Origin of the sequence: Sphingomonas pollutisoli (genome assembly GCF_029167165.1) — a bacterium.
Classification (GTDB): Bacteria; Pseudomonadota; Alphaproteobacteria; order Sphingomonadales; family Sphingomonadaceae; genus Sphingomonas; species Sphingomonas pollutisoli.
The window spans coordinates 1-115343 of record NZ_JARFNJ010000003.1 but is presented as its reverse complement, the minus strand read 5'-3'; the positions used below and the strand labels follow the sequence as shown (position 1 = coordinate 115343).

95 protein-coding genes and 2 tRNA genes (1 of these 97 running past the window's edge) are annotated in these 115343 nt (G+C 67.5%); 54 read left to right on the top strand and 43 right to left on the bottom strand.

Annotated elements, in window-relative coordinates; all coding sequences use genetic code 11:
- Together PX554_RS07025 and PX554_RS07020 are read right to left on the bottom strand one after the other, a co-directional pair.
- Nucleotides 1-660: the 5' portion of a hypothetical protein gene (locus PX554_RS07025; protein WP_093223160.1), read on the bottom strand. Its footprint begins 114 nt before the window's first position; the window shows 660 of its 774 coding nt (coding positions 1-660); the start codon lies at nucleotides 658-660; the stop codon falls past the left edge of the window.
- Nucleotides 661-782: 122 nt separating this feature from the next.
- Nucleotides 783-1526 (bottom strand): helix-turn-helix domain-containing protein, encoded by a 744-nt coding sequence (locus PX554_RS07020; RefSeq protein ID WP_275500171.1) that lies wholly within the window; start codon nucleotides 1524-1526, stop codon nucleotides 783-785.
- A 225-nt stretch (nucleotides 1527-1751) separates the two neighbouring features.
- Here PX554_RS07020 and PX554_RS07015 point away from each other — a divergent pair, with 225 nt between their 5' ends.
- Together PX554_RS07015 and PX554_RS07010 are read left to right on the top strand one after the other, a co-directional pair.
- On the top strand, nucleotides 1752-2474 hold the full coding sequence (locus PX554_RS07015) for an outer membrane protein (RefSeq protein WP_275500170.1): 723 nt from the start codon (nucleotides 1752-1754) through the stop codon (nucleotides 2472-2474).
- A gap of 230 nt (nucleotides 2475-2704) precedes the next feature.
- Entirely contained in the window at nucleotides 2705-3226 is a 522-nt protein-coding gene (locus tag PX554_RS07010) for a cupin domain-containing protein (RefSeq protein WP_275500970.1), read from the top strand.
- Between the two features lie 120 nt (nucleotides 3227-3346).
- Here PX554_RS07010 and PX554_RS07005 read toward each other — a convergent pair whose 3' ends face one another.
- Nucleotides 3347-4153: an anti-sigma factor family protein gene (locus tag PX554_RS07005; RefSeq protein ID WP_275500168.1), complete on the bottom strand. Its 807-nt coding sequence runs from the start codon at nucleotides 4151-4153 to the stop codon at nucleotides 3347-3349.
- Nucleotides 4150-4662, bottom strand: coding sequence for an RNA polymerase sigma factor (locus PX554_RS07000; RefSeq protein WP_093223713.1), 513 nt, complete (start codon nucleotides 4660-4662; stop codon nucleotides 4150-4152). Before PX554_RS07000 ends, PX554_RS07005 begins: the two co-directional genes overlap by 4 nt.
- Before the next feature lie 144 nt (nucleotides 4663-4806).
- Here PX554_RS07000 and PX554_RS06995 point away from each other — a divergent pair, with 144 nt between their 5' ends.
- The 9 genes from PX554_RS06995 to PX554_RS06955 all read left to right on the top strand — a co-directional run bounded on the left by PX554_RS06995 (nucleotide 4807) and on the right by PX554_RS06955 (nucleotide 17956).
- Entirely contained in the window at nucleotides 4807-5883 is a 1077-nt protein-coding gene (locus PX554_RS06995) for a catalase family peroxidase (protein ID WP_275500164.1), read from the top strand.
- Nucleotides 5880-6443 (top strand): cytochrome b, encoded by a 564-nt coding sequence (locus PX554_RS06990; RefSeq protein WP_093223171.1) that lies wholly within the window; start codon nucleotides 5880-5882, stop codon nucleotides 6441-6443. Before PX554_RS06995 ends, PX554_RS06990 begins: the two co-directional genes overlap by 4 nt.
- Nucleotides 6444-6774: 331 nt before the next feature.
- Nucleotides 6775-7527, top strand: a complete 753-nt coding sequence (locus tag PX554_RS06985; RefSeq protein ID WP_256326146.1) for a response regulator — start codon at nucleotides 6775-6777, stop codon at nucleotides 7525-7527.
- A 5-nt stretch (nucleotides 7528-7532) separates the two neighbouring features.
- On the top strand, nucleotides 7533-8531 hold the full coding sequence (locus PX554_RS06980; RefSeq protein WP_275500156.1) for a cytochrome-c peroxidase: 999 nt from the start codon (nucleotides 7533-7535) through the stop codon (nucleotides 8529-8531).
- On the top strand, nucleotides 8528-10951 hold the full coding sequence (locus tag PX554_RS06975) for a DAHL domain-containing protein (RefSeq protein ID WP_275500155.1): 2424 nt from the start codon (nucleotides 8528-8530) through the stop codon (nucleotides 10949-10951). The genes PX554_RS06980 and PX554_RS06975 overlap by 4 nt, the downstream gene beginning before the upstream one ends.
- A gap of 137 nt (nucleotides 10952-11088) precedes the next feature.
- The gene (gene tssK / locus PX554_RS06970) at nucleotides 11089-12432 is read left to right on the top strand and encodes a type VI secretion system baseplate subunit TssK (protein WP_275500154.1); all 1344 of its coding nucleotides are present in this window, start codon (nucleotides 11089-11091) and stop codon (nucleotides 12430-12432) included.
- Complete coding sequence (gene icmH / locus PX554_RS06965; protein ID WP_275500153.1) at nucleotides 12429-13769, top strand: type IVB secretion system protein IcmH/DotU; 1341 nt, start codon at nucleotides 12429-12431, stop codon at nucleotides 13767-13769. The genes tssK and icmH overlap by 4 nt, the downstream gene beginning before the upstream one ends.
- Nucleotide 13770: 1 nt before the next feature.
- Nucleotides 13771-17154, top strand: a complete 3384-nt coding sequence (gene tssM / locus PX554_RS06960) for a type VI secretion system membrane subunit TssM (protein WP_275500152.1) — start codon at nucleotides 13771-13773, stop codon at nucleotides 17152-17154.
- A gap of 70 nt (nucleotides 17155-17224) precedes the next feature.
- The gene (locus PX554_RS06955) at nucleotides 17225-17956 is read left to right on the top strand and encodes a PP2C family protein-serine/threonine phosphatase (protein WP_275500151.1); all 732 of its coding nucleotides are present in this window, start codon (nucleotides 17225-17227) and stop codon (nucleotides 17954-17956) included.
- A 4-nt stretch (nucleotides 17957-17960) separates the two neighbouring features.
- Here PX554_RS06955 and tagH read toward each other — a convergent pair whose 3' ends face one another.
- The 3 genes from tagH to PX554_RS06940 are packed head-to-tail and all read right to left on the bottom strand — an operon-like array spanning nucleotide 17961 to nucleotide 21816.
- Nucleotides 17961-19301, bottom strand: a complete 1341-nt coding sequence (tagH, locus tag PX554_RS06950) for a type VI secretion system-associated FHA domain protein TagH (protein WP_275500150.1) — start codon at nucleotides 19299-19301, stop codon at nucleotides 17961-17963.
- The gene (locus PX554_RS06945; RefSeq protein WP_275500149.1) at nucleotides 19298-19867 is read right to left on the bottom strand and encodes a DUF6931 family protein; all 570 of its coding nucleotides are present in this window, start codon (nucleotides 19865-19867) and stop codon (nucleotides 19298-19300) included. The genes tagH and PX554_RS06945 overlap by 4 nt, the downstream gene beginning before the upstream one ends.
- A gap of 11 nt (nucleotides 19868-19878) precedes the next feature.
- Complete coding sequence (locus PX554_RS06940) at nucleotides 19879-21816, bottom strand: type VI secretion system Vgr family protein (protein WP_275500148.1); 1938 nt, start codon at nucleotides 21814-21816, stop codon at nucleotides 19879-19881.
- 125 nt (nucleotides 21817-21941) lie between these two features.
- On the opposite strand from PX554_RS06940, the gene tssA reads away from it, so the two are divergent.
- The 12 genes from tssA (at nucleotide 21942) to PX554_RS06880 (ending at nucleotide 37846) form a co-directional block, all read left to right on the top strand.
- Nucleotides 21942-22949 (top strand): type VI secretion system protein TssA, encoded by a 1008-nt coding sequence (gene tssA / locus PX554_RS06935; protein ID WP_275500147.1) that lies wholly within the window; start codon nucleotides 21942-21944, stop codon nucleotides 22947-22949.
- Nucleotides 22950-23270: 321 nt separating this feature from the next.
- Nucleotides 23271-23789 carry a type VI secretion system contractile sheath small subunit gene (tssB, locus tag PX554_RS06930; RefSeq protein WP_093223188.1) on the top strand — a complete coding sequence of 173 codons (519 nt, stop codon included), beginning with the start codon at nucleotides 23271-23273 and terminating at the stop codon, nucleotides 23787-23789.
- 43 nt (nucleotides 23790-23832) lie between these two features.
- Entirely contained in the window at nucleotides 23833-25326 is a 1494-nt protein-coding gene (tssC, locus tag PX554_RS06925; RefSeq protein WP_275500145.1) for a type VI secretion system contractile sheath large subunit, read from the top strand.
- 36 nt (nucleotides 25327-25362) lie between these two features.
- On the top strand, nucleotides 25363-25848 hold the full coding sequence (locus PX554_RS06920; RefSeq protein ID WP_093223190.1) for an Hcp family type VI secretion system effector: 486 nt from the start codon (nucleotides 25363-25365) through the stop codon (nucleotides 25846-25848).
- Nucleotides 25796-27448: a hypothetical protein gene (locus PX554_RS06915; protein WP_275500144.1), complete on the top strand. Its 1653-nt coding sequence runs from the start codon at nucleotides 25796-25798 to the stop codon at nucleotides 27446-27448. Before PX554_RS06920 ends, PX554_RS06915 begins: the two co-directional genes overlap by 53 nt.
- A 49-nt stretch (nucleotides 27449-27497) precedes the next feature.
- Nucleotides 27498-28304: a type VI secretion system accessory protein TagJ gene (locus tag PX554_RS06910; protein WP_275500142.1), complete on the top strand. Its 807-nt coding sequence runs from the start codon at nucleotides 27498-27500 to the stop codon at nucleotides 28302-28304.
- On the top strand, nucleotides 28301-28834 hold the full coding sequence (tssE, locus tag PX554_RS06905; protein WP_093223193.1) for a type VI secretion system baseplate subunit TssE: 534 nt from the start codon (nucleotides 28301-28303) through the stop codon (nucleotides 28832-28834). The genes PX554_RS06910 and tssE overlap by 4 nt, the downstream gene beginning before the upstream one ends.
- Nucleotides 28834-30708, top strand: coding sequence for a type VI secretion system baseplate subunit TssF (gene tssF, locus PX554_RS06900; RefSeq protein WP_275500138.1), 1875 nt, complete (start codon nucleotides 28834-28836; stop codon nucleotides 30706-30708). Before tssE ends, tssF begins: the two co-directional genes overlap by 1 nt.
- Nucleotides 30672-31715, top strand: coding sequence for a type VI secretion system baseplate subunit TssG (gene tssG / locus PX554_RS06895; protein ID WP_275500136.1), 1044 nt, complete (start codon nucleotides 30672-30674; stop codon nucleotides 31713-31715). Before tssF ends, tssG begins: the two co-directional genes overlap by 37 nt.
- Entirely contained in the window at nucleotides 31712-34366 is a 2655-nt protein-coding gene (gene tssH / locus PX554_RS06890) for a type VI secretion system ATPase TssH (protein WP_275500135.1), read from the top strand. The genes tssG and tssH overlap by 4 nt, the downstream gene beginning before the upstream one ends.
- Nucleotides 34363-36681 (top strand): serine/threonine-protein kinase, encoded by a 2319-nt coding sequence (locus PX554_RS06885; RefSeq protein WP_275500133.1) that lies wholly within the window; start codon nucleotides 34363-34365, stop codon nucleotides 36679-36681. The genes tssH and PX554_RS06885 overlap by 4 nt, the downstream gene beginning before the upstream one ends.
- Nucleotides 36682-36925: 244 nt before the next feature.
- Nucleotides 36926-37846, top strand: a complete 921-nt coding sequence (locus tag PX554_RS06880; protein ID WP_275500131.1) for a LysR family transcriptional regulator — start codon at nucleotides 36926-36928, stop codon at nucleotides 37844-37846.
- Between the two features lie 50 nt (nucleotides 37847-37896).
- Here PX554_RS06880 and PX554_RS06875 read toward each other — a convergent pair whose 3' ends face one another.
- The 6 genes from PX554_RS06875 to PX554_RS06850 all read right to left on the bottom strand — a co-directional run bounded on the left by PX554_RS06875 (nucleotide 37897) and on the right by PX554_RS06850 (nucleotide 45219).
- Entirely contained in the window at nucleotides 37897-38724 is an 828-nt protein-coding gene (locus PX554_RS06875) for an alpha/beta fold hydrolase (protein ID WP_275500129.1), read from the bottom strand.
- Nucleotides 38725-38887: 163 nt separating this feature from the next.
- Nucleotides 38888-39739 carry a proline iminopeptidase-family hydrolase gene (locus PX554_RS06870; RefSeq protein WP_275500127.1) on the bottom strand — a complete coding sequence of 284 codons (852 nt, stop codon included), beginning with the start codon at nucleotides 39737-39739 and terminating at the stop codon, nucleotides 38888-38890.
- A gap of 263 nt (nucleotides 39740-40002) precedes the next feature.
- On the bottom strand, nucleotides 40003-40764 hold the full coding sequence (locus PX554_RS06865) for a response regulator transcription factor (RefSeq protein ID WP_275500125.1): 762 nt from the start codon (nucleotides 40762-40764) through the stop codon (nucleotides 40003-40005).
- 87 nt (nucleotides 40765-40851) lie between these two features.
- Entirely contained in the window at nucleotides 40852-42468 is a 1617-nt protein-coding gene (locus PX554_RS06860; protein WP_275500124.1) for a GMC family oxidoreductase, read from the bottom strand.
- Between the two features lie 428 nt (nucleotides 42469-42896).
- A complete protein-coding gene (locus PX554_RS06855; RefSeq protein WP_275500123.1) occupies nucleotides 42897-43979 on the bottom strand; it encodes a GAF domain-containing protein in 1083 nt (360 codons plus the stop codon).
- Between the two features lie 118 nt (nucleotides 43980-44097).
- Nucleotides 44098-45219 carry an ROK family transcriptional regulator gene (locus tag PX554_RS06850; RefSeq protein WP_256326151.1) on the bottom strand — a complete coding sequence of 374 codons (1122 nt, stop codon included), beginning with the start codon at nucleotides 45217-45219 and terminating at the stop codon, nucleotides 44098-44100.
- A 113-nt stretch (nucleotides 45220-45332) separates the two neighbouring features.
- Here PX554_RS06850 and PX554_RS06845 point away from each other — a divergent pair, with 113 nt between their 5' ends.
- Genes PX554_RS06845 through PX554_RS06835 form a run of 3 tightly spaced genes read left to right on the top strand, consistent with a single transcriptional unit; the run spans nucleotide 45333 to nucleotide 51117 of the window.
- Nucleotides 45333-47873, top strand: coding sequence for a TonB-dependent receptor (locus PX554_RS06845; RefSeq protein ID WP_275500118.1), 2541 nt, complete (start codon nucleotides 45333-45335; stop codon nucleotides 47871-47873).
- Complete coding sequence (locus PX554_RS06840; RefSeq protein WP_275500116.1) at nucleotides 47870-49084, top strand: YdcF family protein; 1215 nt, start codon at nucleotides 47870-47872, stop codon at nucleotides 49082-49084. The genes PX554_RS06845 and PX554_RS06840 overlap by 4 nt, the downstream gene beginning before the upstream one ends.
- Nucleotides 49085-49119: 35 nt before the next feature.
- Nucleotides 49120-51117 carry a glycoside hydrolase domain-containing protein gene (locus PX554_RS06835; protein WP_275500115.1) on the top strand — a complete coding sequence of 666 codons (1998 nt, stop codon included), beginning with the start codon at nucleotides 49120-49122 and terminating at the stop codon, nucleotides 51115-51117.
- Between the two features lie 47 nt (nucleotides 51118-51164).
- On the opposite strand, the gene PX554_RS06830 is transcribed toward PX554_RS06835, so the two are convergent.
- The 7 genes from PX554_RS06830 to PX554_RS06800 form a co-directional block, all read right to left on the bottom strand.
- The gene (locus PX554_RS06830) at nucleotides 51165-52703 is read right to left on the bottom strand and encodes a retropepsin-like aspartic protease family protein (RefSeq protein WP_275500113.1); all 1539 of its coding nucleotides are present in this window, start codon (nucleotides 52701-52703) and stop codon (nucleotides 51165-51167) included.
- Entirely contained in the window at nucleotides 52700-53431 is a 732-nt protein-coding gene (locus PX554_RS06825) for an aspartate/glutamate racemase family protein (RefSeq protein WP_275500111.1), read from the bottom strand. Before PX554_RS06825 ends, PX554_RS06830 begins: the two co-directional genes overlap by 4 nt.
- A complete protein-coding gene (locus PX554_RS06820) occupies nucleotides 53431-54816 on the bottom strand; it encodes an FAD-containing oxidoreductase (RefSeq protein WP_275500109.1) in 1386 nt (461 codons plus the stop codon). The genes PX554_RS06825 and PX554_RS06820 overlap by 1 nt, the downstream gene beginning before the upstream one ends.
- An 82-nt stretch (nucleotides 54817-54898) precedes the next feature.
- Nucleotides 54899-55324 carry an organic hydroperoxide resistance protein gene (locus tag PX554_RS06815; RefSeq protein ID WP_275500106.1) on the bottom strand — a complete coding sequence of 142 codons (426 nt, stop codon included), beginning with the start codon at nucleotides 55322-55324 and terminating at the stop codon, nucleotides 54899-54901.
- 61 nt (nucleotides 55325-55385) lie between these two features.
- Nucleotides 55386-55967, bottom strand: a complete 582-nt coding sequence (locus PX554_RS06810) for a DUF308 domain-containing protein (RefSeq protein ID WP_093223225.1) — start codon at nucleotides 55965-55967, stop codon at nucleotides 55386-55388.
- A 112-nt stretch (nucleotides 55968-56079) separates the two neighbouring features.
- The gene (locus PX554_RS06805; RefSeq protein WP_093223227.1) at nucleotides 56080-56721 is read right to left on the bottom strand and encodes an NrsF family protein; all 642 of its coding nucleotides are present in this window, start codon (nucleotides 56719-56721) and stop codon (nucleotides 56080-56082) included.
- Complete coding sequence (locus PX554_RS06800; RefSeq protein WP_093223228.1) at nucleotides 56711-57214, bottom strand: sigma-70 family RNA polymerase sigma factor; 504 nt, start codon at nucleotides 57212-57214, stop codon at nucleotides 56711-56713. The genes PX554_RS06805 and PX554_RS06800 overlap by 11 nt, the downstream gene beginning before the upstream one ends.
- A gap of 281 nt (nucleotides 57215-57495) precedes the next feature.
- Here PX554_RS06800 and PX554_RS06795 point away from each other — a divergent pair, with 281 nt between their 5' ends.
- The gene (locus tag PX554_RS06795; protein ID WP_275500101.1) at nucleotides 57496-58356 is read left to right on the top strand and encodes a LysR family transcriptional regulator; all 861 of its coding nucleotides are present in this window, start codon (nucleotides 57496-57498) and stop codon (nucleotides 58354-58356) included.
- A gap of 5 nt (nucleotides 58357-58361) precedes the next feature.
- On the opposite strand, the gene PX554_RS06790 is transcribed toward PX554_RS06795, so the two are convergent.
- The 6 genes from PX554_RS06790 to PX554_RS06765 all read right to left on the bottom strand — a co-directional run bounded on the left by PX554_RS06790 (nucleotide 58362) and on the right by PX554_RS06765 (nucleotide 62757).
- Nucleotides 58362-59354: an alpha/beta hydrolase gene (locus PX554_RS06790; RefSeq protein ID WP_275500099.1), complete on the bottom strand. Its 993-nt coding sequence runs from the start codon at nucleotides 59352-59354 to the stop codon at nucleotides 58362-58364.
- A gap of 45 nt (nucleotides 59355-59399) precedes the next feature.
- The gene (locus PX554_RS06785) at nucleotides 59400-59969 is read right to left on the bottom strand and encodes a VOC family protein (RefSeq protein WP_275500097.1); all 570 of its coding nucleotides are present in this window, start codon (nucleotides 59967-59969) and stop codon (nucleotides 59400-59402) included.
- Nucleotides 59966-60814, bottom strand: a complete 849-nt coding sequence (locus tag PX554_RS06780) for an alpha/beta fold hydrolase (protein WP_275500095.1) — start codon at nucleotides 60812-60814, stop codon at nucleotides 59966-59968. The genes PX554_RS06785 and PX554_RS06780 overlap by 4 nt, the downstream gene beginning before the upstream one ends.
- Before the next feature lie 277 nt (nucleotides 60815-61091).
- Entirely contained in the window at nucleotides 61092-61988 is an 897-nt protein-coding gene (locus tag PX554_RS06775; RefSeq protein ID WP_275500094.1) for an NAD(P)-dependent oxidoreductase, read from the bottom strand.
- Between the two features lie 85 nt (nucleotides 61989-62073).
- On the bottom strand, nucleotides 62074-62421 hold the full coding sequence (locus PX554_RS06770) for an EthD family reductase (protein ID WP_275500092.1): 348 nt from the start codon (nucleotides 62419-62421) through the stop codon (nucleotides 62074-62076).
- Between the two features lie 36 nt (nucleotides 62422-62457).
- A complete protein-coding gene (locus PX554_RS06765; RefSeq protein ID WP_275500090.1) occupies nucleotides 62458-62757 on the bottom strand; it encodes an EthD family reductase in 300 nt (99 codons plus the stop codon).
- 247 nt (nucleotides 62758-63004) lie between these two features.
- Here PX554_RS06765 and PX554_RS06760 point away from each other — a divergent pair, with 247 nt between their 5' ends.
- The gene (locus PX554_RS06760) at nucleotides 63005-64453 is read left to right on the top strand and encodes an NAD(P)/FAD-dependent oxidoreductase (RefSeq protein WP_275500088.1); all 1449 of its coding nucleotides are present in this window, start codon (nucleotides 63005-63007) and stop codon (nucleotides 64451-64453) included.
- Nucleotides 64454-64557: 104 nt separating this feature from the next.
- Nucleotides 64558-65928, top strand: coding sequence for an MFS transporter (locus PX554_RS06755; protein WP_338061579.1), 1371 nt, complete (start codon nucleotides 64558-64560; stop codon nucleotides 65926-65928).
- A 164-nt stretch (nucleotides 65929-66092) separates the two neighbouring features.
- On the opposite strand, the gene PX554_RS06750 is transcribed toward PX554_RS06755, so the two are convergent.
- A tRNA-Leu gene (locus PX554_RS06750) sits at nucleotides 66093-66179 on the bottom strand.
- A gap of 103 nt (nucleotides 66180-66282) precedes the next feature.
- On the opposite strand from PX554_RS06750, the gene PX554_RS06745 reads away from it, so the two are divergent.
- From PX554_RS06745 to PX554_RS06710, 8 genes are all read left to right on the top strand, one after another.
- A complete protein-coding gene (locus tag PX554_RS06745) occupies nucleotides 66283-67218 on the top strand; it encodes a complex I NDUFA9 subunit family protein (protein WP_275500086.1) in 936 nt (311 codons plus the stop codon).
- Between the two features lie 65 nt (nucleotides 67219-67283).
- Nucleotides 67284-68093, top strand: coding sequence for an undecaprenyl-diphosphate phosphatase (locus PX554_RS06740; RefSeq protein WP_275500084.1), 810 nt, complete (start codon nucleotides 67284-67286; stop codon nucleotides 68091-68093).
- Between the two features lie 162 nt (nucleotides 68094-68255).
- Nucleotides 68256-69698, top strand: coding sequence for an NAD(P)-dependent oxidoreductase (locus PX554_RS06735; RefSeq protein ID WP_275500082.1), 1443 nt, complete (start codon nucleotides 68256-68258; stop codon nucleotides 69696-69698).
- Nucleotides 69699-69925: 227 nt separating this feature from the next.
- Nucleotides 69926-74440 (top strand): glutamate synthase large subunit, encoded by a 4515-nt coding sequence (gltB, locus tag PX554_RS06730; protein ID WP_275500080.1) that lies wholly within the window; start codon nucleotides 69926-69928, stop codon nucleotides 74438-74440.
- A gap of 63 nt (nucleotides 74441-74503) precedes the next feature.
- Nucleotides 74504-74797 carry a hypothetical protein gene (locus PX554_RS06725; protein ID WP_093223338.1) on the top strand — a complete coding sequence of 98 codons (294 nt, stop codon included), beginning with the start codon at nucleotides 74504-74506 and terminating at the stop codon, nucleotides 74795-74797.
- Complete coding sequence (locus tag PX554_RS06720; protein WP_143023341.1) at nucleotides 74794-75246, top strand: hypothetical protein; 453 nt, start codon at nucleotides 74794-74796, stop codon at nucleotides 75244-75246. Before PX554_RS06725 ends, PX554_RS06720 begins: the two co-directional genes overlap by 4 nt.
- Nucleotides 75247-75286: 40 nt before the next feature.
- Nucleotides 75287-75958, top strand: coding sequence for a glutathione S-transferase family protein (locus PX554_RS06715; RefSeq protein WP_093223341.1), 672 nt, complete (start codon nucleotides 75287-75289; stop codon nucleotides 75956-75958).
- 15 nt (nucleotides 75959-75973) lie between these two features.
- Nucleotides 75974-76345: a tRNA-binding protein gene (locus tag PX554_RS06710; protein ID WP_093223342.1), complete on the top strand. Its 372-nt coding sequence runs from the start codon at nucleotides 75974-75976 to the stop codon at nucleotides 76343-76345.
- Nucleotides 76346-76509: 164 nt separating this feature from the next.
- Here PX554_RS06710 and pepN read toward each other — a convergent pair whose 3' ends face one another.
- Nucleotides 76510-79107: an aminopeptidase N gene (pepN, locus tag PX554_RS06705; RefSeq protein WP_275500075.1), complete on the bottom strand. Its 2598-nt coding sequence runs from the start codon at nucleotides 79105-79107 to the stop codon at nucleotides 76510-76512.
- 87 nt (nucleotides 79108-79194) lie between these two features.
- On the opposite strand from pepN, the gene PX554_RS06700 reads away from it, so the two are divergent.
- Together PX554_RS06700 and PX554_RS06695 are read left to right on the top strand one after the other, a co-directional pair.
- Entirely contained in the window at nucleotides 79195-80832 is a 1638-nt protein-coding gene (locus PX554_RS06700) for a M28 family metallopeptidase (RefSeq protein ID WP_275500073.1), read from the top strand.
- Between the two features lie 3 nt (nucleotides 80833-80835).
- Nucleotides 80836-81663, top strand: a complete 828-nt coding sequence (locus PX554_RS06695) for a Rossmann-fold NAD(P)-binding domain-containing protein (protein ID WP_275500071.1) — start codon at nucleotides 80836-80838, stop codon at nucleotides 81661-81663.
- On the opposite strand, the gene PX554_RS06690 is transcribed toward PX554_RS06695, so the two are convergent.
- From PX554_RS06690 to PX554_RS06675, 4 genes are all read right to left on the bottom strand, one after another.
- On the bottom strand, nucleotides 81573-82484 hold the full coding sequence (locus PX554_RS06690; RefSeq protein WP_275500069.1) for a DMT family transporter: 912 nt from the start codon (nucleotides 82482-82484) through the stop codon (nucleotides 81573-81575). The genes PX554_RS06695 and PX554_RS06690 overlap by 91 nt on opposite strands.
- A gap of 66 nt (nucleotides 82485-82550) precedes the next feature.
- The gene (locus tag PX554_RS06685; protein ID WP_275500966.1) at nucleotides 82551-83555 is read right to left on the bottom strand and encodes a threonine aldolase family protein; all 1005 of its coding nucleotides are present in this window, start codon (nucleotides 83553-83555) and stop codon (nucleotides 82551-82553) included.
- 41 nt (nucleotides 83556-83596) lie between these two features.
- Nucleotides 83597-85705 carry a transglycosylase domain-containing protein gene (locus PX554_RS06680; protein ID WP_275500067.1) on the bottom strand — a complete coding sequence of 703 codons (2109 nt, stop codon included), beginning with the start codon at nucleotides 85703-85705 and terminating at the stop codon, nucleotides 83597-83599.
- Between the two features lie 127 nt (nucleotides 85706-85832).
- Entirely contained in the window at nucleotides 85833-86702 is an 870-nt protein-coding gene (locus PX554_RS06675) for a 3-hydroxyacyl-CoA dehydrogenase NAD-binding domain-containing protein (protein WP_275500065.1), read from the bottom strand.
- Nucleotides 86703-86789: 87 nt separating this feature from the next.
- Between PX554_RS06675 and PX554_RS06670 the strand changes: the two genes are divergently transcribed.
- Entirely contained in the window at nucleotides 86790-87791 is a 1002-nt protein-coding gene (locus PX554_RS06670; RefSeq protein WP_275500063.1) for a DUF1176 domain-containing protein, read from the top strand.
- Nucleotides 87792-87794: 3 nt separating this feature from the next.
- Here PX554_RS06670 and egtD read toward each other — a convergent pair whose 3' ends face one another.
- From egtD to gluQRS, 5 genes are all read right to left on the bottom strand, one after another.
- Nucleotides 87795-88772: an L-histidine N(alpha)-methyltransferase gene (gene egtD / locus PX554_RS06665; RefSeq protein ID WP_275500061.1), complete on the bottom strand. Its 978-nt coding sequence runs from the start codon at nucleotides 88770-88772 to the stop codon at nucleotides 87795-87797.
- Complete coding sequence (gene egtB, locus PX554_RS06660; protein ID WP_275500060.1) at nucleotides 88772-90031, bottom strand: ergothioneine biosynthesis protein EgtB; 1260 nt, start codon at nucleotides 90029-90031, stop codon at nucleotides 88772-88774. Before egtB ends, egtD begins: the two co-directional genes overlap by 1 nt.
- 59 nt (nucleotides 90032-90090) lie before the next feature.
- Nucleotides 90091-90663: a cob(I)yrinic acid a,c-diamide adenosyltransferase gene (locus PX554_RS06655; protein WP_275500058.1), complete on the bottom strand. Its 573-nt coding sequence runs from the start codon at nucleotides 90661-90663 to the stop codon at nucleotides 90091-90093.
- A gap of 13 nt (nucleotides 90664-90676) precedes the next feature.
- On the bottom strand, nucleotides 90677-90910 hold the full coding sequence (locus PX554_RS06650) for a twin transmembrane helix small protein (protein WP_338061570.1): 234 nt from the start codon (nucleotides 90908-90910) through the stop codon (nucleotides 90677-90679).
- A 341-nt stretch (nucleotides 90911-91251) separates the two neighbouring features.
- Nucleotides 91252-92115, bottom strand: a complete 864-nt coding sequence (gene gluQRS, locus PX554_RS06645) for a tRNA glutamyl-Q(34) synthetase GluQRS (protein ID WP_275500053.1) — start codon at nucleotides 92113-92115, stop codon at nucleotides 91252-91254.
- Nucleotides 92116-92208: 93 nt separating this feature from the next.
- Between gluQRS and PX554_RS06640 the strand changes: the two genes are divergently transcribed.
- Nucleotides 92209-92775 (top strand): HNH endonuclease, encoded by a 567-nt coding sequence (locus PX554_RS06640; RefSeq protein ID WP_093223363.1) that lies wholly within the window; start codon nucleotides 92209-92211, stop codon nucleotides 92773-92775.
- Between the two features lie 134 nt (nucleotides 92776-92909).
- On the opposite strand, the gene PX554_RS06635 is transcribed toward PX554_RS06640, so the two are convergent.
- Nucleotides 92910-93215, bottom strand: coding sequence for a hypothetical protein (locus PX554_RS06635; protein WP_275500051.1), 306 nt, complete (start codon nucleotides 93213-93215; stop codon nucleotides 92910-92912).
- Between the two features lie 113 nt (nucleotides 93216-93328).
- Between PX554_RS06635 and ppc the strand changes: the two genes are divergently transcribed.
- Nucleotides 93329-96001 (top strand): phosphoenolpyruvate carboxylase, encoded by a 2673-nt coding sequence (gene ppc / locus PX554_RS06630; protein ID WP_275500964.1) that lies wholly within the window; start codon nucleotides 93329-93331, stop codon nucleotides 95999-96001.
- Nucleotides 96002-96660: 659 nt separating this feature from the next.
- On the opposite strand, the gene PX554_RS06625 is transcribed toward ppc, so the two are convergent.
- Complete coding sequence (locus PX554_RS06625; protein ID WP_093223367.1) at nucleotides 96661-97197, bottom strand: superoxide dismutase family protein; 537 nt, start codon at nucleotides 97195-97197, stop codon at nucleotides 96661-96663.
- A 69-nt stretch (nucleotides 97198-97266) separates the two neighbouring features.
- On the bottom strand, nucleotides 97267-99882 hold the full coding sequence (locus PX554_RS06620; RefSeq protein WP_275500048.1) for a TonB-dependent receptor: 2616 nt from the start codon (nucleotides 99880-99882) through the stop codon (nucleotides 97267-97269).
- A 138-nt stretch (nucleotides 99883-100020) separates the two neighbouring features.
- Here PX554_RS06620 and ku point away from each other — a divergent pair, with 138 nt between their 5' ends.
- The 10 genes from ku to PX554_RS06570 all read left to right on the top strand — a co-directional run bounded on the left by ku (nucleotide 100021) and on the right by PX554_RS06570 (nucleotide 111842).
- Complete coding sequence (gene ku / locus PX554_RS06615) at nucleotides 100021-100881, top strand: non-homologous end joining protein Ku (RefSeq protein ID WP_275500046.1); 861 nt, start codon at nucleotides 100021-100023, stop codon at nucleotides 100879-100881.
- Nucleotides 100882-101010: 129 nt separating this feature from the next.
- The gene (gene ligD / locus PX554_RS06610) at nucleotides 101011-103533 is read left to right on the top strand and encodes a DNA ligase D (RefSeq protein ID WP_275500045.1); all 2523 of its coding nucleotides are present in this window, start codon (nucleotides 101011-101013) and stop codon (nucleotides 103531-103533) included.
- Between the two features lie 96 nt (nucleotides 103534-103629).
- Nucleotides 103630-106110, top strand: a complete 2481-nt coding sequence (locus tag PX554_RS06605; RefSeq protein WP_275500043.1) for a circularly permuted type 2 ATP-grasp protein — start codon at nucleotides 103630-103632, stop codon at nucleotides 106108-106110.
- Nucleotides 106111-106132: 22 nt separating this feature from the next.
- Nucleotides 106133-107026 carry a transglutaminase family protein gene (locus PX554_RS06600; RefSeq protein WP_275500041.1) on the top strand — a complete coding sequence of 298 codons (894 nt, stop codon included), beginning with the start codon at nucleotides 106133-106135 and terminating at the stop codon, nucleotides 107024-107026.
- A 162-nt stretch (nucleotides 107027-107188) separates the two neighbouring features.
- The gene (locus PX554_RS06595; RefSeq protein ID WP_275500039.1) at nucleotides 107189-108112 is read left to right on the top strand and encodes a DnaJ C-terminal domain-containing protein; all 924 of its coding nucleotides are present in this window, start codon (nucleotides 107189-107191) and stop codon (nucleotides 108110-108112) included.
- Between the two features lie 6 nt (nucleotides 108113-108118).
- Nucleotides 108119-109066 carry a YihY/virulence factor BrkB family protein gene (locus PX554_RS06590; RefSeq protein ID WP_093223376.1) on the top strand — a complete coding sequence of 316 codons (948 nt, stop codon included), beginning with the start codon at nucleotides 108119-108121 and terminating at the stop codon, nucleotides 109064-109066.
- A 19-nt stretch (nucleotides 109067-109085) separates the two neighbouring features.
- Entirely contained in the window at nucleotides 109086-109889 is an 804-nt protein-coding gene (gene fabI, locus PX554_RS06585; protein WP_093223377.1) for an enoyl-ACP reductase FabI, read from the top strand.
- Between the two features lie 63 nt (nucleotides 109890-109952).
- Nucleotides 109953-110366, top strand: coding sequence for an endonuclease domain-containing protein (locus PX554_RS06580; RefSeq protein WP_275500036.1), 414 nt, complete (start codon nucleotides 109953-109955; stop codon nucleotides 110364-110366).
- A complete protein-coding gene (gene aroC, locus PX554_RS06575) occupies nucleotides 110363-111442 on the top strand; it encodes a chorismate synthase (protein WP_275500034.1) in 1080 nt (359 codons plus the stop codon). The genes PX554_RS06580 and aroC overlap by 4 nt, the downstream gene beginning before the upstream one ends.
- A 94-nt stretch (nucleotides 111443-111536) precedes the next feature.
- Nucleotides 111537-111842 (top strand): hypothetical protein, encoded by a 306-nt coding sequence (locus PX554_RS06570; protein WP_093223382.1) that lies wholly within the window; start codon nucleotides 111537-111539, stop codon nucleotides 111840-111842.
- Between the two features lie 127 nt (nucleotides 111843-111969).
- On the opposite strand, the gene PX554_RS06565 is transcribed toward PX554_RS06570, so the two are convergent.
- From PX554_RS06565 to PX554_RS06555, 3 genes are all read right to left on the bottom strand, one after another.
- Nucleotides 111970-113259, bottom strand: coding sequence for an adenylosuccinate synthase (locus PX554_RS06565; protein WP_275500031.1), 1290 nt, complete (start codon nucleotides 113257-113259; stop codon nucleotides 111970-111972).
- 82 nt (nucleotides 113260-113341) lie between these two features.
- Nucleotides 113342-113800, bottom strand: a complete 459-nt coding sequence (locus PX554_RS06560) for a DoxX family protein (RefSeq protein ID WP_275500029.1) — start codon at nucleotides 113798-113800, stop codon at nucleotides 113342-113344.
- The gene (locus tag PX554_RS06555) at nucleotides 113785-114630 is read right to left on the bottom strand and encodes a DUF1134 domain-containing protein (protein ID WP_420833426.1); all 846 of its coding nucleotides are present in this window, start codon (nucleotides 114628-114630) and stop codon (nucleotides 113785-113787) included. The genes PX554_RS06560 and PX554_RS06555 overlap by 16 nt, the downstream gene beginning before the upstream one ends.
- A gap of 159 nt (nucleotides 114631-114789) precedes the next feature.
- Between PX554_RS06555 and PX554_RS06550 the strand changes: the two genes are divergently transcribed.
- Nucleotides 114790-114879: transfer RNA gene (locus PX554_RS06550), tRNA-Ser, on the top strand.
- Nucleotides 114880-115003: 124 nt separating this feature from the next.
- Complete coding sequence (locus PX554_RS06545; protein ID WP_275500027.1) at nucleotides 115004-115246, top strand: hypothetical protein; 243 nt, start codon at nucleotides 115004-115006, stop codon at nucleotides 115244-115246.
- Nucleotides 115247-115343: the final 97 nt, after the last annotated feature.

Here is a 115343-nt window from a genome sequence, read left to right as displayed (position 1 = left end):
CTTGTTGAACTCCTCTCCGCAAAGAGCGCCCGCCAAGGTTCCCTGGGGCCCCAGTCCGAAGGTGCCGCCGCCTTCTCCCTTGACGGTGGCGATCTTGTTCCCGAGTTTCAGGGCCGACAGATTTTCGTAAATCAGTCCGTCCGGGTCGATGAACTCGACCAGCCAATTCTGGGTCTTTTTCTCGCCCATGTACTTCCGCGCGTAGCTCGCATTGGGCGCGATACCGAGATAGCCATTATCCTGCGGCATATCGACGGTGACGTTCAAAGCCTTTTTCAGCGGGTTGGCGCCCTTTTTGCCCTTCTTCTCCTTCGCCTGTTTAACGGCCTCTTCGGCGGATATCTGCGTGGCGGAAGGACGCAGGTCGGAAGGAGTGAGATGCAGCTTCCCGTTCTGCACGAGGTGACGGAACTCATATTTGTCCATCGCCCGATACCAGTGTCTCGCCTGGTCCGCTTTCACGCCGTCCTCGGGGCCATTGTTGTACTGGCGCTCCTCGATGACGGCCATTGGCATCTTGCCACCCGTGACGCGCTTCGTGCTCAGCGCACCGGCGGCGACGTACTGCCTTACCTTATTGTCTATCTCGTCGGTGCTAGCAGCGAACGTCGCGCCGATGATGTGGTTCTGGACGCCTGTGGCGGTTACGCTGTTCGGCATTGTAGGGCGGCTCCGACGGTTTTGCGGCGGTCTTAGCCCCGTCTGCCGACCGTTTGATTGCGGAGTTCCGCTTTGTTGTTACCGTTGAAGTGAAGGTGGCGGCATGCGCTTGCCGTATCACCTCAGACGTGCCGCCGACGCTTGCGGTGCTGTCCCGGAGACGCGCCCATGACTTTGCGAAACGCCGCGATGAACGCTTGTGCGCTCTCATAACCGACGGTGAGCGCGACGTCCTGGACCGACGCGTCCTCGGCGAGCAGGGCGAGCGAACGGTAGATGCGGACGTGTTGGCGATACTGCCGGAAGTTAAGACCCGTCTGCGTGACGAACAGTCGGAGCAGAGTTCGTCGAGCCGTGCCCGATTCTTCCGCGAAGTTCGCGAGTGACCGTGGATCGGCCGGATCGTCTATGATCGCTTGCGCAATCCAGCGCGCGCGTGGATCGGCTGGCAGTCGCACCTCGGGATTCGCGAGGTCTGAGCGGCACATCTCCGAAAGAAAGAGCGCGTGCATGTCCCGAACGGTCGCGGGGACCGCATCGTGCTGAGCAATCGCGTATAGCAGCGGACTCAATCGCAGCGCGTGGATGTCTCCGCCGAAACGCCGGTCGGTTTCGAGAATACGCACGTCACACGCGCCGCGGGCCGTCACGGACAGGTCCGTACCCGGTGGCACCACGAGCACATGGCCCATGGACGTGATGCGAACCGATCCTTCGTGCTCATGCGTAATCGCGCCCGCAAGTATCGCGATCGCGATCGTAAAAGGCCGAGCATCAACGCGCAGGACTTGACCCGGCGAAAGCGCCAACGGCCTGATGTGCTCCGAAGGTTTCTCCGACAGGTCTGGCTTATCATGCAAGAGCATGCAGTTTAGACGCATGTTCGAAATGCTTGCTCAATCATCCTTATGTTGCAGACGACACGCGCGGAAACATATTCCGCCCTATCGGCTTGCAGCGGTAAGATCTTCGCCGTTTTTGGCTCAATCGCGCAATTGTGTGGCGCTTCACAGAACCACGATGTCTGCGGAGCCAGTCTAAGAGCGCGCCATCGGCACGCGGATCGCTGCCGATCAGGTCAAGAGGAAGATATGTTGAAATCTACGGTCATCGCGCTCGGGTTGGCGAGCGTCTTCGCGGTTGCTCCAGCGTTTGCCCAGGACGGGCCGGACGCGCCGCAACCGGAAAAGCGGTTCTATGTCGGCGGGTTCCTGGGGGATCGCTTCGGCAGCGGCCAGACCTTCAGCGGCGCCAACATCACCGGGCAGCCGCGCGTGATCGAAACGCCGACCAAAGCAGACGTCACCGGCGGCGTGATGATCGGCGCGGTCGCCGCACAGGGCGACTGGGGTCGCGTGCGCGTCGAAGGCGAACTGAGCGCGAGCCAAAACTCGATCAAGCGACTGGTGCTGAACAATGTGCGGCGCGAGTTGCTGGAGGGGCGCAAAGCGATCACGAGCGAGATGGTCAACGTCATGTACGACACGCCGAAGATCGCCAACCTCGTTCGGCTCTCAGCCGGCGCCGGTGTCGGTAACGCCTCGATCGACTATGACATCCGCTACAACGTCTCGGCATCCGGCCCGGCGATCAATATCCCCACCAGCGTCTCCGGGCACCTCGCCTGGCAAGCGATCGGCGGCGCTTCGGTCGCGCTTGGCCGCCGTGTCGAGTTGACCACGGACGTCCGCTACCTGCGCGTCAGCGAACATCAGGTCGAACGTTTCAACGCGACCGCAGGCACGCTCGATTCGGTTCTGGGCACGCGCTACCATAGCTTGGCGGCGACCGCGGGCTTCCGTTTCTATCTTTGAGCGCGAACCGGCCCGTCAAGGGAACCGAGTCGGCCATCGCGGCTGGGCGACGATCCTGCTACCGTTTGCAGCAGCATCGTCGCCTGCGCTTCGAGGTGGTTAGCCGGTCACCGCCGGCGGGCCGGGCGTCGCCGTGACGCCTACCATTGCAACCGTTCGGTCCTTGCGACCAAATCGGCGCACCGATATCCGTGCGACCTATAACCGAAAACGATCCCGCCGTGGGCCGCATGATCGGGACCATCCGAAAGAACCAGCACAACATGAGCGACGATCGTGGCGTTGATCTGATCCGAGTGGCGAAGGGCGAGGGCAGTCGTTTCGCCGTCGCCGGAGCCGATCTGACGTGGAAGATCCGCGGGCAGCAAACGGACGGCAAGTTTTGCATGTTCGAACAGGTGCTCGAGCCCGGAACGGGTGTGCCGCTCCACACGCACAGCTATTCCGAAGCCTTCTATGTGTTGAGCGGGACGATCGAGTTCGCTTCGGAGGGCGGCGTCTGGCAATGTGCGGCGGGCGATGTCGTTATCGCGCCGGCGCAGGCGAAACACACGTTCCATAACCGGGGCGATGAGACGGCCCGTTTGCTGAGCATCTCCGTTGTGGGTCATGAACGGTTTTTCGATGCGGTCGAACAGGCGGATCGGGCGGAGCCATTCTCCGCGCTAGCTCCGGAAGCGGCGATGGCACGGATCGTGGCGATCGGCTCTGAAACCGACACCAACTTCGTGCTCGGTGAGAAGGCGCGCTGACGCGGTCGACGCGCCCGACGTCAAACTCGGTGCCTGCTGCGCGAGCGTCAACTGAGGTCATGCATCAAGCCAGACGCGCGTGGCCGTGCAAGCCAAGTCGCCCCCTCTATTGAAGGCGTCTCAGGTCCGTTCGAATTGCGTGCGGATCATGTCGGCCACGTTGTGGAGCGTGTCGCCGCCATCGCCATTGCCATTGCCATTGCCATTGCCACTGCCACCGAAGATGCCGAACCCCATCCCGTTATCGGCCCAGGTCCAGCCGCGCACCCCGCCTTCCTTGCGGGGAACCATCTTGTCGGTGCGATCGACCTGCATCGGACGGACATAGACCGCGACCCGCCCGCCATCGGCATAGCGATAGAGATAAAGCCCGGCGGGCCCGTGTTCGGACGCGACGAGCCGGCCACCGATCAACTCCAGCCCGGCACCGCGCAGATCGGGGGCCTTGATCGGCCGTGAAAGCCGCGCGGAGATCCAACCGTCGAGCGCGCCACGCTGGCTGGCGGCGATCTCCACCGGGTGAATGGTGTCGCCGGCATAGACCGAGTAGCTCGCCGCCGCCTCGCGCGCGAGCGCCGCGGTCCCGACCGTGGGCGGCGCGCTCCATCCGCGCAGCGTCCATCCGCCCGCGCCGCCGAGCAGCAGCAGCGCGGCCACGTTCGCCGCGAGGGCAGGGCGCGCGCGCGCGAACCAGCGGGCGCGTGGCGCCTCGCGCAATCGCAGGTCGAGTGCCGGGGGCAGCGGTTCATCGACGATCGGATCGAGCGCGCGGCGTAGCGCGTCCCGCTGTGAACGATAGGCAAGCAGCCGGGCCGCTTCCTCCGGGCGTGCCGCCAGCCACGCGGCGACGGCGACCTCCCGATCCGGCGCAAGCCGGCCGTCGACATGCGCCTGAAGTTCGGCCTCGGTGACGGAAATGTCGCTCATGATACGATCCGCAGCGCCGGGCGTGCGCCGACGCTCTCCCCCGCCAGCATCCGCCGCAAGCGTTCGCGCGCGCGCGACAGACGCGACATCACCGTTCCCATCGGCACGTCGAGTATCAGGGCCGCTTCGGCGTAGCTCAGTTCTTCGACCCCGACCAGCAGCATCACGGTGCGTTGTTCCTCCGGTAGTGCCGCGACAAGCGCGAGAATGTCGTCCCGCGCGATCGCCGCGTCCTGACGCGCGGGTGTCGCCAGCCGCCCCTCGGGCAGTGTGTCGATCGGCTCGGCGGTGCCGCGCCGCTTGCCCTGCCGCAAGCGATCCAACGCCAGATTGTGGAGGATGGTGAACAGCCAGGCCCGCACGCTCGCCGCTTCGCGCCGCTGCGCCCAGCGCGCGATGGCGCGCTCCAGCACGTCCTGCACCAGATCGTCGGCATCCTCCCGATCGCGCAGCAGCGCGCGGGCATAGCGGCGGAGCGCCGGGATCAGCGGCTGGACGAGGGAAATCATCTCGGCGCTCGGTTGCATCGGTCGGTACATAGTCGATGAGACGCCGGGTGGCGCCTTTTATTCCCGCGATCTTTTGTTCGGTTGCAGATGGAATAAAAACGGCGCGGCATCGTCTCACTCTCGAAGATCGCGAAAGGACCAGGTATGCCAGCCCATCAACGTTCCATTGCCGGGCCGGCCGCGCTGATCGGCGCGGTCGTGTTGCTGCTCGTCGCCGGCTTCGCCTGGGCGGCGGGGTGGATCGGCCCCAGGCGGATCAGCGGCGGCGACATCACCGCCGCGCTCGACGCCAATGGCGGCAAGCATCCGGGCTACCGGCGCGCGCACGCCAAGGGGCTGTGCCTGAGCGGCCACTTCGATGCGAACGGGGCTGGCAGCGAACTCTCCTCGGCGCGCGTGTTCGCGCGGGGCGGCTATCCGGTGATCGGGCGCTTCTCGCTCGGCGGCGGCAATCCGCTCGCGACCGACGGCCGCAACGTGTTCCACGCCATGGCGCTCCAGGTGAAGACACCGGATGGGCAGGAGTGGCGGCTGGCGATGGACCACACGCCGATCTTCCCGGTCGCCGACGTACCCTCGTTCATCGCGCTGCAAAAGGCGACTACGCCCGACCCGACGACCGGCAAGCCCGATCCGGCGGTGATGAAGCCGTTCCTGCAAGCGCATCCCGAGGTGAAGGCGTTCCAGGATTATATGGCCAAAGCCGTGCTGCCCGACAGTTTCGCCGATGCGACCTATTACAGCATCAACGCCTTCCGCTTCACGGACGGGCGCGGGCAGACCCGCTTCGTGCGCTGGCAGTTCGTTCCCGAGGCGCCGCTCGCCGGGCTCGACAAGAAAGCGCTCGGCACGCTGCCGCGCGATTATCTCATCCGGGAGATGATCGCGCGCACCGCGCGTGGCCCGTCACGCTGGCATCTGCAGCTTGTCGCCGCCAACCCGGGCGATAAGACCGATGACGCGACGGTGGCGTGGACCGGCCCGCACCGCACCGTCGATGCGGGCACGCTGGTGCTGACCGGCGTGCAGCCCGAGGAGAATGGCGCGTGCCGCGATCTGAACTTCGACCCCACCATCCTGCCGCCTGGCATCGCCATCTCCGACGATCCGCTGCTCGCGGCGCGCTCGAAGGCCTATTCCTCCTCCTTCACCCGGCGCGCGGGTGAGACGCCGGGGCCGAGCGCCATTGGCCAGGATCTCGCCAAGGAGCATGTACGATGAACCGCCGCTCGCCCGATTTTCACCCGGCGCTGCGTACGCTGCACTGGCTGATGGCCGCGATGGTGCTCACCATGTTGTTCATCGGCGTCGGCATGGTCTCCACGTCGGGGCCGGCTTATGTGACGTTGCTCGCGCTGCACCGCCCGGTCGGCATCGTCATCCTCATTCTCGTGCTGATCCGGCTGCCGCTGCGACTGTTCACCGGCGCGCCAGCCTTGCCCGACGATCTGCCACCGCAGCAGAAGTTCGTCGCCAAGGCGTCGCACGTCCTGCTCTACGCCAGCATGGTCGCGATGCCGCTGATCGGGTGGGCGATGCTGTCGGCCGGTGGCTACCCCGTGCATGTGACGAAGGCGATCATCCTCCCGCCGATTCTGCCGCACGACCTGCCCGTCTATGCCTTTCTGCGCGAGGCGCACACGATCATAGCCTTGCTGTTCTTCGCGTTGATCGTCGCGCATCTCTCCGCCGCGCTGATGCATGGGCTGATCCGCCGCGATGGAGTGTTGAGGAGCATGACGAGTGGTCATCACGCAGATGCAAGCGCGGAACGCAGGTAACACGGTCTCGCGGTCATCCGGTTCGCTCTCGCCGCCTTGCCCGACGAAAGCGGAGGATCGCAGGCTGAGCGCGGCTCACGTCGGGCTGAGCTCGAACCACCTCGCGATTCGTCGCGTCAGCGCCTAGCGGAGCAGCCGGATGCAATATTTCGTAATGTTCGGCCGGGGCGCGATCGGTTCGCCGCGTGCTCCATCATCCCGGAACCAAGAACGGTGCTGAACGGCGCCACAGGAGGCTCGCGTCGGCGAAAGGAGGCGCGTCCGATCCTCGCCCCTTCGCCGAGCTCGACGCGGCCGCCGCTTCATCTCAAATGATCACGGAGCCAACCCCATGGGCATGATCGACGTCAGCAGCGACATTCTGGCGAAAAAAGCGCCACGCGTTCTCATCGTCGATGACGATCCCGCCATGCAGCGGTTGATCGCCGAATGCATCAACGGCCATAACATGCGTGCCGTGGTCGCCAGCGACGGGCAGGCGATGTTCCGGGCGATAGCGGCGCGCGAACCCGATCTCATCATCCTAGATCTGCACCTCGGCACCGACGATGGGCTCGATCTGTTGCGGAACCTGCGCACGCGCAGCGTCGTGCCGGTGATCCTCATCACCGGCCACCGGCGTGAGGAGATCGACCGCATCATCGGCCTGGAACTGGGCGCTGACGATTACATCACCAAGCCGTTCAGCCTGCGCGAACTGCTCGCCCGCTCGCGCGCGTTGCTGCGCCGCCGCACCATGGACACGCTGCATCCGGTGCGGCGGGAGGAACAGCGTTACACTTTCCTGGGCTGGCAGTTCGACCAGCGTGCGCGGCAACTGACCACCCCTGCCGGCGAGACCGTGACGATCACCAAGGGCGAGTTCGCGCTGCTGAGCGCGTTCGTCGCGGCACCGCGCCGGCCGCTGTCGCGCGAACATCTGCTTCAGGCGACGCGCGTGCATGAAGACGTCTATGATCGCAGTATCGACGTGCAGATCCTGCGGCTGCGGCGCAAGCTCGAGATCGACGCGAGCAATCCGCAGTTGATCCGCACCGAACGCGGGGTGGGCTACATCTTCGATGCCGATGTGCAACTCGTCTAGCGGCGATGCCCCGCTTCCCGCCCTTCCTCATCCTATGCGCGGCATCGGCGGCGCTCGTCGTCGCCGCGGTGACGACGGAGCATGCGGGCGCCCGCGCCGAGATGCCGCAATCCCAGACGGAAGGCGAGGATGCGGACGATTTCGGCCGTGACGAGCCGATCAGCCCGTTGCCGCGCACGGTGCCGGCCGACACGGCCCGCATCCGATTGGGGGCGGAGCTGTTCGGCGATCCGCGACTGTCCGAACATGGCCGGGTGAGCTGCGCGTCCTGCCATGATCTCGAGACCAACGGGGCGACGGGCGACAGGGTGGATCGCGGCGACGACGGCACGGCGTCGTCGTACAACACGCCGACCGTGTTCAACGCGGGGTTGAACTTTCGGCGCAACTGGGAGGGCCGGCCGCGGACCACGGCTCAACTGCTGAACCGCATCTTTCGCCTCGGGCGGTTGATGGGCCGATCTCCCGAACCGGGCCTGCGCCGGCTTCGCGCCGATCGTGCGATGAGCGCGCGGTTCCGCGCGGTTTACAAGCGCGATCCAGATGAAGCCGCGGTGTCCGACGCGCTGATCGCGTTCATGGCGACGCTGACCACGCCCGACGCCCGCTTCGATCGATGGCTGCGCGGCGATGCCGGCGCGCTTTCCGCACAGGAGAAGCGCGGTTATGCGCGCTTCAAGGCGGTCGGCTGCGCCTCATGCCATCAGGGCCGCAACGTCGGCGGCAACCTCCTCGAACGCCACGGCATCTTCCACCAAAGCACGATCAACAAGCCGCAACTGCTGCGTGTGCCGAGCCTGCGCAACGTCGCCGTGACCGCTCCCTATTTCCACGATGGCCAGGCGAAGGAACTGCCGATCGCGGTGCGGACGATGGGGCGCGCGCAGCTCGACGTCCTGCTCAGCACCCGCGACGCCTCCGACATCGCGGCCTTCCTGCGGACCTTGACCGGGCAGTATCGTGGCCGTGATCTGCGGCAGGCCGCCGCGAGGCCGGATTCTTGAAGTGGCTGGCACCGCTTCGCGTCGCGATGATCTGCACGGCCATCGCAACGGCGATCCTCATGGTCGCTCAGCTCTTGACCTATAATGCCGATCGACCCTGGCCCGACCGCGCGATGCAGGCGCTCGACCGGCTGGCGCTGGCGGATCGTTCGGTCGAACGGGACGTGCTGAGCGCCCGCGCCGGGCTGTTCAGAAACTATGATTCGGTGACGAACAACGCGCTGCTCGCCAGCACGGCGGTCGATGAACTGCGCGCGCTGACCCGCGAGCAGGGCGATCTTGCCCGCAAGACGCAAGCGCTCGGCGACCGCATTCACGCGCGCGAGGAGGTGGTGGAGCAGTTCAAGACCGACAATGCCTTGGTCCAGAACGCGCTGGCCCGCTTCGCCGAGACGAGCGAAAGCTTGCGATCGGGCGACAGCCGCGTGGAGCGGCTGGCGATCGAGTTGATGCGGCTGACGCTGCATACCGGCGACGGTGTTCCCGAGGCGACCCGCCAACGCCTGCGTCTTCTCGTCCCCGGGCCGGGCGAGATGTCTCGACCGGAGAAAAGCGAGTTCGCCGATCAGGCGCGCCTGCTGGTGGACTTGCTGCCGGAGGTCGATCGTCTCCTCGTGCAATTGAAGTCGCTGAACAGCGACGGGCTGATCGAATCGGTCCGTCGCGGGATTGCCGTACAGCAAGATCTCGACGCGGCACGGCGTCTGTATCAGTTGATCGCGTTGGCGGTAACGTCGGCCCTGACGCTTTTGATCGCGACGGCGTTCATCCTGCTGATGCGGGTGCGCGCGCGCAGCGCCATCCATCAGGCCGAGAACGAGCGGCTCAGCGCCACGGTCGCGCGCATCCTGCTCGATCCGATGACGCTGTCGCTGCAAGAGCGGATCATACGCTCCTTGCAGGAGCTGGCCTCCCATGCCGGCGCCAACCGGGGATTTCTGGTGATCGGCGATCCGATCGAGCGGACCTATGAATGGCCGGGCGGGGGCAACGCCCGCCCTGGGTGGTCGATTCTGCTGGAAACACTCGACCAGGATCTGTGGCGCGACGACTTGATCGAGCGGATCGACGCGATTCCCAATATCGGCGGCAATCATGTCGATGACCCCCGGGCGTGTGCGATGTTGCTGCGCACGACCGAGCCGACACCCGCGATCCTCGGTTTCCGGCGCAACGACGGCCCGTTCGAACTGCGTCCCTATGTGGTCGCGGGCTTGCGCGTGGCGTTGGCGGCGATCCTCCAGGCGGTGGAGCGCGAACGGCTGGAGGGTGACCGCATTCGTCTCGAGCGGACGCTCGCGCGGGCGCGGCGCATGGAAACGGTCGGCGCGATGGCAAGCGGCATCGCGCACAATTTCAACAACATCATGGGTGCGATCGCCGGCTTCAGCGAATTGGCGCTGACGCGCACCCGGCCGGGATCGGCGGTGCGCCGCAATCTCGAGGAAATCGAATCCGCGGTGAATCGCGCGCAGCAACTGGCCGAGCAGGTCCTGGGCTTCGGCCGCCGCGCGCACGAACAGGACGTCATCGCCATCGCCGATCTTGTCGGGGAGGCGGTCCGGCTGTTGCGCGCGACGCTGCCGGAGGGTTTCACCGTGACCGTGCGAGAACCGATCCCCAAAGCGTTGATCGAAGGGAGCGAGGCGCAGCTTCAACAGGTGTTGCTGAACATCGGCACCAATGCCGCCCATGCCATGCCGAACGGTGGCAGGATCGACGTCTGCGTCGAGCTTCACGCCTTCGATCATGCGCTGCCGATGAGCCACGGATCGCTCGAGCCAGGGCACTACGTGCTCATCTCCATCGCCGACCAGGGCATCGGGATGAGCGCCGATCAGGTCGAGCAGATCTTCCAGCCGTTCTACACCACGCGGCCGAGCGGCACCGGTCTCGGCCTATCGACCGCATGGGAGGTGGTGCAGGATCGGCAAGGCACGATCGATGTGGAGAGCGAACCCGGTGCCGGCAGCCGCTTCATGGTCTGGCTGCCGGTACTGCGGCTCGACCGTATCGAACTGACGCCGGCGATCTTCGCGTCGCTCCAGGGGCGGGGCGAACGGGTCGCGCTGGTCGCCGCTTACGCGAGCCGACCGCTGCTGGAGGAACAACTCGCTATCCTCGGCTACGAACCGCTCGGCCCGGCGAACGCGACCGACGCCGCGACCATCATCGACGCCTGCCTGCGCGCTTCGGCCGATGCCCTGTTGCTGGTGCAGCCGGAACCGTCGCTCGTCGCCGCGCTGGCCCATGCCTCCGCCGCCCAGGCGCTCGCGATACCCGTCCTTATTTCGGGCGCAGCCGACGCTTCGGCGGACGACTTTCGCCAGATCACGTGGCCGCTGCGCGAAGGCGAACTCGCGGCGGCGCTGAAGCTCGCGCTGCACGGATCGGCCGAACCGGCGAGCCATCCCGCCTGAACCGCGGCGAACGTTACCGCTGTAGCGATCGAGCCAGGCGTTGACACGGACGCGAAACCGGACCCGCCTAGCCTGGTCCCTGCGCCTCGTTGAGCGAGGCGGACGGATAGCCGGACAGGATAATGGATGCTTGACGCATGACGGCGGAAGCACGCGTGGCGTGGCGCGAGGGACTGTTCCTCCGCCAGCAACATCTTCAGCAGCAGGACCGGCACACCGATCGGCTGATCGGGGCGCGTGTCGAGGCGGGGCAGTCGTTCGCCTGGGGGCTGACCGAGCTGAAGATCAACGCCGGCCTCGCCGCGCTCGGTACGTTCGCGGTCGAGCGGCTGGTCGGCGTGATGCCGGACGGCACGCCATTCGCCATACCCGACACGCTGCCACCACCGCCGCCGATCGAAGTGCCAGCCGACGCGCGCGATGCGGTGATCCATCTGACGCTGCCCGCCTATCAACCGGGCGCGGTGGAATTTCGCACGACGAGCGAGCCGGGCGCCGACGCGGCCCGCTTCCTTGTCGACGAAGTGGAGGTCGCCGATGCATTCGCGGAGGAGCGGACTCGCGAGGTCATCGAAATCGCCCGGCCGAACCTCCGCTTCGGGGTGACGCGCGAACAGACTTACGGCCGCGTGACGCTTGGCCTCGCCCGCGTGCGGGAGGTGACGACCGCCGGCGTCGCGTTCGATGATCGCTACATTCCGCCCGCGCTCGCGATCCGCTCGAGCGGACGGCTGACCGGCTGGCTGGCCGACATCATCGGGCGGATGGGCCAGCGCATTGACGAACTCGCGGTCCGGGCCGTGCAGAACACCGACGGCGGATCGGAGAGCTTCGCGACCTTCCTGCTCCTGCAGGCACTCAACCGCTACCAGCAGCAATTGCAGCATTTGCGCGCGTTGCCGGCCGTTCATCCCGAGCGCTTGTACGAGATGTTGCTCGGCGTGGCCGGCGACCTCGCCACGTTGACGCGTGAGGACCGGCGTCCCCCGGCCTTGCCAAGCTACGATCATGCCACGTTGCAGGCGATATTCGAGCCGGTGGTGGAGGCGATCCAGGCGGCGCTGTCGGCGGTGTATGATCGTGCCGCGATCCAATTGCCGCTCCAGCGGGCGGGGCCGGGCGCCTATACGTCGCGCATCACCGATCCGGCCTTGTACCAGACGGGCTATTTCTACTTGGCGGTGAGCGCGCGCATGCCGCTCGACGATTTGCGCGCGCGGTTCCCCTCCGTCGCGAAGATCGGGACGGTGCAGAACATGCGGCAGATCGTCGATTCGGCGCTGAGCGGCGTTCCGCTACAGCACAGCCCGACCCCGCCGCCGCAGATCCGTGCGCTGCCGGGCTTCGTCTATTTCGAACTGGATCGTTCGGTCGCGGAGTGGGCGGACTTCGCCAAATCGCCCGCGCTGGGTCTCCACATCGCCGGCGACTGGCCCGAGCTTCGTCTCGAATTGTGGTGCGTCAAGAAGGTCGGGCGATGAGTGATCGACCGGAGCCGCCCGTCGGCGAACAGACCGTGTTTATTCCCGATCCCGGCAAGACGGAGCGGCGGGAGCCGAGCCGCCCGCTGGCGCGCCATGCGATGGTGATGGGCTATGACCGCGATTCCGACGATGTCCCCCGCCCGCCGGCCGGCGCGGCGGTGGGCAGTGTGATGATGATCGGTGCGACGCCGCTGCTCTCATTGATCGCGGGGGTACGCTCGGGCCGCGTCACCATCGACCTGCCCCGGCTGCATCAGCGCGCCACCGCCGCGGCGACGCGCTTCGACGAATGCCTCTCTGCCGGCAAGTATGATGCGGAGACGCGCCGCCGCGCCCGCTACGCTGTGTATGCCACGATCGACGACATCGCGCAGAACCTGCCCGCCAGCGGCGGCCGCAGCGGTACCGAATGGGCGCGGCGCAGCATGGTGGTGCGCGCGTTCGGAGAGAATATCGGCGGGGACCGGTTCTGGGCGTTGCTCGACGACATGCTTTCGCGGCCGGCGCAGCATGCCGAATTGCTTGAGCTGTACCATGCTTGTCTAGCGGTTGGGTTCGAGGGGCGGCACCGTGTCAGCCCCGATGGTCGCAACAAGCTGCGCGCGATTCTCAACAGCAGTTTCGCCGCCCTGCCGCAGTCGCGCGGGCAGTCGGACGCGGATCTCGTGCCGCATTGGCGGGGCAGCCCGAAGGCGCCACCCGGCTATGGCGCATGGACACCGCTGACGCTGGCCGCGTCGATCGCACTCGGGCTGGTGCTGCTGATGCTGCTCGCCTACCGCATCCTGCTGATCGAGACCGGACAACCGGCGACGAACGCGGTGTTGGCGATCAATCCGGAGCGACCGCTGCGGCTGTCGCGCGCCGCCCCGCCGCCGCCCACCACCGCCGACGCGCAGCAGCAGCGCGTCGCGGGATTCCTGCATGACGAGATTGCCCAGCGTCTCGTCACCGTGGAAGAGGATGCGAACAGTCTGCGCGTGCGCACCACGGTGGGCGCGTTGTTCCGCTCCGGGTCCGACGCGCTCGAACCCGGCCGCGCCGCCATCTTCGAGCGGATCGCGCATGCGCTGCAAAGCGAGCCCGGCCCGGTGCGGGTCGAGGGCCATGCCGACAGCGACCAGGTTCATAGCCTGACCTTCCCTGACAATATGGCGCTTTCGACGGCGCGCGCTGAGACGGTGGCGACGATCCTGCGCGCGGGGTTGCGTCAGCCCGACCGGGTCAGCGCGCAAGGGTTCGGTTCCAGCCGACCGCTAACCTCCAACGATACGGCCGCCGGCAAGGCGACGAACCGCCGCGTCGAAATCGTCATCCCCCGAAACGAGCAGTGACATGGACCGTCTGACCCGCAATTGGTGGGCGGTCGCCGGTACCGCCGCGTCGATCCTCGTGCTGATCTTCGCCGTCGGCCTGCCGACGCTCTTTCCGGTCTTGCGGGCGCCCTGGGTGCGCGCGCTGCTGGTGGGGATGGTCCTGATCGGCTTCGCCGGCGCGGCAGGCTGGCGGCTGTGGCGCGCACGTCGCGCGTCGCAGGCGATCGCGGGCGAGCTTACCCGCGACGACGGCGCCCTCGATCCAAGCGAAAGCGAGGCGCGCGCGCTGACGGCCCGTATGCGTGACGCGATGACGCGGTTGAAGACTGCCGCCGACGGGCAACGGGACTATCTCTACAGCCGCCCGTGGTACGCGATCATCGGCCCCTCCGGCACCGGCAAGACGACCGCGCTGCGCAACTCCGGCCTGCGCTTCCCCTGGTCGGAGGCCGCGCTGGGCGGCGCAGGCGTCACCCGCGATCTCGACTTCTGGTTCGCCGACGCGGCGGTCCTGATCGACACGGCCGGCCGCTACACCACGCAGGATGCCGGCGACGCCGCCGACGTCGCGGGCTGGGAGCAGTTCCTCAAGCTGCTGCGCCGCCACCGGCCGCGCCAGCCGATCAACGGCATCATCGTCGCGCTGTCGATCGAGACGCTGATGACCAGCGATCTCGCGCAGATCGACGCGCACGCCGCCGCCATCCGTCGCCGGCTTGCCGAGCTTCGGCGGATGCTGGGCATTTCGGTGCCGATCTACTTCCTGCTCACCAAAGCCGATCTGCTGTCCGGCTTCACCGAGTTCTTCGCCGATCTCGACGCGCAGGGCCGCCGCGCGGTGCTCGGGGATACGCTCGATCTCGACGCGCCGGTCGATCAGGCGGCGATCCTCGCGGCGTTCGACCGGGTGACGGCGGCGATGTGGGCGCGGTTGCCGCGCCGCTTGCACGACGAGGCGGACGTGCGCCGCCGCAGCCTTCTGCTGGGCTTCCCCGCGCAGCTTGCCGAGTTGCGCAGCCGCGTCGCCCGGCTGGCCGAGGGCGCGTTCATCGCCGAGCCGCTGCGGCCGCATATCCTGCGCGGTGTCTATCTGGCGAGCGGGGTGCAGCAAGGCGTCGCGCTGGATCGCGTGCTGAGCGCGATGGCGGAGGTGTATGACGAACCGCAGGCGCCGCCATCGGACCGTAGCGCGCGCGCCTTCTTCCTCAACCGCCTGCTGACCGACGTGATCTTCCCGGAGGCCGGGCTGGTGCGTTCGGACCCGGCCGCGCGGCGACGCGCGCGCCGCGCGTCCGCCGCGGGCTATTGCGGCGTCGGCATCGTCGGGCTGGTGGCGGCCGCTGCGCTGACCGGCTCCTTCGCGGCAAATCACGATTTCCAGGGCCGGCTGCTGACCAGCGCGCAGCAAGCGAGCGCGCAGGCGCAGAGCAGCGGGATCGATCTTCAGGAGGTGCGCGCAAGCGACCCCGATCTTGAGCAGGCACTGCCGCTGCTCGACCGGCTGCGCGCCCTGCCTCGCGGATTCGACGCAGGCACCGGCGCGCCGCCATTGCGGATGCGGTTCGGCCTCTATCAGGCGGGTCTGGCCGATTCCGCGCGTGAGTCATATCAGCAGGCGTTGCAGCGCGTGATGCTGCCGCGCATCCTCCTGCGGCTCGAACAGGTGCTACGATCGAACGTACAGAACCCGCAGCAATTGTACGAACCGCTCAAGGCGTATCTGATGCTTGGCGGCTATGGTCCGCTCGATCGGCAGGGCGTCCGGGCCTGGGTCGTGCAGGACTGGCGCGACGCGTCGCTGGCCGGGCCGGACCGCGAAGACGTGCGGGCCCGTCTGGGTCGGCATCTCGACGCGCTGCTCGCCGATTCCGACATCGGCCAGGTCTGGGCGGGAGGGCGCGCTCCGCTCGACGGCGCGCTGATCGCGTCGGCCCGTGCGGCGGTGCAGACGCTGTCGCTGTCGGATCGTGCCTACGCCGTGCTGCGCGAACGCGCGGCGGCGTCCGGCCGTCCAGACTGGCGCGCCGGCGATCTGCTCGCCACTGGCGATGCGCAGGCGTTCGAGGGAGGCGATGCGTTGCTTGGCGCGACGATCCCGTGGTTCTTCACGCGCGAGGGGTATTTGCGGGGCTATCAGCAGGGCATGGCGCGTGTTCAGGCCGAGCTCGACCGCGATCTGTGGGTATTGGGCCCTGATGCCGCCAAACAGTCGATCCGCGCGCAGGTGCCGGAGGTCCGCGCCGCGGTCGCTGAGGATTATGCGCGCGATTACATCGCCGCCTGGGACGGCATGCTGGCGATGGTGCGGCCAGCCGATTATTTCACCAATCGTGCGGCGCTGGGCGCATTCACCCGCGATCCGTCGCCGCTGAAGGTTCTGCTGCAGGAGGTCCGCCGTAACACCGCGCTCGCGGGCGGTGGCGCCGCCAACGTCGGGGATGCCGGCGGGATGATCCGCGACCATTTCCGCCAGCTTGGCGACTTTGCCGGCGCGGGCGGCACGTCAGCGCCGGTCGACGAACTGGTCAAAGCCGTGCGTCAGGCCGCCGCCGCCAGCGCCGCCGCCGGTACCGCAGGCGCGGCGCTGACCGGCGGCGCGGTGCAGGGGCAGCTTGCCACCGCGTTGGGCGAGCTTTCCACCGCCGGCGTCGTCGCGCCCCCGCAGTTGCAGACATTTGTCGGGGGTGCCGCGCGGACGGGGCGGGGCGCCGCCGTCCACACCGCGCGCCTCACCGTCGATGCGCAATATGCCGGTGTCCTGGCGGATTGCCTGAAGACGACACGCGGCCATTATCCGTTCGATCGAAGCGCCGCGACCGATCTCGCCGCCGCCGATCTGCAACGCCTGTTCGGCGCCGGCGGCGAGATCGACGTGATGGTGCGCGATCATCTCCAGCCGCTGCTCGATACCGGCCATTCGCCGTGGCGCTGGCGTAGCGGCGATCCGTTGGCCGCCGGCCTCAGCCCCGACAGCGCGGCCCAGTTCGAGCGGGCGGGCGTGATCCGCGATCTTGCGAGCGGTGGCGTCTCGCTTGGCGTCGCGGCCGCGGGCATGACGGGCGGCATAACCGCGGTGGAATTCTCGACAGGCGGCGCCACGCACCGTTTCGAGATCGGCGCGCACGAGCAGGCACCCGCGATCTGGACACCGGCCAGCCTTCCGGCCGCACATGTCGTGCTGTTCGCCGGAAACCGCGAAGTGAAGCGGGTCGAGATGCTCGGCCCTTGGGCGCTGTTCCGCCTGCTCGACGCCGCGCGCGTGCGGAATGCCGGTCCGTCGCGCCTGCGCGCCACCTTCGGAGAGGGCGCGCAGACCGCGTCGCTAGACATCAATCTGCCGTCCACGACCGATCCGTTCGGGCGCGGCGGCCCGTTCTCGTTCCGCTGTCCTGCCCGCTTGTGACGCCTGAGGGACCGATGACGTACGACCGTGCGGCGCTGCGCCGGGGCGGTGCTTCGAGCAAGAGGGTGCCATGCTGAGATACGAGCAGGGCGTCGCCAGCCACACCGGGTGTGTCCGCAAGGTCAATCAGGATGCCTGGCTGGCGCGGCCGGAACAGGGTTTGTGGCTGGTTGCCGACGGGATGGGCGGTCATGCACGCGGCGAATGGGCGTCGGCACAGATCGTGGCATCGGTCGCCGATGGCGTTCGCGCCGAGGATCTGCGCGAAGCCAGCGCCGAGCTGACCGCCGCGATCGAGCATGCCAACCAGCGGTTGCTGGCGGCCGCTCGGGCCGATGGCGCATCGATCGGCTCCACGGTCGGGGCGTTACTGGTCCGTGGCGGGCGCGGCGCCGTGCTCTGGGCAGGAGACAGTCGGGTCTATCGCTACCGCGCGGGATCGTTGAGCCTGTTGACGCGCGACCATTCGCAGGTGGAGCAGCTTGTGGCGGCGGGCCTGATCTCACAGGCGGAGGCGGCCGGTCATCCGATGGGACACGTGCTGACCCGCGCGGTCGGCGTGCGCGACACGGTGATGCTCGATCGGGTCGAGATCGACGTGCTGCCGGACGACATCTTCCTGCTGTGCAGCGACGGGCTGACACGGCCCGTCGCCGATGTCGAGATCGCGCGCTGGCTCGGGCGCGAAAGGCCCGAGCGCGCCGCGACCGCGTTGCTCGACCTGGTGTTGAGCCGCGGCGCACCGGATAACGTGACCCTGATCGTACTTGGGTGCGACGCCGCCACGCAGGTGAAGGCGTAGCGGCTCAGCCGCGCGGGCGGTTCTTCAGGTCCGTCACATGCTGTTCGTAGGCGGTGCGGAACTCCTTGGCGAACACGTCCATGAACGCTTCGTCCGCGCCGCGGATCACCCCTTCGAACTCCTGCTCATAGGCGCGCCATAAGGCGGCGTCCCGCGCGCCGGAGGTCCAGCGCTGCCATAGCGTGCGCGTCTGCTGGCGGTCCCGGATCGCGGCCGGAGAGAAACGCGACAGTGTATCGCCGAGCGCGCCGCGCATCGCGGCGAGCGTCGCCATCTGGTGTGCCTGCAAATCCTGGAAAGCATCCTCGATCGCGCGGCCGGCGGGCATGAAGCCCGGTTGCGGCGGTTCGAGCAACTGCAGGAGCGCCCGCTCGGGCGAGCGGATGAACTTGAGCGGGTTGTTCCCGTCGAGTTCGAGGCTGGTGCCTTCCACGCCGAGTTGCGCCTTGGCGCGGGCGCGCGCTTCGACCATCAGCACCAGACCCGTCACCATCTGCCGCAAGATCGCGCCCGCCGTCGCCAGCAGCGCGGGGGGCGCGGAGCGCAGCGCTTCGGGCGATAGCCCCGCCGCGTGTGCAAACGTCGTCCAGAGCTCGGATGTGGTCGCCGGCGTGACAGGTGCCGCCTCGGCTCGCGGCTGTGGCGTCTCGGTCGGTTCGCTCGCCTCCGCCGCCGGATTCGCGATCGCCGGAGGACTCCAGGCGCCCATCACCTCCTCGACCGGACCAAACCCCCCGCGCGACCACGCGATGTCGTTATCGCGCGCAAGCTGGCCCCAGACATCCACGGCCGATGGGGGTGCCGCTTCGCGCGGCGCGCTCGCCCAGGGCGAAACGCCGAGCGCCGGTGCTGGCTCGATCCACGCATAATCCTGAAGAGGCGCGCCGCCGGGCTTTTTGGGCGCCGCTATTTCGGCCGTGCCCCATGCCGCGTCGGCGTCGGCGTCTTCGCTATGATCGGCATGTTCCCAATCGTCCCACCCGAGATCCGGTGCGGTGTCGGGCGCGGGCTGGGCCGCCTCGAGGTGCTCGCCCGGCAGGCTGGCAAGCAGCTCATAGCCGCCGATGGTGATGCGATCCCCGTCCCGGATCGGGTGCAAGGCTCCCAACCGTTCGCGCGAGCCGTTGAGGAACGTGCCGTTGGTGCTGCGGTCGGCGAGCAGATATGTGCCGTCGCGATAACTGATCTCGCAATGCCGCGAGGAGACATGGTTTTTGGGGTCGGGCAGCGACCAATCGGCATGGGCGGAACGCCCGATCACCGCGCCCCGACGGTCGAGATGCAGTTCCGCAGGTTCGCCGTTATCGAGCTTGCGCCGCCCCGGCACCGAGAGAATGAGCGTCATTGCGAGAGGTCCGTAGCTTGGGCCGCGATCGCGGCGCCCAGGTTGAGTGCGGCGTCGAGATGGCCGGCCGGTTCGTCGGTTTGGTAAACGGCAGTCAGTATGGCGCCCGCGACAAGCTTGCCGGTCGTTTGACGCGGCGTGGGGACGGGGCGCTCACCGACCGGGTAAACGGATCCGCCCGACATGAACGCCGCTGCGGCGCAAAGCCGGGCCGGCGTGACGTTTCTGATTTCGGTGCTGACCTCGGCCGCCAAACGTCGCAGCGCGTCGGAAGGTTCGCGTAGCCAATCCTCGACCGCCCGCATGGTGCGCGCTTCCGCCGAGCTGGTCAGCGGATAGCTCGTCACGACCCTGGCCGCCCATGCGACAGCTTCGTAGCGCGGCAACGCGAGCCCGAGGAATTGCGCGGCCTCGATATCGTGCCCGGCTGCGCGGAGCCCGGCGAAAAACCGGGGCGGCGAGACACCGTCCCCCGGCGCGCGCGGCCAGTCCAGCAACGCGGTAATCTGCCACGCCGCTGACCAAACAGTGTTCGGCCAATCCCCGTGCGGGGATGTCAGGGCCACCGACCGGTCCATCAGAGCGGTGGCCCGATGAGGGTGCCGGTGAACACGCCGTTGCTGCCGACGATCACGCCGCCCTGCGCGTCTATCACGATCGCTTCGCCGGTGAGCATCGTCATGATCTCGCCCCGGCTTCTGATCATCATCGCTTCCGCCGAGATGTTGATCGGCGTCAGATCGACTGCGCTCTTCCCGGATTTCAGGTGTATGCCGCTGTTGTCGATCACCAGCATGTTCATGCCGACCTGCAGCGTAATGCTCTGTTTTGCCTCGATTCGGGCTTGCCCCATCTCGACGTTCAGCCGGTAATCGCCGGTCTCGACGGTGGTGGCCTCGTCGCCGCGCACGGCGGTGGAGCGATTTCGGCCGATGCGGGTCTTACGGTCGCGACTGATGCGCGCTTCGTCATCAAGCAGCACTTCTGCGAGCCGGTTGCGTTGCGCGCGCAGGTAAATTTCCTCGGAGCCGCCCTTGTCCTCGAACCGCATTTCATTGAAGCCCGGTCCGCTCGGCGCGGATTCCGCGCCGGGATAGCTGCCGATCGCGCCGATGCTGTGCGAGCGATACAGTGAGCGGGTACGGTTCTGCGGCAACGGGTAAGCGTGTCGATGCTCCGAATTGTACACGCGGCCCGTGACGATCGGGCGATCGGGGTTGCCACCGAGAAAGTCGACAATCACCTCCTCATTGTTGCGGGGCAGCGTCACATGGCCGAACCCCGCACCGGCGGAGGGATGCGAGACGCGCAGCCAGCAGGATCGCGCCTTGTCCGGCGGCCCGCCGTCGCCCCAAAGAAACCGCACCCGGACACGCCCCATCGGGTCGGCGTGGCTGTCGTCGGCTCCGCCTACCATCACGATGGCGGTCTCGGGGCCCGCGAACGGTAGCGGCGTCACGATGGGCGCGCGAAACGCCGTGTCGGCGGTCACGGCCTCGATCTCCACGCGACGCGGCTCCTCCGAATTGCCGGTGCGATACGGTTCGGCCCACATGTCATAGGCGAGCGCTGTGATGACGAACGTCTGCCCGCGATCGAAGGCGTCATCCGAATCGAGCGTGAAGCGACCGCCGCAGGCGAGCCCGATCGCGTCGCCTTCGCCCGTATAGTAACGCTGGCGCGCCTGTGCCGCCTGCAGCTTCACCTGCGCCCAGTGGCTGCCCAGCGCCTCGTCGACGAAATCGCCGGTAAATTCGTGGATTTCTTGCCGATCGGCCTGCGTGCGTACGTCGCCTGCCATGCGGCCCGTTCGGGTGCGGGTGGTCTGGTAGTCGAAGCTTTGCAGCACCACTGCGGCCTCGCCGCGGGTGGTCGCATGCTCTCGCCAGGCCCACAAGGCTTCGGCGAGTCCGCCGCGCCCGGAATAATCCGCTCGCAACTTCACCGTATCGCGGCCGGGCGACGGCTGATGCGCGGCCGGGCTGTCGCACAACACGAGGATGTGTGCGCCCGCTTCATGGCGGAAGAAGAAATAGATGCCCTCGCGCTGAAGCAGCCGAAGCACGAAATTAAGGTCGCTCTCCCGGTATTGCGTGCAATACGGTATCGGGAGGTACCGGCCGCTCAGGCGGCTGTAATCGACGTGTCGGCCATAATCCTCCAGAACCTCGCGCACGATATCGACAGCGGTGCGGTCCTCGAAGATGCGATAGGCGCGATTATGCCCGAGCAGGTGAAGCCATGGACGCAACGCGAGTTGATAATGGTACCCCTGATCCTCGCCGCCGATATAATGCGCTTCGACCAATACGCCGTGGAAGAATCGGACCGACGCCTCCAGTTCGAATACCTCGATCTTGACGGTTTTGCCGAGGCTGGGGAGCATGTCGACGCGCTCCTCGGTGACGATCTCCGCCTTGATCGTAAACAACTCGCCCATGCGCTCGTGAGCGGTGAAGCGGATCAGCTTTGTCGGCGCGCCCAGCTCCGCGGTGATCTCGGCCTGACGCTTCATGCGACGATCCCCGCCATGTTACAGATGTGACCATTCTGCCGATTGTCACGCATGTGGCCCGCGCATAGGCGAGCCGCGAACGCCGGGTCCGCCGTCGGGCCGCGCGCTGGCAAGGACGGTTCATCATGACGATCGACATCGAAGCGCTGCTCGTTCCGCTCGAGGACGAAGCCGGGACGGGGCCGGACCTCGCCTATGATCCGCAACGCCATGCCATTGAAGCGGCGTTCGACGCGCCGGTTTCCATCGACGCCTCGGGCATGGTCGAGGAGGCTGCCGCCGCCGATTGGCGCCCGATCGTCGCGGCCATTCAAGAGCAGGGCACGCGTACCAAGGACGTTTGGCTGGCGGTGTATCTCGCACGCGCCGGCGCGCGCGCGGGGCGCTTCGACTGGATGGAGGCGGGGCTCGACTATCTCGCCGGCCTGGTGGAACGATACTGGCCCAATGTGCATCCGCAACTCGAGGAATATGGGTTTCAGGGCCGCAAGGGCGCCTGCGACACGCTGGTCAATTTCCGTGCGTTCGTCGGCCCGCTGCAGGCCGCTCCGCTGTTCGCTCATCCCCGGCACGGCAGCTTCAGCGGCAACGACCTCCAGCGCTTCCACCGTGGCGGCGACGCCGAGGATGGCTATGGCGCGTTCCGTGCCGCGCTTGCCGACGGAGGCGAGGCCGAACTCCGCCTCGTCATGCCGCGCCTTGACGCGATGGAGGCGGCGGTTCGCCGCACCGATGCCGTGTTGGTCGCCGAAGCCGGAAATGAAAGCGGCACAAACTTCGCCGCGCTGTACGAAGCGCTTGGCGCCATCCGCACGGCTATCCACACTTTCGCGCCGCAAGCGCCCGTCGCCACGGACGACGGTGCGGTGGAGGGTGTTGCAGAGGCGAGCGGCGGAGGTGAGGGCACCGCCGGCGCCGCGATCACGGGCGTTCGCAACCGTGATGAGGTCCGGCGCGCGCTTGCGCTCATCACCGATTATTACCGGATTCACGAGCCATGCAGCCCGGTGCCGTTGCTGCTGACGCGCGCGCAGGCGTGGGTGGACTACAGCTTCCTCGATGTGCTCGGCGATATCGCGCCCGGCGCGGTTCCGGACGTGCGGATGCTGCTGGAACTTCGGGAGCGGTCGTGAGGCATGAGGCCGGCGCTGCGAGCGCGCGGCGCCGGACGCCTTGATGATGCGGGCGGGCAAACCCGTTCTCCTGTCGAACATGATGGCGACTTGAATACGTCGCGCGTGTATGGCTGCCCATTCGATTAGTGTTTCAACCGAAACGTTATGGTCACACCATGTAATATTCGCCTCGACACGGGTGCCGCTCCGGTATGTTGCAGCGGTAACCTGATCCCGTGTTGATGTAATCCTGCTGAAGCCAAGAGGATAGACTTTAGACGTCATCGGCTGGACGGCGCTTCTGTTCGTCGCTGGCGCTTCAAGTGGGACGAGATCGTAATGGTATCGGCAAAAGGCGGGCAGCGCTTCATCAAGGAAAATCGGGCACCCCGGGTCCATATCGAATATGAGGTGGAAACCTACGGTTCGCGCCAGAAGATCGAGATTCCATTCGTCATGGGCGTGATGTCCGATCTTTCGGGCAAGTCGCTGATCGAGAAGAAGCCGCACGCCGATCGCGACTTCGTCGAGTTCGACATGGATAATTTCGAGGAGCGGATGGAGCGGATCGCCCCGCGCGTCGCCTTCGCGGTCGAGAACACGCTGACCGGCGACGGGCGTCTTGGCATCGACCTGACCTTTTCGTCGATGGAGGATTTCAACCCAGGCCAGATCGCCCGCAACGTGCCCGCGCTCGCCAAGCTGCTCGAGGCGCGTGAGCAGCTCAACGATCTCATGCTCTACATGGACGGCAAGGCTGGCGCACAGGATCTGCTCGACAGCGTCCTGCGCGATCCTGAGCTGATGCGTTCGCTCGCTGCCTCGCCCGCGCCGCAGCCGGCCCCCGAGGCCGAGTGAGCCGGCGCGGCGCCGCACCCGAATCTCCCAGAAGGACAGACTGATGGCCCAGGAAGCTTTCCAGCAGGACGCGGCGGCGACATTCGCCGCGCCTATCGAAACGAGCGATTTCGCGATGCTCCTCAACAAGGAGTTCAAGCCCAACACCGACGCCAAGCAGGCGCGTATCGAGCAGGCGGTGAAAACCCTGGCGCAGCAGGCGCTGGAAGACGCCAGCGTGATCGGCGAGGACGTGTATCTGACGGTCGATGCGCTCAAGTCGGCGATTGACCGCAAGCTCACCGAGCAGGTGAATGCGATCATCCACCACCCCGAGTTCCAGACGCTCGAGTCCGCGTGGCGGGGTGTCGCCTATCTCGTCAACAACACCTCTACCGGCAAGGATCTCAAGATCCGGGTGCTCAACATCTCCAAGGAGGAGACGCGGCGGCAGTTGCGGCAGCATCGCGACGCCGGATGGGACCAGAGCCCGCTGTTTAAGAAGCTTTACGAGGCGGAGTTCGGGCAGCTCGGCGGCCAGCCGTACGGCGCGATCGTCTGCGACTATTATTTCGATCACAGCGGCCCTGATCTCGAGATCATGAAGGGCCTCGCCAAGATCGGCGCGGCCGCCCACGCGCCGTTCATCGCCGCGGCCGATCCGCATCTGATCGGCATGGATAGCTGGCGGCAGCTCTCCAACCCGCGTGATATCGCCAAGCAGTTCGACGCGACCGACTATATGGCATGGCGTGCGTTCCGCGCCTCGAACGACAGTCGCTACATGGCGCTGACGCTGCCGCGCTTCCTCGGCCGTCCGCTGTACGGCGCGGAGACCGATCCCGTGCCCGACTTCGCTTTCGAGGAGGAGGTGAACGGCGAACACGACAAATACCTGTGGCTCAATGCGTCTTATGCGCTGGCCGTGCGGATCACGGACGCGTTCAAGACCTATGGCTGGTGCACCCGCATTCGCGGCGTGGAATCGGGCGGCACGGTGGAGGATCTGCCCACCGCATTGTTCCCGACCGACGAGGGTGGCCTCGACGCCAAGTGCCCGACGGAGATCGCCATTTCGGACCGGCGCGAGGCGGAGCTCTCCAAGGCCGGACTGATGGCGCTGGTTCACCGCAAGAACACCGATCAGGCGACCTTCATCGGCGCGCAGACGCTGCATGAACCCAAAGCCTATGAGGATGCCGACGCGACCGCGAGCGCCAACCTGTCGGCGCGCCTCCCCTACATCTTCGCGAGCTGCCGCTTCGCGCATTATCTCAAGTGCATGGTGCGCGACTGGGTCGGCGGTACGCGTGAGGCGCCGCAACTCAGCCGTGACCTCCAGAGCTGGATCATGCAATATGTCGATCTTCAGCCAGAGCATTCGGATGAAAAAACCAAGGCGAGGAAGCCGCTGAAGCAAGCTTCCGTCGAAGTCATCCCGGATCCCGAAAACCCCGGACACTATCGTGGCTTGTTCCGCATGGTGCCGCACTACCAGCTCGAGGGCATGGACGTCAGCCTCAGCATGGTTTCGCGCCTACCTAAAGGCAACAAATAACACCTTAACCTACACCTTTTCACACGGAGCAAGATTATGGCCGTAGAAATCTTTCTGAAGCTTGATGGTTGCAATGGCGAGGCGATCGCGTCCGGACACGAGAACGAAATCGACGTCATCGGATGGCACTGGGGCGTCAACAACCAGGGCTCGGCGCATATGGGCGGCGGCGCCGGCACCGGCAAAGCCAGCTTTCACGACCTCACCGTAACCAAATATGTCGATCTGGCGACGACAACGATTCTGTCGAACTGTTCGAAGGGCAAGCATTTCAGCACCGCCACCCTGACCGCGCGCAAGGTCGGCGGGGACAAGCCTCTGGAATATCTCACCATCACCATGACGGAAGTGTTCATCAGCGGCGTTCAGCACGGCGGCAGCCTCGGCGACGAACGGACCACGGAAAACGTCACGCTCAACTTCGAGAAGGTGAAGGTCGAGTACAAGCCGCAGACGGCGACCGGCGGCGGTGGCGGCGACACGCCGTTCAACTGGGACATCCGCAAGAACGAAGCGGCCTGACCCGTTTTGCGCCGCGTCGGCTCCGGCCGGCGCCGCGCCACCTCAAGCTGTGAGACCGGCCGTGCCCCTTCTTTCGTCATCGACAGCCAAGCGACAGACGTTGGTCGTCTTTCATGGCACATTGGCGTCGCTCCTCCGGTCCGCTGGAGAGCAGACTCAAACGCCCGGCGAGTTCCGGCTGGCGGTCACATTGGACGCCAACACGTACATGACGGTATTGAAGAATCCGCTGCTCGAAAGCGCGATCATCGAATCCGTCGGCAAGAAGATGGTGACCGATGTCGCCCCCAAACTGGCGCAATATTACCGCGCCAACGGCAGGGTGTCGGAGATAGCGACGCCGTTGCAGGAGGCGATCGGCCTCGCGCCGAAATGGGTCGAGGAGGTCTATAACCAGTACGCCCCCGCAATCGCGCTGTGGCGGAAGAGCCGGCGCGACCAGAGTCTTGCCGTCCTCAAGAACCTGTTGTCGGTCGGTACCGCGACGGCGGGCATCGTTTCGGCTGCACCCACTTTCGGCGCGACGTCGATTCCGGCGGTGTATGCCCTGTTGTCGGCGACTTCGGAACTCGTCGGGACGCTTCAGGTCGCGTGGCGCAGCGTGACGGAGGCGGAGGCCGCGGTGTTGGCCGAGGCGCGCGCCATCGACCAATATTTCAAATCGCAAAATTCCGCGCTCGATCACCTTGAGCCGACCCCCGGGATCAAGCGCGCCAGCCCGATCAACCCGGCGAGTTTTCCATCGCAAGCAGCCAGTCCCGCAAGCCCGAGCCTCGCGCCGGTCGGCTGGGCCAAGGCCGCCGCTTTCGGCAAAAACGCCGCCGGTACCGTCGCGACCGCGCTGGGCGCCGGGCCGGCGATGTCGGCCGTCGGCATTTCCGCAGGTCCGTCGGTGGCGCGCTTCAAGTCGGCGATGCAGCAATATGAGGTGAAGCTGGCCCATCTCGTCAGCGAAGCCAACAGCCTCACCAAGCTACTGATGGAGATTCTCGTTCAGAACGAGCAACTCTCCCATAGTTTGGCGCCTGGCGACATGAACAAGCTCAAGGCGGGCGAGGCGCGCGTCCAGCAGATCATCGGAACCGAAACGGGCGGGGGCATCAGCCGCGCACGGCACGGCTTCCGAGGCAAGATCTCGATCCTGTGGCTCGTCGCCTATGCGGAACGCGGCAAAGAGCTTGCCGTCAGCCTGCGCACCGACATGGCCAGCCGGCTCGAAACATCCGGGTTGAACCAGTTGCGAGGTTCCGAGGCGGCGATCACCTTCGCGATCACGCTTGCCAAATGGTGCGTCGATAATCGCGAAGCGCTCGCGAGCACTTCTCTGGTCGAGTTCGGCCAGGCCATGAAGATCCTGAGTGATGACGGCGCCGTCCAGTTCAAGGGCATCGCCGACGCGAAGATGACCCTCATGGAGTGGAAGGCCGGCTGCCAGGACGTCATCGACGCTTTCAAGAAAGATGGTGCCGATCTTCAGGGAAGCGATCTGATCGAGGAAATCAAGATCGACTACAAGGAAGACTTCAACGGGTACAAGGAAATCTACGCCGGCGCCAAGGAGCTCAAGGAAAGCATCAAGGAGGCGATGTCACCCGCATGATGCCTGATCTGCTTCGACACGCGGTTTCTCCAGATCAAAGGGTGCGGCTATGAATCAGCAAAATCACGCGGCCATGCCGATCAAGACCGGAGCCGATGTCACCGCCACGCTTGCTACCTTGGTCGCTGCCATCCGCGAAAAGCCTTCCGATCTGCAATCGCGCATGTACCTGTTCCAGTTGCTTTGTGTGGAAGGGCAATGGGAAAAGGCGGGTGCGCAACTGCGAGCGCTGGCCCAGCTCTCGCCCGAGGCGCAGATGCTGGCGGCCGCTTATGGCCAGGCGATCGCCGGCGAGACGATGCGCGCTGCGTGTTTCGCCGGTCGCGGCAAGGCATCCCTGCTGGTTGATCCGACCGGTTGGGCATCCGATCTGGTCACGGCGATCGAGGCTGAAGCGCAAGGCGACGTCGCACGGGGCGTGCAATTGCGCTCCGACGCGTTCGATCGTTGTCCGCAGACGGGCGGGAGCGTCGATGGCCGGCCGTTCGAGGCGCTGTTCGATGGCGACATGCGCTTTGGGCCGACTTTGGAAGCGATCGTCGCCGGCCGCTGGGGTTTGATCCCCTTCTCTGCCATCGAGGAGATCATCACGGCCGGCCCGATCGACATGCGCGATCTGGTGTGGCTGCCGGCCGAGATCCGGTTTCGCGAAGGGCCCGCGCTCGCGGCGCTCCTCCCGGTTCGCTATCCGGGCGTGGAGCGCGAGGCGGATGCCGAACTGCGGCTGGCGCGGCGCACCGAATGGCGTGAGACGTCCTATGCGGTACACGGCGCCGGTCAACGCATGTGGACCACCGACACGGGCGAGGACGTCGGCATCCTGTCGTTCAGCCGCATCGCGTTCGTGCGGCCATGACGCCGACGCGCGCGAACCCGACCTTGTTCGACAAGCTCGTCGCGGATCTCGAGCTCGATGGGCTGCGCTCGGACGCGGAAGAGGTCGGCGCAATCGACCGGGCATCGCTGCGCTACTATACCGTGCCGCGCATCGAGCGCTTCAACGAAGCCGCCCTGCGCGCCACCGTGTTGCGTGAGCTGAACTGGCTGCTCAACACGACCAACCTTGCCGCCGTGCAGGATCTCTCGAGCGTGCCCGAAGTGGCGGCGTCGACGCTCAACTACGGGTTGGGCGACCTGACCGGTCGGTTGCTGACGCGCCCCGGCGTACAGGCGCGGGCACGGGAGATGCGGCAGTGCATCGCCGCGTTCGAGCCGCGCGTCGCGCGAGCCAGTCTCGACGTGCAGCCCGATACGGATCGGGGCCGTCCGCACCGGATCGGCTTCGTCATCCGGGGCGATCTGACCGCGGCCGCGCGGGCGCTGCCAGTGGTGTTCCGCAGCGATTTCGAGATCGACACGGGCGCCGTGGAACTCTGGAGCGAGTGATGGATCCCCGGCTGCTCCAGGCATATAACGACGAACTGATCTATCTGCGGCAGACGTCGCAGGAGTTCGCGTCAGAGCATCCCTCCGTGGCGGGTCGGCTCGGCTTGGGCGCGGTCGGCGACGTCGATCCCCATGTCGAACGGCTGCTGGAAGGGGTCGCCTTCCTCGGCACCCGCGTGCAGCTCAAGTTGCAGGATCAGTTCGGGGACTTCACGCAGCACCTGCTGAACGCGATCCAGCCGCATTACCTCGCCCCCACGCCCTCGATGTGCGTCGTGGCGTTCGAGCCGCGCGAAGGCGACGTGGCATTGGCGCACGGCATCGACGTGCCGCGCCACACGGCGATGCGCGGCACGGCCGCCGATCGCGACCAGACGCCCGTCACATTCCGAACCGGCCAGGCCGTGACGTTGTGGCCGTTGCAGTTGATCGAGGCGGAGTATCTGCCCGGCCGCTCCGAAGTCGCGCCGTTCATCGCCGGTCATCGCGGCGTGCCGGTCGAGGCCGGGCTGCGGCTGCGCTTCGCCGCCACCGGCGGGGCGAAGCTGGAGACGCTTCACCCCGGCCGCGTGCCGCTCTATCTCGACGGCGCCGGCCCGACGCCGGGCGAATTGTACCGGCAGATGATCGGCGATGCGGTCGCCGTGGTGGCGCGGCCGGCGGGATCGGCCGACGATGTCAGCGCCGGCAAACGCCTCCCGGTGCCGGTGCCGCATGGCTTCGCGGAGGATCAGGGGCTGCTGCCGGGCGACAAGCGCTCACACCGTGGCTACCGCCTGCTTGGCGAGTATTTCGCCTGCCCGGAACGCTTCCTTTTCGTCGGGCTGGACGGCCTTGCCGATGCCTTCGCCGCCTGTGCCGGGCACGATGCCTGCGACGTGGTCATCTTGTTCGGCCAGTCCGCCGATGCACTGGCGCGCGCGGTGTCGCCCGGCAACTTCCGGCTGTTTGCGACGCCGGCCATCAACCTGTTCGAAAAGCAGCTCGACCGGATGGCGATGGATGCGTTCACCCACGAACGCCAGGTCATCCCGGACCGGACGCGCCCGCTCGATTACGAGGTGTATCGCATCCTCGACGTGCGCGCCCACGGGCATGAGGCGACCGAGGTCCACCCGGTCGCACCGCTCTACGATTTTGCCGGCTTGCTGCACGATTGGGATGATGCCTTGTTCTACGTGAGCAGGCTGCGTCCGCGCCGGCTGTCGACACGCGAGCAGCGCGCGCGCGCGCGCGGCGACTATGTCGGCGTCGAGCATTGGATCAGCATGAGCGCGCCTGGCCGCCCGGATCGGCTGGAGGAGATCCGTGAACTGTCGATCCGCGCGCTGGTGACCAACCGGGAACTGCCGATGCGGATGCGCACCGGTGAGGATGCGCTGCGGCTGGAGGAAGGATTTCCGGTCCGCACGACGACGATATTGCGCGCGCCTACCCGCCCGCGGCCGCCGCTCGCGCTCGGCGATGCGGCGTGGCAGGTCATCGGCCACCTCACCCCGAATTTCACCGCGTTCGCCGGCGCGCGGGACGGCGATGCCGCGCTGCTGCGCCGCCATCTGGCGCTCTACGGCCAGGTCGATGATCCCGGTGTGCGCCGTCAGGTCGAGGGTGTGCGCGCGATCCGCTCGAGCCCCGTCTCGCGGCGTGCGCCCGGTCAGGGATCGGGCGCGATCCTGCGCGGGCAACGGCTGCATATCACCCTGGACGAAAGCGGCTTCGAAAACGGCCGGGCGTTTCTGTTCAGCGCGGTGCTCGACCGGTTCCTTGCCGAGTTCGCCGCCGTCAACAGCTTCATCGAAACGGCGTTCGACAGCCTTCAGCGGGGAGGATTTGCGCAATGGCCCGCACGTCTCGGCCACCGTCCGACCATTTGAGCTTGCTGGCGCGCGCCGCGCCGCATGTCGATCGGCTCGCGCCGCTCGCGCTGCTGCGCGCGGTGGAAGCGCGTGCGCCCGGACTGCCGCGCATCGGCCATTCCAAATTGCCGTCCGACGATGTGGCGACACTCGCGCAGACGCCGATGATGGCGTTCCCGGCGGCATCGTTGAGCGCGATAACCGTGGACGGTGCGCGGCCGCGCATCGAAGGATACTGGCTCGGCCTGACCGGCCCGATGGGGCCGCTGCCGCTGCACCTCACGGAGTTCGCCTCCTACGAACGCCGGTACGCCAGGAGCCAGCCGTTCGGGAACTTCGTCGATCTGGCGGCGGCGCGGATGCTGCAATTCTTCTATCGTGCCTGGAGCGCGGCCAGCCCGGCCGCCAGCGTCGATCGGCCCGATGACGATCATTTCGGTGATCGTCTCGCCGCGTTGACGGGCGCGGAGGAGGGTGCGGCAGCCGGCTCTCCGTTTCCGGCCCGCGCACGCCTGCGGTACGCCGCCTTGTACGTCTCGCCCCGCAGCGCCGCCGCGATCGCCGACGCGGTCAGTGATCTGCTGCGCGTGCCGGCGCGGATCGTGGAGAACGTCGTGCGCTGGCGTGACGTCGAACCGGAGGACCGGACGGTCTTGGGCGATCGTTTTGCCGGGCTGGGGCAGGATATCGTCGCCGGGGGGCGCGTGCAGACCGCGCAGGATGCGTTCCGCGTGGTGCTCACGCTGCCGGATGCGCGCACCTACGCCGAATTCCTGCCCGGCGGGCAGCGCTTCGCGATGGCAACCGCCGCGCTCAATTCCTTCGCACCGCCGCATCTAGAATGGGAGGTGGAGCTGGAACTGCCCGCGTCGGCGATCGCCCCGGTGCGCCTGGGTGGTGGCATGCGGATCGGCTGGTCCGCCTGGACAGGCAAGCCCCGCGGCGAGGAGGCGCGCGCGGACGCGCGGCTGGGGCCGAGCGCGCGCCGGATCGCCGATCACCATAACAAGGAGCATATATCGTGACGGAGATCAGCCGGTCCGCCCTGTTCGGGCGCCTTCATCCTTCCGCGCGCAAGGCGATCGAGACCGCGACGGGGCTGTGTCGCCAGCGCGGCAACCCTTATGTCGAGCTGGCGCACTGGCTGCACATCATGGCGCGCGACGGAGGCAACGATGTGGCGGGCATCCGCGCCGCCTTCGGGCTCGACGATGCACGGCTTTCGGCCGATCTCGTCGCGGCGCTCGATCAATTGCCGCGCGGAGCGACCGCCGTGTCCGACTTCGCGCCGCAGATCGAGGAACTGATCGAGCGGGGGTGGCTCTATGCCTCGCTGCTGTTCGGCGACCGGCAGATCCGCACCGGCCACCTGATCTTCGCGATGCTGAAGACGAGCGGACTGCGGCGGCTGGCACACGGCATTTCGGCCGAGTGGCGCAAGATCGACGCGGACCGGCTGGCGGCCGACTTCGCGGCGATCACGGACACTTCGGTTGAAACCGCCAGCGCGATCGATGCGCCGGGCGGGGGCGAACCCGTCGCGCCGATCCCCTCCGCCGGCGAGAGCGCGCTGGCGCTGTACGCGGTCGACCTCACGGCCCGGGCGCGCAGCGGCGCGATCGACCGCATCATCGGCCGCGATGCCGAGATTCGGCAGATGGTCGATATCCTGCTGCGCCGCCGTCAGAACAACCCGATCCTGACCGGCGAGGCGGGCGTCGGCAAGACGGCGGTGGTGGAGGGGCTGGCGCGTCGAATCGCCGACGGTGACGTGCCGCCGCCGCTCGCCGACGTGGCGATCCATGCGCTCGATCTCGGCCTGCTACAGGCCGGCGCGGGCGTGAAAGGTGAGTTCGAGAAGCGGTTGCGCCAGATCATCGACGAAGTCGAGCGTTCCACCCGCCCGATCATATTGTTCATCGACGAGGCGCACACGCTGATCGGCGCGGGCGGGTCGGCCGGTACCGGCGATGCCGCCAACCTGTTGAAGCCGGCGCTGGCACGCGGATTGCTGCGCACGATCGCGGCGACGACATGGGCGGAATATCGGCAATATTTCGAGAGCGACCCCGCGCTGACGCGCCGTTTCCAGCCCGTCACGATCGGCGAGCCGGATACCGATCGCGCGATCGCGATGCTGCGGTCGCTGACCGGAGTGATGGAGGCGCACCATCAGGTCGTCGTGCTGGACGAGGCGATCGAGGCGGCGGTACGCCTCTCGCAACGCTATGTGCCTGCGCGGCAATTGCCCGACAAGGCGGTGAGCCTGCTCGATACCGCCGCCGCGCGCGTCGCCGTGTCGCGTCACGCCATGCCGGCGGTGGTGGAGGATGCGCGCCGACGCGTCGAACTGCTCGAAACCGAACGTGCCGTCGCGGAGCGCGAGGCGCAGGGCCGCTACGACCGCTCCGATCGTGTGGCGGCCGTGGACGCGGCGCTGGCGAGCGGGCGCGAAGATCTGGCGGAACTGGAAGTGCGCTGGAACGCCGAACGCGATGCACTCGCTGCGGTCGCCGCCGCGCGAGCGGCGCTGATCGCGCATGACAGCGCGGAAGCGGAGGCCGCGCTTGATGCGGCGGTGGATGCGGCGCGGGCGCTGCAGGGCGACGATCCGATGATTTTCGGGGAGGTCGATGCCGATACCATAGCCGCCGTCGTCGGCGACTGGACGGGAATACCGGTCGGTCGCATGGTTCGTGATGAACTCGCCGGCACGCTGACGATCGAAGCACGGTTGAAGTCGCGGGTGATTGGCCAGGATCATGCGATTGATGCGATCGCACGTCGTATCCGCACCAGCCGGGCCAAGCTCGACGATCCGGGCAAGCCGGTGGGCGTGTTCATGCTGTGCGGGCCATCGGGCGTCGGCAAGACCGAAACCGCGCACGTCCTCGCCGAGCTGCTCTATTCGGGTGGCGACAGCCTGATCACCATCAACATGAGCGAGTTCCAGGAGGCGCATTCAGTCTCCACCCTGAAGGGCGCGCCCGCCGGTTACGTCGGCTACGGTCGCGGCGGCGTGTTGACCGAGGCGGTACGCCGCCGGCCATATTCGGTGGTGCTGCTCGACGAGATCGAGAAGGCGCACCCCGACGTGCATGAGATGTTCTTCCAGGTGTTCGACAAGGGCTATATGGAGGATGCGGAGGGCCGGTTCATCGACTTCCGCAACACGATGATCCTGCTGACGTCGAACGTCGGCACCGATCTGATCGCCTCCTTGTGTGAGGATGCGGACCTCGCGCCCGAGCCGGAGGCGTTGGCGGGCGTGCTCCAGGCCGAGCTGCTCAAGGTGTTCCCGCCCGCCTTGCTCGGTCGTCTCGTCGCGCTTCCGTATCTGCCGCTTTCGGCGGCGATGCTGCGCAGCATCATCGGGCTGCAACTCGATCGCGTGGTGACGCGCGTGGCGGAGAATCATGCGATCCGCCTGTCGTATGATGCCGAGGCGGTGGACCTGATCGCGTCGCGCTGCCTCGAAGTCTCCTCGGGCGGCCGGATGGTGGATGCGATCCTCACCAACACGCTGTTGCCCGAGCTGTCGACCGCGCTGCTGGAGCGGCAATTGCGTGGCGAGACCACCCCGTCGATTATCGTCGGCGTGGAGGATGCACGCTTCGCATATCGCTTCGGTGACGCCGGGCCGGCCATGACCGCGCTGGCAGAGGCGGCGGAATGAGCGACCCGAACGAAACGCCGCCGCCTGATCGCGCGGACGGTACGCCGGCGGATGCGGCGGACCCGATGACGATCATCACCGCCGACGACGCATCGCCGCCACCCGCGACGGGGAGCGTGCGCCGGTCCGACGGTGGGATAGAACCCGGCGATCTGCTCAACGGCATCTACCGGGTCGATCGGTTCCTCGCGCGCGGCGGCATGGGGGACGTGTACGAAGGCGTGAACGTCGAGACCGACGACCGCGTCGCGATCAAGGCGATCCGCCGGCATCTCGCCAGCGACCCCAAGATCGCCGCGCTGTTCCGCAAGGAAGCGCGCGTGCTGACGCAATTGTCGCACCCCGCGATCGTCCACTACCGCGTGCTCGCGCGCGAGCCGCAGCTCGACCTGCTGTATATCGTCACCGATTTCGTCGATGGCGAGGCGCTGTCCGAGCATCTCGACGGCACGCGCCCGAGCCTGTCGCGCGTGCTGCGACTCGCGCGCCGGCTGGCGGGGGGCTTGGATGCCGCGCACCAGCTCGGTGTGGTCCACCGCGATGTCTCGCCCGACAACATCCTGCTGCCGGGCGGCTCGCTCGGCAAGGCCCGGATCATCGACTTCGGCATCGCCAAAAGCCTCGAAGTCGGCGCGGAGACGGTGATCGGCACCGGCTTCGCCGGCAAGCTCGGCTATGTCGCGCCCGAACAGTTCGGCGAACACGGCCGCGAGATCGGCCCGTGGACGGATGTGTACAGCACCGCCCTGGTGCTGCGCGCGTTCGCGAGCGGACGCCCCTCCGACATGGGCACGACCTTGGCGGAAGCGGTGGAACGTCGTCGCGCCGTGCCCGCGCTCGACGAGGTGCCGCCCGAACTTGCTCCGGTGCTGGCGCGGATGCTGGTGCCGGACCCGGCCGGACGGCTGCCCTCGATGGCGGCGGTGCTCGAAGCGCTGAACGGCATGGACGCGGTGGGCGCGCCGGTGGCGACGGCATCGGCCGCGTCGTTCACGCCGGCACCGACCACCTTCATCGCGGCGCCGCAGGGTCCGGTGGACAGCAAGCCGACCGTCGCCAACCCGGCCACCGGCACACCCAAGCGCAAGCGCCGCCCGGCTGGCGCGCGCGTGATCGGCGGCGTTGGCGCCGCGCTGGCCCTGGCGGGCGGCGTGGCGGTGCTGCGCCCGATGCATGGAACCCCGGCCACCCCGGCGCCGGTTGCCACACGCCATGCCGCTGCCAAATCGGCGGCCTTGCCACCGATGCAGGCTGCGCTTGCCGCCTTGCCGTGCAGTTGGGTGTCGGCGCCCAACTTCCGCGCGGGCGATGTGGCGGTGCTGACGGGTGCCTCGGCCGATCCCGCCGCGCTGGCCAGCCAGGCACAAGCCGCATTTGTCGCAAACGGGCTGAAGCCCGCCCGCACGGATAGCTCGGCCGTGTTGCCGATGCCGCCCGCCGGGTGCGAGATGACCGCCGTCGCGCGCCCGCGCGCTGCCGGGCTGCATGACCTTCCCGAAACGTTGGTGGCGGCGAAACCGGTGCTCGCCTTGGCGCCGCAGACGCCGGGCTGCCCCGCCGATCCACGCGCGCGGCCGGAGATAAGCTGGTCGCAGGGCGGCAGGCGAGAGTTCGCGCTGCTGGCGCTGCTGCCCTCAGGCGCGATCGTGCAGATCGCCGGCAGCCGGGGTGAGTTCGAGCAGCAGGCACGGCTCCACCCCGATTTCTTCCAGGATCATGGCGATGGCAGCTACCGCGTCGGCATGTGCCTTTCGCGCCCGGGGCCGGTGGGGTTCCTGCTCGTCCAGTCCGACACGCCGCTTGATCTGGGCATGACGTCCGGGCGACCGATCGAACCCGCCGGGTATTTCTACAAGGCGTTCCAATGGCAGGCGGCACGTCATGGCTGGGTGACGCAGGCAGCGTGGATCCGGGTTGATGCAGCGGTGGCGGCACCGCGCACCGCTTCCTTGCCGGACGCGCGCCCGAGCCCGCGTGCGACCCCGGCCGCTCAAAAGTCGCCGACGGTTCCAAGTCGAAGCGCCACGAACGAGACGGAGATGAGCAAGATCGCGCTGTGCCGCCGGTTCGCCGATCAGCGGTGGCAGGATCTTGGACAGACATCGTTCGGGGCTTGCGTCGCGCGGGTCTACGCCAACGATTGCGACGTGACCTATGGCTATTACGGTACGCTTCCGATCCGGCGCTATCGCGGCCAGATCGAGGGCGAGGTCGGCGGGCGGTGGTCGGCATTGCTGCGCGCGCCCGGATGCCACCGTGGCGCAGGCGGCTTATTCGGGTTGCTCGGGGGGCGGGCACAACATCGTCACGACTGAAAAGCGGGTTCGAAGCGTATCGAAGCGAATATGCGGAAACGGAAAGTTCGCCGTGCCGGCTGGGCGCACCTATCTCTCGTCTCTCGTGGAGCTGACAGCACTTGCAAGCCGGCGAAACCGGACCCGCCGCTGGTGCTGTCGCTCGTCCGCACTGCCCGGCGCTGGAGTATGGCGCTCGAATACAGATGCATGAGTCCAGGATGGTGGCGCGCCGTGCCGGCCGCCCATTGGGTGAGATAACACGTTGAACGAGTTCGAACTGAGACTTCTGCGGGTGCTTCATGCTCTCTTGGAGACGGGCAGCGTCAAGCACGCCGCCAGCCGTCTCACCGTCAGTCCATCGGCGGTCAGCCACTCGCTAAGAGCGCTTCGGACACGCTTTTCCGACCCGCTCTTCGTACGCGTCGGTGGCAGTCTGCAGCCGACTCCGCTCGCGCAAGCGTTACGGCCCGCACTTCAATCGGGGCTCAACGCGCTGGCGGGCGTCCTCAATCAGACCGTCGAATTCGACCCGGAGGACTCCCGCCGCACGTTCTCGCTCGTCTGTGCGGACTTGCCGCTGATTACCGCCATGCCCCGGTTGATCGGTACCGCACGGCGGCTTTGGCCACATCTCGACTTCAGGATCAGCGGCGTTCGCTCCGGACTTCAGGCGGATTTGGCGAGCGGGCGGCTGGATCTGGTGCTGGCCGGCGCCGAGATGGAAGGCCGACTGGCGCTCGACGACGAATTGATGCGCAGCCGGATCATTTCCGAACCGCTCGTCAGCGTCGTGGCCGCGCATCACCCGCTCGGCGGGAAGAGCCTATGGACGCTGGAGGATTTCCTCGCCTTTCCCCACGTACTGGTCAGCACCGCCGGGCTGGGGGAGGGACTCGTCGATTCAGCGCTCCGGGCGGTCGGGCGAACCCGTCGCGTCGTCGTCACGGTTCCGAATTTTTCGGCCGCGGGAATGTTCGTCGCGAACTCGGACATGATCGCGACGGTGCCGGTCTCGATGGCGCGGCGGGGCGTAGAGCGTTTGGGTCTGAAGGTCGTCGATGTGCCGCTCGAGTTCGAAAGAGCGGAAGCCTATATGTGGTGGCACCCCAGGTTTCATCATGATCCGGCGCATGCCTGGTGGCGCAACCAGTTGATGGACGCATTCGCCGATTACCGTCAGTAGCTGCCGGCATGTCCGGACCGACCCGCAGCGGTCAATCCGGACATCCGCCGTCAGGCGAGCGCTTCGGCGAGGAAATCGAGCAGCAATCGCTCCACGTAGTCGGGTGCTTCCAAGTTGGCGATGTGTCCCGCGTCGGGGATCAGGCTGAAGCGGCAGCCGATCTGCTCCGCCATGGCGCGCCCTTCGGCTGCTGGACGGGCCTTGTCATCGGCGCCCGTGGCGACGAGCGTCGGCATGGTCAGGGTGCTCAAGGCCGCAAGCGCCTCGCGCCGGCCGAAGGTCATCCGTCCGAGTGGGACGACGCTGTCGAGCAGCCTCGCGGAATTCCAGGTGCGCAGGCGCGTGGCGACATCCTCGCGGCAACCGGGGGAGTGTGTGTCGATGGCTGGTGAGAAGAACATATCCAATGCGGTCGCGACGACCGGCGGCGGGATCACGCCCGCCTGTTCGACCGCGGCGAGCATGCCGAAGTAGGCGTCACGCGAGGGTGCCGGTTCGGCGGCGAGCGAGGTATCCATCATGACGAGCGCGCTGACCCGCTCCGGCGCCATCAACGCCAGTTCCGCCGCCCACATGCCACCCAGCGACAGCCCGATCACCGCGCATCGATCGATCGCGAGATAGTCCATCAGCGACAGGTGCTGACGAGCGAGATCAGCGATATCGCGCGTGTCGGCCGGCATCTTGCCCGAACGACCATGACCCCACATGTCAGGAGCAACCACGCGATAGCGCGCGCTGAGCGCTTCGAGCTGGGGCGACCACATCCTCGAATCGAACAGGTAACTGTGGCCGAGCAGGACGGTGGGGCCGGTGCCGGCGACAAGGACATTCATGGTCGAGCCTTCCAGCTCGATCTCGTGCTCAGCGAATTTCATGGTCGGGTCTCACAGGCAGATAGATATAGGGGGCGGAGCGGGGCGATCTGCCGCCAAAGCATCCGCCGAGTATCCTTGGATCCTCCCATCGGCTCTATGCGCACTCAGCAAACGGAGACACAGGAACATGGCGACGCCTGTAACATTCGCTGATGGCTGACCGTCAGGCAGGCAATGTCCGCAAAAAGCCGAGCAGCGCCGCGAAATACGCCTTTTGATCGTCCCACATGGCGAGGTGGCTGCCGGTCTCGCTGATGAAGAGCGACGAATGCGGGATGAGCTGCGCCTCGCGTCGAATGCTCTGCGGGTCCATTTCATCGTAGCGCGCGCCCATCACGAGCGTTGGCGTCTGGATGCGGGGCAGATCCGCCCATCGATCCCAATCGCGCAGATTGCCGGTCAACGTGAACTCGTCCGGCCCCTGCATCTGGTTGTAGATGACCGGATTGATCCCGCCGAGGCTGCGGAGCACCGGCTCGGGCCAGGGGTCGAGCCGGCAGATATAGCGCGCGTAAAGCTCGCGCTGGATGATGCCGCTATATTCGTCGCCGCCCTGCTGGCCGGCCTTCTCCAGGGTCTCCAAGCGCGCCTTGACCGGGGCGGGAAGCTGATCGCGCAGTTGACGCGTATAGCGTCCGTAGTCGCCGAAGCTGGCCGCCATGTCCGACAGGACGAAGCCGCGCAGCCGCTCGGGATGCCGGAGCGCATATTCGATGCCGAGGATGCCGCCCCAGCTATGCCCTGCGAGGATCATATGATCGAGGCCGAGCCCGGCGCGGACCTGCTCCACCTCATCGAGATAGCGGGGCAGCGTCCATAGACGGGTATCGTCCGGCTTGTCCGAACGCCCGCAACCGAGCTGATCGTAAAAATACAATTCATACCCGGCCTTCGGCAGATAATCCGCGAAGCACTGCATGTAATCGTGCGACAGACCCGGGCCGCCATGCAGCAGCAGAATCTTCTTCGGTCCGCGTCCGAGCCGCTGCGTCCAGACCCGATGACCATTGGACAACCGGATCCACTGCACCCCGCCGGTATCGGCAGGCGTGGTTGCCGCCCGCAGCGGAACCGAACACGTCGCGGCGCCCAATCCGGCCAAGGCCCCGTACGTCAGAAACTCACGCCTCGTTGTCACTGCCGCCCCCCGTCGCAATCGTGCCCACCACGCTGTATTTCCACGTCGCGGCGCATACGGGGCGATGATGGCGCGGGCAAACGTCGACGCGTTACTCCGGTAACTTTGTACACGCATGGCGCGGCCTGACGCGGGCGTCGTCAGAACAGCGCCTCCACCTCCGCCTCAAGTCGATAGCCGAAGCCACGCTCGGTCTTGATGAGGCCCTCGCCGCCCGGCACCCGCGCCAGCTTCTTGCGCAGGCGCAGCACCTGCACGTCGACGCTCCGATCGAAGATATCGTCATGCGCACGGGTGGCGCGCATCAGATGGACGCGTGACAGCGACCGCCCGGGGGCTTCGAGCAGCGCGGCGAGCAGACTGTACTCGCTTTTGGTGAGATCGACGGCGGTGCCATCGGGCGCGACCAGCGCGCGCTCGGCGTGGCGCATCTCCCAGCCCGAGAAGCGATAGCCGCCGCGCAAGGGCGCGCCGATGACGCGGCCCAGTTCCTGCCGCCGCAGCACCGCGCGGGTGCGCGCCATCAGTTCCGCGAGGTTCAGCGCGCCCGAAAGGACGTCGTCGGCGCCGAGTTCCAGCCCCACGATCGTGCTCACGCTATCGGCGGCGCCGTCGTCGTACAGGATCACGGGCACGTTCGAGCGGCTTCGGATCTCGCGCAGCACGTCGAGTGCGTTGCGGCTGCTCAGCCGCGCGCTCAGCGCGACGAGGCTCAGTTGCCGGCTGTGCAATTGATGCGCGACATCGCGCGGGCCGGAACCGATCGACGTCCAGCGACGATCGCGCAGATAGGATAGAATGCGGTCCCGGCCGCGCTCGTCCTCGTCGATGACGAGGATCCGGCCGACGCTGGTCGCGCGACAGGCCGGTTCCGGGAAAGCATGCATCGGGAAGCGGTACATTGGAGGACTCCGCAAAGGCTCGCGCCGGGGTGGGGAGCGAGGCGGTGTGCCCGCCCGGCGGCGGGCACACCGATCTTGGCCGGACGGCTAGATCCGATGCGTCGCGCGCAGGCTGGCCGCGGCCTGCTCGCCGATGATCGCGCACGGGGCCTGGGTGTTGCCCGTCGTCACGCGCGGCATGATCGAGCCGTCGGCGATGCGCAGCCCGTCGATGCCGTAGACGCGCAGCTCGCCATCGACCACCGACATGCTGTCGCGGCCCATCTTCGCCGTGCAGGTCTGGTGCCAATAGGTCACCGCCGATTCGCGCACATAGTCCTTCAGCGCCTCGCCCCGCAGGGTGCCGGGCATCGCCTCGCCGCGCACCAGCGGTCGGAACGCCTCGGCATTGCCGAGAGCGCGGCAGAGTTCAATGCACGCCAGCGCCGCGGTCATGTCGGCGGGATCCGACATCATGTTGGCGTCGATCCGCAACGCGGCGGCCGGATCGTCGCTGCGCAGCCGCAGCCGCCCGCGGCTGTGCGGCTGGGCGAGTCCGGCGAACATCGTCCAGCCATGCTCAGGCACCCCGCGCGCGGCGCTCCGCTCGCTCGGCACCGGGAACTCGACCTGGCAGAACAACAGGTCGGGCGCAGTCAGCTCGGGGCGGCTCTTCCAGTATATCGTCGCCTCGCTGCCGTTGTTGCGCGGGGCGATCGGCTCGGCATATTCCCAGGTGCAGCCGAACGAGACATGGTCCTGCAGGTTGGCGCCCACGCCGGGCAGGTGCTGGCGGACGGGAATGCCCACCCGGCGCAGCTCGGCCTCGTCGCCGATGCCGGAATGCATCAGCACCTTGGGCGTCTGCATCGCGCCCATTGCGAGCACCACTTCGTGCCCGGCCCCGATCCGCCGACGTTCGCCGCCGCGCACGATGTCGATGCCGACGGCGCGGTGTCCTTCGAACGCGACCCGCTCGACCGTGGCGCCGGTCAGCACGGTGAGGTTGAGGCGGTCGAGATAGGGCCGCACATAGGCGCGGAAGAGAGACTCGCGGCGGCCGTCGCGCACGATCATGTCGGTGATCGCCGCACCGCCCTCGCTCTCCATCATGCGACCATTGGGGCTGTCATAGGTGGGGATGCCGAGTTCGCGCGCCGCGTCGAGCAGCGCGTGCGCGACCGGGCTCGGATCGGCGGCGGGCTGCACCCAGACCGGACCGCCCGTGCCGCGATGGCTGGGGTCGGGCGCGCCCTGCCAGTTCTCGATGCGGCGATAGATGTCGAGCACGTTCTGGTAGTTCCAGCGCGCATCGCCCGCCTCCGCGGCGAAATGCTCCCAGTCGTTGCGGTGGCCACGCGCCCAGACCATCACGTTGACGCTGGAGCCGCCGCCCAGCCCCTTGCCCATCGACATCGACAGCGCGCGGCCGCCTAGATGCGGGTTCGGCTCGGCGGTGAAGCCCCAGTCGCGTTCGGTGCCGAGGTTGGTCGGCCACAGCGCGGGGTCGAGCACGGCTTCGGCCTCGTCGCTGCCGCCGGCTTCGACCAGCAGAACCTGAACGGCCGCGTTCTCGGCGAGGCGCCGCGCGACGACCGAGCCGGAGGAACCGGCGCCGCAGACGATGAAGTCATAGGCCGGCTTGATGTTGGCGGTGAGGCGGCTTTGGTTTTCAGCAGCGCGGCGGAGAAACGCGGCCTGCTCGGCGGGATTGGCTTGGGTCATCATCAACTCCTTCGAATGGCTGATGCGCGATCAGGAAGGAGGCACGCGTGTCCGCGAGCGCGGTGAGGGCGTGGGACACGCCGCCGGCCGCACCAAGGGAAGGTGGCTCTCACTCGATCGCGCCGCCGACCGGAGGGGTTGTCGCCCCCGCTCGCCCGGCGTTCCGAAGGGGATTCGATTCGGGATTTCGCCTCCGGTGCGATCGGAATATCAATTCTATCAAATATGGCAATACTAGCGGATTGTGAATTTGGTTACAGACGTGTTACAGTAGCGTATCCGGCTATGGCTGTGCTCGTGGAGCAGCCGGTCGCGAGGGGTGGCGTCGCGACAGCGCGGCCCTGCGGCGCCCCGGCGGCCATCGGTGCGGGGGATGGCCGTTCTCGACGACGGCCGGCGTGCGACCGTCGAGCCGCGCGGTGAGAAAGTTAGCGCCTGGAGTGCGTCGCGGAACGCAATTTCCGGTCGAGCGCGCGGAGCCGCACTTCGTCCGAAGCGATGGCGGCCAGCGCCTGGATCGTCTTCATCTCGCGTTCGCCGATCACGCGCGGCTTGCGGTCGATCACGCACAGCGCGCCGACGATGAAGCCGTCATCATCCACCACCGGCGCGCCGGCATAGAAGCGGAAGCGAGGCTCCCCCGCCACCGCCGGATTGTCGGCGAAGCGCGGATCGGCGGAGAGATCCGGCACGGTGAACACCTCGCGCTGCAGGATCGTGTGGTTGCAAAAAGCCCAGCTCCGTGGCGTGTCTGCCATGTCGAGACCGACCTTCGATTTGAACCATTGTTTGGTGGGGGTGAGCAGCGTGAGCAGCGCGATCGGGGTGTCGAGGGTCTGCGCGGCGAGCCAGGTCAGCCGGTCGAAACCCTCTTCATTCTCGGAGTTGAGCAGGCCCGAGCGCTCGACCGCCATCAGCCGCCGCCGCTCGTCCCGCGAGACCGGGAAGGCGACGCCCCAGTCAGCGAGCCCGGCGTCGTCGGCGGCGAATGCCGATCCCCGTAGCGTCGCCAGCGCCTGCGCGGGCGTCGCGGCGTGGCTGACGCGGGCGGCGAGATCTGCGGGCACGTCCGCTTCGTTGCCGACCGCAATGATGCGGGTCGCCGAGATCGTCTTGTCCGCCGCCAGGCTCCGCAACAGCGGCTCGCTGTTCAGTCCCGATACGCAGTCGACCAGCACGCCGAAGGGCCGCACCGAGCCGATCGTCACCAGCGCGGCGAGCACGTCATCGAAATAGTCGATCGAGAAGTCGGCGGCGTTCTCGGCGGCGGCGCGATAGTCGGGCAGCCGGTCGTTCGCGGCAACGACGACGAGGATCGCGGAGGTTTCGGTTTCCGCCGGCGACTGCTTGCTGTCGATCAGCGCCAGCACATCCGCGTGATAGACCCGCCGGTGGCCGCCCGGCGTCTTCCAGGAGGGGATCGCCCCACCCTCGATCAGCACCTGCGCGGTGCGTACCGAAACGCCCAGCAATTTGGCGACGTCGGCCGTGGTCAAAATGTCCTTCGTCACGCTTGCGACTCCCTGACCCGCCGGACCCGTCGCAACCCTCGTGCGGCTCTCCAATCTGCTCGAGCGGTATGGGCGTCGATATACTGATAGAATCGGCAACTTAAAGGGCGCGCCCTCCTTACCCAATCGTCGTTGCATGGATCGGTAGCAACGCCGCGCCGAGCGTCGCCGCGCTACCCTCCAGCGTCGAGACCGAGATGCGCGGCGCCGTGCCGACATGGTCGCCGATCCGCATTGTGCCGTAATCGATGCGGTCGACCAGTGCGGTCAGGATGCGGTTGGGCAGAGGGCTGGAGATGACGAACTCGCCGGGGTCGATCCAGGCCAGGCCCCAGTTGATGATCGGTGCGATCTGATGTGCGGCCCGCTCGACCCACCGGGCAACGACCGCCTCATAGCCGCGTGTGACGACATCGAAATCCAGTAGCGAATGGATCGGACACCCTTCGCTGCGCAGCGTGGAAAGAAGATCGAGCGTGGACGGCCGCGGTTGGTCGACCGGATACAGGCTGCCGACCTCGCCCGCACTCGCGGTCGCACCGCGCAGGATGCGGCCATCGACGATGATGCCCGCGCCGATCCCGTGGCCGAGCAGGATCACCACGGCGGTGGAACAGCGCCTCATCAGCCCGCCGACATAATATTCCGCCAGCGCGGCCGCGTTGGCATCGTTCTCGATCCAGACATCGTGACCGATCTGTTCCTCGAACAGCGCCTTCAGATCGACGCCGCGCCATGCCGCCAGGCTATCGACGGTCCAGCGCCGGGCGCCGTCCGGTGACAGCGCGGCGCCCGGCACGCCGACGCCCACGCCGAGCAATCGCCAGCCAAGCAGCCTGTGCGCGATCGCCAACTCGTGCATCGTCGCCATCACCCGGAGCGCGAACGCTTTCGGATCGGGATCCTCGAACGGATGCGAGCAATGCGCGATCACACCGCCCGCATAATCGACCAGCGCGACTTCTATCAGCCCGCGATGCACCACCGCGCCGACCGCATAGCCGGCGGCGGGTGAGATGCACAACGGCACCGCCGGCCGGCCCGGCGTCATCGGCTCCGCACCTGGACTTTCCGCAATCAGGCCATGCGCGAGCAAGGTGCCCGACAGGCGCGTGAGTTTCGATGCACTCATGTCGAGCTTGGTCGCGAGATCCTTGCGCGACCGTGGGCCATGGGACCGCAGAACATTCACGATCCGCCGTTCGTCCTCGTCGAGCCGCAATCCCGAGAATGCCACCACCGCCACGCTCCTTCGCGATTCCGCGTAGCGCATTAATATATTTCGTGAAATTAATTAAAATTGTCACATTGGGCGTCCAGCCGCTGTCGCATAAGAGAACAGGGTGGACGATTATGACGAAATACGGCTTGCGCACGGGGTGCGCCTTCGCGGCGCTGAGCATCGCGGCTTATTCTCCAGCGTCGGCGCAGACCGGGCCGGTGGTGCCCGGCGACGCGGTTGCAAGCGGGACCGCAGACGGCGCGCAGGCGCCCGGTGCGACCGCCACCCCGGAGATGACCGCGGACATCATCGTCACCGGATCGGCCCGCCAGCAGCGTCGCTTCGACGTTTCTTACGCGGTCAATTCGCTCAGCAACGCGGACATCCAGAAGCTTGCGCCGGTCAACTTCGCCGACCTGCTCGGCAAGCTGCCGGGCTTTGCGGTGGAGAACACCGGGGGCGAGGTTCAGAACATCTTCCGCCTGCGCGGCTTGCCAAGCGACGGCGGCCTCGTCACCTTCCAGCAGGATGGGTTGCCGCTGTTCCACGAAAACGACGGCAATTTCTTCCGCGGCGACGATCTCAACCGCTTTGATCTCATGACGCAGCGGGTCGAGGTCGTGCGCGGCGGCCCAGCGCCGGTGTATGCGAGCTACGCTGCGGCGATCGTCAACAACATCACCGTGTCGGGCACCTCCACCCCGCGCGGCAAGGCCCAGATCACGCTCGGCGACACCGGCCTCTACCGGCTCGATGGCTATCAGTCCGGCCCGATCGACGATTCCACCTATTATGCGATCGGCGGTTTCATCCGCCAGCACGACGGCTATCGTGACAACGGCTTCCCCAACGATCGCGGCGGCCAGATCCGGGCGAACATCAAACACGACTTCGCGACCGGCTCGCTGCGCGTTTCGATCAATTATCTCAACGACCACAACGTCTTTTATCTGCCGATCCCGACCGCCGATCCGCGCGATCCGAGCAAATCGCTCAACCAGTATATCGACTATTTCAGCGGTACGATGAACTCGCCGGCGCTCCGCGACGCGACGATCCGCTATCGCCAGGCCGATGGCACCACGCGTACGGTCGGCGCCGATCTCGGCAACGGTCGCCATACCGAATTCGGCAATCTCGGCGTGCAGTACGACACCGATATCGACGGCTGGAAGATTGCCGCCAAGGGCGGAGTCAGCGTCGGCAAGCTGCATTTCGACGCGCTATATTCGACCTCGAATCCATCCGACGCCAACGCATTTGCCGGCAGCTATCTGAGCGCCGCGCGCACCGCGTTCGGTGCCGGTGTCAGCCGGCTCGGCTATGCGATCGCGGGTACCAACGGCAGCGAGGTCTATGATCCCAACGCGGCCTCGGGGTTGGTCGTGCCCGGCCAGTTCCGGGATGTCGTATCCAAATTCTATTCGACGCAAGGCGATGTGAGCGTCACGCGGTCGATCACGACCGGGTTCGGTACACACGACCTGCGCGTCGGCGTGTATGGCAGCCTATATGGTGAAACCAACGAGGTCGCCTATCAGGACTATCTGCTCGAGGTCCGCGGCAAGCCGCGCACGCTCGACCTGATCGCCTACAACGCTGCCGGCCAGGCGCTCGGCTCGGTGACAGACAAGGGCGTGCTGCGCTATACGACCACGCTCAACCGAGGCAACACCGACGCCTCGATGTACGCGCTGTATGCGAACGACACCTGGGAGGTGCTGAAGGGGCTGACAATCGACGGCGGCATCCGCCACGAACGCTACAGCTTCAGCGGCTATGCATTCGCGACGACGTCGGTCGATCTCGGCGATCGCACGACGCTGGCCGACAACAGCGTGCGCGCGTTCACCGGGCAGGTCATCTCGTCGAAGCTCAAGCCCGACATCACCAACTGGACCGCCGGTATCAACTATGATGTCACCCCGCATCTGGGTGCCTATGCGCGCGCCTCGCACCTCGAGACGCCACCATCGACCCAGGTCACCTATCAGATCAACCCGACGATCCTCACCTCCAAGGCGAACCAATATGAGGTCGGGTTTAAGGCCGCGTTCGGGCGCTCCTATCTGTACCTGATCGGTTTCTATACCCGTTACGATCCGCTCAACGCTTCGTTCGTCGCGCTCGATCCGGTGACGGGCCGCAACGATCAGTCGGTTCCGTTCGTCGGCAAGGCGGACATCAAGGGCGTCGAAATCGACGGCAATCTCGCGCTGCCTTATGGCTTCGCCGTGACCGGCGCGCTGACCATCAGCGATCCGAAGTACAAGAGCCTGACCAATGCCAACGGCGCGAGCCCCGGCGACGTGGAGGGCAACCAGATCGTTCGCGAGCCGAAGGTTTATGGCAACGTGCGTCCGTCGGTCGATTTCGATCTCGCGGGCACCGACGTCCAGATTTACGGACGCTACGAATATGTCGGCAAACGCTATGTCGATTTCTTCAACAACACGGCGCTGCCGGCTTATCAGACCGTCGGCGCGGGCGTTACGCTGACGCGCGGCACCTGGCAGATGCAGGTGGTCGGCGACAACATCTTCAACGCGCACGGCCTGACGGAAGGCAATACACGGACCGATCAGTTGAGCGGTCAGGGTACCGCCGACGCGATCTATGGCCGTCCGATCTTCGGCCGCAACGTTCGGTTCGTGCTCAGCAAGTCCTGGTGACGGTTCCGCGCGCGTTGCTCGCCGCGGTGGCGGGGATGTCGCTGGCCGGCGCCGCCGCCCCGCCGGCGGATGTGCAGCCGCCGACAACGGCAGCGGTCACCGACACGGTTGTCGATGGCTTGTCGGCGCGGCTGTTCCCGGTGCTCGGCGCGGTGACGCGTTCGCCGGCACGGACGCGTGCGCTCGACGGCGATGCTGGTGTCGCCGCGTTACGCGCGGCACGCGCGGCTCGGATCGCCGCCTGTGCCGCCGCGCCAGCATGTCTCGTCGAGGCGATGCTCTGGACCGATCAGGAGCGCGAGACGTTCGGACGCGCGCTCGATCGGCTGACGCGTAGCGGGGCCTTGCCGCCACTCGTGCCGGACTCGGACCCCGATCTCGCTGCCGCGCTCGACCGGGAACTGGCCGGTCTGAACGGCATTCTGCGGGTGTACGGCCTTGGTGCGGCGGGCCGGTATCCGAAGATCGACGCGCCGGTCTTCGCCGCCGGAACGCCGTTCTTCACCGACAGCGTCAAGGTCGCGATCGACACCGCACGCGCGGGATCGGACGCGCCGCCGGAGACCCTCGCGGCGGGGATGCGGCTGGCGCTCGCGCTGCTCGACGCGAACGATGCGACGGCGGCGATCCGGTTCGAGCCGCTCGATCGGCGCGAAAACGCCGGTGTGCGCGCCGCCGCCGCGCGTACCCGCTGGTCGGCATACCGCTATCCGTTGCTGATCGTTCCGGGCGTCGGCCCAGAGGATGAGGCGACGATGCTCAGTCCGCGCGGCAAGCTCCACCTCCTGCTCGCCGCCCAGCGCTATCGCGAGGGTCTCGCGCCTTTCATCCTCGTTTCGGGCAGCGCGGTCCATCCGCGTGGGACGCGCTTCGTCGAAGCGGTCGAGATGCGCCGCGCGCTGATCGTACGCTACGGGATACCCGCCGATCGCATCATCCTCGAACCCTATGCCCGACACACGACGACCAACCTGCGCAACGCGACGCGGCGCATGGTCGCGCTTGGCATTCCGATCGACCGGCCGGCGCTGATCGTGACCGACGCCGAGCAGAGCGCGTATATCGAAAGTGCGCTCTTCGCCGACCGCAACCGTACCGAGCTCGGGTATCTGCCCGGAACGGTCGGGCGCCGCCTGTCGCTCTATGATCTGGAATTCCGTCCGTCGCGCCTGTCGCTGCGGCAAGACCCGCGAGACCCGCTCGACCCATGACCGCGAAACACCTCCTGAGCTGTGGGTTGCTCGCCGTGGCGAACCCAGCCGCCGCGCGCGAGACACCGGCGGAGCTGGTCGATCCCTTCGTCGGTTCGCTCGCCGATTTCGGCCAGCTTTCGCCCGCCGCGGTCGCGCCGTTCGGCATGGTCCAGCTCGGGCCCGATACCAGCCCGGCCAATCACGCGGGCTACGATTATGCGGCGACGGCGCTGCTCGGCTTCTCGCACACGCGCGGGGTCGGGGTCGGCTGTGGCGGCGCTGGCGGCGACCTGATTATTTCGCTACGCTATGCCGACCAGCCGGGCGCGAGCGCGCTCGACAAGGCGAGCGAGGCCGCACGCCCCGGCACCTACCGCGTCCGCTACGACGGCGGCATCCTCGCCGAAATGGCGGCGACGCGCGGCGCCGGCGTGCTGCGCTTCACGCTGCCGCGCGCGGGAACCGTCGATCTGCGGGTTGACCCCAGACACAGCTATTCGAAGCGGCTGGCCGCGCGATGGGAAAGCCTGACCAGCGACGACCTTCGTGCCGATCTGGTCGCGGGAACGGTCTGCGACGCCGGCGCGTATCATCTGCACAGCGCCAGCCAAATCCGTGTCAACGGGCGCCTGATCCACCAGCGGCTGTCGGCGGGCCCGGCCGACCTCGCGACGCTGAAACTCGTCGCCAGAGCTGGTGACACGGTTGAGGTGCGCACCGGCTTGTCGAGCGTCGATGGCGCCGGTGCCGCCATGACCCGCGACCGCGAAATCGGTGGGCGGTCGCTCGCCGCCGTGGCGGCGGACACGCGCGCGAGGTGGAACCGCATCCTTCGGCGGATCGTGCCGTCCGGGCCGCGCGAGCGACGCGCGCTGTTCTACACCTCGCTCTACCGCGTCATGGAAACGCCTGTCGCGATCACCGATCCGGACGGCCGCTACCGCGACAGCAACGGCCAGGTGATGACATCGCCCGCCGGGGAGACTCATTTCACCAACTGGTCGCTTTGGGACAATTACCGCACGCAACTGCCGCTGCTCGCGCTCGTCCAGCCCGAGCGCAGCGCCGACATCGCGCGATCCCTGGTCGCGCTTTACGCGGCCGGCAAGCCGCAATGGTCGACCCGGAACGAACCGTTCCTGACGGTCAGAACCGAGCATGCCGGCATCGCGCTGCTCGACCTATACCGCAAGGGTGTCGCTGTCGATGCGAACGCCGCGCTTGCCGGCATGGTGGCCGATAGCGACCGGCTCAAGCGCGGAACACCCGACGAGCAGATCGAGGCCGCCTACGACGATTGGGCGACCGCCGAACTCGCGCGCGATCTCGGTCGCGCCGATGTCGCGACGACGTTCACCGCCAAAGCGCGTTCCTATCGTGCGATGTGGCGATCCGTGTTCGAGGTGCCCGGCGCGGACGGTGACATCGTCAAGGCGCGGGGCCTGTATCAGGGGACGCTGTGGCAATATCGCTGGGCGCCGGTCTTCGACTTGCCGTGGATGACGGAGACTGTCGGCCGCGACCGCCTCCTGAAGCAATTGCACCATTTCTTCGATGCCGGCCTGTTCAACATGACCAACGAGCCCGACATTCAGGTGCCGTGGATGTTCGCCGCGCTGGGTGAGCCGCAGGCCACAGCGGACTCGGTCCGAACGATCCTGACCAAACCGATCGCGCACCCGTACACCAACAGCGGCAAGCTGCCGGTGCCGTTCGTTGGGCGCAGCTTCGCGTTATCGCCGCAGGGGTTCGCCGACGGGATGGACGATGATGCCGGCGGCATGACGGCATGGTACGTGTTCGCGACGCTCGGCCTGTATCCGCTGGTGCCCGGCGAGCCTTGGTATATGCTGACGGTTCCGGCGTTCGAGCGCATCCGGCTCGACCTCGGCAACGGCCGGCGGTTGACGATCCGGCGCGTCGGGCCAGAGGGCGGCGCCATCGTGCAGGCCCGGTTCAATGGGCGCGACCTTCCGCAGTTCCGGCTCACGCACGGTGATCTTCTGCGCGGCGGGGAGTTGACGATCACGACCAGCCTGCGCGCCGCGTGAAATGCCTAAGACCTCGGTGCCAGGGCGACTTTCGGCCGAGCAACGTGTCAATCCGCAGCCTCTCGTCCTAGCAGCAGCCGCATCGAACGGAAATCGAAGGTATAGCTGCCGTTCGCGGTCAATGCCGCCTGTCCAAGATTGCCGAGAACGGGGGCCGCCTTGTCCCCCTCCAGAGTGACGGCCACATCGTGCTCTGTGACTGTTGCCGTACCTGCCCCCATCGTTAGGTGCGGCTCGACCGTCACAGTTCCTTCGCCGCCGCCGCCCAGGCCGAGCGAGGTTTCCCGCTTCGTTGACCAAAGGCGGGCGCGATCCCCGAACCGGGCAGCATAGCTCGCGTGGAGCGTGGTTCGGTTCGCGCCTGTGTCGACGCTCACCAGACTCGTACGGCCCGCGATCTCCACCTCGGCCACCGGCGTCAGCTCGTTCATGTACAGCCTCGCTCCCGAGCGGAGCAGAGGCGCGTTCCGATCAATCGTGAAGCTGCCATCGGCGTCGATCCGGAACCGACCGAGCTGTGCCAGCGCAGGGCAGCCGAGTATCGCCTCGATTTGATAGTCGGCGCGCGGCGCCCGGATGTGCAGTGCTGCATCCGGTATGACGATCGCCACCACGTTCCGAAGGATGACGCCGCCGACCGGAAATCTGTCGATGACGGCGATCCGGGTAGAAACCGAATGGCCCGTCACGCCGACCACATGGTAGCGGGTATCGCGAACCGTGAGGTGCATCCGGCGGGCTGAGCTCTCGGACACGGCCGAGAAGTTGGCGCCTGTATCGATCATCCACGGCAGCGTGACGCCGCCGACCGTCAGATCGACATTCTGCGTGCCCAACACGTTGCGGTAACTGTGCAACCTTGCCGTCCTGCTGCCCGTCGCCCTGGGCCTGGGCACGTCGCGCAACAGCGCCGCCGTTCCGAGTTGGTTGCGCAGATCGTCGAGCGTGTCGGGATCCGTGCGGTCGCCGTGCGCGTCGAGCCATCGCACGATCAACCCATATTCCTTTTTGTACGCACCGCGTCGGAGATATGTGTCGAGCAGCGTCTCGAAAGTTGTGTACGCGCGAGGAGATCGGGTTCGCTCGAGCAGCGCCAGGCACGGCGGGAGCAATCTCGCCGCTTCATCGAGACGATTGTCGCGGCTGGCGATCGCGCCCTCCGCCGCGCAGCGCTCGGCTCCCTTGGGCATCGCTTCCGCAAGAGCGCGCGCCTCGGCCATGTCCCACCGCGCGAGGGCGGCATCGACGGGCAGCACGGTCGCGGCTGGTGCGGATGCGGCCTGGGTCGTCACGGAGCGGCCCGCCCCGAAACTGGCGACATCGCGCGCCGCGACGGAAACGCGACGTGTCGGCGCCAGGCCGACTGCGCTGCTCGTCGCGCTCTCGCGCGTCGCCGGCGCGGCGAACACCGGCGGCCGGACGCTGGCGTCCTCCGCGAGAGCGGGCGGAAGCGTGACGGCGAAGCACGCTTCAGGCGCCGCAGCACCGACGAGGAGCAAGGCTGATGCTGACATCAGGACGAGGCGCGTCGCCTTCGGCAACGCCCCGAGTTGGCCGTCCATCGCGACCATCTTCTGGCTGTTCACGTAATCGTCCGTTGCGCGGCATCAATGCGAGCGTCGGTCGCCAGCGCGTGGTCGAGCGCCGCGTCCGCATGGATCGCGGTGGTGTCGAAGATCGGCACGGCGCTGTCCTCCTGGCGCACGAGCAGCATGATCTCGGTGCAGCCAAGGATCACCGCCTCGGCGCCCGCATCGACGAGACGCGCGATCACCGCCCGGTATGCCTCGCGCGACGCGGGTTCGATGCGTCCTGCGACCAGTTCGTCATAGATGATGCGATGCACGGTCGCCCGGTCGTCCGCGTCGGGAACGATCACCTCCAGACCGTAAAGTTCGGTCAGCCGCCCCTTGTAGAAGTCGTGCTCCATCGTGAACGCCGTGCCGAGCAGCCCGACCTTGCGGAAGCCGGCGGCCACGATCCGCTCGGCCGTCGGATCGGCGATGTGGATCAGCGGGATGGCGACGGCGCTTTGCACGTCGCTTGCCATCCGGTGCATGGTGTTGGTGCAGATCAGCAGCAGGTCCGTTCCGGCCGCCTCCAACCGCCGGGCGGCGTCCACCATCCGCTCGGTGAGGCGGCTCCAGTCGCCGGCATGTTGCAACGCCTCGATTTCCGCGAAATCGAACGACCAGAGCAGACACCGCGCCGAGGCGGTCGCACCGAGGCGCGCGCGAGCGCCTTCGTTGAGGAGGCGATAATATTCCGCCGAGCTTTCCCAGCTCATACCCCCGATCAAGCCAATCATGTGCATCAGGCGTTTCCTTTCCAGGGCTGAAGATCGAGCAACACCGTCGGGATCAGCTCCGACACGGTGGGATGGATCGGCACCGCCCAGCGAAGCTGCTCCACCGGCTGGTCGGCGTTCATCATGTCGAGGATCCCGTGGATCGCCTCATCGCCGCCGGTGCCGAGGATCGCCGCGCCCAGAATGCGGCGCGTTTCCGCATCGGCCACAACCTTCATGAACCCCTGCGTCTCGCCCTTCTCGACCGCTCGACCGACCCGGCTCATCGGCCGGGTCGCGCGCAGAAGCGGCCGGCCCGTCGCGAGCGCCTGTGCATCGGTCATGCCGGCGCGGGCGAGCGGCGGATCGGTATAGAGCGCATAGCCCGGCAGCCGCTGGCTGACGCCTCGCTCCTCCCGGTCCAGCAGGTTGGCGGCAACGATCTCGAAATCATTGTAGGCCGTGTGGGTAAAGGCACCACGACCGTTGCAGTCGCCGAGTGCCCAGACACCCGGAACGTTGGTCTGCAGTTGGTCGTCCACGGTGATGTAGCCGCGCGCGTCGAGAGCGATGCCGGTCGCGTTCAGCCCGAGGTCATCGGTGTTCGGCCGTCGTCCCACGGCCATGAGCACGTGACTGGCAAGAACCGGCTGCGCATCATAGGCACAGTCCACGCGCACCTCGATATCATCACCCTTGGGCGCGAAACCGATACAGTCCGCGTCCGTTCGCACCGAAATGCCCTCGGCCTCGAGGATCTCGCGCATGGCGTGGGACACGTCCTCGTCCTCGCGCGCGATCAGCCGGCCCATCCGCTCGACCACCGTGACCGCCGCGCCGAAGCGGCGATACATTTGCGCGAATTCCAGCCCGATGTAGCTGCCGCCGATCACCACGAGGTGCCGGGGAAGCGTGTCGAGCGCCACGATGTCGGTATTGGTGAGAATCGGAACGTCACCAATGCCCGGCATGTCGGGTACGACCGCGCGACCGCCGACATTGATGAAGATACGCGGCGCGGTCAGCCGTTCACCTGCGACCGCCACGATGTTGGAAGCCTCGAAGCGCGCATGACCGCGAACCAGTTCGACATTGGCCATGCCGAACAGCCAATTTTCGTTTCCGGCGCGGCCCTCGCGGATGATCTTGTCGGCGCGGGCGGCCACCGCCTTCATATCGGCGGCGATCGGCCCCGCGACGGTGAACCCGTACTCCGCTCCCCGTCGGGCGGTATGCATGGCGTAGGCGCTCGCAACGAGCGTCTTGGTCGGCCGGCAGCCGGTGTTGACGCAGGTGCCGCCGACATGATGGCGTTCGACGATGGCGACCGATTGGCCCGCCTCGCTCAGACGACCGGCGAGCGCGGGCCCCGCCTGACCGGCACCGATGATGATCGCGTCGAAGCTGCGCATGGGAGGTACCTCTCGATATTGGCCATGGCGCGACGCGCCGCCGGGGAAGACAACGGGCCTGCAGCCGGCAGGCCCGTCAAGATCAGATGATGCTCAGGCGCACGTCGATATTGCCGCGCGTCGCGTTGGAATAGGGGCAGATCTGGTGCGCCGCCTCGACCAGTCGCTGGGCATCGGCGCGTTCCAACCCCGGCAGCGCCGCGGCGAGCTCGACATCCAGACCGAAGCCGCCATCGCTGCGCATGCCGATCCCGACGGTCGCGGTGACCGCCGCGCCGGCCGGGACGGGGAGCGCCAGTTGGTGCGCGGCGAACTTGAGCGCGCTGAGGAAACACGCGGCGTATCCCGACGCGAACAACTGCTCCGGGTTGGTCCCTTCGCCGCCGGGGCCGCCGAGTTCCTTCGGCGTGGACAACTGGAGGTCGAGCGTCCCGTCCTCGGTGCGGGTACGGCCGTCACGCCCGCCATTCGCGGTGGCGGAGGTGCGATATTTTACGTCGATGGACATGATTCATTCCTTTCATGGGGGGCGCAGGCCGTTCCTGCGCCGGAGGTGATGGAGAAGCGCGTCAGGCCGCGACGGCTTTTGGGCGCCGGCGCGCGTCGCTGATGGTCAGCGAGACGGCCGAGACGAGGAAGTAGAAGGCGCCGAACCCCGCATAAGGCGCGATGTCGGCAATACCGACGGGCGCGGGGCCGGCCGCCTTGCTGAGCATGAATGCCCCGGCGAGACCGGACTGGGCGCCGCTCAGGATCATCGCCCACTGGGCTCCATAGGACTTCCAACGCCGCACGCCGGTGATGAGCTGGAAGAGGCCGGAGAGGACGGCCCACACGCCGAAGATCTGAAGAACCGCGTGCATGCCGTGCGGCAGCGTCACGGCGACCGCGACCGCGGTCACGACGCTGACGACGAAGTTGAGCATCTGGCTCTTGTTGCTGCCCAAGCCGCCACTCCGGCTGGCATCGAGATAGTTCGCCAGCGCGTCCCACGCCGGATAGGCGACGAGCATCACCGCCGCCAGCGGCGGCATGGCCTTGGCGACGGTGAAGGCGAGCGCGACCCAGATCGCGGCAACCGCGAAGCGCAGGTAATAATAGCTCTTGAGCCAGTCTCGGTCCGGGGCCTTCGTGTCGGTGATGGTTTTCATGGCATGATTCCTTTCTGTGATGCAGGCGCACGTCTCCCGTCCCGGAAGCCGGGTGGGTCGGTGAAGGTGATTGAGGCGGCGCGCGGGGCGTTAGGTGCCGCGCCCGATCAGGTTAGAGGCGGAAGCGTCGTGGCAGGCGCCATCGTGCCGCGGCCGCGACGGCGGCGCACCCGAGGGAATACCAGACCACCACGTAGAGCGGATCGTTGAAGGGGCAGCAGAACGCGAACACGAAGGCTCCGCAGGCGCCTGCGGCAATCCCCGAGGCAAGCGCGCTGAGCCGGGGCTGGGTCGGCGCGGCCCTGCGCATCAGGGCACCGAGCAAGGCGACGATCGGCAGCGAGAGCACGAAGATCGACGTGGCGCACAGCATGCCGCCGGCCGGGTTGATGCGCTCCATCAGCGCGCGGTGGTTCACGCCTTCCGGCGCGACGAACGCGCCTGCGGCGATCGCCATCACCGCGAGAGCGCAGGCGATCATCAGCCCCTGCCGGGGCCGCGCGGTTGGCGAGAAGGAGCGGATGGCCATCACGCATGCCGCCACGGCCAGCAGCCCCAGGCTTCCCACGCGCCACATCAGATAGGGCGACCCGGCCATGTGGTGCATGTCCGGCCGCATCACACCCAAGGCGAGAAAAAGCGCGAGTTCCACCCCGCCGAGTGCGAAGACGAGCGCGCCTTCACGCAGCATGCTGCGGCGCTGGATCGGCGTGAGGTCGGACGACAGGTCGAGGATCAAGGCTTCATTCGACATCGGGGGTCTTCTCGATGATTGCGGTAAGGCGCGCGAGGCCGCGGTGGATGTTCATCTTCACAGCCGAGGGGGAGAGGCCGATCTCGCCGGACGCGTCCTCGATGCTGTAGCCCTGCACTTTGACCAGCAGGATCGCCTGCGCCTGAGCGGGGCGAAGTTGGTCAAGCAGGCTGGCGAGAACCGAGCTGCTGACCACCGACGCCTCGTGGTCGCCGACAGCGATCTCGTCGGGCAGTTCGTCTGCCGGCCGGCGCGCCAGGCTGCGCAACTGGTCGACCCACTTGTTCTTGGCGATCGCCGCCAGCCAGGGTCCAAACGGATATTGCGGATCGTAGGTATGGCGCCGCCGATGAATGGCGAGCAACGTTTCCTGGACGGCATCGTCCACGTCGCCCGGCGGCAGTCGCCGCTCGAAGTAGCGCTTGAGCCATTCCGATGTCTCCCCGAGCAGCCGCCGATAGGCGCCGCCATGTCCATTCTGGGCAGCTTCCATCAGGCTGCTCCAACCGTCGGGTGCGGTCCGGGACGGCCCCTCACGACCGAGCCGCGCCGCGCCCGGCGACGACCCTGAGATGATTCTCGATAGAAAGTCCGGGCGCATGATCTCTTATTCGCGCGCCGCGCGATGCCGGTCACGCCTTGTCGAACTTTTTGTGTCACGCCGGCTTGCGTGGCTGCCGTTCCGGCCTGACGTGTCACACAAGGATGGGGCGGAAAGATCGACCGCCGGGCGTTCGGGCTCTGCCCCGCCAGTGCGATGCGTGAGGACATGCGATGGAGTGGAGTGACGTCCGTATCTTCCTGGCCGTGGCGCGGGCCGGCACGCTGGGCGGCGCCGCGCGCGCGCTGCGGCTCAGCCATCCCACCATCGGCCGGCGCCTCCGCTCGCTTGAGGAAGCGACCGGCCAAACGCTGTTCCAGAGAACCGCCGATGGGTTCGTCCTGACGGAGGAAGGGAGCGCCATCATTACTCTCGCGGAGCAGATGGAGGAGGGCGCGCTCGCCATGGAGCGGCGGCTCGCCGGCCAGGAGCAGAACCTTCGCGGCTGCCTGCGTATCTCCTCGGCCGACTGGTTCGGCGCCTACGTCCTGCCCCCTATCATAGCGGAATACACGAACGCCTATCCTGGCGTCGATGTCGAGATCCTCACTGGGACGCGCCTCTTCAGCCTCGCCCAGCGCGAATCGGACATAGCCTTCCGGATCGTGCCGTTCGACACCTCGGACATCGTGCAACGGCGGCTCACCCGGTTGAACTACGGCGTGTACGTCGCCGCCAGCGCACCCGATCCGGTGTTCGGCGACGGATCCGGCTTCCGTCTGGTTACCCACGATACATCGACGGGGCAGTTCCCCGATATCGCCTGGCTGACGGAAAATTTCCCCAACGCGAGGCCGGTCATGCGCTCGAACAACCGCAACGTGCAGGCGCGCATGTGCAGAGAGGGTGTCGGCATCGCCGTCCTGCCCCGCGCCGTTGGCTCCCAGATCCCAGGACTGCGCCTGCTCGGTCTCCCGTCAGAGCCGCCCAGCCGCGACATCTGGATGGGCTACCACCGCGATTTGAGGCACCTGCAACGCCTGCGCGCTTTCATCACGGTTGTGGACAATCACCTGCGCGAGGTGCTCCCCTGAGCGCCTCAGCCGCCGCTCAACCGTGTTCGCACGAAGCGGGCAAGTTCGTTGCTGAGCTCGAGATCTTCCGGGGTGCCGCCCAGGAAGCCGCCATGCGGCATCGCCTCGAAGACGTGAAGCTCGGCATTGACGCCCGCGCTCCGCAGGGCGCGGTGCATGCGCACGGTATTGGAGAGGAAGAGATCGCGGGTGCCCGACTGCAGCAGCGTCGGCGGCAGACCCGTCAGGTCGCCGAACAGCGGGGAAAGATAGGGATGGGAGAGATCCGCTCCGTTCGCATACAGCAAGTTCGCCGACATCAGCGGCAACGGCAGCATCACGTCCACCAAGCGGTTCACTTCGAAGCTGTCACCGGATTCGGTCAGGTCCACCTCTGGCGACAGGAGGACCAGGCCAGCCGGCATGGGCAGCCCTTCGTCCCGTGCCCGCAGGAGCATGGCGACCGCGAGATTGCCTCCTGCCGACCTGCCGCCGACGATCACGTTCGAAGGCGCATGATGGTTCAGCACATGCGCATAGGCCGCGAGCGTGTCGTCCAGTGCCGCAGGATAGGGGTACTCGGGCGGTGTTCGATAGTCGACTCCGTAGCAGCGCAGGCCGTGAAGATCCGCCTGCATCTGCGCGCCGACCCGGCACGCATCTCCACCTCCAACCACCAGCGCGCCACCGTGCAGATCGAGGTAGGCGCCGTGCGTCGCGGTCACCGTCTCGGGCGTGGCGATGTGGACGGCGGCATCGCCGACCTGGATGGTCTCGACGCTGGCGTGCAACGTTCCGGCCAGACCCTTCATGCTGGCGGCATATTGGGCATCGACCGCCGTCTTCATTCGGACCCAGCCGTCATAGTCCTCGGGTTCCGGCATCCGGTGCTTCGCGTTCAGCGGCGTACCGTCGGCGTCGACAAGACGGTCGAGCCCGGCGCGCGCCTCCGAACTGATGGAGGTGGGAGACGGAAGCGTGCGGGCCGGTAGCCGCACGCCCGGCGATGTGTCGTCCATTGGATGTGACCTCGATCCCTATCTCGGCGCCGGTTCGCGCTTCGCTCAATCCTCGTCCTGCCACCTACGCAGTTCCGTCTGGTCATGGTAGGGCATGCGGTCCGGCGTGGTGATGAATTCCATCGTCGTGCCCCACGGCATGCGGCAGTAGCAGACCTTGTTCCCCGGCCCTTTCTCGGTCGCATAGGGAATAGCGCGCGGCGCGGTGAGCGGGGTGCCTCCGGCCTTTTCGAAGCGCTCGACCGAAGCGTCGATGTCGTCGGTGTACAGGGCGAAGTGCGTGATGCCAAAGTCGCTCGCCCGGATCGGCTGGGCCTGTTCGGGGCCGTGCATTTCGAAGAGTTCGATGTCGGGCCCGGTTCCGATCTTGACCATCGCCTGCCCCCGCACGACCGTTCCGGGGAAAGCGCCGACGGCGCGTTCGAATTCGGGGCCTTGCCGCGGCGGATCTTGCGGTCCGAAGGATTGATAGATCACCTGGCCGCCGAAGGCTTCCACCAGGAACGATTTTGCGGCTTCGATGTCGGGCACCGTGATGCCGATATGATTGACGCCGCGAATGACGGGTGCGGTCATGGTAGTTTTCCTTTCTTTCAATCGATTGCGGAGTTTCATTTGGCGTTGAGGAAATCGATCAGAGCGGCCGCGACTTCTTCCGGTCGTTCATCGGCGACATAGTGGCTGCACCGCGCGATCGCGCCGCCCGTCACATTGCCGGCGAATTCCATGAGCATCGGCACCATCTGCGGGCCGAAGCGCTGATCTCCACCCAGGCCAAGTACGGGTATCTCGAGCGGGTGCTTCTTGTACTCGAGCGCGGCAGCATGGTCGGCGTCGAGCGTGCGATACCATTCCATGCCGCCACGGGTGCGGCCAGGAAGCACCATCGCCTTCGCGTAGATCTCGATGTCCGCCGGATCGAAGGTGCCGTGATCGTAGAACCGCTCGGCCATGAACGTTGAAATATAGTCATATTCACGGCCGTGGATCAGCCGCTCGGGGAGATCCCGGTTCATATGAAAGCTGAAGTGCCACAGCCTCGCGGTCGTCGCCTCCCATCCGCTCCAGCCGGGAAGCGGAACGTCGAGGATGGCGAGATGCGTGACAGCCTCGCGATGGAGTGCCGCCTGCGGCAACGCCACCATGCCGCCGATGTCGTGTCCGCACACGGCGTAGCGTTCATGGCCGAGCGCGACCATGACGTCGTGCGCGTCGCGCGCCATCGTCGCCTTGTCATAGCCGCCCTGCGGACAGTCGGAGAAGCCGGCGCCGCGCAGATCGATCGCGACCACGCTGAAATGCTCGGCCAGCAGCGGCATCACATGGTGCCATTCCCACCATGTCTCCGGCCAGCCGTGCAGTAGCAGGATCGGCGGACCCGAGCCGCCCGTGACGGCGTTGATCTTGATGCCGTTTGCCGGCACCATTTGCTGGGTGAATCCCTTCAAAGTCGCGATCATGATCGCTTTCCAGTCGATGTTGACGTTCAAACGGAGCTTGGGGCCGGCGCGCAGGGCCGGTCGAAATCGGTGGCGATCGTGACGTGGCGCCAGCGTCGATATCGCTACGGAACGCCGCCAGCTTTCGTTCGGCGAGCGCGTGCCCGACCGGGCCGAGCGGTAGATGGAGCGGGGCACCGCCGGGCGGTCGCGATGACCCGGTCGCCGCGCTGGGCCGCCGCGAGCGCGAGCCGCTGGCCGAAGCCGCTCGAGCAGCCTGTGATGAGCCAGGTTTCCATCACGGCTTCTCCGCGATGTGTTCTGACGACGTGACGCTGTCGCCGCCGCGAACGGTCATATCGGCGATGATCGACCAGTCCTTCTCCCCGAGCCCCGCCGAGACGGCTTTGCCGAGTCCCTCGCGGACAGTTTCGAGCATCGGGAGCGTGCGTCCGATCTCGTGACTGGCCTCGCTCGCCAGGCGCATGTCCTTGAGTGCGAGCCTGGCTTTGAAACCGGGCTCGAAGGACCGTTCCGTGATTTGCGCGCTGTAGCTCTCATAGGCGCGGCCCGAGAACAGGGTGCCGAGGATGAGCTCGAAGAAATCCGCACGGTCGAGTCCGACGCTCTCGCTCAGCACGACACCCTCGGCCATCGCCTCGATAGCCATGGCGATCATCATATTGCAGGCGAGCTTCGCGGCGTTCGCCCGAGCGGGGCTCTCCCCCAACTTCCAGACCTTCTTGCTGAGCGGCGCGAGCAGCGGCTCGATCGTGGCAACCGTATCGACCTTTCCCGCCGCCAGGATGTTGAGCTGGCCATTCGCCGCCACGTTCGGCCGGCCGAGAACGGGTGCGGACACATAGCCGAGCCCCGCCTCTTCGTGCAGCAGCTCCAATTCTCGTGCGAAAGCGACCGAGATCGTCGAGGTGACGACGTGGGTAAGCCCCGGTGGCGCGCTCGCGAGCAGGCCAGCATCGAGAATCACGTCGCGAATGGCCGCGTCGTCGGACAGCATCGTGAAGACGGCGTCGGCCTCGAACGCATCGGCCGCGCGTTCGACAAGCGCCACTCCGGGGACATTATCCTTGGCGAGCTTGCTCCGGTTCCAGGCGCGAACATCGTGGCCCGCCTTCACCAGGTTCAGGGCCATTGCCGAGCCCATGGCGCCGAGGCCGATACATCCGATCCGCATGGTCTATCTCCTGGTGCTCGGATGGGTGATGTGCATGGGGCGCAGGCGGCGCGGCGTGCCACGCTCATCGTCTCGCCGGCGCCGATCACAGAGCAATTCCGCGAACCCGGCGCGGTATGACGTCGGTGAAGCGCTCCAGGTCCGCCATGACGGGATCGGCCTCCCGTGACGCGAACGCGGCTGCGATCGCTGCCTCGTCGCGGAAGCGGCACTCGCAGATCGCTATGGTCCCGTTCTGCATAGCGCCAGGAAAGAAGGCGGTGACGCCTTCGAGCCCGTAACGCGCCCAGGATCGCATCACCAGCGGCAGATGACGCTCGACGTAATAGTTCTTGTCGAACCGGGTTCCGACAGTGCCTCGATAGGTGACATAGACGATGACCGCGTCGGGCTGATCCGCCATGTCCGCGAGCTGGCGATCGGAGAATTCCATCCTGCTTTTCCTTCAAGTGGAGGAAGGCCGTTGCGCTCAGAGGGGCGTGCCCACGCTCCGAGACACGGTCGCGTCCGTGAAGCGGGGAACGTCGGCCATCACCGCCGCCGTCTCGGCCGATGCGAGCGCGGCGTGCAGCGCGTCCTCGTCGCGGAACCGGTAGAGGCCCACGGACACCTCCGGGGCGTCGGCGTTCCGCGGAAAGAAGGCGGAAGCGCTCTCCAGCCCGTGGTGCCGCCAGCAGGCGAGCGCCAAGGGGAGGTGGACATCGACATAATGGTCGCGATCGAAGTAGGTGCCGCCGCTGCACGTTACGATCAGGGTTGCATGTGCCATGGACGAGCATGTGGACCGATCAACAATGATCGTAAACTGACAGGATTGAACTCTGTACGTTCAATATTGTGGGTGGTTCGCTGGCTTCCGGCACTGTCGTCGTGGACAGCGGACGGACCCGTCGCGACCGTGCTCTGGTCCAGAAGGCGCTGCTGGCCTAGGGTGGAGCGTCTCACCGCGAGGCGGACCTTCATTCTTTGAAATGTCGTCTGGCTGAGCGCCAGTCATGGTTTCGAGGAGCGACATGATGAGCGATCGAGAACCGCCCGAGCCTGCCGGTTCTTCCGGCGCCGAGGGCAAACCCGATGGGGTTGGCGACACCGACACGCACGGGTTTGCGAAGGCGCCGATGCGCGTGCTTATCGTCGGCGGGGGCTTCGGTGGCATCGAGGCCGCCAAGACACTGGCGCGCTCGCCCGTCGAGATCGTCCTGATCGACCGCCAGAACCATCATTGCTTTCAGCCGCTGCTGTATCAGGTCGCGACGGCGACGCTCAGCCCCGCAGACATTGCGTGGCCGATTCGCTCCATCCTCTCGGGCCAGCGCAACCTCACCGTCTTGATGGCTGACGTTAACGGCGTCGATATTCGCCGCTGCCTCGTCCGCACGAGCGGCGGCGACTTCAGCTACGACCAACTGGTGATCGCGACCGGCGCGACGCATGCCTATTTCGGCCATGAGAATTGGGCGCCGCATGCGCCAGGGCTGAAGCGCATCGAAGATGCGACGGAGATCCGGCGCCGCATTCTCCTTGCGTTCGAGCGGGCGGAGCTCGCTCCCGATCCGGCCGCCCGCCAGGCGCTTTGCACCTTTGTCGTCATCGGCGGCGGCCCCACGGGGGTCGAAATGGCCGGCGCGATCGCCGACATGGCGCGCGAGGCATTGCCCCGTGATTTCCGCAACATCGACCCCGCACGCTCGCGCGTCCTCCTCGTCGAGGCAGGTCCGCGCGTGCTCGCCGCCTTCCCCGAGGATCTGAGCGCCTATGCACAACGTGCGCTCGAGCGCCGCGGCGTCGAAGTCGAGACGGGCACGCCCGTCACGGACATCGGCCCCGACTATGTCGTCGTGGGTGACCGCCGCATCGCGGTCGGCGCCGCGATTTGGGCCGCGGGCGTGGCCGCTTCGGCCGCCGCCGACTGGCTCGGGGCGGAGAAGGACCGCGCCGGCCGCGCGAAGGTCGAACCGGACCTCACCGTTCCCGGCTGTCCTGAAATCTTCGTCATCGGCGACACGGCCGCGGTGTCCTCACCGTCGGGCAAGCCTGTCCCTGGCATCGCACCGGCCGCCAAGCAGATGGGCCAGTATGTCGGAAAGGCGATTGCCGCGCGTGCCGCAGGGGCGCCCGCCCTGGGAGCATTCGAATACCGGCACCAGGGCGACCTCGCGACCATCGGTCGAAAGGCCGCGGTCGTGAAGCTCTCCCGACTCACTCTGAAGGGGTTTCTAGGCTGGGCCTTCTGGGGCGTCGCGCACGTTTACTTTTTGATCGGGCTGCGTAACCGGATCGCCGTTGGGTTCAGTTGGCTTTGGGATTATCTCACCTTCGGGAGACGTGCTCGCTTGATCACGGAGTCCGCCGGGGACGCTGCTCTGGAGCGCGGCACCCCGGTACCATCAGCCGGGCCGGAGAGCATTCCGGCGGCGCAGGCGCCCGGGTTCGGCACTTTCGGAACAGACCGCACCTGGCGTTGACGCGCGGTACCCGCCTCGCTGCGGCGGGCAAGCGTCCAGGGCTTGGCTGTGCCGCCGCGATCCAGCACCTGGATCGGTATCTCGACGAGGATCTGCGCGGCGAAATGTCCTGCAACTGCAAGACATCGGCGCTAAGGCGCCGACCGATGGAGCCCCGCGCGCCCGATCAAAATCTCTGTTCCCAGCCCGGCCCGGTCCATCCGGCGCGGATGCTGGGCTATGCCAGCGGCAATTTTGGCAAGAATGCCCTCGCTTCGACGATGGACTTCTTCCTGCTGTTCATCCTCACCGAACGTTGGGGCGTTTCGCCCGCGATCGCGGGCCTCGTCGTGATGATCGGGCTGGTCTGGGACGGCATCTGCGACCCCCTGCTGGGAATGCTGCTCGACCGTCCGGCGGATCGCAACGCGGTGTATCGGCGCATATTGTTCGTCGGCGCGCCGGTCGTCGGAATGGTCTTCGCGATCTTCTTCATCGATCCCAAATGGCGCGGGAACTCCATTGTGATCTGGGCGGTCGCGGCCGTGATGCTGTTCCGAACCGCGTATTCCGCGTGCGACGTCGCGCATAATGCACTCATGATGCGCCTGACCACGACGCCGGGGAGCGCCACGACCGTGTCCGGTCTGCGTTACATGTTCAGTTGCCTTGGCGCGTTGGCCGTCGCGCACTTCGCCAGCGCGTTTGTCGCCACGCCGCGCGAGAGCGGCTATGATCTGGTCGCGGTAACCGGGCTTGCTGCCATCTCTTATGTCGGCACGCTGTGGATCTCGGCGTCCTCCGCCCCGCAACGGATGCCGGCGCGCGCGGCCGTTGCGCCGCCTGCGTCACCGGGTTGGATCATCGCGAATCGGCCGTTGCTGCTTCTGCTGGCGCTCGGTTTCGCGCAGGCGCTTACGCTTCCCGTCTTCGCCCGGTGCTTCGCATATATCGGAAAAGGCGTGCTCCAGGATGCGTCCTGGACCGGAACCGCATTGACGATGCTGGCCGCCGCCCAGTTGGTCGCGCTTCCGATTTGGATGACGATCGCCCGGCGCCTGGAACGGCGCGCCGCCTTGGGCTTGGCGTTGGTCGCGGTTGCCGCGGGGCTCGCCGTGTTCGCGATCGAGCCGACCCTCGCGATGGCGGGGATCGCACTGTTCGGCGTCGGCAACGCGGGTTTGCAGATGATGATCTGGGTGCTGCTCGCCGACGCCGTCGATCACGGCGAGCGGCGAACCGGTATCAGGTGCGAAGGGTTGCCTGTCGCGTTATTATTGCTGGCCCTGAAGATCGGCGGCGGGCTGAGCGGGGCATTGCTTGGCCACGGCCTCACCATGATCGGTTGGAGCGCGGGAGCGCCGATCGGGCCGCGTGCGCAGCGCGATCTTCTGGCGATGGCGTGGATACCCCCTTTGATCGGTGCGCTTGCGTGTTTGACGGTCTTGGCATGCCTGGACGCCTCGCGTCGATCTGGGGCAGGCGAACAGCGGTGAACGTCCGGCGCGAGGAGAAACCGTCCTGCGATACGCTTCGCCGAGGGCGATCGGGCTCTCAGGCTGGGCGCCCGGTCAATCCGTCGCAGTCTGTCCGCAGCAAACGCCCTCCGGGGACCGTCTCTCCGACGATCCCCGTGCATTTTCAATGCTTTGAGAGAAACTGGTGCCCAGAAGAGGACTCGAACCTCCACGACCTTGCGATCGCCAGCACCTGAAGCTGGTGCGTCTACCAATTCCGCCATCTGGGCACGGGGTAGGGGCGCGCCTTTAGGGGAGGCGGTGCGGCCTTGTCAACACGCCTGTTGCTGGGGCAGAGGCGAAATCACGCGATCGGCATGAGGAATGGACGGCATGAACAACACGCTAGTGACGGTGATCGGCGGCGGCGGCTTTCTCGGCCGCTATGTGGCGCAGGCGCTGATGGCGCGCGGCGCGCGGGTTCGGATCGCGCAGCGTGATCCGCGCGCGGCCTGGTTCCTGAAGTCGCTCGGCAGCCTGGGGCAAACGCAGTTCGTCGGCGCCGACGTCACCAAGCCCGAGACGGTGGCGCATGCGGTCGCGGGCAGCGACGCGGTGGTCAACCTGGTCGGCATCCTTTCGGGCGATTTCGCGCGCGTGCATGTCGCCGGCGCCCGCGTGGTCGCCGAGGCGGCGCGCGCGGCGGGTGTTGAGACCCTCGTCCATGTCTCGGCGATCGGCGCCGATCCCGCGAGCCCGTCGGCCTATGGCCGCACCAAGGGCGAGGGCGAGGCGGCGGTGCGCGCGGCCTTCCCCCACGCGACGATCCTGCGTCCCTCGATCGTGTTCGGGCGTGAGGACCAGTTCCTCAACCGGTTCGCGGGCATGATCGCGAGCGCGCCGCTGGTGCCGGTGCTGCGCGCGCAGACGCGGTTCCAGCCGGTGTTCGTCGGTGACGTGGCGGACGCGGTCGCCGCCGCGATCGCCGACCCGGAACTGGCCGCGGGCAAGACCTTCGAACTCGGTGGTCCGGACGTGCTGACGATGGGCGCGCTGCTGCGCTGGATCGCTCAGGCGATCGGCCGCAAGCCGATGTTCCTGGAATTGCCCGATGCGATCGGCGGGCTGATCGCGGCGGGCGGCGCGCTGCCCGGCGCCCCGATCACGCAGGATCAATGGAAGATGCTCCAGCACGACAACGTCGTGGGGAGCGCGGCGGTCGGCTTCGCCGATCTTAAAATCGCCCCGACCCCCCTCGCCGCTGTCGCCCCGACGTGGCTGGTCCGCTATCGTCGCAACGGGAGATTCGGCGCCCGCGCGGCCGCCTAAACGGCGGAGCACGGTGGCGTGGACGCGCGGCGGCGCAGGAGCGCCGCGCGCTATGGGGGACTTTTGTGACCGATCTATTGACCATCATCCTGCTCGGCATTGTCGAAGGCGTGACCGAGTTTCTGCCCGTGTCCTCGACCGGGCACCTCATCCTCGCCTCGGCGCTGCTCGGCTATGATTCGGCCTATTGGGAAGTGTTCAACATCGTCATCCAGCTCGGCGCGATCCTGGCGATCGTCGTGCTGTATTGGCGCACGTTCTGGGCGGTGATCTCGGGGTTGTTGCGCCTTGATCCCGTATCGGTGCGATTCGTCCGCAACCTGCTCGTCGCGTTCATGCCCGCGGCGGTGATCGGGTTGGCTCTGCACAAATATATCGAGGCGCTGCTCGGATCGCCGGTAACGGTTTGCGTCGCGTTGATCGTCGGCGGTGTCGCGATTCTGTTCATCGAGCGTACGGTGAAGGAAGGCGATATCGCGGGTGTCGCGGATATCCCGCTGCCCAAGGTGGTGGGTATCGGCTTCATCCAGTGCCTGGCGATGGTTCCGGGCGTCAGCCGCTCCGGCGCGACGATCCTCGGCGCTCTCACGCTCGGGGTGGAGCGGCGCACCGCGGCGGAGTTCAGCTTCTTCCTCGCCATCCCGACGATGCTGGGCGCTACCGCTTTGGAGTTGTTCAAGAATCGGCATGAACTCGCCGCGGGCGGCGGGGTTGGCTTCGGTGGGATCGCGATCGGCTTCGTGGTTGCCTTCATCGTCGCGTTGCTGGTGGTCCGCTGGTTTGTCGGCATCGTCACCAAGCGCGGCTTCTCGCCGTTCGCGTGGTACCGGATCGTCGCCGGCGCTGCCGCTCTAGTTTGGCTCCTATCGAAATAGGTCCGATACGTAACTAATAGGTTGATCTAAATCTCCAGAACCGACCGTCGATTTCATGTGAGTGCGCTAATAGGTAAGATATGATTACCTATTAGCGCAAAAGTTCGTGACATGCGTCATATTCAGATGTAAAGACCGCATCGCAAACCACGGCGGGCGAAGATGGCGAACGATCAACTCCTGAAATTTGTCGAGCGGGCGCAGAGCTACCCGGCGAAGCGCGACGCAGCGGATCGCGCCGAGGATTTCCGCGAGATCGCGAACCGGTATTCCGCGCCGGCCGCCGAAGATCAGGCGGGGCGCTGCTCGCAATGCGGGGTGCCTTATTGTTCGGTGCATTGCCCGCTCCACAATCACATCCCGGACTGGCTGCGTCTCACCGCCGAAGGGCGGCTGCGCGAGGCGTACGAGCTATCGAACAGCACCTCGACGATGCCGGAGATCTGCGGCCGCATCTGTCCGCAGGACCGGCTGTGCGAAGGCAATTGCGTGATCGAATTCTCCGGCCACGGCGCGGTCACGATCGGTTCGGTCGAAAAGTTCATCACCGACACCGCCTGGGAGGAAGGCTGGGTCGAGCCGCTCGTGCCGGGGCTGGCGCGCGGCCAGTCGGTCGCGGTGATCGGCGCCGGTCCGGCGGGGCTGAGCGCGGCCGAATATCTGCGTGGGTTCGGCTATGACGTGCATGTCTATGATCGCTACGATCGCTCGGGCGGCTTGCTGACCTACGGCATTCCCGGCTTCAAGCTGGAGAAGTACGTCGTCACGCGGCGGGTCGAGCGGCTGGCGGCGGGCGGCATCGTCTTCCACAATGATTTCGAAGTCGGCCGCGATGCCAGTCTCGACGATCTGCGCGAGCGCCACGATGCGGTGCTGATTGCCACCGGCGTCTACAAGCCGCGTGCGATCAAGGCGCCCGGCGTCGCCAGCGACGGGATCGTCGATGCGCTCGACTATCTGACCGCTTCCAACCGCAAGAGCTTCGGCGATGCGGTGCCGGCGTTCGACGACGGCAGCCTCGATGCCGAGGGCAAGCATGTCGTCGTGATCGGGGGCGGCGATACCGCGATGGACTGCGTCCGCACCGCGATCCGCCAAGGCGCGGCGAGCGTGAAGTGTCTCTACCGGCGCGACCGCGCCAACATGCCCGGTTCGCAGCGCGAGGTGGCGAACGCCGAGGAGGAGGGCGTCGAGTTCGTCTGGCTGTCCGCCCCCGAAGCCTTCCGGGCCGGCGAGCGTGTGACCGGCGTGACGGCGAGCCGCATGCGCCTTGGCCAACCCGACGCGAGCGGCCGGCGCGCGCCCGAGATCGATCCCGCCGGGGGCTTCGATGTGCCCGCCGATCTCGTAATCAAGGCGTTGGGGTTCGATCCCGAGGATTTGCCGGGCCTGTTCGGCTCGCCCGAACTCGGCGTGACGCGCTGGGGCACCGTGTTGGTCGACAACAAGACGCTGATGACCTCGCTCGACGGCGTGTTCGCGGCGGGCGACATCGTGCGCGGCGCCAGCCTCGTGGTGTGGGCGATCCGCGACGGCCGCGATGTCGCGGCGACGATGCACGCGTACCTCAAGGCGAAGGCGGGCGCGGGAAGGCAAGCGGCGTGACGCGGAAGCAGCGCGCCGCCGACGCGATCGGACGCGGTCGTGCGCTGTGATGGTGCGAACCGGACGGCGATCGCCCCCGGCGATCCGCGCGACCGGATCGCGAGTGAGTACCCGATCGAAGAAAACGAACACGTGACCCGGGCAGGTCAGAGCTGGAGCGGCATGTCGCGGCTCCACGCGATTCTGAAGGCGGCCGAGGGACATCTTACGGCTCAAGGACTTTTGCCATGATCCAGGACCAGCGCACCTATCTCGCCGAACACGGCATGTACCGTCCCGAGTTCGAGGGCGACGCCTGCGGCGTCGGTCTCGTCGCGGCGACCGACGGCAAGCCGTCGCGTCGGGTCGTCCAGTCCGCGATCGATGCCCTCAAGGCGGTGTGGCATCGCGGTGCGGTCGATGCCGATGGCAAGACCGGCGACGGTGCCGGGCTGCACGTCGATCTGCCCGCCAAGTTCTTCGACGATGCCGTGACGGCTTCGGGGCACCGGATGCGCCCCAACCGGCTCGGCGTCGGCATGATCTTCCTGCCGCGCACCGATCTCGGCGCGCAGGAGGCGTGCCGCACGATCGTCGAGAGCGCGATCATCGAGCAGGGCTATACGATCTACGGCTGGCGGCAGGTGCCGGTCGATGTCTCGGTGATCGGCGTCAAGGCGCAGGCAACGCGCCCCGAGATCGAGCAGATCATGATCGCCGGGCCGATGCCCGATGCGCAGAGCGCCGCCGATTTCGAGAAGGATCTGTATCTCGTCCGCCGGCGGATCGAGAAGCGCGTGATCGAAGCGCAGATCAACGGCTTCTACATCTGCTCGCTGTCGTGCCGCTCGATCATCTACAAGGGGCTGTTCCTCGCCGAAAGCCTGTCGGTGTTCTACCCCGATCTGACCGACCAGCGCTTCGAGAGCCGCGTCGCGATCTTCCACCAGCGGTATTCGACCAACACCTTCCCGCAATGGTGGCTGGCGCAGCCGTTCCGGTGTCTGGCGCATAACGGCGAGATCAACACGATCCGCGGCAACAAGAACTGGATGAAGAGCCACGAGATCAAGATGGCCGCCAACGCGTTCGGCGAGCATTCGGAGGACATCAAGCCGGTGATCCCGGCCGGCGCCTCCGACACCGCCGCGCTCGACGCGACCTTCGAGGCGATCGTGCGCTCGGGCCGCGACGCGCCGACCGCCAAGCTGATGCTGGTGCCGGAGGCGTGGGGGCCGAAGGGCGAGATGCCGCGCGCGCATCTCGACATGTACAAATATTTCGCGAGCGTGATGGAGCCGTGGGACGGCCCGGCCGCGCTGGCGATGACCGACGGCCGCTGGGCGGTGGCCGGCGTCGACCGCAACGCGCTGCGCCCCTTGCGCTACACGCGCACCTCGGACGGTCTGCTGATCGTCGGGTCGGAGAGCGGCATGGTGGTCGTGCCCGAATCGACCGTGGTCGAGAAGGGCCGGATGGGGCCGGGCCAGATGATCGCGGTCGATCTCGATGAAGGCAAGGTGTTCACCGATCACGCGATCAAGGACCAGATCGCAAGCGAGGCCGATTATGGCGCGATGATCGGCAATTTCATTGCGGTCGCCGATCTGCCGCCCGCCCCGCCCGAGGCGACGACGCGGTTCGATCGCGCCGACCTCACCCGCCGGCAAGTAGCCGCCGGGCAGACGCTCGAGGATATGGAACTGATCCTGTCGCCGATGGTCGAGGGCGGCAAGGAAGCGATCGGCTCGATGGGCGACGATACGCCGCTTGCGGTCATTTCGGACAAGCCACGTCTCATCAGCCAGTTCTTCCGGCAGAATTTCAGCCAGGTCACCAACCCGCCGATCGATCCGTTGCGCGAGCGCCACGTCATGTCGCTCAAGACGCGGTTCGGCAATCTCGCCAACATCCTCGACACCGAGGATCGTCGGGACGGCGTGCTCGTGCTCGAATCGCCGGTGCTGACCGGGGAGGACTGGGCGCGGCTGAAGGCGCATTTCGGCGCGCAGGCGGCCGAAATCGACTGCACCTTCGCGACCGGCGGCGGCCCCGAGACGCTGCGCGCGGCGATCACCCGCATTCGTGCCGAGGCCGAACAGGCGGTGCGCGAGGGCAAGAGCGAACTGTTCCTCAGCGACCGCAACATCGGACCCGATCGCGTCGGCATCGCGGGCGTGCTGGCGGCGGCGGCGGTGCATACGCATCTGGTCCGGCGCGGTCTGCGCTCCTATGCGAGCATCAACATCCAGACCGCCGAATGCCTCGACACGCATTATTACGCGGTGCTGATCGGCGTCGGCGCGACCACGGTGCATGCCTATCTCGCCGAAGCGGCGATCGTCGACCGGTTCGAACGCGGGCTGTTCGGCGATCTCACGCTCGCCGACTGCCTCGCCAACCACGTCCATGCGATCAACGAGGGGCTGCTCAAGATCATGTCGAAGATGGGGATCGCGGTGATCTCCAGCTATCGCGGCGGCTATAATTTCGAGGCGGTTGGACTGTCGCGCAGCCTCGTCAACGATTTCTTCCCCGGCATGCCTGCGAAGATCTCGGGCGAAGGCTATGCGTCGCTCCATCTCAATGCGAAGCTGCGGCATGAGGCCGCGTTCGATAGCGCGGTCGTCACGCTGCCGATCGGCGGCTTCTACCGCCAGCGCCACACCGGCGAGACGCACGCCTATTCGGCGCAGTTGATGCACCTGCTGCAATCGGCGGTCGGGTCAGACAGCTATTCGACCTATCTGCAATTCTCGCGTGGGGTCGAGGCGCTGCCGCCGGTCTATCTGCGCGATCTGCTCCAGTTCAACTACCCGGACGAGGGCGTTCCGGTCGATCAGGTCGAGGCGATCACCGAGATCCGCAAGCGCTTCGTCACGCCGGGCATGTCGCTCGGCGCGCTCAGCCCCGAGGCGCACGAGACGCTGGCGATCGCGATGAACCGGATTGGCGCCAAGGCGGTGTCGGGCGAGGGCGGCGAGGACAAGTCGCGCTACACGCCCTATGCGAACGGCGACAACGCCAATTCCGGCGTCAAGCAGATCGCCTCGGGCCGGTTCGGCGTGACCGCCGAATATCTCAACGCCTGCGACGAGATCGAGATCAAGGTCGCGCAAGGTGCGAAACCCGGTGAGGGCGGGCAGTTGCCCGGCTTCAAGGTGACCGAGTTCATCGCCAAGCTGCGCCATGCGACGCCGGGCGTGATGCTGATCTCGCCGCCGCCGCACCATGACATCTATTCGATCGAGGATCTCGCGCAGCTCATCTACGATCTAAAGCAGATCAACCCGATCGCGCGGGTGTGCGTGAAGCTCGTCTCCTCGGCGGGCATCGGCACCGTAGCGGCGGGCGTCGCCAAGGCGCATGCCGACGTCATCCTCGTTTCGGGGCATGTCGGCGGCACCGGCGCCTCCCCGCAGACCAGCATCAAATATGCCGGTACGCCGTGGGAGATGGGGCTCAGCGAGGTCAACCAGACGCTCACGCTCAACGGCTTGCGCGGCCGCATCAAGCTGCGCGCCGACGGCGGGCTCAAGACCGGGCGCGACATCGTCATCGCCGCGATCCTCGGCGCGGAGGAGTTCGGCATCGGCACGCTGTCGCTGGTGGCGATGGGCTGCATCATGGTGCGGCAATGCCATTCGAACACCTGCCCGGTCGGCGTCTGCGTTCAGGACGAGCGGCTGCGCGCCAAGTTCACCGGCACGCCCGAGAAGGTCATCAACCTGATGACCTTCATCGCCGAGGAGGTGCGCGACATCCTCGCCCGGCTCGGCGTCAAGAGCCTCGACGAGGTGATCGGCCGCACCGAGCTGCTCCGCCAGGTCAGCCGTGGTGCCGAACATCTCGACGACCTCGATCTCAACCCGATTCTCGCCAAGGTCGATGCGTCGGACTATGAGCGGCGTTTCAGCCTCAACACCTTCCGCAACGAGGTGCCCGACAGCCTCGACGCGCAGATCATCAAGGATGCCGGCGCGGTCTTCTCGCGCCGCGAGAAGATGCAACTCACCTATTCGGTGCGCAACACGCACCGCGCGGTCGGCACGAGGCTGTCGAGCGAGATCACCCGCGCCTATGGCATGGACGCGCTCGCGGACGGGCACGTTCATATCCGGCTGCGCGGATCGGCGGGGCAGAGCCTTGGTGCCTTCTTGTGCAAGGGCATCACGCTCGAAGTGTTCGGCGACGCCAATGATTATGTCGGCAAGGGGTTGTCGGGCGGGATCATCGCGCTGCGCCCGGTCGTGTCCTCGCCGCTCAAATCGAACGAGAACACGATCATCGGCAACACCGTTCTGTACGGCGCGACCTCCGGCAAGCTCTACGCGGCGGGTCAGGCGGGCGAGCGCTTCGCGGTGCGCAATTCGGGCGCCACCGTGGTGGTGGAAGGCTGCGGCGCGAACGGCTGCGAATATATGACCGGCGGCATGGCGGTCGTGCTCGGGCCGGTGGGTGCCAATTTCGGTGCCGGCATGACCGGCGGCATGGCGTTCGTCTATGATCCCGATGCAAGCTTCGCGCGCCGCGCCAACCCGGAAAACATCACCTGGAACCGCCTGTCCTCCTCGCATTGGGAATCGATTTTGCTGAGCCACGTGCGGGCGCACCACGCCGCGACCGACAGCAAATGGTCGGGCGCTTTGCTCGACGATTGGGGGCGGGTGATCGAGCACTTCTGGCAGGTCGTGCCCAAGGAGATGCTGTCGCGCCTCAGCCATCCGCTCGATGACCGGGAGGCCCTGGAAGCAGCCGAATAAAAGTCATTGACCGGCAGATCGCATGAGATCATCCTCCCTTCATCATCTCTGGGGGATGATTTCATGCGCTGGCTCTTCGTGTTGCTTGCCATGTCTCTGGCTCTATTGTTTGCCGGCAACGGCGTTGCGGCGCAATCGGCGCCGGCTTATCCCCAGAGCGACTCGCAAGCCTCGGCGTCTGCGGCCGGCGCCGCGCCGGTCGAAGCGGATCCGCCCGTTCCCGTCACGGCGGGCGATGCGGAGCGGGACGCCCTTCAGCGCACGATCGCGCGGCAAGGCGTGTTGATCGACAACCAGAAGGCGCTGATCGCCGCGCTGAAATCCAAGCTGGCCGCCGCGAAGCGGAAATGCCGGTGAACGCCGGGGCTGACCCTGCCGATCCGGACATAGTAGCGCTGCAGGCGAGCGTCGATAACGCCACCAATGCGCTCGAGGCGGCGGCCGTGACGGCGACGTCCGGCCACACTCAGGCCCCGCCCAAGGTCTGGTGGAACACCCAGAACGCGATGACGATCAGCAGCGCGGTGCTGCTGTTCGGCGTCGTGGTGATCGCTTTGGCGGCGTTCACGGCCCCTAAGGAAACCTCGGTCGAAGGGCGGCTGCGCTTCTTCGGCACGATCATGATCATCACGATGGCGACCTTCCTCGTCGTCGCCGGCTATGACGACAAGCAGATCGCCGCGCCGCTGGGGCTGCTCGGCACGATCGTCGGATATCTGCTTGGCCGCGAGACCTCCACGCGCCCGCCCGATCCCGAACCGGCGACTTTGCCGGACGAGGATCCGCCGCAACGCGCCGGGGAATAACCGGTCTTGCGCCCGGCGAGCGCGCGGCTACACCGGCGCCATGTGGCAACTCTACCAATTTCCGCTCTGTCCGTTCTCGCGCAAGGTCCGTCTGTTGCTGGGCGAGAAGGGCGTCGGTTACGAACTGGTGCGCGAAGCGCCATGGGCCCGGCGTGACGAATTCATCGACATGAACCCCGCCGGCCAGGTGCCGGTGATGACCGACCAGACGCGAAATCTGCTGCTGATCGATTCGATGGCGATCTGCGAATATTTCGAGGAGACGATCGACAAGAGCGCGATGATCTCCGGCTCGGCCGCGTATCGCGCCGAGATTCGCCGGCAGGTCGCGTGGTTCGATGCGCAATTCTTCGCCGACGTGACGGCGCCGCTGCTGCATGAGCGGATGGAGAAGCGGCTCGTCACGCGCGCCGCGCCCGATTCGAAGGTATTGCGCGAGGCGATGCGCGCGGCGGTGCGGCATCTCGACTATACCGATTACCTGCTCGACCATAACAACTGGATGGCGGGATCGACGATGACGCTCGCCGATCTCGCGGCGGCGGCGCATATCTCGGTGGTCGATTATCTCGGCGGGATCGACTGGAAGAACCATGAGCAGACCGCGCGCTGGTATCGCGGATTGAAGAGCCGCCCGAGCTTCCGCCCGCTTCTGTCCGAGCGGATGGACGGCATCCAGCCGACCTCGCATTACGACGATCCGGATTTCTAGAAGGGCGAGCGCGCCATGCACGTAACCCATGATCTCGCCGCCGGGGCATCACCGGTCATCGGCTTCGACGATTTCCTCAAGGTCGATATCCGCGTCGGCACCATCGTCGAGGCGCTGCCCTTCCCCGAGGCGCGCAAGCCGGCCTTCAAACTGGTGATCGATTTCGGGCCAGTGATCGGCCTTAAAAAATCTTCCGCGCAGATCACCGAACATTACACGCTGGCCGATCTCCCCGGCCAGCAGGTCGCCGCGGTCGTCAACTTCCCGCCGCGTCAGATCGGCAAGGTCATGTCCGAAGTGCTGACGCTGGGCTTTCCCGATGCGGAGGGGAAAGTGGTGCTGGTCACGCCGAGCGCGGGCGTGCCCAACGGCGGACGGCTGTTTTAATTCGCGCAGAGGCGCCGCTACGGTCCTCTCGTGACGTTCGTGACGCGGCCTTCCTATACGCCCTCGTCGCGCCTCCGCGCCTCCGCGTGAAATCTTCTTGTGTTCACGCGGAGGCGCGGAGGCGCAGAGTTTGATCGGGCGCTTCGCGCGAAGTGCCTGCGCCCCTATTGCGCGAGGCTCTTCGATGCCTGCTCAAACATGTCCTTCGACAAGCCCGGCGTGGCGAGAATACGCTCCAGCTCCGCCCGCATCAGCGCCGCGCGGCCGGCATCGTAGCGCCGCCACCGGCCGAGCGGCGGCAGCAGCTTGGCGGCGGTCTGCGGGTTCAGTTTGTCGAGCGCGATCAATTGATCGGCGACGAAGCGGTAGCCGTCGCCCGACGCGGCGTTGAACGCGCGCTGGTTGACGCTGAACGCCCCCACCAGCGACCGCGCGCGATTGGGGTTGGCGAGCGTGAAGTCGCGGTGTCCGGCCAACGCTTCGACCGCCGCGAGCGTGTCGTCGCGCTGCGCCAGTGCCTGCGTCTGGAACCATTTGTCGAGCACCAGCGGATTGTCGCTGTAGCGGTTGTAGAAAATGTCGAGCGCCGCGACCCGCTCGGGCGCATCGCTGCTGACGAGCGTGGTGAGCGCGCCCTGTCGGTCGGTCATATTGTCGGCCGCCTCGAACTGCGCGAAGGCGAGCGCCCCCGCGTCCGTCGCGCCGCTCGCGGCGATATAGCCGAGCGCGACCGTCTTGATCCGCCGCAGCCCCTTCGCCGCCGGCGAATAGACATAGCCGCCCTCCGCCGTGGCTTCCGCATAGGCAGCGCGCCATTTCGGCTCCAGCGCGCGGCCGATCTCGCGGCGCAGCGCCTCGCGCGCGCCGAAGATCGCCTCGGGGTCGACCACCGCCATCTGATCGCCGATGAAGCTTTCCGACGGCAGCAACACCGCCTCGGCGACGAAGGCGGGGTCGAGCGCGGCATTGTCGAGCGTGGTCTCGATCGCGGCGATCACCGCCGCCTGATCGCCGCGCATACCGCCCGCGGCCGCGACGAGCGTGTCGAGCATGAGCTGTTGCATCGCCTCGTAGCGCGCGAACGGGTCGTCATCGTGCGCCGACAGGAAGGCGAGGTCGGCCGCGCTGCGATCGGTCTCGATGATGACGGGGGCGGAGAAGCCGCGGTTGATCGACAGCACCGGCCGCTCGGTGACGGTCTCGAACACGATCTCGGCGGTGTCGTCCTCCAGCAGCAGCAATCGCTCGTCGCTGAGCGCGCGCGCGGTGTCGGCCCCGAACAGCTTCAGCCGGAGCGGCAACACCATCGGCGCCTTGGTCGGCTGGCCGGGCGTGGGCGGCACCGTCTGGCTCAGCGTCAGTGTCGCGCGGCCGCCGCCGACATCATGCGCCAGCGCCGCCTTCACGCGCGGGGTGCCGGCCTGCGCATACCAGCGGCGGAAGCGGGTCAGGTCGATCCCGCTCGCCTCCTCAAGCGAGGCGACGAAGTCCTCGCAGGTCGCCGCCGTTCCGTCGAACCGCTCGAAATACAGGTCGGTGCCCGCGCGGAACGCCCGTTCCCCGAGGATCGTCGCGAGCATGCGGATGACTTCCGCGCCCTTGTTGTAGATCGTCGCGGTGTAGAAGTTGGAGATTTCCTGATATTCGTCGGGCCGGATCGGGTGCGCGAGCGGGCCGGCGTCCTCGGGGAATTGCGCGGCGCGAAGCCCCCGCACATCCTCGATCCGCTTGACCGCAGCCGAGCCTTGATCCGCCGAAAAGCCCTGGTCGCGATAAACGGTGAAGCCTTCCTTCAGGCTGAGCTGGAACCAGTCGCGGCAGGTCACCCGATTGCCCGACCAATTGTGGAAATATTCGTGCGCGACCACGGCGGCGATCGCGTCGAAATCGTAATCGGTCGCGGTGTCGGGGTCGGCGAGGATGTAGCGGCTGTTGAAGACGTTGAGCCCCTTGTTCTCCATCGCGCCGAAGTTGAAATCATCGACCGCGACGATGTTGAACACGTCGAGGTCGTACTCGCGGCCATAGACGCGCTCGTCCCACGCCATCGAGGTCTTGAGCGCCTCCAGCGCATGGTGCGTCTTGGGGAGATCGGCGGCGCGCACCCAGATGCCGAGCTGGACGGTGCGGCCCGATTGCGTGACGAAGGTGCCCGAATTGCAGGCGAGATCGCCGGCCACCAGCGCGAACAAATAGCAAGGCTTGGGGAACGGATCGTTCCACTCGGCCCAGTGCCGCCCGCCTTCGAGATCGCCCTGTGCGACCGGATCGCCATTGGCGAGCAGCACCGGGTACCGCGCCTTGTCCGCCGTCATCCGCACGCTGTAGCGGCTCAGCACGTCGGGCCGGTCGGGGAAATAGGTGATGCGGCGAAAGCCCTCCGCCTCGCATTGCGTGCACAGGATGCCGCCCGAGGCGTACAGCCCCATCAATTGCGTGTTGCGGTCGGGCGCGATCTCGACTTCGGTTTCGACCACATGCGCGTCTCCGGTGAGCGGGAGGACGAGAGTGTCGTTTTCCAGCATCCAGTCGTTGACCGCGACCCCATCCACCCTCACCGACAGCAAGGCTTGGCCGGCGCCGTCGAGCCGCAGCGGACCCGATCCGGCATCGCGCTCGACCGAGAGCGTCGCGCGCACGCGCGTCGCCTCGGGCGCAAGGTCGAAATCGAGCGCGATGTCCGGCACGCGCCACTCGGGCGGCGTGTAGTCGGCGCGGCGGGTGACATGCGGCTGGGCGGTGGCGGTCTGAATATCGAGCATGCCAAGCGATGTAAGGGGGCGTATCGCGCCGTGCCACACAAATCGCCGCCCTTTGCGCGGGTCTGCGGGCGTGATACCGCGCGTGACATGGGTATCGGCGTGGCGGGCAGATGGATGGCGGGGGTGGCGCTGGCGCTCGTCGCGGCGGGCGTGGCGCGGGCTGACAACGCCCCGCAGGCCGTCGCGCCGTCCCCGGTCCAGCTTCCCGACGATCAGGCGGCGATGAAGGCGCATGTTATGTTTCTCGCCTCCGACGCGCTGCGCGGGCGCGAGGCGGGCACCCCCGAGTATCGGATCGCCGCCGAATATGTCGCCGCGCGCTTCTTCGCCGCCGGGCTGCGGCCAGCGGGGGACAAGGGGGGGTATCTCCAGAGCGTGCCGCTGCTGCGGTACCAACCTGCCGATCACGGCGATCTGGTGGTGACGGCGAAGGGCGGCGCGCCGGTGCCGTTGCTGTTCGGCAAGGACTTCGTGCCCGGCGCGGTGCCCGGCAAGCCGGTGTTCGCGCTCGACGCCCCGGTCGTGTTCGTCGGCCAGGGCATCGTCGCACCCAAATACAAGCGCAACGATTATGCCGGCGTCGATGTGCGCGGCAAGATCGTCGCCTTCCTCGCGGAGACGCCGGCGAACTTCCAGAGCGAGGAGCGCGCGCATTTCGCCAGCCCGGCGAGCCGCACCGCGATCGCCGCCGATCGCGGTGCGGTCGGGGCGATCATGATCGAACCCGGCAGCGTCAGCGAGGCGCGGTGGGACCGCGCGCGCATGACCTGGGCCTACCCGGACGGCACCGGGCAGATCGCCGGCGTGCCGCTCATCGCGACCGTCAGCGGCGCCGGCGCGGCCAAGCTGTTCGCGCACGCGCGCACGCCGTGGGACAAGATCGCGCCGCGTGCCGACGATCCGACCGCGACGTTCAAGGCCGAGCAACTCCCCGTGATCCTGACGGCGGCGCTCAAGACGCTGTCCGAGCCGCTCGAAAGCTACAATGTCGGCGGGCTGCTGCCGGGCACCGACCCGTCGCTGTCGCGCGAGGTGGTGGTGCTGTCGGCGCATCTCGATCATCTCGGCGTGGGCCTGCCGGTCAACGGTGATGCGATCTACAACGGCGCGCAGGACAATGCGGTCGGCATCGCCGCGCTGATCGAGGCGGCGAAGCGCTTCCGCAACAGCGACATGCCGACGCGGCGTTCGATCCTGTTCCTCGCGACGACGGCCGAAGAGGAAGGGCTGGTCGGTTCCGACTTCTTCGCGCGCCACCCGCCGGTGCCCGCGTCGCGGATCGTCGCCGACGTGAATTTCGACATGCCGATCCTGTCCTATCCGTTCCAGGACATGACGGTGTTCGGCGCGGATCGCTCGACGCTCGGGCCGATCGTGGCGCAGGCGGTGGCGGCGCTCGGCGTCACCATGTCGACCGATCCCGATCCGGGGGAGGGGTTCTTCGTGCGGTCCGACCATTACCGGTTCGTCCAGCAGGGCATCCCATCGGTATTCCTGTGGCCGGGCCAGGCGGGGCCGGGCAAGGCGGCGTTCGAGGACTTCATGAAACACCGGTATCACCAGCCCTCCGACGACCTCTCGCAACCGATCGACTGGGCGCAGGGGTTGCGTTTCGTCGCGGCCAATACGGCCATCACCCGCGCGATCGCCGACGCGCCCGAGCGGCCACGCTGGACCAAGGGCGATTTCTTCGGGCTGCTCTACGACGGCCCGGGCGCGAAATAGCGCGTGCGGCTGTTCGTCTTCGGGCTCGGCTACACGGCGCAGGCACTCGCACGGCGCCTGCGCGACGCGGGGTGGCATGTCGCCGGGACCGGGCGCGGCGGTGCGGTCAATTTCGACGATGCCGATGCGGTGCGCCGCGCGCTGGCGGCCGCGACGCACATCCTATCCTCGGTGCCGCCGGCGGACGAGCGTGATCCGGTGCTGGAGCGGCATGGTGACGTGCTGGCCCGAAGCGCCGCGTGGCTGGGCTACCTGTCGTCCACCGGTGTTTACGGCGACGCCGCCGGCGCATGGGTCGACGAGACCGCGCCCACCGGGACAGGCCGGCGTGTCGCCCGCAGCGAGGCGGATGCGGCGTGGCTGGCGCGCGGCGCGCGGGTGTTCCGCTTGCCGGGAATCTACGGCCCCGGCCGCTCGGCGTTGGACCGCGTCGCCGCCGGCACCGCGCACCGCACCGGCCTCGCCGGCCAGGTGTTCAGCCGCGTGCATGTCGATGATATCGTCACCGGCGTGATCGCGGGGTTCGATGCGCCGCCGGGGGCCTACAACCTCGCCGACGATCGTCCGGCGAGCCACGACGACGTCGTTGGCTTCGCCGCGCGCTTGCTCGGACTGCCGCTACCACCGCTGGCCCCGCTCGAGCGCCTCTCGCCGATGGCGCGCGGCTTCTATGCGGAGAACCGGCGGATCGCGACCACCAAGGCGAAGCGGCTGCTCGGCTGGCGCCCGCGCTACCCCGATTACCGCGCCGGCTTGCGCTCGGTCAGCGCGATCAGCAGTCCGACGATCACCAGCGCGCCGCCCACCATCGACAGCGTCGACCAGCGATAGCTTTCGAACAGCGTCGATAGCGTCATCGCGATCACCGGCACCAGCACGCTCGAATAGGCCGCCTTGGCTGGCCCGATCGCGCGGATCACGCCGTAATAGAGCGGGAAGGCGAGCGCCGATGCGACCATGCCGAGATACAGCGTTGCCGCCAGATAGGCCGGGGTCGGCGTGATCACCGGCGGCCCGTAGGTCGCCCAGGCGAGCGCGCCGTTGATGACCGCGCCGAGCAGCATCGACGCGGCGACCATCGGCAGCATCGGATAGCGCTTGGCCGATCGCGTGCCCTGCATCACGTTGCCGACCGAGGCGGCGAGCGTGCCGCCCAGCGTCAGCGCGATCCCCGTCAGCGCCTGCATCGGCCCGTGCGGATCGACCTGCGCTTCGTGGAGGAACAGCAAGGCGATCCCGCCGATCGCCACCTCCGATCCGAGCAGCAATTGCCGCCCGAGCCGGTGCCCGAGCAGGAGTCGCCCGAACAGCGCGTTGGGCAGCAGCAGCAGCGCGAACACCACCGCGACCAGCCCCGAGGTGGCGTGTTGCTCGGCATGGTAGATGAAGTTGAAGTTGAGGCAGAACTGGAACAGCCCCAGCACCGCGGCGAACCCCCAGCCGCGCGCATTGAGCCGGATCGGCTCCCCGCGCGCGAGCGTATAGGCCAGCATCGTCAGCCCCGCGATCGTGAAGCGGTAGCAGACCGACCAGCCCGGCGGAACCACACCCAATTGGCCGCGAATAACCAGCCAGGTCGATCCCCAGATCAGCGTGACGATCGCGAACGGGATCAGCACGGACACGCGGGCGGCTGGCGGGGCGGATGTCATAAGCCGGCAGTATCGCGGATGCCGGTGCCGGCAAGCCCGATCTGCTTATCGCGTCACAAGGCGTCTTTATGGAAGCGCGGCGATCGCCTCCGCGAGCGGACGCACCTGTTCCGCGCCGTGGTTCCACGAAGTCACCAGCCGGATCTCGCCCGGCGCCCAATCATAGAAGTCGAAGCCGAGCGCGCGCAGTCCGGCCGCTTCCTCGGGCGTGACGCGGAGAAACACTTCGTTCGCCTCGACCGGATAGACCAGCCGCGCGCCGCCCGCATCGGCGAGCAGCCGCGCGGCGGCGTTGGCGGCGGCGCCGTTGGCGATCCACCGGTCGTCCTCGAGCAGCGCGACGATCTGCGCGGCGAGATAGCGCCCCTTCGACAGCAGCAGCCCGGCGCGCTTGCGGCGGCGCAGCGTGTCGGCGGCGAGGCCGGGCTTGAAGAAGATCAGCGCCTCGGCGGTCATCCCGCCGTTCTTGATGAAGCCGAAGCTCAGCGCATCCACCCCCGCGCGCCACGTCAGATCCGCCGGCGAACAGCCGAGATGCGCGACCGCATTGGCGAAGCGCGCGCCATCCATGTGCAACCCGAGCCCGCGCGCGCGGGCGAGCTCGCCGATCGCGGCGACCTCGGCCGGCGTATAGACCATGCCATATTCGGTCGCGTTGGTGATCGAGATGGCGTGCGGCTGGACGCGGTGAACGTCGTCGGCGATGATGTCGATCACCCCGCGGATGCTGTCCGGGGTCAGCTTGGCGCCGTCGCCCTCGCCGATCATCAGCTTGGCGCCATGCGTGTAGAATTCGGGCGCGCCGCATTCGTCATTTTGGATATGCGAGTCGCGGTGGCAGACCACGCCGCCGAACGGCGGACATAGTGCCGCCAGCGCGAGGCAGTTGGCCGCCGTGCCCGATGGCACCCACAGCGCGCGCACCTCGGTCTCGAACAGATCGGAAAAGCGCGCGTCGAGGCTGCGGCTCAGCGCGTCGCCGTCATAGGCGGTGTCGAGCGTGTCGTGCGCCGCCATCGCGGCAAACACGGCGGGATGGACCGGGGCGGCATTGTCGGAGAAGAAGCGCATGGTCGCCATTGCGGTCTAACGCTGGCGAGCGTCAAGCCGGCTCACTCCTCGTCGCCGCGGTCGCGTTCGTCGAAATGGGGCGGTTCGGGCGGCGGCCGCCTGCGATCATCGCGATCCGCGGCGCCAAGCGAAATGCTGCCATCCTGACCGACGTGGAGGTGCAGCCCCATGCCGTCGATGTCGCCCCCCACCGGCAGCACCGCATTGTCGCCGTCATCGAGCGCGTCGGGGTCGACCGACGCCGGGATCGCGTCGGGCGGGACCGCCGCGCCGACGCCGAGCGCCTGGGTCATGAACTCGCGCCAGACGCGCGCCGGCACGCCGCCGCCCGACAGGCCCGGGTTGGGGGTGTTGTCGTCATTGCCGACCCACACGCCGACGACGAGATCGTCGGCGAAGCCCATGAACAGCGCGTCGCGATTGTCCTGCGTGGTGCCGGTCTTGCCATAGGTCTTGATCGACAGCGCCGCGCGCCGCCCGGTGCCGGTTTCGGCGGAGGCGGAGAGCAGGTCGAGCATCCCGTCGCGCTCGGCGCGGGTGAGCGCGTGCGTGCCGCCGGTCAGCGCGTCATACCAGTGGCGCTCCTCTGGCACCGCCTCCAGACCATGCGGGCGTACCGGATAGCTTTCCGCGGCGATGCCGGCATAGGCTGCGGTCAGTTCGAGCAGCGACACGGTCGACGTGCCGAGCGCGATCGTCGCCTCGTTGGGGATCGGCGTCGAGATGCCGAGGTCGCGCGCCGCCTTGATGACGTTGGCGACGCCGACTTTCTGGATCAGCCGCGCGGCCGCGACGTTGCTCGATTTGGCGAAGGCACGGCGCAGCGTGATCTGCCCCTCGTAACGGCCGTCGCTGTTTTTCGGACTCCAGTCGCCGATCGTGACGGGTTCGTCGTCGATCATCGTGTCCGGCGTCATGCCGGCGCGCATCGCCGCCAGATATACGAACAGCTTGAATGCGGATCCCGGCTGCCGCCGCGCCTGGGTCGCGCGGTTGAACGGGCTGGCCGCGTAATTCTTGCCACCGACCATCGCGACGACGCGCCCGTCGGGCCGCATCGCCACCAGCGCGACCTGCGCGGTCCTGAGGCCGGCATGCGCGACCGCACGTTCGGCCATGCGTTGCAGCCGGCGATCCAATGTGGTGCGTACCGTCGTTTCGGTGACGATCTCTCCCGCGCGGTCCCGCGCGTCGGGCAGCACCCAATCGGCGAAGTAGGTGCCGTCGGGGAGCGGCTTGATCCGGCTGGCGGAGAGGCGCGCCGGGCCGACATCGGCGGCGGTCGCCTTGTCGATGAAGCCGGCATCGGCCATCGCGCGGACGACGAGCTTCTGCCGGTCCCGCGCGCCTTTTAGGTTGCCGGTGGGCGCCAGCCGCGACGGCGCCTTGACCAGCCCGGCCAGCATCGCCGCCTGGCCGATCGACAGTCTTTCCGGATCGCGATTGAAATAATGCCGGGCGGCGGCGCGCAGACCATAGACATTGTCGCCGAAATACACGTTGGAGAGATAGCGCGAGAGGATCTGGTCCTTGCTCAGCCACGCCTCCAGCCAGAAGGCGATCATCACTTCGCGGACCTTGCGCGCGGCGGTCCGATCCGAATCGAGGAAGGCGTTTTTGGCGAGCTGCTGCGTGATCGTGCTGCCGCCTTCGCGCACGCCGCCACGACCGATATTGTGGAACATCGCGCGCAGGATGCCGCGCGGGTCGATCCCCCAATGCGTGCGGAAACGCCGGTCCTCGATCGCGATGAAGGCGTTGGTGACGTTTTTCGGCAGCTTGGCCGCATCGACCGGCGCGCCGATGATCGCGCCGCGCCGCGCGATCGGCGTGCCATCCTCGGCGAGCAAGGTGACGCTCGGCGGCAGCGGCGGCTGGAGCGATTTGGAGAGCGGCGCGGTGATCGCGAGCCACCCGACCAGCAGCACGAACAGGATGACCAGCGCGCCGAGGCCGCGCATGATCCACCGCCCCCACGCGACGCGGCGACGCGGCGGCGCGTCGTCGTCGTCATCGAAATCGTCGTCCTGATCCGGCTCCGGCGCGCGGTGGCCGTACAGATCGCGCAGGTCGCGCGGCGGCGGCATGCCGCCGGTCAGTTCGAACGGCGGCTCGCCGTCATTCGCCGCCCCGAAGGGAAAATGCCGCATGCTCACTCCGCGCGGCCCGTGATAAGGCCGGCGCGTGTATTATATAAATATAACACGTCTGGCAAGGTTGCGGCGGCCCGGTGCATCGCCCGTCCCTATCACCGCGCGCCGCGCGGCGCGAGCGCGCTCAGCGCGTCGGCACCGGTTCGGGGCCGGTATAGTCGTAGAAGCCGCGCTTGGTCTTGCGGCCGAACCAGCCGGCCTCGACATATTTCACCAGCAGCGGTGCCGGGCGGAACTTGGGGTCGCCGGTGCTCGTGAAGAGCACGCGGCAGATCTCGAGGCAGGTGTCGAGCCCGATGAAATCGGCGAGCGTCAGCGGCCCCATCGGATGGTTGAGCCCGAGCTGGCAGCCGAGATCGATGTCGCGCACGCTCGCCACGCCCTCGCCGAGCGCGAAGCACGCCTCGTTGAGCATCGGCATCAGCACGCGGTTGACGATGAAGCCCGGCGCGTCATTGGCCCGCACGACCTGCTTGCCGAGCGATTGCGCATAGGCTTCCACCGTGGCGACGGTGGCATCCGAGGTGGCGAGGCCGCGGATCAGCTCGATCAGCCCCATCACCGGCACCGGATTGAAGAAATGCACGCCGACGAAGCGCGCCGGATCGGGCGAGGCCTGCGCCAGCCGCGTGATCGGGATCGACGAGGTGTTCGACGCGAGGATCGCGTCGGCACCCAGCACCGTGCCAACCTCGGCGAAGATCGCGCGCTTGATCTCCTCGCGCTCGGTCGCCGCCTCGATCACCAGCGCGCACGCGCCCATCGCGGCGACGCTCTCGACCGGTTCGATCAGCGCAAGCGCCGCGTCGCGCGCTTCGCTCGTGAGCTTTTCCTTGGTAACGAGCCGGTCCAGCGCCTTGGCGATGCCCGCCTTGCCGGCCTCGGCGCGCTCGCGCGAGACGTCGCTCAGCAGCACGCGGTAGCCGGCCTGTGCGGACACCTGCGCGATTCCCGCGCCCATCTGGCCTGCGCCGATCACACCCACTGCTTGCATCGTCCGGCCCTTCGCCTAAGAAATCCTCGCGCAAGCTTTAGCGGCATTTCGCCGACCTGCCAGCCGCTATGAAGGGGCCGTGTACCGATGTCTGCTCTCGCGCTCCTGCTGACGGTGGCGCTTCCCGTGACCGCGGCGCCGGTCAAGCCCGGTCCGTTCGCGACCTTCGGCGATTGGGCGGTGGCGTGCGACAACGCCAACCGCTGCACGCTCAGCACGCTCGATCCCGAGGAAGGCGCGCCGCCGAGCGAGGTGTTCACGGTGATGCGCGAGGCGGGGTCGCCGGGCCGCTGGAAACTGTGGCTGACCGCGCGCACCGACGAGGATCCGTTCGCGATCGAGATCGGCGGCGAGCAGGTCGGCGGGCCGTTCCGCGCCACGCCCGACGGCGCGACCATCGAAGGCGCGACCGCGCGCGAGATCGCCGCCGCGCTGCCGGGCGCGCGGCGCATCGCCGTGGTCGACGGGACGGGGCGCGAGCTGGCGCGGATCTCGCCGGACGGACTCGATGCGGCGCTGCGCTACATGGACGGCGTGCAAGGTCGCGCGGGCACGGTGACGGCGGCGATCGCGCGCGGCCGCAAGCCGGAGCGCTCGGTTCCGCCGGCGCCCGCCCTGCCGATCGTCCCGGTGGCGCGGCCGGTCGGCCATACGCCGGTGCTGACGCAGGCCCGGATCAAGGCGTTGCGGCGGCGCGCCAAATGCCCCGTCATGCGCGGCACCGCGAAGGCGCAGGTGTATTCGCTCGATCATGTGCGCAACGTCGTGCTGGTGCCGTGCCGCACGACCGGCGACAACCCAACCGAGGCGGTGTTCCTGCTCGACAAGGGCGTCGCCCGTCCCGCCCGGCTCGATGCGACGCCGGGGCTCGATGGATGGACGCGTGTGCCGCGCGTCACCAACGGGAGCTATTCGAACGGTTCGCTCTATAGTTACGCCCGCAAGGCGCGGGATGGCGATTGCGGCGTGTCGCAGCACTTCCTTTGGGACGGGCATCTGTTCCGGCTGATCGAGCAGGCGCAGATGGATGTGTGCCGGGGCAACACGACGTTTCTCAACACCTGGCGGGTGCGGCTGCAGACGAAATAGCGGTCACGGCGCGAGCCGGTTCGGCTGGGCTTCGGCGAGGATCACGGCGAAGAGATCGTCGGGATCGGTCCATTCGGCGATCGGGGTCCAGCCGCCGGCGTGGAGCAGGACGCGCGCGTCGCGCGGGCCGTATTTGTGGCTGTTCTCGGTGTGGATCGTCTCGCCGGCGGCCATCGTGAACGCGTGGCCGTCGATCGTGAAGGCGAGATCGGCTTGCGCTTCGAGATGCATTTCGATGCGGGCGCGATCGTCGTTCCAGCGGGCAACGTGGCGAAAGTCGTCCACAGGAAGCGTGGCGGCGAGTTCGCGGTTGATGCGATCCAACAGGTTGCGGTTGAAGGCGGCGGTGACGCCGGCGGCGTCGTCATAGGCGGCGGTGAGCACGCCCGCGTCCTTGATCCGGTCCATGCCGATCAGCAGCATCGCACCCTCTCCTAGCGACTGCTTCATCGCGCGCAGGAGATCGACCGACGAGGGGGGGACCATGTTGCCGATCGTCGAGCCGGGGAAGAAGCCGAGCTTGGGCGCGTCGGCGATCTGCGCGGGCAAGCTGATCGGGCGGAGGAAATCACCTTCGACCGGCAGCACGGTCAGCCCGGGGAAGGCGCCGGCGATGACCGCCGAGGATTCGCGCAGGAAATCGCCCGAAATGTCGATCGGCACATAGGCGGACGGATCGAGCGCGCGCAGCACGATCGGCGTCTTCATCGACGATCCCGAGCCGAATTCGACCAGCGCGCGGCCCGGCCCGGCGAGCGCGGCGACCTCGGGCGCGATGCGGCGCAGGATCGCGGTTTCGGTGCGGGTGGGGTAATATTCGGGGAGATCGGTGATCGCTTCGAACAGTTCCGAGCCGCGCCGATCGTAGAACCAGCGCGCCGGAATCGCGCGCGGGCGCATCTCGAACCCGCGCAGCACGTCGGCGCGGAACGCCGGGTCCGCCAGGCTCGCCTGGCCGTCTTCGATTTCCTGCTTCAGCATCAGAGATCCTTGGCCAGACGCACGCCGGTGAACTGCCAGCGCTGGTGGGGATAGAAGAAGTTGCGGTAGCTCGCGCGCGCATGGCCGCGCGGGGTGGCGCACGAGCCACCGCGCAGCACGAACTGGCCGCTCATGAACTTGCCGTTGTATTCGCCGACCGCGCCCTCGACGGGGCGGAAGCCGGGATAGGGGCGGAACGCGCTGCCGGTCCATTCCCACACGTCGCCGAAGAATGCCGGGCCGCCCGGCGACGGGCGCGGCTCGACCGGGCCGGCGGCGTCGAGCTGGTTGCCGCCATCGGCATCGTGCGACGCGGCGGCGGCTTCCCACTCGAACTCGGTCGGCAGGCGCGCGCCCGCCCAGGTCGCATATGCGTCGGCTTCGTAGAGGCTGACATGGGTGACGGGCGCGGCGGGGTCGATCGGGCGGCGCCCGTCGAGACCGAAGCGCGTCCACACGCCATCCCGCTGTTCCCAATAGAGCGGCGCGGCGATACCCTCGGCCTTGACCCACGCCCAACCGTCCGACAGCCAGTGGCGCGGCTCGGCATAGCCGCCGTCGGCGATGAACGCGGCCCATTCGCCGTTGGTGACGGTGCGATCGGCGATCGCGTGTGGGGTCAGCAGCGACTTGTGGCGCGGCCCTTCGCTGTCGAAGGCGAAATGCGGATCGTCATGCCCGATCTCGACCACACCGCCGCCGTTTTCGATCCAGCCGACCGGTCCGGGCATCTCGACCGGCACCTTGCGCGCGCCCGCCCAGATCGCGGGTTCGAGCGGGTTTTCCGACATCAGATGCAGGATGTCGGTGAGCAGCAATTCCTGATGCTGCTCCTCATGGTGGCAGCCCAGCCGCACCAGCTCGCGCGCGTCGTGCGGCAGGTGCGTCAGCGCGGCGACCAGCTCGGCATCGACATGCGCGCGGTAGGCGAGCACTTCATCGAGCGTCGGGCGCGTGACCATGCCGCGCCGCGCCCGGCTGTGGCGCTTGCCCTCCGCCTCGTAATAGCTGTTGAACAGGAACGGAAAGCGCTCGTCGAAACGGCGGTAGCTGGGCACGAAATCGCGCAGCACGAAGGTTTCGAAGAACCAGGTGGTGTGCGCGAGGTGCCATTTGGCGGGGGAGGCATCCTCCATCGACTGGACGGTCGCATCGGCATCCGACAACGGCGCGACGAGCGCGACGGTGAGATCCCGCACGGCCGCGAACCGCGCCGAAAGCGCCTCGGGAGACGGAGACAGGCCAAGCCGCGTTCTCATGATGTTCTCCATATCGGCGCGTCGTCCGGAGTGTCAACCGGCCGCGCGCGGCCGCGTGGCTATTGGCGCGAGCCGCCCGGAACCCACAAAACGTCGCCACCGGCCGTTTGGTTCACGTACCGGCTGGCGACGAACAGATAATCCGACAGGCGGTTGAGATAGGCGAGCGCCGCCGGGTTGAGCGGCACCTGCGCCGCCGCCGCGATCGCGGTGCGTTCGGCACGGCGGACGATCGCGCGCGCGAGGTGCAGCGCCGCGCCGGGCGCGCTCCCGCCGGGCAGGATGAAGCTGGTGAGCGGGGCGAGCGTGTCGTTCATCGCGTCGATCTCGGCTTCGAGCCGCGCGACCTGCACGGGTACGATCCGCAGCGTCATCTCGGAGGGCGCGAAATCCTCGCCCGGCGTGGCGAGATCCGCGCCGAGATCGAACAGGTCGTTCTGGATGCGGGTGAGCGCGCCCGCCGCATCGGCACCGCCCAGCGCGACCACGGCGAGGCCGATCGCGCTGTTCGCCTCATCGACATCACCGATCGCGGCCATGCGCGGATCGGCCTTGGACACGCGCGAGCCATCGACCAGCCCGGTGGTGCCGTCGTCGCCGGTGCGCGTGTAGATCTTGTTGAGCTTTACCAAGGGGGTGGCGCGATCAGCTTCGCGTGCCGCCGAGGACCAGGATCAGCACGATGATGAAGATCGCGATCGCCTGGAAGAAGATGCGATATTGCATCATCCGGTTCGATTTGAGCGCGGATTCGCTGGGGCCGCTCTCGCCGCTGCGGGCATCGGCGCTCGCATTGAGCAGGAAGGTGGCGAGGCCCCGGATCAGCACGACCACCACCGCGATCATCGCCGCGATCAGCAAGATGGTGAGGAAAGTCATCATGCGCGCCTAGACTCGAGTTCCGGATGCGAGCGTTCCCGATCGTTCGTGTCGGGCGAGATCGGGATGCCCTCGCGCGAGCGCGTGTGGCATGTCCCTCGACTTCGCCCGGGACGAACGGGAGGGCGCACCCGTTGCGTGCGGACTTATGTAGGCGCTCGCGGCGGCGATGCCAATGGGCGCCGGGCGCGGGCTTGGTCGGCGGGTGTGATGCGGCTGGGTGCAACCGCTCCCCACCGTTCGTGTCGAGCGCAGTCGAGACACTTGGTGGAGTGTGTGGGGCACGTCCCTCGACTTCGCTCGGGACGAACGGGGGAGGGGGGCGTTGCGTGGCGTCGTGTTCAGGCGCTCGCGGCGGCGGTGCCGTCGGGGAGGCGGCCCGCGCGCAAGGCGTCGGCGAGCGCGATGCCGTCGGTGCCGCGGTCGCGCAGGGCCGCCAGCGTCGGGGCGCCGTCGCGCTTGGCGAGGCGTTTGCCGGCGGCGTCGGTCAGCAGCGGGTGGTGGTGGTAGCGCGGCGTCGGCAGGCCGAGCAGCGCCTGGAGCAGCCGGTGGACGTCGGTCGCGGCGAACAGATCGGCCCCGCGCACCACATCGGTCACGCCCTGCCACGCATCGTCGAGCGTCACCGCGAGGTGATAGCTCGCCGGAGCATCCTTGCGCGCGAGCACGACATCGCCGTGCGCCAGCGGATCGGTGGTGATGTCGCCGGCCTGCGCGTCGTGCCAGCCGAGCGGGCCGGTGCGCGCGACCGCCGCCGCCATGTCGATCCGCCAGCAATGCGGTTCGGCGGCGCGCGCGGCGGCCTCCGCCGCCGACAGCCGGCGGCAGGTGCCGGGGTAGAGCGGACCATCGGGGCCGCCGTGCGGGGCGGAGAGGCTCGCGGCGATCTCGGCGCGGGTGCAGAAGCAGCGATAGAGCAGCCCCATGCCGCGCAGCCGGTCGAGCGCCGTCGTATAGGCGTCGAGCCGCGCCGACTGGCGCAGCGCCGGGCCATCCCATGTCAGGCCGAGCCAGCGGAGGTCTTCCTCGATCCCGGCGATGAACTCTGGCCGGCTGCGCGTGCCGTCGATATCCTCGATCCGCAGCAGGAAGCGCCCGCCGCGCGTGCGCGCATGATCGTGCGCGCGGATCGCCGAGGCGGCGTGGCCGATGTGGAGCCGCCCGGTCGGGCTGGGGGCGAAGCGCGTGACGATCACGAAGTTCACACCGGCCCTTGACCGCGAGTCGCACGCTGTGCTGTCATCACCACGTCATCCTAGTGGGCGAATGCCGCGCAAGGAAGCGAGGGGAACGCGTAAGTGTATCATCCCGACTTGATCCGCCACCCGGATAGCTGCCCGGCGCTGGTGCTGAACGCGGACTATACGCCGCTCAGCTATTATCCCTTGAGCATCTGGCCGTGGCAGACCGCGATCAAGGCGGTGTTCCTCGACCGGGTCGACATCGTCGCCGAATATGAGCGCGAGGTGCGCAGCCCGACCGCGAAGATCAAATTGCCCTCGGTGATCGCGCTCAAGCAATATGTGAAGCCGAGCGCCTTCCCGGCGTTCACGCGCTTCAACCTGTTCCTGCGCGACAAGTTCGAATGCCAATATTGCGGCTGCGGGCGCGACCTGACCTTCGACCATATCATCCCGCGCGCGCAGGGTGGCCGCACGACCTGGGAGAATGTCGCCACCGCCTGCGCGCCGTGCAACCTCAAGAAGGGCGGGCGGACGCCCAAGCAGGCGGGCATGCCGCTCCACATCGAGGCGATCCGCCCGACGAGTTGGCAGTTGCAGGAGCACGGTCGGCGTTTCCCGCCCAACTTCCTGCACGCGACCTGGCGGGACTGGCTGTATTGGGACGTCGAGCTGGAGGCGTGAGGCGTCGCCCCGGCGCAGGGCATCCCATCAAAGTCCTACTTTGATGGGGCCCGGAGGCCGGGGCCGTTGCGTTTGGTTCGAGCCGCTCGCCAAATTATCCAGCGGCCCCGGCCTGCGCCGGGGCGACGATCTGGTCAGAATGGGATTTTGAGCGTCACCTTGGCTTGCAGGTCGCCCAAGCGACCTTGATCGGCATGCGGCGAGACCGTGCTGCCGCCGGGTAGCTTCAGGCGGAACTGGCGATCCTCGACATAGCGTTCGGGGAGCGGGCGAAGGCGGAAGCGATCGTCGCGATCCTGCCGGCCGCAGACGACGATATCGCCGTCGCTGTCGGTCGGGCAGGGCGCGGTGCGGCCGGTCGCGAGCGGCGGCGGGTCGGCCGATCCGGGCGTGGCTTGCAGGAACATCGCCATCAGTCCGAGCATCGCTTGCCCTCGCATGGTGCGGTCCGCAGCATCGTCCCCGAACATGGCGGCAAGATGGTGATCCTCTCTTTGCCGGAGAGGATGGGTTGTCCTTGACCAACCCCCCCACCGCGATGCAGCATCGCCGCATGGCAGAGCTTCCCTCGATCGCGAACAATCCCGACGTGCGTTTCCTGGGCAAGCTGCTCGGCGACGTCATCCGCGCCTATGGCGGCGAGATGCTGTTCAAGCGGACGGAGTATATCCGCGCCGCCTCGGTCGACCGGCATCGCGGCGTCGCGGGGGGCGAGGTCGATCTCGGGCTCGGCAGCCTCAGCCTCGACGAGACGCTCGATTTCGTGCGCGGCTTCATGCTGTTCTCGATGCTCGCCAATCTCGCCGAGGATCGCCACGGCGTCGCCGCCGAGAAGGGCGCCGATGTCGCCTCGGCGCTCGCGCGGCTGGACGAGGCGGGGATCGACAAGGTCGCGGTGATGGCGCTGCTCGACCACGCGCTGATCGTGCCGGTGCTGACCGCGCACCCGACCGAGGTGCGGCGCAAGTCGATGATCGACCACCGCAACCGCATCGCCGAGCTGATGGCACTGAAGGACAAGGGCCTCACCGAAACCCCGGACGGCGACGATGTCGACGAGGCGATCTACCGCCAGATCGCGCTGCTGTGGCAAACCCGCGTGCTGCGGCGCGAGCGGCTGTACGTCACCGACGAGGTCGAGACCGCGCTCAGCTATCTGCGCGACGTGTTCCTGCCGACGCTGCCCGCCTTGTACCAGCGTTGGGACCGGGCGCTGGGCGCGCGCGCGCCGAGCTTCCTGCGGCCGGGAAGCTGGATCGGCGGCGACCGCGACGGCAATCCGTTCGTCACCGCCGACTCGCTGCGCACCGCGCTGGGGCGCTCGTGCGAGGCGGTGATCGGTTTCTATCTGGAGGCGCTGAGCGAACTCGGCGCCGAACTGTCGATCTCGAGCGGGCTGGCGAGCGTCGATGAATCGGTGCTGGCGCTGGCCGAGGCGAGCGGCGACACCGGGCCGAGCCGCAGCGACGAACCCTACCGGCGCGCGCTGACCGGCATCTACGCGCGGCTGGCGGCGACGCACCTCAAGCTGACCGGCAAGCCCGCGGCGCGGCCCGCGTCGGTGAAGGGCGAACCCTATCCCGATCCGCAGGCGCTGCGCGGCGATCTCGTCGCGATCGCGCGCGGGCTGCGCGACCACGGCGGGGGGGCGCTGTCGAGCGGCGGCGCGCTCGGGCGGCTGATCCGCGCGGTGGAGACGTTCGGCTTCCACCTCGCCACGCTCGACATGCGCCAGAACAGCGCGGTGCACGAGCGCGTGGTCGCCGAGTTGCTCAAGGTGGCGGGGGTCGAGGACGATTACCTGGCCTTGGGCGAATCGCAGCGCGTGTCGCTGCTGCGCCACGAACTGTCCAACGCGCGGCCGCTGACCAGCCCGTTCGCCGACTATTCGGACGAGACGCAAAGCGAACTGGCGATCGTGCGCGCGGCGGCCGAGGCGCACGCCAAATACGGGCCGGGCTGCATCACCAACTATATCGTCTCGATGGCGCAGTCGGTGTCCGACCTGCTCGAGATCAACGTGCTGCTCAAGGAGGTCGGGCTGTACCGGCCGGGCGAGAGCCCGAGCGCGGCGATCATGGCGGTGCCGCTGTTCGAGACGATCGGCGATCTCGAGGCGGCGCCCGCGATCATGACCGAATGGTTCGCGCTGCCCGAGGCCGGGGCGATCGCGCGCGCGCGCGGCTTCCAGGAAGTGATGATCGGCTATTCCGATTCGAACAAGGACGGCGGCTATCTCACCTCGACCTGGTCGCTCTCCAAGGCCTCGACCGCGCTGAAGGCGGTGTTCGAGAAGGCCGGGGTCGGCATGCAGCTCTTCCACGGGCGCGGCGGCGCGGTCGGGCGTGGCGGCGGCTCGTCGTTCGCGGCGATCCGCGCGCAGCCCGACGGCACTGTGCAGGGCCGCATCCGCATCACCGAACAGGGCGAGGTGATCGCGGGCAAATACGGCACGCGCGAGAGCGCGATGGTCAATCTCGAGGCGATGACGGCGGCGACGCTGCTCGCCACGCTCGAACCCGTTTCCGTCTCGACGGCGGATCAGGCGCGCTTCTCGGCGGCGATGGAGCGGATCTCGCAGGATGCGTTCACCGCCTATCGCGATCTCGTCTATGGCACCGAGGGGTTCCGCACCTTCTTCCGCCAGATGACGCCGCTGACCGAAATCGCCGGCCTCAAGATCGGCTCGCGCCCGGCGAGCCGCACCAAATCGGACAAGATCGAGGATCTGCGCGCGATCCCCTGGGTGTTCAGTTGGGCGCAGGCGCGCGTGATGCTGCCGGGCTGGTACGGGGTCGGGCAGGCGCTCAACCGTTTCGAGGACAAGGGGCTGATCGCCGAGATGGCGCAGAGCTGGCCGTTCTTCGCGGCGATGCTCGGCAACATGGAGCAGGTGATCGCCAAGTCCGACATGGGCATCGCCGAACGTTATGCCGCTTTGGTTGAGGACCGCGCGCTCGCGCAGGCGATCTTCCCGCGCATTCGCGACGGCTGGCAGGTGACCTATGATGCTTTGCTGGCGGCGACGGGGCAGTCGCACCTGCTGGAGAAGCATCCCGCGCTGGATGCGTCGATCCGGCTGCGGCTGCCGTATATCGAGCCGCTCAACATGTTGCAGATCGAGCTGATCAAGCGGCGGCGTGCGGGCGAGGAGGACGAGCGGGTCGGGGTGGGGATTCTGCTGTCGATCAACGCGATCGCGACGGCGTTGAGGAATTCTGGCTGAGCCGAGCCAGCGATTAGCGAAGCTAATCGCGCGCCCGGCGGAGCCGGAGGCCAGCCCGGCCGGCGGCGCTACAGCGCCGACCGACGACGCGGCTTTGCCGCGGCGGGTTTATGCTCCCGGACATTGTGCGTCGGGCGTGTCCCTCGACTTCGCTCGGGACGAACGGCTGGGGGTGGCCCACTCCGGCGTTCCGGGCGGGGCCCGCCCTTCGATACGCTACCTCGCTACGCCTGCGGGCTACTCGGCAGCTACTCAGGGCGAACGGTGTGTTGGGCGAACCGGACCTTGCCTTACCGTTCGTGCTGAGCTTGTCGAAGCACGGGCGTCGGGCGACGCGCTCGGGGCACGTCCCTCGACTTCGCTCGGGACGAACGGGTGGGGAGTGGCTCACTTCGGTGTTTCGCCTGGGGCCTGCCCTTCGATACGCTACCTCGCTACGCCCTGCGGGCTACTCGGCAGCTACTCAGGGCGAACGATATGGGGAACGAACCGGATCTGCCTTACCGTTCGTGCCGAGCTTGTCGAAGCACGGGCGTCGGGCGACGCGCTCGGGGCACGTCCTTCGACTTCGCTCAGGACGAACGGGGTGGAGAGGCGGCGCGCTCCGCTCACCCACTCACGCTCGTCCGCGCACGCTCTCACCTATGCACGGCGCCCGTTCAGCTCGCCGCGAACACGCCACACGCGATGCGGCCGCCGCTGTTGCCCGAGGGATCGGTCATCAGATCATCGGGCTTGGCGTGCACCACCAGCGCCGAGCCGTCGGCGTCGAGCAGGCCGGCCATCGTCGCGCCGGGTACGGTCACGCCGATCGTGCCGCGGCCGTCGGCGCCGATCACGAGGTTGGGGAGGTCGCCTTCGTGGGGGCCTTGCGGGTTCATCGAACCGTGCTTCATGGCCGTGGGGTTCCAGTGGCCGCCGGCGCTCGCGAAATCGGGGGTGTCGCATTTGCCGGTGGTGTGGACGTGCGCGCCGTGGGTGCCGGGCGGCAGCGCGTTGGCGTCGATGGTGATGCGCAGGCCCCCCGAGACCTCGCTCGCGGTGGCGCGGCCGACGTCGGCGCCGTCGGCGGTGCGCAGCATCGCGACCGCGCGCGCGCCCTGCGGCGTCGGTGCGCCGAGCGCGGCCTTGTCGTCATGGCACGCCGCCAAGGCGAGCGTGGCGGCGAGGCCGCCGGCGATGATCGCGATCCGCATGTCCGTCTCTCCTGTTCGCGCTGACCCGTCAGGCTTAACGCCAACCGTCTCGCATGCAATCCGTTCCGATCACCTGCGATCGGTCTTGAAGCTGATCGCGAGGCCGTAGAAGCGCGGCTCGCCGCCGATGAAGGTCGGCAGGCCGAGCGAATCGCCGGTGTTGCCGGCATCCTTGATGTATTTCTTGTCGAACAGGTTGGTGACGAACGCCTCGAGCCGCCACACGCCGCCCTTGGGTTCGATGCCGAGCCGCGCGTCGACGAGCGCATAGCCCTTCTGATATTCGTCCTGGATCAGATCGGGGATCAGGTTCCTGGCCTGGAGCGCGGGCTTGTCGTTGTCGTCGTCGAAGAAGATGCTCGACTGATAGGTGACGCTCGGCGTGAAATCGACCGTGACCGGGCCGGCGGGCAGCTTGGCGATGAAGCCCGCCGACAGCGCGTTGTCGGGCGAGAGGCGGAAGCGGTTGCCCTTGCGCGCGCCTTCCTTGAAGCGGCCGTGGCTGTACGAATAGGTGCCGAACAGCGTCAGCGCCTTCACCGGCACGTAGCGGATCTGGCCTTCGAAGCCGTAGCTTTCGGCCTTGCCGGCGTTGGTGGTGATGAACTGCGTGCCGACCTGCTCGGTCGTCTGGAAATTGTTGTACTTGTAATAGAATACCGATCCGTCGGCGAACAGGGTGCGGCCGAGCAGCGCGGATTTGGCGCCGACTTCGAAGCTGTCGACCGTCTCGGCGGGGAGCAGCCTGAAGTTGGGCGCGCCGTACGGCGTGCTCGGCGCGGAGACGCTCAGCACCTCGGGGCGGCGGCCGCGCGCATAGGTCGCGTAGAGGTTGAGATCGTGGGTCGCGGCGTAACGCGCGGTCGCGCGCCAGGTCAGGCCGTCGTCCTTCGAGCCTTGCGTGACGCGCGATCCGTTGCCGGCGGTCGGCTGTGCGCCGAGGCCGAACAGCGGGAAGGCGGCGGAGACCGGCGCGTTGGCTGCGCCCGGCGTGGCCAGCCCGGTCAGCAGGGCGTTGAGCGCGAGCAATTGCGGGGTCGGGTTGCCGCCGGCGGCGGCGGTCGCCTGCGCGGCGGCCTGGAGCGACTGGGCGGCGATGACGCCGCCGAGGATCGAGCGGTTGTTGAGCGCGACGCTGATGCCGGTGCGCTTGTCGTCATGCGAATAGCGGATGCCGCCGCCGAGATCGAGCTTGTCGGTGACGTGCAGCGTCACGTCGCCGAACACGTCGATGCTGTTGGTGCGCGCGGTGTTGGTGTTGGTTTCGAGATGCGCGGTCTGCAGGTTGTTGGCGATGCCGGCGGCGACGGGCGCGGGCAGCCCGAAGCCGCGTTGCAGGATGTTCGCCGCGAAGGCGGCGCTGTCGATGATCGCGATCGGCGCGGGGGCGTTGGCGGCGCGGCCCGGGATCAGCCCGCCGCCGGCGAGCACCCCCGGCGTGCTCGCATCGGCGAGCCGCGCCAGCACCGCGCGTTCGTCGAACTGGGCGGGCGCGCGCTGCGAGCCGTCCTCGTGGAAATAGGTGCCGCCGACGAAGGCGTCGAGCGTATCGCCCTTATAGGCGAGGCGCAGCGTCGCCATCGTCTGGTTGCCGCGCGCATCCTCGGCGGCGGTGAGCAGCGGTAGCGAGATGCCGTCCGCGTCGAACACTTCCTCGCCCGCGAAACGCCGGTACGATCCCGTCGCGTTGAGCGACCAATGGTCGTCGAAATCGTAATTGGCGATGCCGGTCGCGCTCCAGACATGGCGTTCGAGGCCGAGCGGCTTGCCGCCTTCGAACCCGCTCGGCGTGGCGAGCGCCGCGCCCGAATTGCGGCCGGTGTCGCCCAGGATCGCGCCGGTCGTGGGGTTGGTGGGCAGGAAGGCGATCGACTTGAACGACGTGCCGGTCGCCGAATCCTGCTCGTAATTGCCGATCAGGTCGACGGTGAGCCGGCCCGGCGCCCAGTGGAGCGAGCCGCGGATGGCGTCGCCCTGGTTGGAATTGAAATTGTCGCTTTCGCCGCCGCCGAGCAGGTTCTCGACATAGCCGTTGCGCTTCTTGCTGCGCGCCGCGACGCGCACCGCGAGCGTGTCGGTGAGCGGCACGTTGACGGTCGCGTCGAGCCGGTAGGCGGCGTAATTGCCGTAGGAGCCATAGAAATAGCCGTAGGGCGCGGCCGGATCGGCCTTGGCGGTGACGATGTTGACCGCGCCGATCAGCGCGCCGCGCCCGTACAGCGTCGATTGCGGCCCCTTGGCGATCTCGATGCGCTCGAGATCGAACAGTTCGACATAGGAGCCCCGCGACTTGGAGATCGAGACGCCGTCCTGGAATACCGACACGCGTGGCTCGACATAGGAGCTGCCGTCGTCCGAGGTGATGCCGCGCATCACGAAGCCGGGGTTGTTGGGCGACTGGTTCTGCACGACGAAGCCCGGCACGTAGCGCGAGAGCTTGTCGAGCTCGGTGATGCCGAGTTCGTCGAGGAATTCGCCCTTGTACGCGGTGAGCGCGAAGGGGACCGTCATCGCGGTCTGGGGCGCGAGCTGCGCGGTGACGATGATGTCGTTGCCGGTGTCGGCATCCTGCGCGGGCGTTGTCTCGGGGGCGGGCGCGGGGGCGGCGGGCGCGGCGTGGGCGGCGGCCGTCGCGGCGGCGATCGCGGACAGGCTGGCGAACGCGTGGAACGTCTTGCGGATCATCGTTAAGGCCCCCGATTATTATCCTTTCGCCCTAGGCGCGATCCGTGACGCTTTCGTTGCGGTCGGGCCGCGTCGCGCGCGCGGAACGACTCCGCGTGCCACACATTGAATCGGTCTCGCAACTAAGGGAACCATCGGATGCCGGCACGCGCATATTGGCAGGGGCAGATCCGGCTCGCGCTGGTCTCGATCCCGGTCGAGATCTACAGCGCGACCAAATCGGGCGCGGCGATCAGCTTCAAGCAGATCCACGAGCCGACCGGCAAGCCGATCCATTACGAGAAGGTCGTCACCGGCGTGGGGCCGGTCGATACCGACGAGATCATGAAGGGCTTCGAGTTCGAGAAGGGCAATTACGTGCTGCTCGACCAGGACGAGATCGACGCGGTGAAGCTCGAATCGAAGAAGACGCTCGAGTTGACCCAGTTCGTCGATGCCGACGAGATCGACGTGCTCTATTACGAAAAGCCCTATTTCGTCGTCCCCGCCGACGATCTCGCCGAAGAGGCGTTCATCGTGCTGCGCGAGGCGTTGCGGCGCACCAGGAAGGTCGGGCTGGGGCAGCTCGCGATGCGCGGGCGCGAATATGTCGTCAGCCTGAAGCCGTGCGGGCGCGGCATGGTGCTGGAGACGCTGCGCTATGCCGACGAGGTCAACAAGGCGCAGGGCTATTTCCGCGACATTCCGGACAGCAAGCCCGACGAGGATCTGCTCGATCTCGCCGAGACGTTGATCGCGAAGAAATCCGGGCCGTTCCACCCGCAGGAATTCCACGACCGCTATGTCGATGCGCTCAAGGAGCTGGTCGAGCGCAAGCGCAAGGCCAAGGGCGGCAAGATCATCGAGGATGCCGAAGGCGATGCGCCGAGGAAGGGCGGATCGAACGTGGTCGATCTGATGGCGGCGCTCAAGAAATCGGTCGAGAAGGGCGGCGGCGCGGCGGCTGCGCCGGCCAAGAAGGCGCCGGCGCGCAAAGCTCCGGCGAAGAAGCGTGCTTGAGGGCGGCGGCGCGCGCCAACCTGCTCCCCTCCCTGAAAGGGAGGGGCTGGGGGTGGGTCGGCCCGTGGCGGGTGTCGCGCTCCACCGAGAGCAACCCACCCCCGCCCCCTCCCTTCCAGGGAGGGGAGAGTGAGCACCGATCCCCTCGCCCGCTACAACGCCAAGCGCGATTTCGCGAAGACCGCCGAACCCGCCGGGACGCTCGAACCCGGCCACGGCAACCGCTTCATCGTCCAGAAGCACGACGCGACGCGGCTGCATTGGGATTTCCGGCTCGAGATCGACGGCGTGCTCAAAAGCTGGGCGGTGACGCGCGGGCCGAGCCTCGACCCCAACGAGAAACGGCTCGCGGTGCGGACCGAGGACCATCCGCTCTCCTATGCCGATTTCGAGGGGACGATTCCGGCGGGCGAATATGGCGGCGGCACGGTGATGCTGTGGGACAGCGGCACCTGGGCGCCGATCAAGGGGAAATCGGCGAAGGACTTGGAGAAGGGCCACCTTCATTTCGTCCTCGATGGCGAACGGATGAAGGGCGAATGGCTGCTGATCCGGCTGAAGCCGCGCGGCAAGGAGAAGGGCGAGAACTGGCTGCTGCGCAAGATCGACGACGCCGAGGCCGGCGCGACCGATGCGCTGGTGGAAGGCGCGCTGACCAGCGTGACGACCGGGCGAACGATGGCGGAGATTGCCGAGGGGGTGAAGCCAAAAGCGTCGCCCCGGCGCAAGGGCACCCCGCAAAGTATTACTTTGCGGGGTGCCCGCAGGCCGGGGCCGGCCGAGGGCGATGCGCAACCGAAGTCCCGCGCCAAACCCAGCGGCCCCGGCCTGCGCCGGGGCGACGTCGGGTTCCAGCCGCTTCAACTCGCCACGCTCGTCGATTCGGTCCCTGCCGGTTCGGGCTGGCTGCATGAGGTGAAGTATGACGGGTATCGCGCGCTCCTCGCCATCGCGGGGGGCAAGGCGAAGGTGTTCACCCGTTCGGGGCTCGACTGGACCGACAAATTCACGGGCATCGCCGAAGCCGCCGCCGCGCTCGACGTGGACGATGCGCTGATCGACGGCGAGATCGTCGCGTTCAAGGACGGGCGCCCCGATTTCTCGACGCTCAAGGATGCGATCTCGGCCGGCGGCGACATGACCTTCTTCGCCTTCGATCTACTCGCGCTCAACGGCGAGGATCTCACCAAGCTGCCCAATCTCGATCGCAAGGAGCGGCTGCGCCCGCTCATCAGCGGCGACGACGCGCGGATCCAGTTCGCCGAACATATCACCGGCAGCGGCGAGCAATTGTTCGAGACGATGTGCCACGAGGGGTTCGAGGGCGTCGTCTCGAAGCGTGCCGACGCGCCCTATCGCGGGCGCCGCACGACCGACTGGCTCAAGACCAAATGCATCCGCCGGCAGGAGTTCGTCATCGTCGGCTGGCTGCCCTCGGACAAGGGGCGCGGGTTTCGTTCATTGCTGCTCGGGGTGAACGGCGCGGATGGGCTGGTCTATGCGGGCAAGGTCGGCACCGGCTTCGATGCGGCGTTGATCGACGCGCTCTCGGCCAAGCTCGCCCGGATCGAACGCAAGACGCCGACGGTCTCCGCACCGCGCGCGGCGGTGCGCGGCGCGCATTGGGTCAGCCCCAAATTGGTCGCCGAGGTCGCCTTCGCCGAGACGACGCCCGACGACGTGCTGCGCCATTCGAGCTTCATCGGGCTTCGCGAGGACAAGGCGGCGAAGGATGTGGTGGCCGAGGTGCCGGTCGCGGTGCCCGCCTCCAATGCGGCGGCGACCCCTGAGATCCATGTCACGGTGAGCAGCCGCGACCGGCTGATCTTCCCCGATTCGGACGTGACCAAGGGCGACCTCGCCGACTATTACGCGCAGGTCTCGCCGATCATGCTGCCGTGGGCCGCGAACCGCCCGGTCAGCCTGGTGCGCTGCCCGCAGGGGCGCGGCAAGGCGTGCTTCTTCCAGAAGCATGACGCGGGCAGTTTCGGCGATCACGTCCATCAGGTGCCGATCCGCGAAAAGGACGGATCGACCGAGAATTACCTTTATGTCGATGACGCCGACGGCCTCGTCGCCTGCGTGCAGATGGGCACGATCGAATTCCACGGCTGGGGATCGTCGGTCGCTACGCTCGAACAGCCCGACCGGATGGTGTTCGATCTCGACCCCGACGAGGGGCTCGGTTTCGACGTGGTGCGCAAGGCGGCGGAAGACCTCAAGGATCATCTCGCCGACATCGGCCTCACCAGCTTCGCGATGCTGTCGGGCGGCAAAGGCGTGCATGTCATCGTGCCGCTGACGCCGCAGGCCGAGTGGCCGGCGGTGAAGGATTTCGCCGACCGCTTCTCGCGCGCGCTCAGCGCGGCCGAGCCCGAACGGTTCGTCGCGACCATGTCCAAGGCCAAGCGCAAGGACCGCATCTTCATCGACTGGCTGCGCAACCAGCGCGGCGCGACCGCCGTGCTCCCCTATGTCGCGCGGGCGCGCGCCGGCGCGCCGGTGGCGGCGCCGGTGAGCTGGGCCGAATTGCGCGACATCGACCGCGCCAATCGCTGGGGCGTGCGCGACGCGGCCGAGCTGATCGCCCGCGCGCGGTCACGCGCGCTCGCCGGCTGGGGCTTCGCCGATCAGGTGCTGCCCGATCTGTGAACGCGGTTGCGCGCGCGGCGGCTTTGTGGGACGCCGCGCTGCGATGCCAAGGGCGATGACGAGGGGCGTGACAGTGCCGACGCGAAAGCCTGAGTCGTGGCGCCGCTGAGCGCGACGAGCCTGTTCGATCCGTCGATCCACGCCAGGCGCTGGATCGACGACTATTGCGCGCGGCGTCGCGCCGGCGACGTGCTGTGCGACACGCGCGAAAGCGCGGCGTGGGCGGCGATGTTCGAGGAAGTCGCCACCGTCGCCGGCGACGATCTCGGCCAGGCGCGCGAACGCGTCCAGCATCATGCCGAGGATATCGGCACCGGTTTCAGCATCCCCGGCGACACCGAGGAGCGGCCCTGGCCGCTCTCGCCGGTGCCGCTGCTGATCGGGAGCGCGGAATGGGCGCACATCTCCGCCGGGGTGGTCCAGCGCGCCGAGCTGCTCGAACACGTCGTCGCCGATCTCTACGGCGGGGCCAAGCTGGTCGAAAAGGGGCTGATCCCCGCGACGCTCACTGCCGGCAGCCCGTTCTACCTGCGGCCGATGGCGGGGCTGCGCCCACCCGGCGACCACCATCTCTATTTCGTCGCCTTCGATCTCGGCCGCGGGCCGACCGGCGAGTGGCGCGTGCTCGCCGATCATCTGCGCGCGCCCGCCGGCGCGGGCTATGCGCTGGAAAACCGGCTCGCCATCAGCCGCGCGTTCGGCGGGCTTCAGGCCAAGCTCAACATCGAGCGGCACGCGCCCTTCTTCGCCGCGTTCCGCGATGGCCTCGCCGCCGCGTGCCGGCGCAGCGAGCCGCGCATCGGGCTGCTGACGCCGGGGCGCTACAGCATCTCCTATGCCGAACAGGCGCATCTCGCGCGCTATCTCGGCTTCCTGTTCGTCGAGGGCGCCGATCTCGCGGCGCTGGAGGACAAATTATATGTCCGCACGATCGGCGGGCTCAAGCGCATCGACGCGATCTGGCACCGGATCGACCCGCGCTTCCTCGATCCGCTCGCGCTCGATTCGCATTCGCAGATCGGCGTGCCCGGGCTGGTCGATGCGATGGCGGCGGGCAACGCCGTCGTCGCCAACGCGCCGGGCGCGGGCGTGCCCGAATCGGCGGCGTTCGCGGCGTTCCTGCCGCGCATCTGCGCGCGCGAGACCGGACGCGACCTGATCCTCCCCAACATCGCGACCTGGTGGTGCGGGCAGGACCGCGCGCGCGCCACCGTGATCGAGGATATCGACAATCTGCTGATCGGCCCCGCGTTCGGCGTCCGGCCGCTCGGGCTCGACAGCCTCGCTCCGGTGCCCGGCGCCGAGATCACCGGCGCGGCGCGCGATCGGCTGTTCGCCGACATGGCGCTGCGCCCGCAGGATTATGTCGGGCAGGAGATCGTGCGGCTCTCGACCATGCCGGTCGTCACCGAGGCGGGGCTGGTGCCGCGCCCGTTCACGCTGCGCGTGTTCGCGGCGCGCGGGGCCGACGGACACTGGACGGTGATGCCGGGCGGTTTCGCGCGGATCGGCGCGGCGCCCGACGTGCGCGCCTCGGTGATGGGGGAGGGCACCTGGTCCGCCGATGTCGCGATCCACGGGCCCGAGCCGGTCGACGCGGTCTCGCTGCTGCCGCCCGCCGACACCGTCCATATCCGCCGCAACCCCGGCACGCTGCCGAGCCGCGTCGCGGACAATTTCTTCTGGCTGGGCCGCTATCTCGAACGCGGCGAGGCGTTGCTCAACATCATCCGCGTGATGCTCGGCAATTCGATCGACGCCGATGCCGGTGGTGCGCTCGGACCCGAGACGATCGGACGGCTGGTCGCGCTGGTCGTCAACGGTGGCGGCGCGACCGCGCCCGCCAGCCTCAAGCGCGGCGACCTGATGCAGTTCGTCCGCACCGCGCTGGAGAGCGAGGAGACGCATAGCGTCCGCGCGATCAACCGGCTCGCGCGCGGGATCGGCAAGGGTTCGCGCGACCGGCTCGCGGCGGATTTCGTGCGGCTGCTCGACGCGCCTTACCCGACGCGCGGCGGCATGCTCGATCGCACCGGATCGCTCCAGCGCCGCTATGCCGCGCTCGCCGGGCTTTCGGCGGAGCATATGGGGCGCACGGCCGCGTGGCGGTTCCACGATCTCGGCCGGCGGATCGAACGCGCGCTGACGATGGCGCGCGCGGTGCCGGCGTTCGGCATGGCGGGCACCGGCAGCGACGATCTTTCGACGCTGCTCGACCTCGCCGACAGCCAGATCAGCTATCGCCAGCGCTATCTGACCGGAATCGCGCGCGTGCCGGTGGTCGATCTCGTCGCGCTCGACCCCGGCAACCCGCGCAGCCTCGCCTATCAGATCGAGCGGATCGTCGAGCATCTGCGCGCGCTGCCGTTGCTGGGCGACGACGGGATGGAGGAGGACCAGCAGGCGCAGGCCAACACGCTGCTCGCCGGCGTGCTCACCGCCAACGCCGCGCGGCTGAGCGAGCCGGTGCTCAAGCAGGTCGAGCGGCGGCTGTACGGCCTGTCCGACGCGATCGCCCGCCGCTACTTCCTGCAGGGCGCCGAGCCGCTGCGCGCGGCGGGGATGACGCTGGCGTGAGCGGGCGCGAGAGGCGGCGCGGATGATCTATGATATCCGCCACATCACCCGGTTCGATTATCAGGGATCGGTGCGGTTCGCGCGCTGCAACCTGCGGCTGAAGCCGATCGGCTGGCCGGGGCAGACGCTGCTCGATTATACGCTGGCGATCTCGCCCTCGGGCCGCACCTTCCCGGCGCGCGCGGAGGCGGGGCTCGCGCACGTCATGCGATTGGTGGTCGAAGACCCGGTCAAGTTCCTGTCGATCGAGAGCATCTCGCGTATCGCGGTCGATCGGCCCGTGCCGGTGCCGTCGCCCGACGACCCCACGCTCGCGGAGGTCGCCGCCGCCGCGCGCGCCAGCCGCGATCCTTCGGCGGCGGGGCCGGCGGCCTATCTGTTCCCGTCCCCCCGGATCGCGCTCGACCGCGACATCGGCGACTGGTGCGCGGTCGATCTCGATCCCGATCGCGGGGTGCTCGAAGCCGGCATGGCGCTCGCGCGGCGCATCCGCCGCGAGTTCCGGTTCGATCCCGAGGCGACGCTGATCGACACCAGCCCGCACGAGGCCTTCGTCAAGCGCGCAGGCGTGTGCCAGGATCTGGCGCAGATCATGATAACCGGGCTGCGCACCGCCGGGCTGCCCGCCGCTTACGCCTCCGGCTATATCCGCACGATCCCGCCGCCGGGCAAGGCGCGGCTGGTCGGCGCCGACGCGACCCACGCCTGGGTGCTCTTGTGGTGCGGCGCGCGGATCGGCTGGGTCGGGCTCGACCCCACCAACGGCATCTGGATGGCGAACGACCATATCGTCATGGCGATCGGCCGCGATTACGGCGACATCGCGCCGATCGACGGCATCGTGCTCGGCGCGGGCGCGCAGAAGCTCGACGTGAGCGTGGATGTCGCGCCGCGGACGGAGGAAGCGGCGGCGTAACGCTCTCTGGCCCCCGTTCGCCCTGGGCTTGTCGAAGGGCGTGTTCCGGGCACGTGCTTCGACGGGCTCGGCACGAACGGTTGAAAAGCCGGCGCGCTGCACGCAATTGCGTTTGGCGCTCCAAGACACCAAATGAACCTGTAGTATCAACCGGGGAAGACCGTGGCCGATCCATATCAGACGCTCGGCGTGGCGCGAGACGCCGGCGAGGCCGACATCAAGAAAGCCTATCGCAAGCTCGCGAAGGAACTGCATCCCGACCGCAACACGGACAATCCGAAGGCGGCGGAGCGGTTCAGCCAGGTGACGCAGGCCTATGACCTGCTCAACGACAAGGACAAGCGCGCGCGGTTCGATCGCGGCGAGATCGACGCCGATGGCAATCCGACCGCGCCGTTCGGCTTCGGCGGCGGCGCGCCCGGCGGCTTTCGCCACGGCGAGCAGTCGTTCGATTTCGGCGCGGGCGGTGACCCCAGCGACCTGTTCGAAGGGCTGTTCGGCGGACGCGGCGGGTTCGCGGGCGGGTTCGGCGGCTTCGGGCGGCGTCAGCAGCAGCCCAAGGGCAGCAACGTCCTCTACACCCTCGCCGTCCCCTTCGAGGATGCCGCGACGCTCGCGCCGCAGCGGCTGCGGCTCGCCGATGGCAAGACGATCGACCTCAAATTGCCCGCCAATCTGGAGAACGGCACGCAGATGCGGCTCGCCGGGCGCGGGCAGCCGGGGCCGGGCGGCGCCGGTGACGGCATCGTCAAGATCGAGATCCAGCCGCACCGCTTCTTCACGCGCGACGGCGACAACGTCCGGCTCGATCTGCCGGTGAGCCTGTCCGAAGCGGTGCTCGGCGCGTCGGTGCGCGTGCCGACCGTGGAGGGCGCGGTGATGCTGACCGTCCCCAAGAACTCGACGTCGGGCAAGACGCTGCGGCTGCGCGGGCGCGGTTTCCACAAGGCGGACGGCAGCGGGCGCGGCGACCAGCTCGTCACGCTGATGGTCGATCTGCCGGTCGGCGACGATGCGCTGGTGGAGTTCGTGCAGGGCTGGAAAGACCAGGACAAGAGGAACCCGCGCGGCAATCTGGGCGTCTAGGGGCGCATGTCGCACATTTCCCCCTACTCGCCCGAGGAACGCGGACGGCACGGCGAGGGGGGGGACGGCCTCAAAGCGCGGAGCGGCGGGCTCAAGCCGCTCGCTTATGCGTGGCTGGTGTTGAAGCGCGTGCTGATGGGCGTGTTCTCGGACGGGTTCATCCACGCCGGCAATCTCGCCTATCTGGCGCTGCTGACGGTGTTTCCGTTCTTCATCCTGGCGGCGGTGATCGCGTCCGCGCTCGGGCAGAGCGCCGAGACGCAGCGGGCGGTGGCCTCGTTCCTGCACGTGCTGCCGCCCTCGGTCGCCGATCTGCTGCGCGATCCGATCCAGCATGTGCTGGCGGCGCGGCGGGGCAGTTCGCTCGCCTGGCTCGGCGCGCTGGTCGCGCTGTGGAGCGTCGCCAGCTTCGTCGAGACGATTCGCGACATCTTCCGCCGCGCCTATGGCGTCAAATCGACCAAGCCGTTCTGGCATTACCGGCTGAGTTCGATGGCGGTCATCATCGCCTCGGTGGTCCTCGCGGTGTTCTCGTTCATCGTGCAGGGCGTGCTCGTCGCCGCCGAGCAGTTCATCTACACCGTGCTGCCCTTCTCGCGGGATGTCGCCGGCTGGGTGGGACTGTCGCGCGCGATTCCGGGCGTGGTGATGTTCATCGCGCTCTACATGCTGTTCCTGTCGGTGACGCCGTCGAAATACCGCTTCCACAGCCGGGCGCCGGAATGGCCGGGCGCGCTGTTCACCGCCGGCTGGTGGCTGTCGATCACCGCGCTGCTGCCGATCGTGCTGTCGCGGCTCGCCGATTACGATCTCACCTACGGCAGCCTCGCCGGGGTCATCATCACCTTGTTGTTCTTCTTTTTGGTCGGCCTCGGCATCGTGTTCGGCGCGCACCTCAACGCGGCACTGGCGGAACCGCCCCCGACGGGAGTAGAGACACCGCAAGAGGCGTGACAACGGGGACTGCACAAGCGTGAACGAATTGATGAAGGGCAAACGCGGGCTCATCATGGGGCTGGCCAATGATCGCTCGCTTGCCTGGGGGATCGCGAAGAAGTTGAGCGAGGCCGGCGCGGAACTGGCGTTCAGCTATCAGGGCGAGGCGATGGAGAAGCGGGTGCGCCCGCTCGCCGAACAGCTCGGCGTGGCGCGGCTGTTCGATTGCGACGTGAGCGACATGGCCGCGCTCGACGCGACGTTCGCGGCGCTTGCCGTCGAATGGCCGACGATCGACTTCGTCGTCCACGCGATCGGCTTTTCGGACAAGAACGAGCTGCGCGGCCGCTTCATGGACACCAGCCTCGACAATTTCCTGCTGACCATGAACGTCTCGGTCTATTCTTTCGTCGCGGTCGCGCAAAGGGCCGCGGCGATGATGCCGAACGGCGGCGCGCTGCTGACGCTCAGCTATTACGGCGCCGAGAAGGTGATCCCGCATTACAACGTGATGGGCGTCGCCAAGGCCGCGCTCGAGACCAGCGTGCAATATCTCGCGGTCGATCTCGGCCGCGACAACATCCGCGTCAACGCGATCTCGGCCGGGCCGATCAAGACGCTGGCGGCGAGCGGGATCGGCGACTTCCGGCTGATCCTCAAGTGGAACGAGCTCAACTCGCCCTTGAAGCGCAACGTGACGATCGAGGATGTCGGCGGCGCCGGGCTGTACCTGCTCAGCGACCTCGCGAGCGGCGTGACCGGCGAGACGCACCATGTCGATGCCGGCTACAATGTGATCGGGATGAAGGCCGAGGACGCGCCGGATATCGCGCTGGTGTGATGGCCCTCTCCCTGAAGGGGAGAGGGAGGGGCCCGCCGCCGCAGGCGGTGGGAGGGTGAGGGGATGAAGCGTCCGCCTGGCGAGGAACCACTGAAATTCCAGCGTGCGGCGCGGCGCGACATGACCGAATCCGAAAAGCGGCTGTGGAGCGCGATCCGCAACCGCAAACTCGCCAATGCCAAGTTTCGCAAGCAGACTTGGCTTGGTGAATTCCTCGTCGATTTTTACTGCGCAGAGGCGAAGCTCGCGGTTGAGGTTGACGGCGACAGCCACGCTCATCAGCAGGTTTACGACGAGCGGCGGACAAGCTGGCTTGAGGCGGAAGGTTTCAGGGTGATCCGGTTTTCAAATAACGAGGTCATGACCAATCTCGAAGGTGTGGCGGATGCGATCCGCGCAGCGCTCGCGCCCTCACCCTCCCACTCGGCTTCGCCGAGCGGGCCCCTCCCTCTCCCCCAAGGGGGAGAGGGGATTTGAGCTTCAACACCTTCGGACGCGTTTTGCGGTTCACCACCTGGGGCGAATCGCACGGGCCCGCGATCGGCGCGGTGGTGGACGGCTGCCCGCCGGGCATCCCGCTCAGCGAAGCCGACATCCAGCCGTTCCTCGACCGCCGGCGCCCCGGCACCTCGCGCTTCACCACGCAGCGGCAGGAGCCGGACCAGGTCCGCATTCTCTCCGGCGTGTTCGAGGGGCGCACCACCGGCACGCCGATCGCGCTGCACATCGACAATGTCGACCAGCGGTCGAAGGATTATTCGGAGGTCGCGCTCGCCTATCGCCCGGGCCATGCCGATTACGCCTATGACGCCAAATACGGCTTTCGCGACTATCGCGGCGGCGGGCGTTCCTCGGCGCGCGAGACCGCGTCGCGCGTCGCCGCCGGTGCGGTCGCGCGCGCGGTGATCCCCGAGGTGACGATCCTCGCCTGGGTCGAGGCGATTGGCGGGGACGCGATCGACTATGCCGCGTTTGATGCGGCCGAGATCGCCAACAACCCGTTCTTCTGTCCCGATCCGGCCGCCGCCGCGCGCTGGGAGGTCTTGGTCGACAATGCGCGCAAGGCGGGCTCGTCGCTCGGCGCGGTGGTGGCGTGCGAGGCGATCGGCGTGCCGGCGGGCTGGGGGGCGCCGCTCTATGCCAAGCTCGATGCGGAACTGGCCGCCGCGTGCATGAGCATCAACGCGGTCAAAGGCGTCGAGATCGGCGACGGGTTCGCCGCCGCCGCGCTCACCGGCGAGCAGAACGCCGACCCGATGCGCCCGGGCAACGACGGCCCGATCTTCACCGCCAACCATGCCGGCGGGATCGCCGGCGGCATCGCGACCGGCCAGCCGGTGCGCCTGCGCGTCGCGTTCAAGCCGACCAGTTCGATCTTGACGCCGATCCCGACGATCACGCGCGATGGCGAGGCGACCGAGCTTCGCACCAAGGGGCGGCACGATCCGTGTGTCGGCATTCGCGGCGTGCCGGTGGTCGAGGCGATGGTGGCGCTGGTGCTCGCCGACCAGAAATTGCTCCACCGCGCGCAATGCGGCGGGCGGGACGGCTGAATCGCCCGAATCGCGCGGCCGGGCGAGCCCCGAAAGCGGCGGCGAAACGTTGAACCTCCATACCCGGCAAGACCGGGCTAATATGGAGAGAGCGATGCGAAAGAGCATGATTTTCGCGGCGGCGGCGTTCGGCCTGTCGACCGCGGCGCTGGCGCAGACCGGCACCGGCCAGACGTCGCCCAACGGCTATCCCGCGCCGGGGACGACCACGACGGCGCCGACCGTGCCGGCCAGCCCGCCGACGCCTTCGGGCACGATGCCGACCACGCCGGCGCCAACCGATACGACGAGCGCGACACCAGCCGATCCGACAGGCTCGACCACGACCGCGACGCCGAGCACGCCCTCACCGGTCGACAGCGCGCCCGACGGTACCCCGGTCAAGAAAAAGCGGCGTTAAGCCAAATACCGTTCCAACCCCGTTCGTCCTGAGCGTGTCGAAGGACGTGTCGCGAGCGCCACGCTCGGGGCACGCACTTCGACTTCGCTCAGTGCGAACGGCGGTGGGGCGGGCGGTGCCGCTCAGATCAATCCGCGAACGGATCGCGCACGAGGATCGTGTCCTCGCGTTCTGGGCTGGTGGAGACCAGCGCGACCGGGCAGCGGATCAGTTCCTCGATACGGCGGATGTATTTGATCGCCTGCGCGGGCAGTTCCGCCCAACTGCGGGCGCCCGCCGTCGATTCGCTCCAGCCGGGCATGGTCTCGTAGATCGGTTCGACGCGTGCCTGATCGGCGGCATGCGCCGGGAAATAGTCGAGCGTCTGGTCGCCGAGCCGGTATCCGGTGCAGATCTTCACCTCGTCGAAGCCGTCGAGCACGTCGATCTTGGTCAGCGCGATGCCGGTGATCCCGCCCACCGCCGCCGATTGGCGCAGCAGCACCGCATCGAACCAGCCGCAGCGCCGCTTGCGCCCGGTGACGGTGCCGAACTCATGGCCGCGCTGGCCGATCAACTCGCCGGTCGCGTCGTCCAGCTCGGTCGGGAAGGGGCCGGAGCCGACGCGCGTCGTATAGGCCTTGGCGATGCCGAGCACGAAGCCGACCGCGCCCGGCCCCAGCCCCGACCCGCCCGCTGCCGTGCCCGCGATCGTGTTCGACGAGGTGACGAACGGATAGGTGCCGTGATCGACATCGAGCAGCACGCCCTGCGCGCCTTCGAACAGGATGCGCCGGCCACGCTCGCGCGCGGCGTTGAGATCGCGCCAGGCGGGCCGTGCGAACGGCAGCACGAAGCCGGCGATCTCGCGCAGCTCGGCGAGCAACGCATCGCGGTCGATCGGCGGCTCGCCGAAGCCGGCGCGCAGCGCATCGTGGTGCGCGGTCAGCCGGTCGAGCTGCGGGCCGAGATCGTCGAGATGGGCGAGATCGCACACGCGGATCGCACGGCGGCCGACCTTGTCCTCATAAGCGGGACCGATGCCGCGCCGGGTGGTGCCGATCTTGCCCGCGCCGCTCGCATCCTCGCGCAGCCCATCGAGATCGCGATGCAGCGGCAGGATCAGCGCGCAGGTGTCCGCCACCATCAACGTCTCGGGCGAGATCGCCACGCCCTGGCCGCGCAGCTTCTCGACCTCGGCCTTGAGCGCCCAGGGATCGAGCACCACGCCGTTGCCGATCACCGAGGGCGTGCCGCGCACGATGCCCGAGGGCAGCAGCGACAATTTGTACACCGCCTCGCCGACGACGAGCGTGTGGCCGGCGTTATGGCCGCCCTGGAAGCGCACGACGACGTCGGCGCGCTCCGCCAGCCAGTCGACGATCTTGCCCTTGCCCTCATCACCCCATTGGGCGCCGATTACCGCTACGTTCGCCAAGGTCCGTCCCACATTTCCGCAACAAAGCGCGCATCCCTACTGTGCGGGGGCGCGCCGGTCCACGTCTAATCGGGCGGTGTGCTCAGCGCAGCGAGGCGCGCGGATAGCTGTGGCGGCGCAGCGGCCAGTCGATCACGCCGCCCGCGAACAGCGCCCACCACACGATCACCGGCTGCATCAGCAGGCGCGGCACGTGATACCATAGCGTCAGCCCGCCGCGCCCGAGCGTGATGTAATCGAGCGCGTGCTTCACATTGGCGGGAAACACGCACACCGCATAGAGCGCGAGCATGATCGCGGCGGCGCGGCGGAACCGCGGCACCGACAGCCCGACCGCGCCGGCGATCTCGCACGCGCCGGTCGCGGCGATCACGGCGCGCGGATCGGGCACCCAGGCGGGGGTGATCGCCAGGAACGGCGCGGGGAAGCGCAGGTGCAGCACCCCCGCCACCATAAAGACGCCGGCCAACACCCAGCGCAGCCCGGCGCGCCAGCGCTCCGCCCGCCGCGAGAGCGGGGTGCGGCTTATAGCGGGAACCAATTCTGTTTATGGCTGAACTTCATATAGCCGAGGTTGACGCCCTGCCGCCAGCCGACGCCGAGCCGGATCGGGATCAGCACCACCTTGCCCCAGCGCAGATAGGTCGCGGCGAACCCGCCGACGAAATAGACGCGGCCCTCGGCGGCGGGGAAGCGATGGTACAGCTCCTCGCTGTCATAGAGGTTGTAGACCAGCACGAACACCTTGGCGGCATCGCCGCCGAGATCGAACCCGACCGACGGCCCGGTCCAGAACACCGGCTGCTGCCCCTCGACCTTGTGGAACATCGTGCCCTTGCCATAGCGCAGCCCGAGGACGAACGCGCCCGATCCTTCGCTGCCGGCGATATAGGCGTTGGGCTCGCCCTGTTCCTTGAGCGTGCGTTCGAGGATGCCCGAGAGGCCGGCGGCGCCCTTGCCGAAGGTGCCCTCGGCGGCGCCGAGCAACTCCTTGGACGTGAAGGTGTCGCTGCCCCGGCTGGCGGTCGCCTCGGCCTGCTCGCGCGTGTCGAAGCCGCCTTGCGCGGGGGTGGCGGCGGCGGCCGGCGAACCCTGCGGGGTCTGGTCGGGCGCGTCGTAGCGCGCACCCGAGACCTGCGGATCGGCCTCGGCGGGTACGGCCGTGTCCGGGTAGCGCGGGGCGCTGCTCGCGGCAGGCGGCGGGGCGCTCGGCCGCGCCATCGTCGGGGTCGCCGGCGCGCGCAGGTCGCTATCGATCGTCTCGTTGGGATCGACCGTGCGCACCTGCGCGAGCCCCGGCGCGACCAGCGGCGTGGCGAGCAACGCCAGCGCCGCCGCGACCATCGAACATTGCACAATCCGTCCGCGCATCGCGCACTCCCCCGACTTCGATCGCGGAACGTAGCGCCCGATATGCTTTACCCGCAATGAACCAAGCGGCGAGTCGAGTCGAAATCAAGCCGAGCGGGCGTGACACATGCGGTTGATCCGCCGCGAAACCGCCGCTATAGCCCCGCTCTGCCGTGCGCCGGAGACGTGGGTGAGTGGCTGAAACCAACGCTTTGCTAAAGCGTCATACGGGAAACCGTATCGAGGGTTCGAATCCCTCCGTCTCCGCCAGATATCGCTGAAATCACGCGATATTTTCTGACATTTGGATCATCACCCATCATGCCAGCCATCAACCTGATTGCGGTTGTATGAGGCTCGGTGCAACATTCGTTGGCTGCCTGGAGGTATGTCGATGTCCAAGCTCTATCGCCTGCAAGGCCTGCCATACTGGCCCGCCGCACTCACCGAAGCTGAGGCGATCGCATATACCGGCGTCAGCGAGGCGCAGATGAGGGAGTGGCGCAAGCACGGAATCGTGCGGTTCCTGCTCAAAGGACGTAAGGGATCTGCGATCGCGCTACGCAGCGATTTGGACGAAGCGCTGAACCAGATGTTCGCAATCGCGGCGCATGAGGATATGGATTTCGGCGACTGATGAAGGCCCGGCCCGCCGTCCAAGCGAGCCGGGCGAGGTTTCACCGTGTGGCGGCAGGGTAGGTTGGCGAAGCAAGGATCGCGCGTAGCTCATCCTC

Coding starts and splice junctions, on each gene's coding strand:
- PX554_RS06735 (WP_275500082.1), top strand. CDS start 68,256: ATGGCGAACGATCAACTCCTGAAATTTGTCGAGCGGGCGCAGAGCTAC.
- PX554_RS06920 (WP_093223190.1), top strand. CDS start 25,363: ATGGCCGTAGAAATCTTTCTGAAGCTTGATGGTTGCAATGGCGAGGCG.
- PX554_RS06995 (WP_275500164.1), top strand. CDS start 4,807: ATGCCAGCCCATCAACGTTCCATTGCCGGGCCGGCCGCGCTGATCGGC.
- tssA (WP_275500147.1), top strand. CDS start 21,942: ATGACGATCGACATCGAAGCGCTGCTCGTTCCGCTCGAGGACGAAGCC.
- PX554_RS06940 (WP_275500148.1), bottom strand. CDS start 21,816: ATGAAGCGTCAGGCCGAGATCACCGCGGAGCTGGGCGCGCCGACAAAG.
- PX554_RS06650 (WP_338061570.1), bottom strand. CDS start 90,910: ATGACTTTCCTCACCATCTTGCTGATCGCGGCGATGATCGCGGTGGTG.
- tssM (WP_275500152.1), top strand. CDS start 13,771: ATGGACCGTCTGACCCGCAATTGGTGGGCGGTCGCCGGTACCGCCGCG.
- PX554_RS06805 (WP_093223227.1), bottom strand. CDS start 56,721: ATGTCGAATGAAGCCTTGATCCTCGACCTGTCGTCCGACCTCACGCCG.
- egtB (WP_275500060.1), bottom strand. CDS start 90,031: ATGAGAACGCGGCTTGGCCTGTCTCCGTCTCCCGAGGCGCTTTCGGCG.
- PX554_RS06725 (WP_093223338.1), top strand. CDS start 74,504: ATGCGCTGGCTCTTCGTGTTGCTTGCCATGTCTCTGGCTCTATTGTTT.
- PX554_RS06620 (WP_275500048.1), bottom strand. CDS start 99,882: ATGATCCGCAAGACGTTCCACGCGTTCGCCAGCCTGTCCGCGATCGCC.
- PX554_RS06745 (WP_275500086.1), top strand. CDS start 66,283: ATGAACAACACGCTAGTGACGGTGATCGGCGGCGGCGGCTTTCTCGGC.
- tssG (WP_275500136.1), top strand. CDS start 30,672: ATGGCCCGCACGTCTCGGCCACCGTCCGACCATTTGAGCTTGCTGGCG.
- PX554_RS06780 (WP_275500095.1), bottom strand. CDS start 60,814: ATGATCGCGACTTTGAAGGGATTCACCCAGCAAATGGTGCCGGCAAAC.
- PX554_RS06635 (WP_275500051.1), bottom strand. CDS start 93,215: ATGCGAGGGCAAGCGATGCTCGGACTGATGGCGATGTTCCTGCAAGCC.
- gltB (WP_275500080.1), top strand. CDS start 69,926: ATGATCCAGGACCAGCGCACCTATCTCGCCGAACACGGCATGTACCGT.
- tssK (WP_275500154.1), top strand. CDS start 11,089: ATGACGGCGGAAGCACGCGTGGCGTGGCGCGAGGGACTGTTCCTCCGC.
- PX554_RS06885 (WP_275500133.1), top strand. CDS start 34,363: ATGAGCGACCCGAACGAAACGCCGCCGCCTGATCGCGCGGACGGTACG.
- tssB (WP_093223188.1), top strand. CDS start 23,271: ATGGTATCGGCAAAAGGCGGGCAGCGCTTCATCAAGGAAAATCGGGCA.
- PX554_RS06545 (WP_275500027.1), top strand. CDS start 115,004: ATGTCCAAGCTCTATCGCCTGCAAGGCCTGCCATACTGGCCCGCCGCA.
- PX554_RS06600 (WP_275500041.1), top strand. CDS start 106,133: ATGATCTATGATATCCGCCACATCACCCGGTTCGATTATCAGGGATCG.
- PX554_RS06760 (WP_275500088.1), top strand. CDS start 63,005: ATGAGCGATCGAGAACCGCCCGAGCCTGCCGGTTCTTCCGGCGCCGAG.
- PX554_RS06860 (WP_275500124.1), bottom strand. CDS start 42,468: ATGACCCAAGCCAATCCCGCCGAGCAGGCCGCGTTTCTCCGCCGCGCT.
- PX554_RS06825 (WP_275500111.1), bottom strand. CDS start 53,431: ATGCACATGATTGGCTTGATCGGGGGTATGAGCTGGGAAAGCTCGGCG.
- ppc (WP_275500964.1), top strand. CDS start 93,329: ATGGCAGAGCTTCCCTCGATCGCGAACAATCCCGACGTGCGTTTCCTG.
- PX554_RS06910 (WP_275500142.1), top strand. CDS start 27,498: ATGAATCAGCAAAATCACGCGGCCATGCCGATCAAGACCGGAGCCGAT.
- PX554_RS06955 (WP_275500151.1), top strand. CDS start 17,225: ATGCTGAGATACGAGCAGGGCGTCGCCAGCCACACCGGGTGTGTCCGC.
- PX554_RS06810 (WP_093223225.1), bottom strand. CDS start 55,967: ATGAAAACCATCACCGACACGAAGGCCCCGGACCGAGACTGGCTCAAG.
- PX554_RS07020 (WP_275500171.1), bottom strand. CDS start 1,526: ATGCTCTTGCATGATAAGCCAGACCTGTCGGAGAAACCTTCGGAGCAC.
- PX554_RS07010 (WP_275500970.1), top strand. CDS start 2,705: ATGATCGGGACCATCCGAAAGAACCAGCACAACATGAGCGACGATCGT.
- PX554_RS07015 (WP_275500170.1), top strand. CDS start 1,752: ATGTTGAAATCTACGGTCATCGCGCTCGGGTTGGCGAGCGTCTTCGCG.
- PX554_RS07000 (WP_093223713.1), bottom strand. CDS start 4,662: ATGATTTCCCTCGTCCAGCCGCTGATCCCGGCGCTCCGCCGCTATGCC.
- PX554_RS06775 (WP_275500094.1), bottom strand. CDS start 61,988: ATGCGGATCGGATGTATCGGCCTCGGCGCCATGGGCTCGGCAATGGCC.
- icmH (WP_275500153.1), top strand. CDS start 12,429: ATGAGTGATCGACCGGAGCCGCCCGTCGGCGAACAGACCGTGTTTATT.
- PX554_RS06770 (WP_275500092.1), bottom strand. CDS start 62,421: ATGGAATTCTCCGATCGCCAGCTCGCGGACATGGCGGATCAGCCCGAC.
- PX554_RS06680 (WP_275500067.1), bottom strand. CDS start 85,705: ATGCGGCATTTTCCCTTCGGGGCGGCGAATGACGGCGAGCCGCCGTTC.
- PX554_RS06675 (WP_275500065.1), bottom strand. CDS start 86,702: ATGCAAGCAGTGGGTGTGATCGGCGCAGGCCAGATGGGCGCGGGAATC.
- PX554_RS06670 (WP_275500063.1), top strand. CDS start 86,790: ATGTCTGCTCTCGCGCTCCTGCTGACGGTGGCGCTTCCCGTGACCGCG.
- PX554_RS06980 (WP_275500156.1), top strand. CDS start 7,533: ATGCCCCGCTTCCCGCCCTTCCTCATCCTATGCGCGGCATCGGCGGCG.
- egtD (WP_275500061.1), bottom strand. CDS start 88,772: ATGCTGAAGCAGGAAATCGAAGACGGCCAGGCGAGCCTGGCGGACCCG.
- PX554_RS06785 (WP_275500097.1), bottom strand. CDS start 59,969: ATGAAACTCCGCAATCGATTGAAAGAAAGGAAAACTACCATGACCGCA.
- PX554_RS06765 (WP_275500090.1), bottom strand. CDS start 62,757: ATGGCACATGCAACCCTGATCGTAACGTGCAGCGGCGGCACCTACTTC.
- PX554_RS06990 (WP_093223171.1), top strand. CDS start 5,880: ATGAACCGCCGCTCGCCCGATTTTCACCCGGCGCTGCGTACGCTGCAC.
- tssC (WP_275500145.1), top strand. CDS start 23,833: ATGGCCCAGGAAGCTTTCCAGCAGGACGCGGCGGCGACATTCGCCGCG.
- PX554_RS06555 (WP_420833426.1), bottom strand. CDS start 114,630: ATGCGCGGACGGATTGTGCAATGTTCGATGGTCGCGGCGGCGCTGGCG.
- tssF (WP_275500138.1), top strand. CDS start 28,834: ATGGATCCCCGGCTGCTCCAGGCATATAACGACGAACTGATCTATCTG.
- PX554_RS06800 (WP_093223228.1), bottom strand. CDS start 57,214: ATGGAAGCTGCCCAGAATGGACATGGCGGCGCCTATCGGCGGCTGCTC.
- PX554_RS06820 (WP_275500109.1), bottom strand. CDS start 54,816: ATGCGCAGCTTCGACGCGATCATCATCGGTGCCGGTCAGGCGGGGCCC.
- tagH (WP_275500150.1), bottom strand. CDS start 19,301: ATGACGCTCATTCTCTCGGTGCCGGGGCGGCGCAAGCTCGATAACGGC.
- PX554_RS06845 (WP_275500118.1), top strand. CDS start 45,333: ATGACGAAATACGGCTTGCGCACGGGGTGCGCCTTCGCGGCGCTGAGC.
- PX554_RS06815 (WP_275500106.1), bottom strand. CDS start 55,324: ATGTCCATCGACGTAAAATATCGCACCTCCGCCACCGCGAATGGCGGG.
- PX554_RS06755 (WP_338061579.1), top strand. CDS start 64,558: ATGTCCTGCAACTGCAAGACATCGGCGCTAAGGCGCCGACCGATGGAG.
- PX554_RS06685 (WP_275500966.1), bottom strand. CDS start 83,555: ATGCGCTTCTTCTCCGACAATGCCGCCCCGGTCCATCCCGCCGTGTTT.
- PX554_RS06625 (WP_093223367.1), bottom strand. CDS start 97,197: ATGCGGATCGCGATCATCGCCGGCGGCCTCGCCGCCACGCTCGCCTTG.
- ku (WP_275500046.1), top strand. CDS start 100,021: ATGCCGGCACGCGCATATTGGCAGGGGCAGATCCGGCTCGCGCTGGTC.
- pepN (WP_275500075.1), bottom strand. CDS start 79,107: ATGCTCGATATTCAGACCGCCACCGCCCAGCCGCATGTCACCCGCCGC.
- PX554_RS06710 (WP_093223342.1), top strand. CDS start 75,974: ATGCACGTAACCCATGATCTCGCCGCCGGGGCATCACCGGTCATCGGC.
- PX554_RS06865 (WP_275500125.1), bottom strand. CDS start 40,764: ATGTACCGCTTCCCGATGCATGCTTTCCCGGAACCGGCCTGTCGCGCG.
- PX554_RS07005 (WP_275500168.1), bottom strand. CDS start 4,153: ATGAGCGACATTTCCGTCACCGAGGCCGAACTTCAGGCGCATGTCGAC.
- PX554_RS06715 (WP_093223341.1), top strand. CDS start 75,287: ATGTGGCAACTCTACCAATTTCCGCTCTGTCCGTTCTCGCGCAAGGTC.
- PX554_RS06590 (WP_093223376.1), top strand. CDS start 108,119: ATGTCGCACATTTCCCCCTACTCGCCCGAGGAACGCGGACGGCACGGC.
- PX554_RS06795 (WP_275500101.1), top strand. CDS start 57,496: ATGGAGTGGAGTGACGTCCGTATCTTCCTGGCCGTGGCGCGGGCCGGC.
- PX554_RS06570 (WP_093223382.1), top strand. CDS start 111,537: ATGCGAAAGAGCATGATTTTCGCGGCGGCGGCGTTCGGCCTGTCGACC.
- PX554_RS06790 (WP_275500099.1), bottom strand. CDS start 59,354: ATGGACGACACATCGCCGGGCGTGCGGCTACCGGCCCGCACGCTTCCG.
- PX554_RS06690 (WP_275500069.1), bottom strand. CDS start 82,484: ATGACATCCGCCCCGCCAGCCGCCCGCGTGTCCGTGCTGATCCCGTTC.
- tssE (WP_093223193.1), top strand. CDS start 28,301: ATGACGCCGACGCGCGCGAACCCGACCTTGTTCGACAAGCTCGTCGCG.
- PX554_RS06700 (WP_275500073.1), top strand. CDS start 79,195: ATGGGTATCGGCGTGGCGGGCAGATGGATGGCGGGGGTGGCGCTGGCG.
- PX554_RS06580 (WP_275500036.1), top strand. CDS start 109,953: ATGAAGCGTCCGCCTGGCGAGGAACCACTGAAATTCCAGCGTGCGGCG.
- PX554_RS06875 (WP_275500129.1), bottom strand. CDS start 38,724: ATGAAATTCGCTGAGCACGAGATCGAGCTGGAAGGCTCGACCATGAAT.
- PX554_RS06985 (WP_256326146.1), top strand. CDS start 6,775: ATGGGCATGATCGACGTCAGCAGCGACATTCTGGCGAAAAAAGCGCCA.